The 115343-nt window shown below is 69.3% G+C and carries 69 protein-coding genes, 4 tRNA genes and 3 pseudogenes (2 of these 76 running past the window's edge); 33 read left to right on the top strand and 43 right to left on the bottom strand.

Annotated features, from left to right (window positions below; all coding sequences use genetic code 11):
• The 8 genes from AC1HIL_RS27070 to AC1HIL_RS27105 form a co-directional block, all read left to right on the top strand.
• A protein-coding gene (locus AC1HIL_RS27070; protein ID WP_479670460.1) for a Bug family tripartite tricarboxylate transporter substrate binding protein crosses the window boundary here: on the top strand, positions 1-443 show its end. 535 nt of this gene lie to the left of the window's left edge; only the last 443 of its 978 coding nucleotides appear in the window; the start codon falls outside the window, past its left edge; it ends in the stop codon at positions 441-443.
• Between the two features lie 26 nt (positions 444-469).
• Positions 470-2827, top strand: a complete 2358-nt coding sequence (locus AC1HIL_RS27075; RefSeq protein ID WP_479670461.1) for a cytochrome P450 — start codon at positions 470-472, stop codon at positions 2825-2827.
• A 221-nt stretch (positions 2828-3048) separates the two neighbouring features.
• Positions 3049-5268 (top strand): type I secretion system permease/ATPase, encoded by a 2220-nt coding sequence (locus AC1HIL_RS27080; protein WP_479670462.1) that lies wholly within the window; start codon positions 3049-3051, stop codon positions 5266-5268.
• Complete coding sequence (locus AC1HIL_RS27085; RefSeq protein ID WP_479670463.1) at positions 5265-6731, top strand: HlyD family type I secretion periplasmic adaptor subunit; 1467 nt, start codon at positions 5265-5267, stop codon at positions 6729-6731. The genes AC1HIL_RS27080 and AC1HIL_RS27085 overlap by 4 nt, the downstream gene beginning before the upstream one ends.
• A 106-nt stretch (positions 6732-6837) precedes the next feature.
• Positions 6838-7374, top strand: coding sequence for a hypothetical protein (locus tag AC1HIL_RS27090; protein ID WP_479670464.1), 537 nt, complete (start codon positions 6838-6840; stop codon positions 7372-7374).
• The gene (locus AC1HIL_RS27095) at positions 7371-13760 is read left to right on the top strand and encodes a calcium-binding protein (protein ID WP_479670465.1); all 6390 of its coding nucleotides are present in this window, start codon (positions 7371-7373) and stop codon (positions 13758-13760) included. The genes AC1HIL_RS27090 and AC1HIL_RS27095 overlap by 4 nt, the downstream gene beginning before the upstream one ends.
• Positions 13761-13770: 10 nt before the next feature.
• Positions 13771-15135, top strand: coding sequence for a tetratricopeptide repeat protein (locus AC1HIL_RS27100; protein ID WP_479670466.1), 1365 nt, complete (start codon positions 13771-13773; stop codon positions 15133-15135).
• A 19-nt stretch (positions 15136-15154) separates the two neighbouring features.
• On the top strand, positions 15155-15748 hold the full coding sequence (locus tag AC1HIL_RS27105; RefSeq protein ID WP_479670467.1) for an esterase/lipase family protein: 594 nt from the start codon (positions 15155-15157) through the stop codon (positions 15746-15748).
• 10 nt (positions 15749-15758) lie between these two features.
• On the opposite strand, the gene AC1HIL_RS27110 is transcribed toward AC1HIL_RS27105, so the two are convergent.
• The 7 genes and pseudogenes from AC1HIL_RS27110 to AC1HIL_RS27140 form a co-directional block, all read right to left on the bottom strand.
• Positions 15759-18245, bottom strand: coding sequence for a penicillin acylase family protein (locus AC1HIL_RS27110; RefSeq protein WP_479670468.1), 2487 nt, complete (start codon positions 18243-18245; stop codon positions 15759-15761).
• Between the two features lie 88 nt (positions 18246-18333).
• Entirely contained in the window at positions 18334-18576 is a 243-nt protein-coding gene (locus tag AC1HIL_RS27115) for a hypothetical protein (RefSeq protein ID WP_057596710.1), read from the bottom strand.
• Positions 18577-18647: 71 nt separating this feature from the next.
• Positions 18648-20126, bottom strand: a complete 1479-nt coding sequence (locus tag AC1HIL_RS27120) for an efflux transporter outer membrane subunit (protein ID WP_479670469.1) — start codon at positions 20124-20126, stop codon at positions 18648-18650.
• A gap of 42 nt (positions 20127-20168) precedes the next feature.
• Positions 20169-22121, bottom strand: a complete 1953-nt coding sequence (locus AC1HIL_RS27125; protein ID WP_479670470.1) for a MacB family efflux pump subunit — start codon at positions 22119-22121, stop codon at positions 20169-20171.
• Complete coding sequence (locus tag AC1HIL_RS27130; RefSeq protein ID WP_479670471.1) at positions 22118-23284, bottom strand: efflux RND transporter periplasmic adaptor subunit; 1167 nt, start codon at positions 23282-23284, stop codon at positions 22118-22120. The genes AC1HIL_RS27125 and AC1HIL_RS27130 overlap by 4 nt, the downstream gene beginning before the upstream one ends.
• Before the next feature lie 180 nt (positions 23285-23464).
• Positions 23465-24776 (bottom strand): annotated as a pseudogene (locus AC1HIL_RS27135) (lysine N(6)-hydroxylase/L-ornithine N(5)-oxygenase family protein).
• 47 nt (positions 24777-24823) lie between these two features.
• A complete protein-coding gene (locus AC1HIL_RS27140) occupies positions 24824-26503 on the bottom strand; it encodes a cyclic peptide export ABC transporter (protein ID WP_479670472.1) in 1680 nt (559 codons plus the stop codon).
• Between the two features lie 201 nt (positions 26504-26704).
• Between AC1HIL_RS27140 and fhuF the strand changes: the two genes are divergently transcribed.
• The 3 genes from fhuF (at position 26705) to AC1HIL_RS27155 (ending at position 30780) form a co-directional block, all read left to right on the top strand.
• A complete protein-coding gene (gene fhuF / locus AC1HIL_RS27145; protein WP_479670473.1) occupies positions 26705-27481 on the top strand; it encodes a siderophore-iron reductase FhuF in 777 nt (258 codons plus the stop codon).
• 100 nt (positions 27482-27581) lie between these two features.
• Positions 27582-28421 (top strand): formyltransferase family protein, encoded by an 840-nt coding sequence (locus AC1HIL_RS27150; protein WP_261214322.1) that lies wholly within the window; start codon positions 27582-27584, stop codon positions 28419-28421.
• A gap of 133 nt (positions 28422-28554) precedes the next feature.
• On the top strand, positions 28555-30780 hold the full coding sequence (locus AC1HIL_RS27155) for a TonB-dependent siderophore receptor (RefSeq protein ID WP_261214320.1): 2226 nt from the start codon (positions 28555-28557) through the stop codon (positions 30778-30780).
• A gap of 148 nt (positions 30781-30928) precedes the next feature.
• Here AC1HIL_RS27155 and AC1HIL_RS27160 read toward each other — a convergent pair whose 3' ends face one another.
• From AC1HIL_RS27160 to AC1HIL_RS27195, 8 genes and pseudogenes are all read right to left on the bottom strand, one after another.
• Positions 30929-44737, bottom strand: a complete 13809-nt coding sequence (locus AC1HIL_RS27160; RefSeq protein WP_479670474.1) for an amino acid adenylation domain-containing protein — start codon at positions 44735-44737, stop codon at positions 30929-30931.
• Positions 44737-57703 (bottom strand): annotated as a pseudogene (locus tag AC1HIL_RS27165) (non-ribosomal peptide synthase/polyketide synthase). The gene AC1HIL_RS27160 and the pseudogene AC1HIL_RS27165 overlap by 1 nt, the downstream one beginning before the upstream one ends.
• Before the next feature lie 54 nt (positions 57704-57757).
• Complete coding sequence (locus tag AC1HIL_RS27170; protein ID WP_479670476.1) at positions 57758-62320, bottom strand: type I polyketide synthase; 4563 nt, start codon at positions 62318-62320, stop codon at positions 57758-57760.
• Positions 62320-67636: pseudogene (locus tag AC1HIL_RS27175) on the bottom strand (amino acid adenylation domain-containing protein). Before AC1HIL_RS27175 ends, AC1HIL_RS27170 begins: the two are co-directional and overlap by 1 nt.
• 102 nt (positions 67637-67738) lie before the next feature.
• A complete protein-coding gene (locus tag AC1HIL_RS27180) occupies positions 67739-68428 on the bottom strand; it encodes a thioesterase II family protein (RefSeq protein ID WP_479672445.1) in 690 nt (229 codons plus the stop codon).
• 59 nt (positions 68429-68487) lie between these two features.
• Complete coding sequence (locus tag AC1HIL_RS27185) at positions 68488-68742, bottom strand: MbtH family protein (RefSeq protein WP_057596095.1); 255 nt, start codon at positions 68740-68742, stop codon at positions 68488-68490.
• Between the two features lie 176 nt (positions 68743-68918).
• Positions 68919-69173, bottom strand: coding sequence for a DUF4880 domain-containing protein (locus AC1HIL_RS27190; RefSeq protein WP_479670478.1), 255 nt, complete (start codon positions 69171-69173; stop codon positions 68919-68921).
• Positions 69174-69290: 117 nt separating this feature from the next.
• On the bottom strand, positions 69291-69815 hold the full coding sequence (locus tag AC1HIL_RS27195; RefSeq protein ID WP_057596097.1) for a sigma-70 family RNA polymerase sigma factor: 525 nt from the start codon (positions 69813-69815) through the stop codon (positions 69291-69293).
• A gap of 394 nt (positions 69816-70209) precedes the next feature.
• Here AC1HIL_RS27195 and AC1HIL_RS27200 point away from each other — a divergent pair, with 394 nt between their 5' ends.
• Positions 70210-71049 carry a plasmid replication/partition related protein gene (locus AC1HIL_RS27200; protein WP_413762770.1) on the top strand — a complete coding sequence of 280 codons (840 nt, stop codon included), beginning with the start codon at positions 70210-70212 and terminating at the stop codon, positions 71047-71049.
• 22 nt (positions 71050-71071) lie between these two features.
• Here AC1HIL_RS27200 and AC1HIL_RS27205 read toward each other — a convergent pair whose 3' ends face one another.
• Positions 71072-71656 carry a BPSL1445 family SYLF domain-containing lipoprotein gene (locus AC1HIL_RS27205; protein ID WP_057596099.1) on the bottom strand — a complete coding sequence of 195 codons (585 nt, stop codon included), beginning with the start codon at positions 71654-71656 and terminating at the stop codon, positions 71072-71074.
• Between the two features lie 115 nt (positions 71657-71771).
• Positions 71772-72533, bottom strand: coding sequence for an SDR family oxidoreductase (locus tag AC1HIL_RS27210; RefSeq protein WP_057596100.1), 762 nt, complete (start codon positions 72531-72533; stop codon positions 71772-71774).
• Positions 72534-72632: 99 nt separating this feature from the next.
• On the opposite strand from AC1HIL_RS27210, the gene AC1HIL_RS27215 reads away from it, so the two are divergent.
• On the top strand, positions 72633-73529 hold the full coding sequence (locus AC1HIL_RS27215; protein WP_479670479.1) for an AraC family transcriptional regulator: 897 nt from the start codon (positions 72633-72635) through the stop codon (positions 73527-73529).
• A gap of 324 nt (positions 73530-73853) precedes the next feature.
• Here the strand turns inward: AC1HIL_RS27215 and AC1HIL_RS27220 are convergent.
• From AC1HIL_RS27220 to folC, 9 genes are all read right to left on the bottom strand, one after another.
• Positions 73854-73930, bottom strand: a tRNA-Asp gene (locus tag AC1HIL_RS27220).
• Between the two features lie 69 nt (positions 73931-73999).
• Positions 74000-74075: transfer RNA gene (locus AC1HIL_RS27225), tRNA-Glu, on the bottom strand.
• Between the two features lie 55 nt (positions 74076-74130).
• Positions 74131-74206, bottom strand: a tRNA-Ala gene (locus AC1HIL_RS27230).
• A 72-nt stretch (positions 74207-74278) separates the two neighbouring features.
• Entirely contained in the window at positions 74279-75670 is a 1392-nt protein-coding gene (gene gltX, locus AC1HIL_RS27235) for a glutamate--tRNA ligase (RefSeq protein ID WP_479670480.1), read from the bottom strand.
• 11 nt (positions 75671-75681) lie between these two features.
• Complete coding sequence (locus AC1HIL_RS27240; RefSeq protein WP_479670481.1) at positions 75682-76899, bottom strand: O-succinylhomoserine sulfhydrylase; 1218 nt, start codon at positions 76897-76899, stop codon at positions 75682-75684.
• A gap of 44 nt (positions 76900-76943) precedes the next feature.
• Positions 76944-78443 carry an amidophosphoribosyltransferase gene (gene purF / locus AC1HIL_RS27245; protein ID WP_057596104.1) on the bottom strand — a complete coding sequence of 500 codons (1500 nt, stop codon included), beginning with the start codon at positions 78441-78443 and terminating at the stop codon, positions 76944-76946.
• A gap of 12 nt (positions 78444-78455) precedes the next feature.
• Positions 78456-78941, bottom strand: a complete 486-nt coding sequence (locus tag AC1HIL_RS27250) for a CvpA family protein (RefSeq protein WP_057596105.1) — start codon at positions 78939-78941, stop codon at positions 78456-78458.
• Positions 78942-78963: 22 nt separating this feature from the next.
• Positions 78964-79884 (bottom strand): SPOR domain-containing protein, encoded by a 921-nt coding sequence (locus AC1HIL_RS27255; RefSeq protein WP_479670482.1) that lies wholly within the window; start codon positions 79882-79884, stop codon positions 78964-78966.
• A 93-nt stretch (positions 79885-79977) separates the two neighbouring features.
• Entirely contained in the window at positions 79978-81276 is a 1299-nt protein-coding gene (gene folC / locus AC1HIL_RS27260) for a bifunctional tetrahydrofolate synthase/dihydrofolate synthase (RefSeq protein WP_479672446.1), read from the bottom strand.
• A gap of 35 nt (positions 81277-81311) precedes the next feature.
• Between folC and AC1HIL_RS27265 the strand changes: the two genes are divergently transcribed.
• From AC1HIL_RS27265 to argG, 4 genes are all read left to right on the top strand, one after another.
• Positions 81312-81683, top strand: a complete 372-nt coding sequence (locus AC1HIL_RS27265) for an ArsC family reductase (RefSeq protein WP_479670483.1) — start codon at positions 81312-81314, stop codon at positions 81681-81683.
• A 146-nt stretch (positions 81684-81829) separates the two neighbouring features.
• Positions 81830-82462 carry a hypothetical protein gene (locus AC1HIL_RS27270; protein ID WP_057594886.1) on the top strand — a complete coding sequence of 211 codons (633 nt, stop codon included), beginning with the start codon at positions 81830-81832 and terminating at the stop codon, positions 82460-82462.
• Positions 82463-82591: 129 nt separating this feature from the next.
• Complete coding sequence (gene ppnP, locus AC1HIL_RS27275; protein ID WP_057594888.1) at positions 82592-82915, top strand: pyrimidine/purine nucleoside phosphorylase; 324 nt, start codon at positions 82592-82594, stop codon at positions 82913-82915.
• Positions 82916-82935: 20 nt separating this feature from the next.
• The gene (argG, locus tag AC1HIL_RS27280) at positions 82936-84276 is read left to right on the top strand and encodes an argininosuccinate synthase (protein ID WP_057594890.1); all 1341 of its coding nucleotides are present in this window, start codon (positions 82936-82938) and stop codon (positions 84274-84276) included.
• A gap of 81 nt (positions 84277-84357) precedes the next feature.
• Here argG and AC1HIL_RS27285 read toward each other — a convergent pair whose 3' ends face one another.
• Both AC1HIL_RS27285 and murB read right to left on the bottom strand, forming a co-directional pair.
• On the bottom strand, positions 84358-85206 hold the full coding sequence (locus tag AC1HIL_RS27285) for a glycine-rich domain-containing protein (RefSeq protein WP_479670484.1): 849 nt from the start codon (positions 85204-85206) through the stop codon (positions 84358-84360).
• A gap of 12 nt (positions 85207-85218) precedes the next feature.
• A complete protein-coding gene (gene murB / locus AC1HIL_RS27290) occupies positions 85219-86277 on the bottom strand; it encodes a UDP-N-acetylmuramate dehydrogenase (RefSeq protein ID WP_296731135.1) in 1059 nt (352 codons plus the stop codon).
• A gap of 45 nt (positions 86278-86322) precedes the next feature.
• Between murB and AC1HIL_RS27295 the strand changes: the two genes are divergently transcribed.
• On the top strand, positions 86323-86808 hold the full coding sequence (locus tag AC1HIL_RS27295; protein WP_057594893.1) for a YajQ family cyclic di-GMP-binding protein: 486 nt from the start codon (positions 86323-86325) through the stop codon (positions 86806-86808).
• 10 nt (positions 86809-86818) lie between these two features.
• Positions 86819-87469, top strand: a complete 651-nt coding sequence (locus AC1HIL_RS27300; RefSeq protein WP_057594895.1) for a retropepsin-like aspartic protease family protein — start codon at positions 86819-86821, stop codon at positions 87467-87469.
• Between the two features lie 15 nt (positions 87470-87484).
• Here the strand turns inward: AC1HIL_RS27300 and AC1HIL_RS27305 are convergent, their stop codons facing one another.
• The 4 genes from AC1HIL_RS27305 to AC1HIL_RS27320 form a co-directional block, all read right to left on the bottom strand.
• On the bottom strand, positions 87485-87838 hold the full coding sequence (locus AC1HIL_RS27305; protein ID WP_057594897.1) for a RidA family protein: 354 nt from the start codon (positions 87836-87838) through the stop codon (positions 87485-87487).
• A 10-nt stretch (positions 87839-87848) separates the two neighbouring features.
• A complete protein-coding gene (gene plsY, locus AC1HIL_RS27310; protein ID WP_057594898.1) occupies positions 87849-88487 on the bottom strand; it encodes a glycerol-3-phosphate 1-O-acyltransferase PlsY in 639 nt (212 codons plus the stop codon).
• Positions 88488-88590: 103 nt separating this feature from the next.
• The gene (locus tag AC1HIL_RS27315; RefSeq protein WP_261216682.1) at positions 88591-89085 is read right to left on the bottom strand and encodes an aminoacyl-tRNA deacylase; all 495 of its coding nucleotides are present in this window, start codon (positions 89083-89085) and stop codon (positions 88591-88593) included.
• Positions 89086-89101: 16 nt separating this feature from the next.
• The gene (locus tag AC1HIL_RS27320) at positions 89102-90163 is read right to left on the bottom strand and encodes an aldo/keto reductase (RefSeq protein ID WP_479670485.1); all 1062 of its coding nucleotides are present in this window, start codon (positions 90161-90163) and stop codon (positions 89102-89104) included.
• A 126-nt stretch (positions 90164-90289) separates the two neighbouring features.
• Between AC1HIL_RS27320 and AC1HIL_RS27325 the strand changes: the two genes are divergently transcribed.
• Positions 90290-91216: an alpha/beta fold hydrolase gene (locus AC1HIL_RS27325; protein ID WP_479670486.1), complete on the top strand. Its 927-nt coding sequence runs from the start codon at positions 90290-90292 to the stop codon at positions 91214-91216.
• On the opposite strand, the gene AC1HIL_RS27330 is transcribed toward AC1HIL_RS27325, so the two are convergent.
• Positions 91217-91915 carry an aspartate/glutamate racemase family protein gene (locus AC1HIL_RS27330; RefSeq protein ID WP_479670487.1) on the bottom strand — a complete coding sequence of 233 codons (699 nt, stop codon included), beginning with the start codon at positions 91913-91915 and terminating at the stop codon, positions 91217-91219.
• A gap of 108 nt (positions 91916-92023) precedes the next feature.
• Here AC1HIL_RS27330 and AC1HIL_RS27335 point away from each other — a divergent pair, with 108 nt between their 5' ends.
• Positions 92024-92842, top strand: a complete 819-nt coding sequence (locus AC1HIL_RS27335; RefSeq protein ID WP_479670488.1) for a MetQ/NlpA family ABC transporter substrate-binding protein — start codon at positions 92024-92026, stop codon at positions 92840-92842.
• Positions 92843-92849: 7 nt separating this feature from the next.
• Complete coding sequence (locus AC1HIL_RS27340) at positions 92850-94208, top strand: LLM class flavin-dependent oxidoreductase (RefSeq protein ID WP_479670489.1); 1359 nt, start codon at positions 92850-92852, stop codon at positions 94206-94208.
• A 43-nt stretch (positions 94209-94251) separates the two neighbouring features.
• Here AC1HIL_RS27340 and AC1HIL_RS27345 read toward each other — a convergent pair whose 3' ends face one another.
• Genes AC1HIL_RS27345 through AC1HIL_RS27360 form a run of 4 tightly spaced genes read right to left on the bottom strand, consistent with a single transcriptional unit; the run spans position 94252 to position 97072 of the window.
• The gene (locus tag AC1HIL_RS27345) at positions 94252-94623 is read right to left on the bottom strand and encodes a hypothetical protein (RefSeq protein ID WP_057594907.1); all 372 of its coding nucleotides are present in this window, start codon (positions 94621-94623) and stop codon (positions 94252-94254) included.
• A gap of 29 nt (positions 94624-94652) precedes the next feature.
• The gene (locus AC1HIL_RS27350) at positions 94653-95477 is read right to left on the bottom strand and encodes a MetQ/NlpA family ABC transporter substrate-binding protein (protein ID WP_057594908.1); all 825 of its coding nucleotides are present in this window, start codon (positions 95475-95477) and stop codon (positions 94653-94655) included.
• A 46-nt stretch (positions 95478-95523) separates the two neighbouring features.
• Positions 95524-96186, bottom strand: coding sequence for a methionine ABC transporter permease (locus tag AC1HIL_RS27355; protein ID WP_093340247.1), 663 nt, complete (start codon positions 96184-96186; stop codon positions 95524-95526).
• Positions 96179-97072, bottom strand: coding sequence for a methionine ABC transporter ATP-binding protein (locus tag AC1HIL_RS27360; protein ID WP_479670490.1), 894 nt, complete (start codon positions 97070-97072; stop codon positions 96179-96181). The genes AC1HIL_RS27355 and AC1HIL_RS27360 overlap by 8 nt, the downstream gene beginning before the upstream one ends.
• Positions 97073-97356: 284 nt before the next feature.
• Between AC1HIL_RS27360 and AC1HIL_RS27365 the strand changes: the two genes are divergently transcribed.
• From AC1HIL_RS27365 to AC1HIL_RS27390, 6 genes are all read left to right on the top strand, one after another.
• Positions 97357-98178 carry a MetQ/NlpA family ABC transporter substrate-binding protein gene (locus AC1HIL_RS27365; RefSeq protein WP_422096291.1) on the top strand — a complete coding sequence of 274 codons (822 nt, stop codon included), beginning with the start codon at positions 97357-97359 and terminating at the stop codon, positions 98176-98178.
• A gap of 229 nt (positions 98179-98407) precedes the next feature.
• Positions 98408-99512 (top strand): peptide chain release factor 2 gene (gene prfB / locus AC1HIL_RS27370; RefSeq protein WP_479672786.1). Its coding sequence is split into 2 segments (ribosomal slippage): positions 98408-98488 and positions 98490-99512, totalling 1104 coding nucleotides; the frame shifts between segments, so codons are not numbered across the junction.
• 49 nt (positions 99513-99561) lie between these two features.
• On the top strand, positions 99562-100248 hold the full coding sequence (locus AC1HIL_RS27375; protein WP_057594913.1) for an HAD family hydrolase: 687 nt from the start codon (positions 99562-99564) through the stop codon (positions 100246-100248).
• Positions 100232-102949, top strand: coding sequence for an aminopeptidase N (gene pepN / locus AC1HIL_RS27380; RefSeq protein WP_479670492.1), 2718 nt, complete (start codon positions 100232-100234; stop codon positions 102947-102949). Before AC1HIL_RS27375 ends, pepN begins: the two co-directional genes overlap by 17 nt.
• Before the next feature lie 43 nt (positions 102950-102992).
• Entirely contained in the window at positions 102993-104006 is a 1014-nt protein-coding gene (locus tag AC1HIL_RS27385; protein WP_261216704.1) for a class 1 fructose-bisphosphatase, read from the top strand.
• A 25-nt stretch (positions 104007-104031) separates the two neighbouring features.
• Positions 104032-104107: transfer RNA gene (locus AC1HIL_RS27390), tRNA-Thr, on the top strand.
• An 89-nt stretch (positions 104108-104196) separates the two neighbouring features.
• Here AC1HIL_RS27390 and AC1HIL_RS27395 read toward each other — a convergent pair.
• Positions 104197-105426, bottom strand: coding sequence for a restriction endonuclease (locus AC1HIL_RS27395; RefSeq protein WP_082321976.1), 1230 nt, complete (start codon positions 105424-105426; stop codon positions 104197-104199).
• Between the two features lie 245 nt (positions 105427-105671).
• Between AC1HIL_RS27395 and AC1HIL_RS27400 the strand changes: the two genes are divergently transcribed.
• The 5 genes from AC1HIL_RS27400 to AC1HIL_RS27420 all read left to right on the top strand — a co-directional run bounded on the left by AC1HIL_RS27400 (position 105672) and on the right by AC1HIL_RS27420 (position 109498).
• Entirely contained in the window at positions 105672-106094 is a 423-nt protein-coding gene (locus AC1HIL_RS27400; RefSeq protein ID WP_057594916.1) for a nucleotide pyrophosphohydrolase, read from the top strand.
• Positions 106091-107950, top strand: a complete 1860-nt coding sequence (locus AC1HIL_RS27405; protein WP_479670493.1) for a DNA/RNA helicase domain-containing protein — start codon at positions 106091-106093, stop codon at positions 107948-107950. Before AC1HIL_RS27400 ends, AC1HIL_RS27405 begins: the two co-directional genes overlap by 4 nt.
• 119 nt (positions 107951-108069) lie before the next feature.
• Positions 108070-108402 (top strand): hypothetical protein, encoded by a 333-nt coding sequence (locus AC1HIL_RS27410; protein ID WP_216087416.1) that lies wholly within the window; start codon positions 108070-108072, stop codon positions 108400-108402.
• Positions 108403-108647: 245 nt separating this feature from the next.
• A complete protein-coding gene (locus tag AC1HIL_RS27415; protein WP_172705611.1) occupies positions 108648-109196 on the top strand; it encodes a hypothetical protein in 549 nt (182 codons plus the stop codon).
• Positions 109193-109498: a hypothetical protein gene (locus AC1HIL_RS27420; RefSeq protein WP_479670494.1), complete on the top strand. Its 306-nt coding sequence runs from the start codon at positions 109193-109195 to the stop codon at positions 109496-109498. The genes AC1HIL_RS27415 and AC1HIL_RS27420 overlap by 4 nt, the downstream gene beginning before the upstream one ends.
• Here AC1HIL_RS27420 and AC1HIL_RS27425 read toward each other — a convergent pair.
• From AC1HIL_RS27425 to AC1HIL_RS27445, 5 genes are all read right to left on the bottom strand, one after another.
• Complete coding sequence (locus AC1HIL_RS27425; RefSeq protein WP_479670495.1) at positions 109495-109761, bottom strand: hypothetical protein; 267 nt, start codon at positions 109759-109761, stop codon at positions 109495-109497. The two genes, AC1HIL_RS27420 and AC1HIL_RS27425, sit on opposite strands and share 4 nt — an antisense overlap.
• 229 nt (positions 109762-109990) lie before the next feature.
• Positions 109991-110302 carry a hypothetical protein gene (locus AC1HIL_RS27430; protein ID WP_479670496.1) on the bottom strand — a complete coding sequence of 104 codons (312 nt, stop codon included), beginning with the start codon at positions 110300-110302 and terminating at the stop codon, positions 109991-109993.
• Between the two features lie 37 nt (positions 110303-110339).
• On the bottom strand, positions 110340-110681 hold the full coding sequence (locus AC1HIL_RS27435) for a hypothetical protein (RefSeq protein ID WP_057594921.1): 342 nt from the start codon (positions 110679-110681) through the stop codon (positions 110340-110342).
• Positions 110678-115234: an RHS repeat-associated core domain-containing protein gene (locus AC1HIL_RS27440; protein WP_479670497.1), complete on the bottom strand. Its 4557-nt coding sequence runs from the start codon at positions 115232-115234 to the stop codon at positions 110678-110680. Before AC1HIL_RS27440 ends, AC1HIL_RS27435 begins: the two co-directional genes overlap by 4 nt.
• Positions 115235-115268: 34 nt before the next feature.
• Positions 115269-115343: the 3' portion of a DcrB-related protein gene (locus AC1HIL_RS27445; protein ID WP_057594923.1), read on the bottom strand. It continues 360 nt past the right edge of the window; the window shows 75 of its 435 coding nt (coding positions 361-435); the start codon falls outside the window, past its right edge; the stop codon is at positions 115269-115271.

Below are 115343 nucleotides of genomic sequence, written 5' to 3' on the forward strand. Positions count from 1 at the left end.
TGTTCATGGTGCACGTGCCCTACCGCGGCGCGGCACCGGCCCTCACCGACGTGGCCGGCGGCCAGGTGCAGGCCATGATGGTCGACCTCGCCGCGGGCGCGGGCTTCATCAAGGGCGGCAAGGTCAAGGCCATCGCCGTGGCCAACGCCACGCGGCTGCCGCAGCTGCCCGACGTGCCCACCTTCGCCGAGCTCGGCCACAAGGGCGTGGAAGCCGCCGCGCTGGTCGGCATGGTGGTGCCCGCCGCCACGCCGCCCGAGGTGGTGAACGGGCTCAACAAGCGCGTGGTCGCGGCCATCAACGAACCCACGGTGCGCAAGCGCCTCGAGGACTTCGGCGTCGAGCCCGTGGGCAACACGCCCGCGCAGTTCGGCGAACTGCTGCGCAGCGAGACCGTGCGCTGGCAGAAGCTGATCCGCGACCTGAAGATCACCCTGGACTGACGCGCCGCGCGGAAGGAGCCTTCTCGATGTCCACCGTTTCCGAAGCCGCCGCCGCGCGCACCGGGGGTTGCCCCGTGGCGCACGGCGACCTGTCCGCCGAACGCTCGCCCACCGGCTGCCCGGTGAGCCGGCGCGCCGCCGACTTCGATCCCTTCGAGGACGGCTACCAGCAGGACCCGCCCGAATACGTGCGCTGGGCGCGCGAGCAGGAGCCGGTGTTCTACAGCCCGAAGCTCGGCTACTGGGTGGTCACGCGCTTCGAGGACATCAAGGCCATCTTCCGCGACAACATCACCTTCAGCCCCTCGATCGCGCTCGAGAAGATCACGCCCACCGGCCCCGAGGCCAACGCGGTGCTCGCGAGCTACGGCTTCGCGCTCAACCGCACGCTGGTCAACGAGGACGAGCCGGCCCACATGCCGCGGCGCCGCGTGCTGATGGACCCGTTCACGCCCGAGGCGCTCAAGCACCACGAGCCGATGGTGCGGCAGCTCGCGCGCGAGTACGTCGACCGCTTCATCGACGACGGTCGCGCCGACCTGGTCGACCAGATGCTGTGGGAGGTGCCGCTGACCGTGGCCCTGCACTTCCTCGGCGTGCCCGAGGAGGACATGGACACGCTGCGCCAGTACTCGATCGCCCACACCGTCAACACCTGGGGCCGCCCCAAGCCCGAGGAGCAGGTGGCGGTGGCGCACGCGGTCGGCAACTTCTGGCAGTTCGCGGGCAAGGTGCTCGACAAGATGCGCCTGAACCCCAACGCGCCGGGCTGGATGCCCTACGGCCTGCGCAAGCAGAAGGAGCATCCCGAGGTCGTGACCGACTCCTACCTGCACTCGATGATGATGGCCGGCATCGTGGCCGCGCACGAGACCACCGCCAACGCCACGGCCAATGCGATGAAGCTGCTGCTGCAGCATCCGCAGGCCTGGCGCGACATCTGCGAGGACCCGGGCCTGATCTCGAGCGCGGTGGAGGAATGCCTGCGCCACAACGGCTCGGTCGCGGCCTGGCGCCGTCTCGCGACCAGGGACGTGCAGGTCGGCGGCATCGACATTCCCGCCGGCTCGAAGCTCCTGATCGTCACCTCCTCGGCCAACCACGACGAGGCGCATTTCGCCGATGCCGACCTGTTCGACATCCGGCGCGACAACGCCAGCGACCACCTGACCTTCGGCTACGGCTCGCACCAGTGCATGGGCAAGAACCTCGCGCGCATGGAGATGCAGATCTTCCTCGAGGAGTTCACGCGCCGCCTGCCGCACATGAAGCTGGCCGAGCAGCAGTTCAGCTACGTGCCCAACACCTCGTTCCGCGGCCCCGAGCACCTGTGGGTCGAATGGGACCCGGCCCACAACCCCGAGCGCCGCGATGCCGCGCTGCTCGAGCGGCAGGTGCCCGTGCGCATCGGCGAGCCCTCGAAACACGCGATCTCGCGCCAGATGGTGGTGCGCAGCATGACCCCGGTCGCCGAGGGCGTGGTGAAGCTGCGCCTGGCCACGCCCGACGGCCGCCCCGTGCCGCGCTGGACGCCGGGTTCGCACATCGACATCGAATGCGGCTCGCCCGAGCGCTCGCGCCAGTACTCGCTGTGCGGCGACCCGGCCGAGGCCGACGTGCTCGAGATCGCGGTGCTGCGCGAAGAAGAAGGCCGCGGCGGCTCGGCCTGGGTGCATGCCAACGTGCGCCCCGGCGACAAGCTCAAGGTGCGCGGCCCGCGCAACCACTTCCACCTCGACGAGAGCCGCCAGCGGCTGATCCTGATCGCCGGCGGCATCGGCATCACGCCCATCGCCGCGATGGCACGCCGCGCCAAGGCCCTGGGCCTGGCCTACGAGATCCACTACAGCGGCCGCAGCCGCGCGCGCATGGCCTTCGTCGACGAGCTGGCGGCGCTGCATGGCGAGCGCCTGCACGTCTACGCGAAGGAGGAAGGCCGGCGCTGCGACCTCGCCGCCCTGCTCGCCACGCCGCGCGAAGGCACCCAGGTCTATGCCTGCGGCCCCGCGCGCATGCTCGACGCCCTCGAGGCCTGCTGCGCCGCCTGGCCCGAGGACTCGCTGCGCGTGGAGCATTTCGAATCGAAGCTCGGCACGCTCGATCCGTCGAAGGAGCATGCCTTCGAGGTCGAGCTCAAGGACTCGGGCATCGTCGTGCCCGTGCCCGCCGACCGCACCGTGCTCGACGCGCTGCGCGCCGCCAACATCGACGTGCAGAGCGATTGCGAGGAAGGCCTGTGCGGTTCGTGCGAAGTGCGCGTGCTGGCCGGCAAGGTCGACCACCGCGACGTGGTGCTGACGCGCTCGGAGCGGGAGGCGAATGGACGGATGATGACTTGCTGCTCGCGGGCTTGTGCGGGGGAGCGGTTGGTGTTGGAGCTTTGACCGAGGATCGATAGTTCTCAGGCTCTAGGACCTTGCCGACGGGCCTTTACAGGACACTTGTCAAAAGCTCCGGAGCTTTTGTCATTGAACTGTCGTTGTAGTTCGATCCATCTTCCGCTACCGTCCCCGGCACAAGAATGTGCAGGGAGTGAAAAGTGGGAGAACTGGGCCAAACGGGTGCCAGATCGGCATCGGCCGTGGACAGCGCGGCCATATCCAGCATGGAGGATGAGGTGCGATCCGAGGCATCGCCGTCTCTGGCGATGCTGTGCACGCTCGCGCGCTTCCAACAGATCGCAGCAGACCCTGCCCTGCTGGCCCACCAACTGGGCCTGGCCTCTTCGGAAGCCGTCGACACCGCAACACTGTTGCGTGCCGCCCGCCACCTGGGCCTGAAGGCCAAATCCAGCCGCAGCGGCATCGAGCGCCTGGCCCACACGCCCCTGCCCGCCCTTGCAGCACTGCGTGATCCCGACGGCAGCGAACGCTTCGTCATCCTCGCCCAGTGCGACGGCCAGCGCGTCCTGCTGCAAGACCCGGCCTCGCCAGATCCGACACGTGCAGCGCGCCCCGTCATCGAACCCCTGGAAGTCTTCGCCACCCGCTGGAGCGGCGAACTCATCCTCGTCACCAGCCGCGCCAGCCTCGTGGGCGAGCTCGCCAAATTCGACTTCTCCTGGTTCATCCCCAGCCTGGTGAAGCACCGGCGCCTGCTGGGCGAGGTGCTGCTGATCTCGTTCATGCTGCAGCTGTTCGCGCTGGTCAGCCCGCTGTTCTTCCAGGTCGTGATGGACAAGGTGCTCGTGCACCGCGGCCTCACCACGCTGGACGTGCTGGTCGTGGGCCTGGTGGTGGTGGTCATCTTCGAGTCGCTGCTCAACGGCCTGCGCAGCTACGTCTTCAGTCACACCACCAGCCGCATCGACGTGGAACTGGGCGCGCGGCTGTTCCGCCACCTCGTGCAACTGCCCCTGGCCTACTTCCAGGCCCGGCGCGTGGGCGACTCCGTGGCGCGCGTGCGCGAGCTCGAGAACATCCGCAGCTTCCTCACCGGCAACGCCCTGACCGTGCTGCTGGACGTCGTGTTCTCGGTCGTCTTCGTGGCCATCATGCTGTTCTACAGCGTGCCGCTCACGCTGATCGTGCTGGTGAGCCTGCCGCTGTACTTCGGGCTGAGCCTGGCGGTGGTGCCGATCCTGCGTCGGCGCCTGGACGAGAAGTTCGCGCGCGGCGCGGAGAACCAGGCCATGCTGGTGGAGACCGTGGGCGCCATCCAGACGGTCAAGGCCACCGCGCTGGAGCCGGCCTTCGCGCGGCGCTGGGACAACCAGCTCGCCGCCTATGTCTCGGCCAGTTTCAGAACCCAGAACCTCGCGAGCTGGGCCCACGAGGGCGTGAACCTGATCGGCAAGCTGGTCAACGCCGCCACCCTCTGGTACGGCGCCCACCTCGTGATGAACAACGACGCCACCGATGCAGGACTCACCGTAGGCCAGTTCGTCGCCTTCAACATGTTCGCCCAGCGCGTGTCGCAGCCCATCATGCGCATGGCACAGCTGTGGACCGACTTCCAGCAAACCGGCATCTCCATGGCCCGGCTGGGGGACATCCTCAACACCCGCACCGAGGTGCCGCCGAGCACCGCGGCCCAGCTGCCCGCGCTCAAGGGCCGCGTCACGCTGGAGGGGCTCACCTTCCGCTACCGCCCCGAGGCCCCGCCCGTGTTGCACGGCGTGAGCCTGGACGTGCGTCCGGGCGAAGTCATCGGCATCGTCGGGCGCTCGGGCTCGGGCAAGAGCACGCTGACCAAGCTCGTCCAGCGGCTGTACACGCCCGAGCAGGGGCGACTGCTGGTCGACGGCATCGACATCGGCCTGATCGACGCGGCGCAGCTCAGAAGGCAGGTGGGCGTGGTGCTGCAGGAGAACACCCTGTTCAACCGCAGCGTGCGCGAGAACATCGCGATCGCCGACCCGGCCGCACCGCTGGAGGCGGTGCTGCATGCGGCGCGGCTGGCGGGTGCGCACGAATTCATCAGTGAGCTGCCCGAAGGCTACGACACCGTGGTGGGTGAACAGGGCGCGAGCCTGTCGGGCGGCCAGCGCCAGCGCATCGCCATCGCGCGGGCGCTGTTCACGCAACCGCGCATCCTGATCTTCGACGAGGCCACCAGCGCGCTGGATTACGAGAGCGAGGCCATCGTGCAGCGCAACATGGCGCACATCTGCAAGGGGCGCACGGTCTTCATCATCGCCCACCGCCTGAGCGCCGTGCGCCATGCCGACCGGATCATCGTGATGGAGAAGGGGCGCATCGTGGAGGGCGGCACGCACGAGGCGCTGCTGAATCGGCCCAAGGGGATCTATGCCTACCTGTGGAACATGCAGGGTGGTGGGCACATGGAGGGCAGCAAGCCCGCGGGCATGGAGGTGCCGGCATGACCTCCTCCGTCCAGCGTACCGACGCGGCAAACCAGCCGAGCGTGCGCCATCCGGTGTTCGAGCTGCTCGGGCGTTATGGCGCAGTCTTCCAGGCCGCCTGGCGCCATCGCCATGAACTGGCCGGCCCGAAGCGCCTGAGTGACGAAGCCGCCTTCCTGCCGGCGGCGCTGAGCCTGCAGGACACGCCCGTGCATCCCGCACCGAGGCGACTGGCCTTCGCGCTGATCGCTCTGTTCCTGATCGCGCTGGTGTGGTCCATCGTCGGGCAGGTGGACATCGTGGCGGTGGCGCCGGGCAAGATCGTGGTGAGCGAGCGCACCAAGCTGATCCAGCCGCTGGAGGTCAGCGTGGTCAAGCGGGTGCTGGTGAAGGATGGGGACCATGTCGAAGCCGGACAGGCATTGGTCGAGCTCGATCCGACCAGCGCCAATGCAGACAAGGCGAGCATCGACGAGCAGTTGAAGTCGGCGCAGTCGGAGGTTCTAAGGACAAGGGCCTTGCTGCAGGCACTCAATGCCTCATCTCACCGCACGCCGGAGCTGGGCACGAACCTGCCGGCGTGGAGCGAGGTGGACGTCGCCGCGGCGAAGCTCCAGCTGAGCGACGAATGGAGCGACATCACCGCCAAGCTCGCGAAGGCGGCGGCCGAACTGCAGCGCCGCCAGGCCGAGATCGCCACCGTGCGTGAGATGGTGGCCAAGCTCGAGACCACGTTGCCGATTGCGAAGCAGAGAGAGGCCGACTTCCATCAGCTGGCCAACCAGGGCTTCATGTCCAGCCATGCGAACCAGGACCGCACGCGCGAGCGCATCGAGCTGGAGCGCGACCTCGCCACCCAGCGCGCGCGGCTGGCCGAGGCGAACGCGACGCTGCGCGAGAGCGAGAACACCAGGGCCTCCTACATCGCCGAGACCCGCAATGCACTGCGCACCAGGGAAGCCGCGGCCGAGCTCAAGCGCCAGCAGGGCACGCAGGAACTCGCCAAGGCGGGGCAACGAGAGCGCCTGACGACCTTGAAGGCGCCGGTGGCCGGCACGGTGCAGCAGCTGGTGACGCACACCGAGGGTGGCGTGGTGACCGAGGCGCAGCCGCTGATGGTGATCGTGCCGCACGACGCGCAGGTCACGGCCGAGGTGACGCTGGAGAACAAGGACATCGGCTTCGTGAGCCCGACGCAGGAAGCGCGCATCAAGCTGGAGACCTTCCCGTACACGCGTTACGGAACGGTGGATGCGACGGTGAAGACGGTGACGGCCGATGCGGTCAATGACGAGAAGCGCGGGGCGATCTTCCCGGTGACGCTCAACCTCAACGCCACCAGCATCGATGTGGATGGCAAGCCGATCAAGCTCTCGCCGGGGATGAACCTGACGGCGGAGATCAAGACGGGGAAGAGGCGGGTCATCGAGTTCTTGCTCAGTCCGGTGCAACGGGCGACGAGTGAGAGCTTGAGGGAGAGATAAGTCGAGAAATCACCTAATGACCAATGTCACACGACAAACACGACTTCGATCCTCAGTCGCGAAGTACCAAGCATTCTGATTTTTAATCAATTTTGAAATCAAATCCATGAGTCAAGCCGAACCCGGGAAAATTAAATGGTGGAATAAAAAAATGCTACTTTCCAGTGCCGCAGTCGGCGTGGTTTTCGGAATCATTTTTTTCTCAATCGCCAAAAACTCAGAACCTCAAGAAGGAGTGAAGCTTGAAAAACTCCCTCCCCTCCATGGAATATACAAATGCTGCGACGCAGGCGGCAGATATAGCCAAAGCTGGGTTGGCAGTACTGCCGTCAACTGCATAGGCATCTCCTATTATCAAGTAGGAACGGGTCGCAATGATTGCGGATTAAAAGAGCAGTTAAATGGAAGGCCAGTGGAAGCCATTCAAACCCTCATACCAACCTACCACGGAAAATCCCCAATCGTCACTGAAATAATTTCGGGAAGTACAACCTACTATTCCCGCAACGATGATGAAATTCGAGAGCAATGGGCAAGAGAGTCCAAAAGCAATTCTATTGTTCTGGGATTTATTTCCTTTTTAATTTTTCATTTTATACAATTGATTATTGCGAGCAAAAAAGCTAACCGGGAGAAATCATGAGCACGTACACCATCATTAATCTGCAAAACGATGCCTGCTCTCTTGCCAAAGCGCTCAGTGAGGCGCTGAATGGAGACAATGCAGATCAGCGGCGCGCAGCATGGACTGACGTTATCAATACCTCCGCAAAGATTACTGCGGGCATGGCAGAGCTTGGAGCGAATAATCCCCAATGGTCTGGTTGGCTCGGATCAGGCTCGACCTTGGCGTCCGTTGGCATATCTGCCGAACGAATTCGCTTGACTCTTCAAGTAACAAACAACGTTGATTCCATCAAAGCAGGCGATGCACTGAGTGTAGTCGGCGGAATTTCCGAACTGGCAGGAAATTTTTTGATTAAGCCAGGCCCTCAACTCGTTGGAGGACTGATTCTTAAAGGAGTTGGTGCGGCTGCGGGGGTTGCTCAGAACATGGTGGGGGACAAAACCATCGGCCAAATTTTTTCTTCTGCAACTACACCCAATACTCCAACCGTTTCGCCTTTGCTTTTTCCGCCTACTCCAGATCTCACGCGTCGTGCACCGGATGGTCTCAGTCCTCTCAATACGAGCCTCAGCACGAAAGAAGGAAATGTTCGTACTGACACCATCTGGACACAGAATGCGCAAGGCGCCTATATAAAAAGCGAAACCATCACCATCGTTAATGCAAATGGGGATGCCATTGGCAGCACTTTTTCTCAGTATTTTTACAACAGCGATGGCGCTGCTGTCTCGGCCAATACCTACACCTATGACCGCATGGGTGTGCAAACCTACTCGGGCGCGCTGGTCCCTACGTCAAATGGCCAGTCCTGGCAAAATGCCCCGGCCGGAGTGCAGCCGCCAGCCAGAGGTTCATTACAAAGCGGATTTACGGCAAACGGCCCCAATAGCGTCATACTGAATGCGGGTGGAAACCTGAGCCAGATCGTGCTCTCCCAGCAAAACCTAATGAACGACATCTCTCTGGCAGATCTGCTGGCCAGCAACCCAGGAATTACCAACCCAAATATCGTTCAAGCCGGTCAAGTAATTTACATTCCCAAAAAGCAGTCAAATGGCAGCATAACGTACAACTACGCGACGGGAGCCAGCATCAATAGCAATTCCGCAACTGGCGAGTACTACATGACAGTCCCGGGCACGGGAGGGCAGACTGTCTATAGCCGGACCATCGATGCCAATGGGGGCTATTCGATACGTCAGACAACGACGAATAGTCAAGGACAAACAACGTACGACTTCACGGGTCATCAAAGCTCACTCAATGAATCGATCGTCAAGCGCAAGGAAATCGTGCTTAACGACGACTCGTCAATCACAACGATCCAATTCAATCAGATTGGCTCACTGGAATCCACCACAATAAGTAGGAATTCCGCCGGAGTCCTGGAGACATTCGTTTTTGATGGCGAGAGCGGGACCGCTTCCATTGCACTTGCGAACGGAGGGGCCGTCGCCGCTTATGAGCAGGATGCCGACGGCAACTGGGTGCCTGTCTCTTGGACCCAGGATGGTCAGACCTACACCGGAGACGACCTGGGCGCGTTCATTGCCAATCTCCAGAGCAATTCCGATGCAGCCGATTTGAGCAGCAGCGAGTCGGCGACCTATGGCAGCTATGACCAGCAGTTCGCCAGCTCCGGGGGTAACAACGCCGCTGGCGTCAGCAATGCCAAGGACACGGGCGCATCGTTGGACACGCTGGCCAAGCGTCTTGGGATGCCTTCGGTCGGTGATCGATGGGCGCCGTACGTCCTCGGAGCCGGAATTCCCTCCACGCTGATGCTGTCCAGCGGAATGGACGCAGCTGTCAGACAGGCATTGGGCATCTTGTCGCAAAGCCGCGTCAGCACATTGCGCCAGCAGACGCCCTCGTACTTCACGGTCCGTGTGCTTGGCTTTGGCAACATGCCTCCCCCACCTACATCGCCACCATCGCCGCCTCGCGCGGCATCTGCCAACCTTTCGCTGCCGCTGGTGCTCGATCTCGGCGACGACGGGCTTGAACTGACGGCACTGGACCGCAGCAACGCCACATTCGACGTCGATGCGAATGGCCAGGTCAAAACAGTGGGCTGGGTAGGACGCAAGGAAGGCATCCTCGTGTTCGACAAGAACGCCAATGGCGTTGTCGACGATGCCAGCGAATGGTTCGGTCAGCAGTTCGCTGCCTCGGGCACACCGCCGGCGAACCAGGACGGCTTCAAGGCCCTGGCCACGCTGGCCAACGCCGGAGCGACGTCCTTTTCGGCAACCACCTCCAAGATCAACCCAGCCACTGGCAAACGCTACTTCGACGAACTGCAAGTCTGGATCGATGCCGACCAGGACGGCAAGACGGATGCGGGCGAGTTGCGCACCCTCGCGAGCCTGGGCATCACCTCCATCGATCTCGCCTTCCAGGCGGTCAACCGCAACAACGACGGCAACGCCATCCTGAGCAAGGCGAGCTACACCACGGCCGACGGCAAGCGCCACACGATCAACGATGTGGGATTGGCCACGGAACTGACAACACTCACGGACGGCGTGCGGCCAGTATCGGCCGCCGCGCTGGCCTTCGCGGAGTATGCGGGCAAGGGCTACGCCGCGATGGCAGCTGGTCAGGCCAAGGCGACCGCCATCCTCGCAATGAGCCGCCAGGCCAACGAGCAGTCGGCGATCTCGGCACTGCAGCGCACGTTTGGGATACCCCCGGGTACACCGCCTCTCGGTTCGGCCATGATCGAGTACCGTATCAAGGCGAGCTGGTCCCAGCAGGCAGGCCTGGGCCCGACGGGGCTGAACGACAAGATCACGTATTACTTTGCTCCGCCGGGGAGCGATCTAACGAGGATCGACCCCGCATTCCGGCGCATCAATAGCGCTCCAGCGGATATCGTCAATGTGCTCAACGGCATTGCCTCGCTGCGCCAGGGAGAGATCAAAGCAGCGCAGGCCATCGAATGGGCCGGAAACAAGCAAGCCGAGGCGCAGCGCAAGGCGCAGGTGGCCAATGCCACGCAGACAAGCGGTGCACGAAATGATGCCTCCGCAGCCGCACGGGTCGTCGCCGAGGCCTGGGATAACTCCATCGTCAACTACCTGGACGTGAGGGACCAGATCGAGGCCATGACGGCCCGGCTGCCAGACATCCAGAACAAGCTCAACGAACTGGTGCCGCAGAACCTCAATGCCAACGGACATCTGCCCAATGGGTGGACCTTCTTGACGCGCGCGGATGCCACGATGGCAGCCGAGGCGTTCCGGGCGTACGCGGCGGCGTTGCAACCGATGGCAGAGCTGAAGATCCTCGGCGACCAGATGCTCGGTGCCATCGCGCAGTCCAACGGCTACTCCAAGGCCTACGTCGGCAAAGACGGCCAGACCACCGCGGTGGACAACGGCTACAACCTGTTGATCGCCAACAGGGGCAACCAGACCTTCGTTCTCAACTCGGGCGTGGACAACGTCGCGGTCACCAACGTGTCCGGCCACATCAAGATCCGCGGCTTCCAGACGGGGGCCAAGGGCGATCAAATTCAGTTCATCAACAGGCGAAACCCATGGGACTACATCTCCGTTCTCGATGACGGCAGAGGCAATACTGTCCTGTACTTCAACGGTCAACCCAAGGTGACCTTGCTGGGGGTGGATGCGGCAAAGCTCGATCTGTACGCCAACTTGGTCGGCGTCGATAGGGTCGAATTCCAGAGCACCCCGAGTGGCGTACGCAGCCTGCGTGGTGAGAACACATTCGATGGGCAAACCCATCTAACGTCACTCACTGCCTCCTGGAACGGCGATACCTTGATCGGTGGCGAGCGCGACAGCAAGCTGTATGGGTCAGACGGCAGCGATACTTTTGTTGTCACTGGGCGGGACTACCTGATCAATGGTGGTGGCACTGGGACAGACACGGTGTCCTATGCACAGCTTGCCGCTGGCATCAAGTTTAATCAGACCATGACTCAGGAATGGCGTCGCGGGGGGGATGACTTCGTGCTCGTTGAAGTGCTGAGCGCGACAGACAGCCTTGGAAGCACCATCGCGTACATAGAAAATGTCATTGGTAGTGATTGGAATGACATGCTGGTCTTTGCAGACAGCAACGGCAATGTGGTCAACGGCGGCAAGGGAAATGACTTTTTGGACGGCGGTGCGGGCAACGACACGTTGATCGGCGGGGTCGGTAATGACACTTTCGTCGTTCGCGAGGCGGGCGATGTCGTCACCGAGTTGGCCAACGAAGGCACGGATCTGGTGCAAAGCAGTATCAGCTACACGTTGGGCGCGAACGTCGAGAACCTGACGCTGACGGGAACAGCGGCTATCAACGGCACGGGTAGTACCGCAGACAACGTGATTACCGGCAACGCCGCCAACAACACCCTGACGGGCGGTGCCGGCAACGACACGCTCATCGGCGGCGCCGGGATCGACACGTTGATCGGCGGCGCGGGCAACGACACCTATGAGATCGATGTCGCAAGCGACGTGGTGACCGAACTGGCCAACGAAGGTACCGACTTGGTCCGGAGTGCCATCAGCTACACGCTTGGCGCCAACGTCGAGAACCTCCAGTTGACCGGAACCGCGGCCATCAACGGCACAGGCAACGCGGCGAACAACGTCCTCTTCTCGGGCGCTGGCAACAACGTGCTCAATGGCTTGACCGGAATCGATACAGCCTCCTACCAGTACGCGCTCTCCGGCGTGACGGTCAGTCTGATGGTGACCACCGCGCAGGCGACGGGCGGCTCCGGCAGCGACACGCTGATCGAGATCGAGAACCTCACGGGCAGTGCGTTCAACGACAAGCTCACCGGCAACGCGGCGGCCAACGTGCTCGATGGTGGAAGCGGCGCGGACACGCTGATCGGTGGGGCAGGTAACGACGTCTACGTCGTGGACAGCGCAGGCGACGTCGTGACCGAGTTGGCCGGCGAAGGCACTGACCTCGTCCAGAGCGCCCTCACCTATGCGCTCGGTGCCAACGTCGAGAACCTGACGCTCACGGGCATTGCCGCCATCGACGGCACCGGCAACGCCCTCGACAACGTGATCACAGGCAACGCCGCCAGCAACACGTTGACCGGCGGCGCAGGCAACGACTCCATCAACGGCGCAGCCGGCATCGACACCATGCTCGGCGGCGCGGGCAACGACACCTACTACGTCGACAACGTCGGCGACACGGTCACGGAACTCGCCAACGAGGGAACCGACATCGTCTACGCCTACGTCAGCCACACGCTCGCCGCCAACGTGGAGAACATCCGCCTGCACACCACCGGCAACATCGACGCCACCGGCAATGCGCTGAACAACATCCTGTACGCGGGCGACGGCAACAACGTGCTGAATGGCGGCGACGGCATCGACACGGTGTCGTATGCCTATGCAGCCTCGGCCGTCACGGCCAGCCTGGCCATCACCACGGCTCAGGCCACCGGTGGCTCCGGCAGCGACACGATCCTCAACGTCGAAAGCCTCGTGGGCAGCAACTTCAACGACAAGCTCACCGGCAATACCGCGGCCAACAGCCTGAACGGAGGTGCCGGCGCGGACACGATGATCGGCGGCCTGGGCAACGACGGCTACTACGTCGACAACATCGGCGATGTCGTGACCGAACTGGCCAACGAAGGGATCGACACCGTCTACAGCACGATCAGCTACACGCTGGGCGCCAACCTCGAGAACCTCTACATCAACACCACCGGTGCGGTGAATGCCACGGGCAATGCGCTCGCCAACGTGCTGTATGCCGGCGCGGGCAACAACGTGATCGACGGACTGGACGGCTCCGACACGGTGTCGTACGCCTATGCCGTCTCGGGTGTCACGGTCAGCCTGGCCAGTACCGCGGCGCAAGCCACCGGCGGCTCGGGCACCGATACGCTGCTCAACATCGAAAACCTGGTCGGCGGCAGCTACAACGACATCCTGATCGGCAACGCCGGTGCCAATGGCTTGACCGGCGGCGCGGGCAACGACACGCTCAACGGCAGCGCCGGCGCGGACACGCTGGCAGGCGGTGTCGGCAACGACACCTACGTGCTTGGCCGCGGCTACGGCATCGACACCATCACGGAGAACGATGCCACGGCGGGCAACACTGACGTGGCGCAGTTCGCCGCCGATATCGCCATCGACCAGCTCTGGTTCCAGAAGGTCGGCAACAACCTGGAAGTCAGCGTCATCGGCTCCACCGACAAGTTCACGCTGAGCAACTGGTACCTGGGCGATCAATACCAGGTCGAGCAGTTCAAGGCCGGCGGCAAGACCCTGTTGGACAGCCAGGTGCAGAACCTCGTGCAGGCGATGGCGGGATTCGCACCGCCGGCAGCCGGGCAGACGACTCTCCCGGCCAACTACCAGAGCAGCCTGGCACCGGTGCTGGCAGCCAACTGGACCTGAGACCGGGACGATGCCAAACATCCCGAAGGGCGGCAGGACCTCCGCGGCACTTCTTCTGTCGCTGCTGCTGACCGCATGCGCGACACAGCCCGAAGGAAAGGTCGAGCCGACCGCGCAGGCCACGGCTTCGGCCAAGCCTGCGCCCACCACATCCGATGAAGACAACGACGCCAACGCGCAATTGGTGCTGCGTGCGCTGTCGTTGATCCAGGCGAAGAAGCCGGCCGAGGCCCTGCCGCTGGCGCAACAGGCCGTCGCCGAGTACGAGAAGCGCTATCGCAAGAGCGGCGTCATCTCGTTCTCGTCGCGGTCCCTGGTCGAAACCCTCGTCTACCTGGGCCAGGCCGCCAGCGCGAACACGCCGGCCAAGGTTCATGGCCCCTGGTTCGGCCTCGCCTACTTCACGCAGGGCTTCGCGCTGGTCGACCTGCACCGGATTCCGGAGGCCAGGCAGGCCTTCGATGCCGCCATCCTGCTGTCGCCGCAGAACTCCAAGTACCTGTCGGAGCGCGGCAACATCGATGCGCTCGAGAAGAACTGGCGCGCATCCTTCGACCGGTTCAAACAGGCACTGGACGCGGCGCAGCTCAGCCCGGAACAGGTGAAGACCTCGGAGACCACGCGCGCACTGCGCGGCATGGCCTTTGCCGAGGTCGAGCTCGGTGATCTCGATGCCGCCAAGGCCTTGCACGAACGCGTGCTCGCGCTCGACCCCGCCAACGCGATGTCGCGCAGCGAACTCCGGTACATCGAGGGCCAGAGGAATCGCCCACCCAAGCCTCGCGCGCCGGCCGGCATCGGAGCCAACGCGGGCGCACCGGTTGAGAATCCGGACCTGCGCTTCTCCCCCGAGGCACAGGCGCGTGCACTCATGGCCCTGTGGCAGGACACCTGCCTGAAGCACTACGACCAGCCGCTGGCCCTGCGCACGGCCTTGGTGAAGGCCAAGCCCGGCTATATCGAGAACCCACCGAACGCGATCAGCTTTCTCAACGGCGAGCCGGGCTCGGTGTGGGATGTCAGCAGCAGCGTCTATTCACAGCGGGTGCTGGTGCTGCTCGACAACGGCGTGTGTGAGATCCGCGCGCAGAAGGCCAGTGCCAAGGAGGTCGATGCGGCGTTCGCGCAAAGCGTCGAAGCCCTGGCGGCCACCGGCGTGACGGTGCGCAAGCTGTCCGATGCACAGGTTCCGGACTACGGCGGACCGCTACGCAAGACCGTGTACCGGGTGCAGCGCGACAGCGACGGGCGGCTGTGGCACTTCGGCGCGGGGACGACGGACAATCCACAAGCCGTGACCCAGGCGGTGCTGGCCATCAGCCCGGACGGCGCGCGCCTGAAGGACAAACTCACGTTTCCGGCGGCCAAGCAGTGATGCGGAAGAAGCGCACGGCATGAACGTGGTGCTGGTGCACGGCATCTTCGACGACGGCGCGATCTTCCGGCGCCTCGAGCGCAGCCTGCGCGACACCGGCCATCGCTGCTGGGTACCCGCGCTCAAGCCGGCGGATGGACGCCGCGGCATCCATGACCTTGCCTGCAAGCTGAAGGCCTACGTCGACGAGCAGCTCGGCCCGACCGAGCCGATCGCCATCGTGGGCTTCAGCATGGGCTGCATCGTCTCGCGCCACTACCTGCAGCTGCTCGACGGGCATGCGCGCTGCGAGGCCCTGTTCGCCGTCTCGGCGCCGCACCAGGGAACGCTGCTGGCCTACCTCTACCCGGGAAAGGGCGCCCGCGACATGCGGCCCGGCAGTCCGGTGCTCGAGGAACTCCGGCGCACCGAGCATCGGCTCGCACGGATGGCGGTGTTCGGGTACTGGACGTCTTTCGACGTGACGGTGTTCCCGGCCCGAAGCTCCCACTGGCCTCGTGCATCGAGCAGCCTCGATGCCCGGGCCCTGCTGCATCGGTTCATGCCGGGCAACGAACGCGTCTGCGCGGACATCGTCCAGCGGATGAGCACCCTGAACGCACCGCGCGCCTGAAACGCGTCGTTCAGGGCCGCAGCGTCTCCCGCACCAGCAACGGATCGCGCGCGATCTCCTCCTCGCGGAACGGAAAGCGCAGCCAGTCCTTGCGCGCATAGCGCAGCACCGGCGCGGCGCCCGCGCCATTCGTCACCGCGGTCTCGCGCTCGCCGTGCGCGAGCAGCGTGCGGGCCTGCACGCCGCGTGCGTCGAAATGGACGATCTGCAGGTAGGTGTTGCCGTGCGAAAGCTCGCCCATCGCGTAGTCGCCGTCGCGCGCGCAGGCCACGGTGAAGTAGCCCTCGGCATCGCAGCCGCCGTAGAGCGGCACGGCGCGGCCCTCGCTGCGCGCGAAGCGTTGCGCGCCCAGCGGGGTGTCGAGCGGCCAGCCCCTGGCCGCCATTTCCTCGACCGCGCCCGCGAGCGCGCGCGCCACGCGCGGGTCCGACGCCCGGATGGTGTCCGGCGTCGTCAGCGGCGACCGCGGCGAGAACGGCGTGGCATAGAGCTCGGCCGGCGGGATCTTCTGCACGCGGGCCCAGAAGAAGTCCCACAGCAGCGCACCGCGGTCCTGCGCATCCGCGCGGTCGGACCAGCGGCGCAGCACCTCGCAGGCCGGCTGGATGTCGACCGAGCGCGCGGCGGCCACGGCCTGGCCCGGGGCGGTATCGCCGGCGCCGAGCGCCACGCTGCCGGCCGGGCAGATGCCGTCGAGCAACGGCGTCTTGAAACGCTCGGCGCTGTAGGCGCGCGCTTCGAGCACCTTGGCGGCCACGCGGTCCGCGAGGGAGCGGGCCGAGCGCGAGCCGGCGCCCGCCAGTTCGCCCGCGATGCCGAGGCCCTCGAGCGCGCGCAGCGACAGCGCCGCTTCGCCACCGCCGAGGTTGCTGGCGAAGCCCGTGAGCGGTTGCGCCGGATTGGCCAGCCAGTGGCTGTTGTTCATGTTGGCGACGAAATCCCGGCGCAGCAGGCCGGGCATGCGCGCGGCGGGTGTCGCGCCCTGCTGGACGGCGGCGCCATCGCCTTGCCAATCGCAGGCCGAGCGGCTGCCGTCGAGCACCGGCGTGGCCGCGTCGAAGGCCGCGAAGGCCTGCGACAGCGGCGTGGCGCAGGCGGCTCGCAACGCATCGGGCACGTTCGGCGCGGCGCCGATGTCGGCGTACCAGGCACGGTCGTCGCCGCGCCCGATGGCCGCGGTGTTGACCCAGGGCATCGCGGCCTCCTCGCGCTGGATGGCGATGAACTCGTCGAGCGAGCGGGCCTGGTTCCAGCGGAAGAAGTTGCGGAAGATGCGGTGGTTGTCGGCATTGACGTCGCGCAGCGCGACCGCCTTGCGCGCGCTCCAGCCGAGCGCCGGGTGGCGCGCGCCGAGATCGGCCACCGGCCCGAAGCGGGTGCTGTAGAGGGTGCGGCGCTCGATGGCGGTCGAACCGTCGGGCCGCCGTACCTCGACGGCCAGCGGCCGCGCCCGCATCGGCTGCGAGACGCCATCGACCATGTAGCGCGTGGGATCGGCCGGGTCGAGCGTGAGGTCGAACAGGCCGAAGCGCCGCGCGGCCGACACGGTGTGGCTCCAGGCCACGTCGTTGTTGAAGCCGATCATCACCACCGGGATGCCGAGGAAGGACACGCCCGCCACGTCGAGCCGGCCCGGCAGCGTGAGGTGCGACTGGTAGAAGCGGTCGGGCCCGCCCCAGTACCAGTGCGGATTGCCGAACAGTACCCCGCCCCGCCCGCCGGTGGCCTGGCCGCCGAAGGCCAGCACGTTGCTGCCGATGCCGATAGCGTCGCCGACCGGGATGGCCAGGCGCGAGGACAGCGAGAGCCGGTCGGGCGACACGGGCGGCGCATCGGCCGCGGGCCGGGCCTTCACGATCTCGGCGAGGAAGGGGAGGTAGCCGCCCACGAGGGCCGCGGCCACCATCCGCCGGTAGACGTCGTCGGCGCCGATGGGCTGCACCCAGGGCGCATCGGCGCAGGCCGGCCTCGCGGCGCCCCGGGGCCGCGGCTTGTCCAGCGTCGCCAGGTAGCGGTTGTAGCCCTCGGCGTAGCCCGCGATCAGCGCATCGAGCGCCGCGGGCTGCTCGCGCTTGAGCGCCTCGATGGCCGGCGCATCGGCGAAGGCCTTGAAGAAGAAATCGAGGTCGAGGTTGGCGGGCGTGCCGAAGGTCGATCTCGTCGCGGGCTTGCTGTCGGGACCGAAATAGAACGAACGCTGGCCGCGGTAGGTGACGAAGGCATCGGCCAGCGTGCACAGGGCATCCTGTGCCTGTGCATAGCCTTGCCCGATGCCCAGGCCGCGCCAGTCCGATGCGCGCACGTGCGGCATGCCGTCGGCGGTACGGCGGATGTCGATCGCGGAGGCGGACACGCGCTCGCGAACGGGCTCGCGCGCGCCGGCGGGCGGGCCCGCCAGCAGCGCCAGCACGAACGCCATGCCCAGGGCACGCGTGGCGCGCGCCGTCGGTTGCCGGCCCGATGCCGCCGGGGCACCTGCCATCGAAGAAAAGATCACGCGCGACTCCGCCTGGTTGCGGCAACACAGCCCGATCGGTAGCCGAGGGCCGTTGCTCCTCCGGAAGACGGCGGTGGCGCCGCCTTGTTCACTGCAGCCCGGTGCGCGGGACGGTGGCGTCGTCGCCGCACGCGGGCCGCGACAGCGCCGCGCCGGCCAGTGCCCACAGCGTGAGGGCATCGTCGAGCGCGCGCACATGCAGCGGGTCCTCGCCGAGCCAGGTCACCAGCCTGTGGGCATGGGCGCGCGAAGGCTCGTCGTGCAGGCGGCTGAAGAGCGTCCAGGCAGTCGCGACGGCAGCTTCGGAACGCGTGAGAGAAGAGTTTTTCATCGTCGACTGCCTTGCGAATGTGCCGAAGCGTTGTCTGCGTCTTCGTACTGACGCACGACCCTGGCCTATGTTCATTCCGGGCCGCTCCGGGAAAGCAGGCGCTCACCCGGGCGCGCGGCGCGAAGGCCTCGGCCGCCCGGCGGCGCCTCGCGCCATCCCCCGCCGAGCGCCCGATAGAGCGCCACGCGCGCCTGCAGGCGCGACTGCAGCAGCTGCACCTGCTGGTCGCGCGCGCCGTAGAGCGTGCGCTGCGCATCGAGCAGCGCGAGCAGCGTCTCGGCACCGGCGCGGTAGCGCGACTCCGAGAGCTCGGCGGCACGGCGGGCCTGCAGCAGTTCCTCGGCCTGGATCTCGGCCTGGGCGTCGAGACCGGCCAGGCCGTTGAGGGCGGTCTCCGTGTCGGCGAAAGCGGCGGCGATGCTGCGGCGGTAGGCCTGCAGCAGTTCTTCGCGGCGCGCCTCGGCCAGCGCCTGCTCGCCGCGCAGCCGTCCACCATCGAAGACCGGTGCCGCGAGGCCCGCCACGAGGCCGTAGGCCGGGTTGTCGAACGGGTTGCCCGCGCCGCTGCCGCCGCGCCATCCGAGCGTGGCGCTCAGCGACACGCTCGGCAGCAGCGCGGCGCGCGCGGCCTGCACGTTCGCATCGGCCGCCGCCAGGCGTGCCTCCGCGAAGGCGATGTCGGGCCGGCGTGCCAGCAGTTCGGAAGGCAGGCCGGCGTCGATCGCGGGCACGCGCAGGGCCTCGAGGCGCGCGTCGCCGGCCGGCACCCCGCCCTGCGCCGACGACGGCAGGCCGAACAGCAGGGCCAGCGCCGTCTGGGCGTCGGCGGCCTGCTGCCCCAGCGCGAGAAGCTCGCGCTGGCGCGCCGCCACCAGCCCGCGCTGCTGCGCGAGCTCGAGCGGCGTGGCGGCACCGGCGGCATGGCGCGACGCCACGAGCCGCAGCACGCGCCGTGCGTTGTCGAGGTTGTCGCGCGCGATGGTTTCGCGCTCGCGCAGCGCCGCCCGCTGCAGCCATGCCGAGGCCACCTGGGCATTCAGTCCGAGGCGCGCGGCATCGCGGTCGAATTCGCTGGCGCGCAGCCCCTGCAGCGCCTCGCGCCGCGAGGCTTCGAGGCGGCCCCAGAGGTCGAGTTCGTAGCGTGCCGCGAAGCCCAGGAAGTTCGAGTCGCCGCCTTGGCCGCCGCGGCCGCCAAGGCGCGCGTCGCGGCTGGCATCGACGGTACCGGCCAGCGTGGGCAGCAAGGCCGCGCCCGCGATGCGCGCCTGCGCGCGGGCCGCCTGCACGCGCGCGGCCGAGATCGCGAGGTCATGGTTGCCGGCCTGCGCCCGTTCGATCAGCTCGTCGAGCTCGGCGCTGCCGAAGCCGCGCCACCACTGCGCATCGGCGGCGCCGGCCTGCGCGGCGGCCGGCGCCGCGGAGCGCCACGCGGCGGGCAGGACCACCGCGCGGTCGGCGTCGGCCGGCGGCGTGGCGCATCCCGCCAGCAACAGGGCACCGAGCGCCAGCGGGAACCACGGCGCGCGAGGGAACGGGGAAGTCAGCGGCATGGCGTCGGAAGGCTGGGGACGAAAGGGGCGCACGGTCGCTGCCTACTGGGATGCGAGGGCCACCACGGGATCGAGGCGGGCCGCGCTGCGCGCCGGCATGAAGCCGAAGACCAGGCCGGTCAGCACGGCGCAGCCGAAGGCGCCGAGCGTGGCGGCTAGCGAGAACACCACGGGCACGCTCGCGAGCATCAGGCCCGCGACGATCAGCAGCCCGGCCACCACGCCGACGGTGCCGCCCACCGAGGTGACCAGCACGGCCTCGGTCATGAACTGGCGCAGGATGTCGGTCTGGCGCGCGCCGGTCGCCATGCGGATGCCGACCTCGCGCGTGCGCTCGCGCACCGTCATCAGCATCACGTTCATCACGCCGATGCCGCCGACCACCAGCGAGATCGCGGCGATCAGGCCGAGCATCACGGTCATGGCGCGCGCGGTGGCCGACTGCACGCGGATCGCCTCGACGCGGTTCCACACGCGCACGTCGCGCACGCGGCGGCGCTCGGCGAGCGCCGTCTCGATCGCCTCGGCGGTCTGCGTGGCCTGCTCGAGGTCGCGCACCTGCACGCCGATCCAGGTCGGGTTGCGGTGGCCGAACAGCCGCGCGGCGGCCGAGGAGAACGGCACGATGACGCGTTCGTCCTGGTCCTCGCCGTCGGTGGAGCCCTTGGCCGCGAGCACGCCCACGACCTGGAACGGCACCTTGTCGATCAGGATGTCCTGCCCGACCGGATCGCTGCCGTCGGCGAACAGCGCACGGCGCACGGTCTGGCCGATCACCGCCACCTTGGCCACGCGCCGCTCGTCGAGCGCGTCGAACATCTGGCCCTCGCTCACGCCCCAGCCGAGCACGCGCGCGAAGCCCGGCGTGGTGCCGCCGCCCTCGGTGGCATGGTCGACGTTGCCGCGGCGCGCGACCACGCGGTCCTCGATGTAGGGCGCGACGTCCTCGACGTTGGGCACGCCGGCCACGATCTCGGCATCCTCGAAGGTCAGCGGCGCCACGGGCGAGCGCACGCTGCCCTCGCGCGCGGCGAGGAACATGGTGCGCACGCCGAAGGTCTCGAACTGCGCCATGACCTGCCGCTGCGAGCCGCCACCGACCGCGAGCATCGCGATCACCGAGGCCACGCCGATCACGATGCCCAGCAGCGTGAGCCCGGTGCGGAAGCGATGGGCCCACATCACGCGCCAGGCGGCGCGCGCGGCCTCGTGCAGGTCGGCGGCGAGCGAGGCCTGCGAGCGCGGGCCCGCGCGCCTCGAGGCGGCGGCATGCGCCGGCGGCGCATCGGTCGCGACGGCGCCGGAATCCGCCACGATCTCGCCGTCGCGGATCTCGATCACGCGCCGCGCCTGCGCCGCGACCTGCCGGTCGTGGGTGATCAGGATGACGGTGTGGCCCGCGTCCGCGAGTTCGCGCAGGAGCTTCATGACCTCGGCGCCGCTGCGGCTGTCGAGGGCCCCCGTGGGTTCGTCGGCCAGCAGGATGCGCCCGCCGTTCATCAGCGCGCGCGCGATCGCCACGCGCTGCTGCTGGCCGCCCGAGAGCTGGTTCGGCCGATGGTCCAGCCGCGCGCCCATGTCCAGCCGCCGCAGCAGCGCGGTGGCGCGTTCGCGGCGCTCGGCCTCGGGCATGCCGGCATAGAGGGCCGGGATCTCAACGTTCTCGCGCGCCGACTCGGTCGGCACCAGGTGATAGCCCTGGAACACGAAGCCGAAGGCCTCGCGGCGCAGCCAGGCCAGCGCGTCGGCATCGAAGCCGGCCACGTCCTCGCCCTCGAACAGGTAGCGGCCGCCGCTGGGCCGGTCGAGGCAGCCCAGGATGTGCATCAGCGTGGACTTGCCCGAGCCCGAGGCACCGACGATCGCGACGAACTCGCCGGCATGGATGTCCAGCGAGATGCCGCGCAGCACCTGCGTGGCGGGACTGTCGGGGTCGCCCTCGCGGCCGTAGGACTTGCGGATGTCCCGCAGCGAGATCAGCGCCGCCGCGCTCACGGCTTGGGCGCCCCCGGCACCAGCGCGCCGACCACGACGCGGTCGCCGGGCACCAGGCCCTCGAGCACCTGCGCGCTCACGCGGTTGCGCACGCCGATGCGGATCGCCCGGGTCTCGATCGAGCCGTCGGCGTGCAGCAGCCGCACCGAGGGCCGGTCCGCGGCGCCCGCCCCTGCCGGCAGCAGCGCCGCCGCGGGCACCGCGACGACGTCCTTCGCCGAAGCCTCGACGAAGGCGACCTGCGCGGTCATCTGCGGCATCAGTTCGCCATCGGCGTTGTCGACGTCGAACAGCGCGGTGTAGACCACCACCTTGCTCGGCGCGCCGGTCGGCGTGGCGCCGCTCTCCGTGCTGCCGGTCTTCGAGGCGGGCGTGGGCGGCGCGGGCAGCAGCTGGCGCACGGTGCCGCTCCAGCGGCGCTGGTCGGCGGCGCCGAGCGTCGTGAAGTAGACCGCCATGCCGGGCTTGACGCGCCGCACGTCGGCCTCCGAGACCTCGGACCAGACGGTCATCGAGGACAGGTCGGCGATGCGCAGCACGTTCGGCGTCTGGTAGGTGGCATTGAGGGTCTGGCCTTCGCGCGCGTCGACCGAGACCACGGTGCCGGCCATGGGCGCGAAGATGCGCGTGTAGCCCAGGCGGGCCTCGTCGGCCTGCAGCGTGGCCTGGGTCTGGGCGATCTGCGCGGCGAGGTTGTCGATGCGCGCCGCGGCCGAGGCCAGCGTCGCCTCGGCCGACTGCACGTCCTCCTCGCGGGTCGCGTTGTCGGCGGCCATCCTGCGCTGCCGCGCATGCTGCTGCCCGGCCCAGCGGTGCTGGGCGCGCTGGTCGGCGAGTTGCGCGCGCAGGCCCGCGAGCGAGGCGCGCCCGGCATCGACCGTCGCGCGCTGCACGCTCGGATCGATCTCCACCAGCAGCTGCCCCTTCTGCACCCGGTCGCCGGGCTGTACCGCCAGCCGCAGGATCTGTCCCGAGACCTGGGCGCCGACATCGACGTAGCGCCGCGGCTGCAGCGTGCCGACGGCGGTCACGCTCGATTCGATGTCCGCGCGCGCGATCGCGACCGAGGCCGCGGGCGCCGCGGGCCGGCTCGTCCAGAGATAGCCGGCCCCGACGGTGGCCGAGACAAACACGAGGAACAGGGGAAGGACGAATCTGCGCATGGAGGAGGAACGGGGCATTCGGCGGAAGCGGGCGATGGAGGACGCCCCTCGCGCCCGGCGCGCGGGACACCGGGGGAAAAAGACGGCGCACATGGCGGGACGCGGACCGGCGCCGGCCGCGCATGACCGCACGGGACGACGGTCCGTGCCGCCGCGCCGGCGGCGACGCGGGCCCCGTGCCTAGAGCTGCGCCACCCGGACGTCCTCGCGCGCCGCGCTGCGCATGCGCGGCAGCGCGGCGAGCAGCGCGTTGCCGATCTCGCCGGTGCGCACGGAGGTCACCGACAGCAGCGTGTCGCTGATGCCATGGCTGTCCTCGCAAGCGCCCTGCAGGAAGATGCCCGGCTGGAAATCGGGCGTGGCCTCGAGGCGGTAGTGGCGGTCGACCGAGAAGTCGCCGAGGTACGGCGCCAGCGGCTGCAGCAGGCCCTTGTGCTGCTCGCGTTCGTAGCCGGTGGCGAGCACCACGGCGTCGTAGCGCACCGTGCTTTCCACGCCCGCGTCCTGGTCGCGCAGCTGCAGGTGGATGCCGTCGGCCGAGGCGCGCACAGCGCGCACCTCGTGCTGGCGCAGCATGCGCAGGCGCTCGCCGCGCGCCACCTTCTGGTCGTAGAAGACCTTGTAGATCTGCTGGATCAGGTCGAGGTCGGCCACCGCGTAATTGGTCTGCGCGACCTCCTCGAGCAGCGCGGCGCGCTCCTCGCTCGGGCGGCTGTAGACATAGTCGGTGAAGTCGACGTTGAAGACCTCGTTGACGAACGGACTGTCGTCCGACGGCCGGATCGAGCGGGCCCGCATCACGAAGTCGACCCGCGGCGCGCCCGGGCGGCCCTGCAGGTCCATGAAGATCTCGGCCGCGCTCTGGCCCGCGCCGACGATCGCGATGCGCCGGCCCGCGCCGCCATCGAGCACCTTGGCGATGTCGCGCAGGTAGCCGCTCGAATGCAGCACGCGCCCGTCGCCGCGCAGCGGCCGGAAGCACTCGGGAATGCGCGGCGTGCCGCCGATGCTCACCACCAGGTTGCGCGCGAGCCGCTCCTGCACGCCGCCGCCCTCGCGCCGCGAGCGCACGCGCAGCAGCGGCACTTCGGCGCCCTGCTTCTCGGGCAGCACCTCGAACACCTCCTCGCCGTAGGCGCAGGCATCGTCGAACTGGCGCGCGGCCCAGCCCAGGTAGTCGTTGAACTCGTGGCGGCTCGGGAAGAAGCTCTTGAGGTTGATGAAGTCGGGCAGGCGCCCGCTCTCGTGCAGGTAGTTGATGAAGGTGAAGCGGCTGGTGGGATTGCGCAGCGTCGCGAGGTCCTTGAGGAACGAGAATCTGCATGTGGGCCTGCTCCAGCAGCATGTGCGGATGCCAGGCGAAGCTGGGCTGCCGCTCGATGAACAGCGCGTCCGCCGGCCGGCCGCCATGGCGCTTCTCCTCGAGCGCGATCGCCAGCGCGATGTTCGACGGGCCGAATCCGACGCCGATCAGGTCATGGATGTGCTGCATGAATCTCAACTCCTGTCTGTTGGGTGTGGGCGTGCGCGGGCCGCGCCTCAGGCCGCGAGGCTGCCGGGCGCGCGCGCGCGGTCCTCGGCGATGCGTCCCGCGCGCATCGTGATGACGCGGTCGGCGACGTGGAAGTAGCGGTCGTCGTGCGAGATGACCACCAGCATGTGGCCCTTGGCGCGCAGTTCGGGCAGCAGCTCGGTGTAGAAGAGATGACGGAAGGCCGGGTCCTGGTCGGCCGCCCACTCGTCGAACACCAGCACCGGCCGGCCCTCGAGGTAGGCATGCACCAGCGCGAGCCGCTTGCGCTGGCCGGTCGAGAGGTCGACGGTGCTGAAGGCGCCGTCCTTCACGCTCACCTTGTGCGCGATCTCCAGCCGCTGCAGGTAGGGCAGCGCCGCCTGCGGCAGCGCGTGCGCGGCGGCCTCGCCCTTCTCGCGCGACACCAGGTCCTCGAACAGGTAGAAATCGGAGAACACGGTGGTGAAGAGCTGGCGGTAGTCGTCGCGCGACTGCGGCGTGACGGCGGCGCCGTCGAGCAGCACCTCACCCTGCTGCGGCGCGTACAGGCCCAGCAGCAGCTTGATCAGCGTGGTCTTGCCCGAGCCGTTGTCGCCCACCACGAAGACCATCTCGCCGCGGCGCAGCTCGAGGTCGATCGGGCCGAGCACGAACGGCGCCTCGCCCTCGGGCGCGTCGAAGGCATAGCGCACGCCGCGCATGCCGATGCCCTGCGCCATCGCGGCGCCGCCGCCGGCGCGCTCCAGGTGCAGATGCGGCTCGGGCGTGGCGAAGCGCGCGGACAGGTCGGCGATGCGCTTGAAAGCGACCTTGGCGCGCCCGACGTTCGGCAGCGTGCCCGCGATGATGTCGATCGGCCCCTTGATGAACAGCAGCACCAGCACGAAGCCGCTGAGCACCGCGGGCTCGGTGCTGCGGAACGCGGCCCAGCCGAGGATCAGCGCGATCAGCAGGAAGAACAGCGCCGAGCCGAAGGCGGTGGCCATGACGTGGATGTTGATCGCGCGGCCGTTGACGCGGCGGATGTCGTCGACGATGCGCTCGATCTGGCCGCCGAAGATGCCGACGCGGCGCTCGCGGTGCATGCGCAGTTCCTTGGCGCCCTCGCTGATCTGGCGATAGGCCTTGTGCAACTGGTCCTCGTGCTCGCGCGCCTTCCAGAAGCCGGCCTCGGCGCGGGTCTGGGCCACGATCTGCGCCGTCGCGCCGAGCACCAGCGCCACCATCAGCAGGCAGAACAGCGGCAGCGACAGCACCGCCAGGTAGGTCAGGCAGCCGAGCGCGACCGCCAGCGCGATCAGCGTGGACGAGAGCACGAAGGCCGCGTCGCTGATCATGTCGACGTCCTGCGACAGCACCGGCATCAGGCGATGGGTGCGGTAGCGCTCGAGCGCGTCGATCGGCGCGGCGAGGATCTTCTGCGCCAGGCTCTTGCGCACCTGCGCCACCAGCCGCTGGCCGACGAAGTTGGTCGACACGTCGGAGGCCATGCGCCCGAACAGCGCGACCAGGCACAGGCCGATGAAGGTGAACAGCAGGCCCCCGGCCATGCCGCCCCGCTGGTTGAGCACCTCGTTGATGGTGCGCAGCAGGAACACGGTGGCCACGCCGGCGCACACGCCGGTGATCGCGGACAGCGCGATCCAGGGCAGGAAGGGTCGCAGCAGGCGCATGGCCTCGGAGCGGTGGCCGCCAGGGGATGTCATTCGAAGACTCTTTCCGCCACGAGGGGCGATTGCACGGCCCCGCAGGGCACGGATTGCCGGCGGCACGACGCCGCTTGCGGGGTAGACGCGCCAGCGGCGCCGATGTTCATCGCGCAGCCGGCGATGAACATGCGGCGTGGCCGAACGTCCTTGCGTGATGTACCGCCCCATCCGTTGCCCGTGTCGCGGGCGAGCCCACCCATGCTCGCGCTGCTGAAGCCGTTCTTCCAGGGCCAGTTCGCGCCGATGGGCGAACGCCTCCAGTGCGCGGACGCGATCCCGCCCGGTGCACTGCGGGTCGACAGCCTGCTGCACGGCGACGCGCTGCGCGCCCTGATGCAGCGCCAGGCCGCGGTGCGGCAGGTGGCCGGCCCCGACCTGCGCGCGGTCGCCTCGGCCTGGGTGCTGGACTACCTGGGCGCGCTGCTGCCGCCGGTGGTGGCCGCGGCCACGGTGGTGCAGCACGTGTTCCCGATGGATGCCGCCGAGGTCTGGGTGCGGCTCGACGCCGGCGGCGGTCCGATCGACTTCCACCTGCGCGAGATCGGCATGCCGCTGCCCGGCGCCGACACCGCGCAACGCTACGAGGCCCTGCTGTGGCGGCACCTGCATCCGCTGTTCGAGGCGCTCTGCGCGCTCACGAAGGTGGCGCCGAAGATCCTCTGGGGCGACGTGGCGCGCGTGCTCGAGCCGATCCTCGCGCAGGCCCATGCGCTGACCGGCGGCATGGCCCGCGTCGCCGAGGACCGCGAGCACCTGCTGTACGCCACCCGCTGGCCGCGCGCCCCGGAGAGCCTGCAGGGCGCGAACCCCATGCACGGGCGGCAGCGCGTGCTGCCGCGCCCGGCGGGCGATCCCCGCCCACCGCTGCGGCTGCACCGGCAATGCTGCCTCTACCACCTGCTGCCCGGCGAGGAGCACTGCGGGGCCTGCCCGCTCGCGCCGCGGCATCGCGAGGCCGGCGCCGCCGAGGCGTGAACAGATCGGACGCCCCCGCGTCTCTTCACGAAGGTACCGGCGGCGGCCCGCCTGCGAGCGGTCGCCGCCGGCGTTCGTCCATCCCAACCCGCACACATCCATGCCCAAGGCAAAGCTCGTCTACGTTCTTTCGCTGAGAAACGGCGCCGCCGACAAGGCCGGCCAGCACATCGCCTACCAGGGCGGCCAGCGCTACATGAAATCGCCGCTCGAGTACCTGGCCCACGCGCTCGAGCACACGCCGCTGGGCGAGCAGTATTCGCTCGAGGGCATCGTCTACGACGACGACGAGCAGTCGCCGCGCGACCAGGCGGCCCTGCGGGACTACGGCTTCGCCTGGCATCCCGACAAGGCGTGGATCTTCCCGGCCGAACAGCGCGTGCAGGGACGGCTGCTGCGCGAGATGCTGCACGCGGTGCCGTCGACCTACCGCCGGCTGCCGCTCGACGCGGCGGAGCGGCCGGCCGCGAAGAGCGCCTACGAGCGCACGCTGCTCGACAAGCTGCTCACGCTGCAGGCCGACATCGTCGTGCTCGACGGCCTGCTGATCATCCTCGACGAGCTGGTGCGGCCCGGCGCGCATTTCCATCGGCGCATGGTCAACATCCATCCGGGCATCACGCGCATCGAGTCGCCCTACGAGCGCCGCGGCGCGCACGCCACGCTCGACGCGCTGCACGGCGCGCAGGGCCTGCGGGTGAGCGACTGGCACACGATGGCGAAAGTGCCCGCGCCACGAGTGACGAAGACCGGTGCGTCGCTGCACTACGTGGACAACGGCATCGACTCGGGCGAAGTGATCTTCGACGTGCTCGGCACCGACATCGGGCCCGGCGATTCGATCCTCGAGCTGCGCTGGAACAACTTCAACCTGAGCCTCTTCCCCGCGCTGCACCAGGGCCTCGAGCTGCTCGCGCCGCACGTCAGGCGCGGCGCATAAATACGAAAGAACTATTTCGCCACCCGGTTGCAGAAAAAGCGCATGCCTCGGGGAACACCTGTTGTAACCATGTCACACAAATAAGAACCATTCTCACTAAAATCCGGCCGGCTCAACAATGAAGAGAACTTTCATGCGCAACCTTCCCCTGCCCCGCCAACGCCTGCTGAATGCCTCGCTCGTGGCGGCCTTCGGAACCGCCACCGCGCTGTGGGGGCTCTGCGCCGCGGCACAGACCGCCGACGCGCCGCCGGCCGGCACGGCCCCCGTCACCGGCCAGAGCGGCCAGACGCTGCCGCCGGTGACCGTCAACTCCGAAACCGAGTCCTCGGCCACCAGCCGCGTGAACGGCTACGTGGCCAAGCGCAGCGCCACCGGCACCAAGACCGACACGCCGATCATCGAGACGCCGCAGTCGATCTCGGTGGTGACGGCCGATCGCATCAGCTCGCTCGGCGTGACGCGCCTGTCCGACGCGCTCGCGTACACCGCGGGCGTGAAGATGCTCGACGGCCTCGACAGCCGCTTCGACTGGCTCACGCTGCGCGGCTTCGACGCCTACTCGCCGGGCTTCTATCTCGACGGCATGCAGGTGCGCAACAACTCCAACTACGCGGTGTGGCGCCTCGAGGGCTACGGCGCCGAGCGCATCGAGGTGCTGCGCGGCCCCTCGTCCGTGCTGTACGGCCAGACCGGTCCCGGCGGCATGATCAACGTGGTGAGCAAGCGCCCGACCGAGGAGCGGCTGCGCGAGATCCAGGTCCAGGTCGGCAACCATTCGCAGAAACAGATCGCGGCCGACTTCTCGGGCCCGATCGACGCCGAGGGCAAGCTTCTCTACCGCCTCACCGCGCTCGGCCTGGACAGCAACACGCAGGTCAACTACGCGGCCGACAAGCGCCAGTACTTCGCGCCCTCGCTCACCTGGCGGCCCTCGAGCGACACCTCGATCACGCTGATGGCGCACTACACGAACTACAAAGTCGGCAACACCTACGGCTTCCTGCCCCCGCAAGCCTCGCTGCTGGCCTCGCCCAACGGCCGCATCGCGACCTCGACCTTCCTCGGCGAACCCGACTTCGACCGCTTCAACCAGAAGCAGTGGGACGTCGGCTACCAGCTCGAATCGCGGCTGAACGACACGATCACCATCCGCCAGAGCGCGCGCTACGGCAAGATCAAGACCGACTACCGCCAGATCTACGGCGGCGGCTTCGCCACCCTCGATCCCGAGAACCCGTTCAGCCCGCTGAACTACCGCGTGGTCAACCGCCAGCTGTTCGCCAGCAGCCCCGAGCAGGGCGACCTCTTCACCATGGACAACCAGATCCAGGCCAAGCTGAAAGCGGGCTCCTGGCAGCACACGCTGCTGGCGGGCCTCGACCACCAGCGCAGCAGCTTCGACACGGTCCAGTACTACGGCGCCGGCCCGCAGCTGGACGTCTTCGCGCCGGTCTACGGCGCGCCCTTCGAGCTGCCCGCCACGCCGAGCACCAACTCGTACGTGCGCCTGGTGCAGACCGGCTTCTACCTGCAGGACCAGATCAAGTGGGGCGATCGCTGGGTCGCCACCCTGGGTGGCCGCTGGGACCGCGCGAGCGTCTTCAGCATCAACCGGCTCGACGACAACAGCACCTCCTACCAGGTCGACCGCAAGTTCACCGGGCGCGCCGGCCTGGTCTATCTCGCACCCAACGGCATCGCGCCGTACGTGAGCTATTCCGAGTCGTTCTCGCCCTCGACCTTCATCAACCCCGACACCAAGAAGCCGTTCCAGCCCGAGACCGGCAAGCAGTACGAGGTCGGCGTGCGCTACCAGCCCACGGGCACCAAGAGCAGCTACAGCGCCGCCCTGTTCGACCTGCGGCGCAAGAACATCGTGACCTTCGACTCCGACTTCGTGCCGCGCCAGACCGGCGAGGTGCGCGTGCGCGGCCTCGAGCTCGAGGCCACCTTCGAGCCGGTGAAGAACCTCAACCTGGTCGCTGCCTACACCTACACGCCCTCGGCCAAGATCACGGCGGACGCGAACCCCGAGAAGATCGGCAGGCAGCTCATCGCCACGCCGCGCAACCAGATCGCGATCTGGGGCGACTACCGCTTCGGCAACGGCGTGAAGACCGGCCTGGGCGTGCGCTTCGTCGGCTCGACCTGGGGCGCCAACAGTTCCTCGATCGCGAAGATCCCCTCCTACACCGTGGTCGATGCGATGGTGGGCTACGACTTCGAGAACTGGAGCCTCGCGCTCAACGTGCGCAACCTGACCGACAAGATCTACGTGGGCCGCAGCTGCGACCAGTACAGCTGCGGCTACGGCGAGCGCCGCAAGGTGGTGGGCACCGCGACCTATCGCTGGTAGGCACCCGCGCCGCGAGGCGCACTCCACGCAAGAAGAGCGGGACCTTCGGCAACGAAGGCCCCGCTCTTCCTTTTGGGGAAGGTCGCCGCTCGCGGCAACCTGGTCGGGTGGGGACGCGGCAGGCGGACGCGCCCGCCGCGCCCCGGCTTCAGGCGCTCGCTTCCCGCGCGAGCAACCTCGACAGCGCCTGCAGCAGCGGTTCGCTCTCCACGATCCGGATGTGGTCGGCATCGACATAGCCGTGCGCGACCGACGCGCCGAGCTGCCGGCCCAGCCCCTGCACCTGCGCCTGGGGCCGGTCCTTCACCCACCAGCAGTGTGCGGCGGCGGCTACCGCATCCACCGGTCCGCGCGAGCGCCGTGCCGTCTCGGCGAGAGCGCGGCTGGTGACGTACAGGCGCACCAGTTCGGCGGCGGTGACGCCTTCATGCGCACCGAGGCCTGTCGCGCGGCCCTGCGTCATCTGCGCCTGCATCCAGTCGCGCAACGCCTCCTCGGCCTGCATCGGGTCGGCGATGCCCTCGGGCAGCACGCAGCCCGCGTCGAGCCGCACGCCGATCGATTCGAGGAAGACCGGGAATTCGCCGCGCCAGGGCTTGGGCGCCTCGTGCTCGCCATCGAGCGAGACATAGGAATCGACCAGTCCGAGGAAACGCACCTCCTGCCCCAGGGCCTCGAGCCTCGCCGCCATGCGCGCGGCCAGCGTGCCGCCGAGCGACCAGCCCAGCAGGTGATAGGGACCGACGGGCTGGCGCTCGCGGACCATCGCGACGTAATCGTCCGCCATGCGGTCCAGCGACTCGTCTCGATGCGCGGGATCGGCCAGCGTCCGGCAGGCCAGGCCGAGGACCGGGCGCACGCCGTCGAGCCGGCGCGCGATCGGCAGGTAGCCGAGCACGGTGCCGAAGCCCGGATGGATACAGAACAGCGGCGGCACCGCCTCCACCGCCTTGTTCAGCGGCGTGAGCGCCGAAGCGCTCGTCGCACTCGCTTCCACGAGGCCGCGGATGGTCGGCCGCGCCATCAGCCGCTGGAGATCGAGGCCCAGGTCCGGCAGGCGGCGACGCAGTTGCTCGAGCAGGCGCAGCGCGAGCAGCGAGTGCCCGCCGAGCTCGAAGAAGTTGTCGTCGCGCCCCACGCGCTGCACGCCCAGCACCTCCGCCCAGATACCCGCCAGCGCCTGCTCCACCTCCCCCTCGGGCGCCTCGTACGCCCGCGCACTGTCCAGCTCAGGCGCCGGCAGCGCCCTGCGGTCCACCTTCCCGCTCGCATTCAGCGGCAACCCCTCCAGCAGCACCACCGTCGCCGGCACCATGTACTCCGGCAGCACCGCGCCCAGCCGCTCGCGCAAGCGCGCCACATCCAGCGCCTGCCCCGCATGCGCGCTCACGTACCCCACCAGCCTCGCGCCGCCCGCGCCCTCCAGCGCCACCACCACCGCCTCGCGCACCTCCGCCTGCGCCAGCAGCTGCGCCTCGATCTCCCCGAGCTCGATGCGAAGCCCGCGCACCTTCACCTGGTGGTCGATGCGACCCAGGTAGTCCAGGTGCCCTCGCGCATTCCAGCGCACCAGGTCCCCCGTGCGGTACAGCCGCTGGCCGTCGGCCGCCGCCACGAAGCGCTCCGCCGTCAACCCCGCCCGGTGCAGGTACCCGCGCGCGAGGTTCACACCGCCCAGGTACAGCTCCCCGGCCACCCCCACGGGCACCGGCTCCAGCTGCGCGTCCAGCACCCACGTGCTCGTCTCGCTGATCGGTACCCCGATCGGCACCTGGTTCGTGCCGTCGTCGCGGCAGCGCCAGTGCGTCACGTCGATCGCCGCCTCCGTCGGCCCGTACAGGTTGTACAGCGCCGCCGCGGGCAGCCGGCGCAGCACCTCGTTCTGCGCCTCCGCCGGCAAGGCCTCCCCGCTGCACACGATGCGCCGCACGCTCGTGCACGCCTCCACCCCGCGGTGCGCGAGGAAGGCCTGCAGCATCGAGGGCACGAAGTGCAGCGTGCTCACCGCGTGCCGCCGGATCAGCTGCACCAGCCGCTCGGGGTCGCGATGATCCCCCGGGGCCGCCACCGCCAGGCGCGCGCCCTGCATCAGCGGCCACAGGAACTCCCACACCGACACGTCGAAGCTGAACGGCGTCTTCTGCAGCACCGTGTCCGTCGCCTCCAGCGCGTAGGCCTGCTGCATCCAGGCCAGCCGGTTGAACAGCGACCGGTGGCGGTTGGCCGCGCCCTTGGGCCGCCCGGTGGAGCCCGAGGTGTAGATCACGTACGCCAGGTGCTCGCCGTGCACCGCCACCCCGGGGTCGGTATCGGGCTCGTCCGACACATCCAGCGTGTCCAGCGCCAGCACACGCAATCCCTCGCAGCCCGGCACGCTCAGGTGGCTCTGCGTGAGCACCAGCGCCACGCCGCTGTCGGCCACCATGTAGCTCAGCCGGTCCGCCGGGTACTCCGGGTCCAGCGGCACGTAGGCGCCGCCGGCCTTCAGGATCCCGAGAATCCCCACCACCATCTCGATGGAGCGCTCCACCGCCAGGCCCACGCGGCTCTCCGGGCCCACGCCCATTGCGATGAGACGGTGCGCCAAGCGGTTCGCGCGTGCGTTCAGCTCGCCGTAGCTCAGTTGCAGCTCGCCGAAGACCACCGCCTGCGCGTCGGGGCGTGCCGCCGCCTGGCGCGCAATCAGCCGGTGCACCGGCTCGGCGCCCTCATGGCGCCGCGGGTTCTCGCTCCACGCGGCGAGTTCGCGGCGCTCCTCCTCTGGCATCGGCGCGAGCTCGCCCACGAGCGGCTCGGGCGTTCCATCCTGCGCCAGCGCCCGCGCGATGCCGCGCAAGGCCGCATGCATGTAGTCGCAGACGCGGCGCGCGCTGACGGTGTCGTGAATCTGCGCCACCAGTTCGAAGCCCTCGCCCTGGTCGTCGACCGACAGCGTCACCGGATAGTTGGTGCGCTCCTCGCCGCCGAGCACCTGCAGGCCTTCCCAGGCCGAGCCGGCCGGCGCCGCGCCGGGCACTGCCTCCGGCGGCCGCGTGTAGCGGTAGTTGAGCAGCGCCGAGAACAGCGGCGTGCCGCCGGGCAGCGCGCTGCAGCGCTGCGCCAGCGAGAGGTTCGCATGCTCGTGGTGCAGCAGCGCGCTCAGCGCCTCGTGCGCGCCGCGCACGCTCTCGCGCACCCCGCGCGCGCCCAGCTTCAGCCGCAGCGGCAGCGTGTTGATGAACAGGCCCAGCGCGCGCTCGGCGCCTTCGCCGCCCTGCATGCGGCCGAACAGCACCGTGCCGAACACCACGTCGTCCTTGCCCGTGGCCTTGGCCAGCACCAGCGCCCACGCCAGGTGGAACAGCGTCGCCGCGCTCACGCCATGGCGCTGCGCCTCGGCGCGCAGCTGCGCGGCCAGCGCCGGCTCCAGCGCCTGGCGCGCCTCGACGATGCGCGTGCCGTCGCCCTGCACGTCGAGCAGGCCGAAGGGCGCCGTGGGCTCGTCCACGTCGCCCAGCATCTCGCGGAAGAAGGCCTCGTGCTCGGCCTGGCTCACGCCCAGCCGCGCCTGCGCCACGTAGCGCCGGAACGGCACCGGCGCGGGCAGCTCGGCCGCGCGGCCCTGCTGCACCAGCGCGATCTCCTCGACCAGCAGTTCCAGCGTGGTGTGGTCCAGCACCATGTGATGGTTCGACAGGTGCAGCAGCCAGCGCCCGCGCGCCGCGTCGTGCGCCGCGAGGGCGCGGATCATCGGCGCCTCGCGCACGTCGATGCGATGCCGCGCGGGATCCACCCGGGCATCGAGTTCGGCGTCGATGTCGCCGGCATCGCCGCCGGCCGCGCCGCGCTCCAGCCATTGCACGGGCAGGCGGGCCTGCCGGTGGACGACCTGCACCGGCTCGGGCAGTCCTTCCCACAGCACCGCGGTGCGCAGGATGTCGTGCCGCGCGATCACCTGGTCGAAGCTCGCGACGAAGCGCTCGAGACGCTCGCGGCTGTCGAAGCTCAGGCGCTGCGGCGTGATGTAGGCGTCGCCCTGTGTCTGCAGCAGGTGATGGAACAGCATCCCCTCCTGGAGCGGCGCGAGCGGATAGATGTCCTGGATGTTCGCGGCGCCACCGGGCACCGCGGCCTCGATGCGCGCGATCTGCGCCGCGTCGAGCGCGACCAGCGTGAGCATCTCGGGCCGGATCGCCTCGCAGCCCGCCGGGATCAGGTTGTCGGGCACGACCACCTCGCGCCGGCCCTGCTCCTGCAGCAGCGCACGCGCGAAGCCCTCGAGCTGCGGCTGCTGGAACAGCGTGCGCACCTGCGCCTTGAGGCCGCGCGCGCGCACCAGCTCGAGCAGGCGCAGCGCGAGCAGCGAGTGCCCGCCGAGCTCGAAGAAGTTGTCGTGGCGCCCCACGCGCTGCACGCCCAGCACCTCCGCCCAGATATCCGCCAGCGCCTGCTCCACCTCCCCCTCGGGCGCCTCGTACGCCCGCTCGCTCGCGAACTCCGCCTCCGGCAGCGCCTTGCGGTCCACCTTCCCGTTCGCGTTCAGCGGCAACCCCTCCAGCACCACCAGCGCCCCCGGCACCATGTAGTCCGGCAGCACCGCCCCCAGCCGCTCGCGCATGCGCGCCACGTCCAGCACCTGCCCCGCCTGCGCGCTCACATAGCCCACCAGCCTCGCGCCGCCCGCGCCCTCCTTGGCCACCACCACCGCCTCGCGCACCTCCGCCTGCGCCAGCAGCTGCGCCTCGATCTCCCCGAGCTCGATGCGGAACCCTCGCACCTTCACCTGGTGGTCGATGCGGCCCAGGTAGTCCAGCTGCCCTTCCGAGTTCCAGCGCACCAGGTCTCCCGTGCGGTACAGCCGCCGGCCATCGGCCGCCGCCACGAAGCGCTCCGCCGTCAGCCCGGGGCGCCCCAGGTAGCCGCGCGCCAGCCCCGCGCCCGAGACATGCAGCTCCCCCGCCACCCCCACCGGCACCGCGTTCAGCTGCGCATCCAGCACGCACAGCCCCAGGTCCGCGATCGCCGTGCCCACCGGGCTGCGCTGGCCCGCGAGGTCCGCGCGCGTGATGCGCCGGTACGTCACGTGCACCGTCGTCTCCGTGATCCCGTACATGTTGATCAGTTGCGGCGCCTCGTCCCCCAGCCGCTCCATCCACGGGCGCAGGCTCTGCGGCTCCAGCGCCTCGCCGCCGAAGATCACCTGGCGCAGCGCCAGCCGACCGGCCGCCGCCTCCAGCCCCGGCGCGTGCACCAGTTGCCCGAAGGCCGAGGGCGTCTGGTTCAGCACCGTCACGCGCTGCTCGCACAGCAGCCGCAGGAAGTCCTCCGGCGAGCGGCTCACCCAGAACGGCACCACCACCAGCCGCCCGCCCGTGCACAGCGCACCGAAGATCTCCCACACCGAGAAGTCGAAGGCGTACGAGTGGAACATCGTCCAGGTGTCGCGCTCGCCGAAGTCGAACCACTGCCGCGTCGCGTCCAGCAGCCGCGTGACGTTGCGGTGGCACAGCTGCGCTCCCTTGGGCCGCCCGGTGGAGCCCGAGGTGTAGATCACGTACGCCAGGTGCTCGCCGTGCACCGCCACCCCGGGGTCGGTATCGGGCTCGTCCGACACATCCAGCGTGTCCAGCGCCAGCACACGCAATCCCTCGCAGCCCGGCACGCTCAGGTGGCTCTGCGTGAGCACCAGCGCCACGCCGCTGTCGGCCACCATGTAGCTCAGCCGGTCCGCCGGGTACTCCGGGTCCAGCGGCACGTAGGCGCCGCCGGCCTTCAGGATCCCGAGAATCCCCACCACCATCTCGATGGAACGCTCCACCGCCAGGCCCACGCGGCTCTCCGGGCCCACGCCCATTGCGATGAGACGGTGCGCCAGGCGGTTCGCGCGCGCATCGAGTTCGCCGTAGCTCAGGTGGTGCTCGCCGAAGACCACCGCCTGCGCGTCGGGGCGCGCCCGCGCCTGGCGCGCGATGCGCTCGTGCAGCGTCGCCTCGTCCGCGAAACGGCCACGCGGCGCGCCCCAGGCGGACAGCTGCGCCGCCTCTTCGCTCGACAGCAGCGGGAGCTCGCAGATCGGCCGCGCGGGCGCGCGGTCGAGCGCATCGACGATGCCGTCGACCGCCGCGCGCATGCAGTCGCACACGCGCCGCGCGTCGATCGCCTCGTGGATCTGCGCCACGAGTTCGAAGCCCTCGCCGAGGTCGTCGACCGACATCACGAAGGGATAGTTGGTGCGCTCCTCGCCGCCCAGCGACGCCATGCCCTCCCAGGCCGAGGCGCGCGCCGGGTCCGGCGTGGCCGGTGCCTCGGGGCTGTAGCGGTAGTTGAGCAGCGCCGAGAACAGCGGCGTGCCGCCAGGCAGCGCGCTGCAGCGCTGCGCCAGCGAGAGGTTCGCATGCTCGTGGTGCAGCAGCGCGCTCAGCGCCTCGTGCGCGCCACGCACGCTCTCGCGCACCCCGCGCGCACCCAGCTTCAGCCGCAGCGGCAAGGTGTTGATGAACAGGCCCAGTGCCCGCTGCGCGCCTTCGCCGCCCTGCATGCGGCCGAACAGCACCGTGCCGAACACCACGTCGTCCTTGCCCGTGGCCTTGGCCAGCACCAGCGCCCACGCCAGGTGGAACAGCGTCGCCGCGCTCACGCCGTGGCGCTGTGCCTCGGCGCGCAGCCGGCGAGAGAGGCCCGCATCCAGCCTCGCCCTCGCTTCGCGCACGCGCGTGCCGTCGCCCTGCACGTCGAGCAGCCCGAAGGGTGCCGTGGGCTCGTCCACGTCGCCCAGCATCGCGCCGAAGAAGGCCTCGTGCTCGGCGCGGCTCACGCCCAGCCGCGCCTGCGCCACGTAGCCGCGGAATGGCACCGGCCGCGGCAATTCGGCCTCGCGGCCTTGCTGGATCAGCGTGATCTCCTCGACCAGCAGTTCCAGCGTGGTGTGGTCCAGCACCATGTGATGGCTGGGCAGTTGCAGCAGCCAGCGGCCGCTTTGCGCGTCGTGCGCCGCGACCGCGCGGATCAGCGGTGCGCGGCGGATGTCGATGCGATAGCGCGACGGATCCACGTGCGCCTGCAGCCGCGCGGCCGCGTCGGGCGCCGCATCGTCCAGCCATTCCAGCGCCAGGGCGGCGTGGCGCTGTACCACCTGCACCGGCTCGGGCAGTCCTTCCCACAGCACCGCGGTGCGCAGGATGTCGTGCCGCGCGATCACCCGGTCGAAGCTCGCGACGAAGCGCTCCAGCCGCTCGCGGCTGTCGAAGCCCATCGCATGCGAGGTGATGTAGGCATCGCCCTCGGCCTGCAGCAGGTGATGGAACAGCATGCCCTCCTGCAGCGGCGCGAGCGGATAGATGTCCTGGATGTTCGCCGCGCCACCGGGCACCGCGGCCTCGATGCGCGCGATCTGCGCCGCGTCGAGCGCGACCAGCGTGAGCATCTCGGGCTCGATCGCCTCGCAGCCCGCCGGGATCAGGTTGTCGGGCACGACCACCTCGCGCCGGCCCTGCTCCTGCAGCAGCGCACGCGCGAAGCCCTCGAGCTGCGGCTGCTGGAACAGCGTGCGCACCTGCGCCTTGAGGCCGCGCGCGCGCACCAGCTCGAGCAGGCGCAGCGCGAGCAGCGAGTGCCCGCCGAGCTCGAAGAAGTTGTCGTTGCGCCCCACGCGCTGCACGCCCAGCACCTCCGCCCAGATATCCGCCAGCGCCTGCTCCACCTCCCCCTCGGGCGCCTCGTACGCCCGCTCGCTCGCGAACTCCGCCTCCGGCAGCGCCTTGCGGTCCACCTTCCCGTTCGCATTCAGCGGCAACCCCTCCAGCACCACCAGCGCCCCCGGCACCATGTAGTCCGGCAGCACCGCCCCCAGCCGCTCGCGCAACCGCGCCACGTCCACTTCCTGTCCCGCCTGAGCCGACACATAGCCCACCAGCCTCGCGCCGCCCGGGCCCTCCTTGGCCACCACCACCGCCTCGCGCACCTCCGCCTGCGCCAGCAGCTGCGCCTCGATCTCCCCGAGCTCGATGCGAAGCCCGCGCACCTTCACCTGGTGGTCGATGCGGCCCAGGTAGTCCAGCTGCCCTTCCGAGTTCCAGCGCACCAGGTCCCCCGTGCGGTACAGCCGCCGGCCATCGGCCGCCGCCACGAAGCGCTCCGCCGTCAGCCCGGGGCGCCCCAGGTAGCCGCGCGCCAGCAGGCCTCCGCCGATGTACAGCTCCCCCGCCACGCCCAGCGCCACCGGCTCCAGCTGCCCATCCAGCACCCACGCGCTCGTCTCGCTGATCGGACGGCCTATCGGCACCTGGCTGCTTCCATCGTCGCGGCACGTCCACTGCGTCACGTGGATCGTCGTCTCCGTCGGCCCGTACAGGTTCTGCAGCGACGCGCCCTTCAGCCTGCGCAGCGCCTCCGACTGCGTCGCCGCCGGCATCGCCTCCCCGCCGCAGATGATGTAGCGCAGCCGCGTGCTCCGCTCGATCCCCTCGTGCCCGAGGAAGGCCTGCAGCATCGAGGGCACGAAGTTCAGCGTCGTCACCTGGTGGCGCTGGATCAGCCGCACCAGCCGCTCCGGGTCCCGGTGGTCCCCGGGGTTCGCGATCACCAGCTTCACGCCGGTAGTCAGCGGCCAGAACATCTCCCACACCGACACGTCGAAGCCGAACGGCGCCTTGTGCAGCACCGTGTCCGCCGCCGTCAGCCCGTAGTTCGCCTGCATCCACGCCATGCAGCTGGACAGCGCCGCGTGGCGCACCGCCGCGCCCTTGGGCCGCCCCGTCGAGCCCGAGGTGTAGATCACGTACGCCAGCTGCTCGCCGTGCACCGCCACCTCGGGGTCGGTCGCGCGCTCGCCCGAGACATCCACGGTGTCGAGGTCCAGCACCCGCGCGCCGCCAGCCATCGAGGCCACCGAGGCCGGCGCGCGCAGGCCGCCCTGCACCAGCAGCAGCGCGATGCCGCTGTCCTCGATCATGTAGCCCAGGCGTTCCGCCGGGTACTCCGGATCCAGCGGCACATAGGCGCCGCCGGCCTTGAGCACCGCGAGGATGCCCACCATCATCTCCACCGAGCGCTGCGCCAGCAGGCCCACGCGCGTCTCGGGCTTCACCCCCAGCGCGATCAGGCGGTGCGCCAGCCGGTTCGCGCGCGCGTTGAGCTCCCCGCGGCCGAGCACCTGCTCGTCGAAGGCCAGCGCCGGCGCGTCGGGCTCGGCCCGCGCGTGCGCCTCGATCAGCGCGTGCACCGCTCGCCCATCACCGTGCGCGCTCGGGTTCTCGCTCCAGGCGGCGATGCGCAGCCGCTCGTCCTCGGGCACGACGGCGATCTGCGAGACCAGCCGGCCCGGCTCGTCCGCGAGCGCATCCGCCAGGCCGCGGATCGCGGCCGCCAGGTAGCCGTTGACGCGCGCGGCGCCCACGCGCTCGTGCACCTGCGCCACCAGCTCGAAGCCCTCGCCCAGGTCGTCCACCGACATGCCGAACGGATAGTTGGTGCGCTCCCTGCCGCCCAGCACTTCCATGCCGTTCCACGCGGCCCCCTCGGACGGCGCCGCCTGCGGGCTGTAGCGGTAGTTGAGCAGTGCCGAGAACAGCGGCGTGCCGCCGGGCAGCGCGCTGCAGCGCTGCGCCAGCGCGAGGCTCGCATGCTCGTGGTGCAGCAACCCGGCCAGCGCGGCGTGGGTCTCGCGCACGCCGTGCGCCACATCGGCCGTGCCGATGCGCACGCGCAGCGGCAGCGTGTTGATGAACAGGCCCAGCGCGCGCTCGCCGCCTTCGCCGCCGTCCATGCGGCCGAACAGCACCGTGCCGAACACCACGTCGTCCTTGCCCGTGACCTTGGCCAGCACCAGCGCCCACGCCAGGTGGAACAGCGTCGCCGCGGTCACGCCGTGGCGCTGCGCCTGATGCCGGATCCGCGCGCTGAGCTGCGCGTCCAGCGGCTCGCGCTGCTCGACGATGCGCGAGCCGTCGCCCTGCACGTCGAGCAGGCCGAAGGGTGCCGTGGGCTCGTCCACATCGCCGAGCACGCGCGAGAAATAGGCCTCGTGCTCGGCGCGGCTCACGCCCAGGCGCGTCTGCGCCACGAAGCGCCGGAACGGCACCTGCGCGGGCAGCTCGCGCTCGCGGCCCTGCTGCACCAGCGCGATCTCCTCGACCAGCAGGTCCAGCGTCGCATGGTCGAGCACGAGGTGATGGGTCGCCACCTTGAGCAGCCAGCGCCCCCGCGCCGCATCGTGCGCGGCGATGGCATGGATCATCGGCGCCTCGCGCACGTCGATGCGGTAGCGCGACGGATCGACGAAGGCATCGAGCCGCGCGGCCACGTCCCCTTCCGCGCCAGCCTCTTCGGCGGGCAGCCACCGCAGCCGCACGCCCGCGTTGCGCAGCACCACCTGCACCGGCTCGGGCAGTCCTTCCCACAGCACCGCGGTGCGCAGGATGTCGTGCCGCGCGATCACCCGGTCGAGGCTTTCGAGGAAACGCTCCAGCCGCTCGCGGCTGTCGAAGCCCAGGCCCAGCGGCGTGACGTAGGCATCGCCCTGCGTCTGCAGCAGGTGATGGAACAGCATGCCCTCCTGCAGCGGCGCGAGCGGATAGATGTCCTGGATGTTCGAGGCGCCGCCGGGCACCTCGACCTCGATGCGCGCGATCTGCGCCGCGTCGAGCGCGACCAGCGTGAGCATCTCGGGCCGGATCGCCTCGCAGCCCGCCGGGATCAGGTTGTCGGGCACGACCACCTCGCGCCGGCCCTGCTCCTGCAGCAGCGCACGCGCGAAGCCCTCGAGACGCGGCTGCTGGAACAGCGTGCGCACCTGCGCGGACCAGCCCCTGGCCCGCACCAGCTCGAGCAGGCGCAGCGCCAGCAGCGAGTGCCCGCCGAGCTCGAAGAAGTTGTCGTTGCGCCCCACGCGCTGCACGCCCAGCACCTCCGCCCAGATACCCGCCAGCGCCTGCTCCACCTCCCCCTCGGGCGCCTCGTACGCCCGCGCACGGTCCAGCTCCGGCGCCGGCAGCGCCCTGCGGTCCACCTTCCCGCTCGCATTCAGCGGCAACCCCTCCAGCACCACCACCGTCGCCGGCACCATGTACTCCGGCAGCACCGCGCCCAGCCGCTCGCGCAAGCGCGCCACGTCCAGCGCCTGCCCCGCATGCGCGCTCACGTACCCCACCAGCCTCGCGCCGCCAGGGCCCTCCAGCGCCACCACCACCGCCTCGCGCACCTCCGGCTGCGCCAGCAGCTGCGCCTCGATCTCCCCGAGCTCGATGCGAAGCCCGCGCACCTTCACCTGGTGGTCGATGCGACCCAGGTAGTCCAGGTGCCCTCGCGCATTCCAGCGCACCAGGTCCCCCGTGCGGTACAGCCGCTGGCCGTCGGCCGCCGCCACGAAGCGCTCCGCCGTCAACCCCGCCCGGTGCAGGTACCCGCGCGCGAGGTTCACACCGCCCAGGTACAGCTCCCCGGCCACCCCCACGGGCACCGGCTCCAGCTGCGCGTCCAGCACCCACGTGCTCGTCTCGCTGATCGGTACCCCGATCGGCACCTGGTTCGTGCCGTCGTCGCGGCAGCGCCAGTGCGTCACGTCGATCGCCGCCTCCGTCGGCCCGTACAGGTTGTACAGCGCCGCCGCGGGCAGCCGGCGCAGCACCTCGTTCTGCGCCTCCGCCGGCAAGGCCTCCCCGCTGCACACGATGCGCCGCACGCTCGTGCACGCCTCCACCCCGCGGTGCGCGAGGAAGGCCTGCAGCATCGAGGGCACGAAGTGCAGCGTGCTCACCGCGTGCCGCCGGATCAGCTGCACCAGCCGCTCGGGGTCGCGATGGTCCCCCGGGGCCGCCACCGCCAGGCGCGCGCCCTGCATCAGCGGCCACAGGAACTCCCACACCGACACGTCGAAGCTGAACGGCGTCTTCTGCAGAACCGTGTCCGTGGCCTCCAGCGCGTAGGCCTGCTGCATCCAGGCCAGCCGGTTGAACAGCGACCGGTGGCGGTTGGCCGCTCCCTTGGGCCGCCCGGTGGAGCCCGAGGTGTAGATCACGTACGCCAGGTGCTCGCCGTGCACCGCCACCCCGGGGTCGGTATCGGGCTCGTCCGACAGATCCAGCGTGTCCAGCGCCAGCACACGCAATCCCTCGCAGCCCGGCACGCTCAGGTGGCTCTGCGTGAGCACCAGCGCCACGCCGCTGTCGGCCACCATGTAGCTCAGCCGGTCCGCCGGGTACTCCGGGTCCAGCGGCACGTAGGCGCCGCCGGCCTTCAGGATCCCGAGGATCCCCACCACCATCTCGATGGAGCGCTCCACCGCCAGGCCCACGCGGCTCTCCGGGCTCACGCCCATTGCGACGAGACGGTGCGCCAGGCGGTTCGCGCGCGCATCGAGTTCGCCGTAGCTCAGGTGGTGCTCGCCGAAGACCACCGCCTGTGCGTCGGGGCGTGCCGCCGCCTGGCGCGCGATCAGCCGGTGCACCGGCTCGGCGCCCTCATGGCGCCGCGGGTTCTCGCTCCACGCGGCAATCTGCGCGTACTCCCCGGCGCCGAGCAGCGCCACCGCGCCGGCGGCCTGCTGCGGCGCGTCCACGAGTGCCCGCAGCAGCGCCAGGTAGTGCCCCGCCATGCGCTCGATGGTCGCGGCATCGAACAGCTCGGCGGCATAGTTCAGGCTCGCGCGCACCCGGCCGTCGGCGCTCTCGAAGGTGTCGAGCGTGAGTTCGAACTGCGCGGCCTTCTCGCCGAGCTCGTGCTCGGCCAGGGCCAGGCCCGGCAGGCTCTCCAGCGCACCGAAGTCGGTGCGCTGGTGGTTGAACATGACCTGGAACAGCGGGCTGGTGCCCAGGCTGCGCTCGGGCTGCAGCGCCTCCACCAGTTGCTCGAACGGCAGGTCCTGGTGCGCCTGCGCGCCCAGCGCCGCGTCGCGCGCCTGGCGCAGCGCCTGCAGCAGGCTCGCGCGCTCGTCGATCAGGTTGCGCTGCACCTGCGTGTTGACGAAGAAGCCGATCACGCCCTCGGTCTCCACGCGATGGCGATTGGCCACCGGCACGCCCACGCGGATGTCGCGCTCGCCGGTGTGGCGGCTCAGCAGCACCTGGAAGCCCGCCAGCAGCGCCATGAACAGCGTCGCGCCCTCTGCCTGCGCGCGCTTCTGGAGCCCGGCCACCAGCTCGCTCGGCAGCTCGAACCGCGCGAGCGCCGCGCGGTAGCCGCCCTCGGCGCGCCGCGGCCGGTCCACCGGCAGCTGCAGCACCGGCTGCCCGTCGCCGAGCTGCTGCGTCCAATAGGCCAACTGGCTGTTCTTCTCGCCGGCCTCGAGCCAGTTGCGCTGCCACACGGCGTAGTCCGCGTACTGGATCGGCAGCGTGTCTTCGGCGCCCGTCTCGCCGAGCACGCGCGCGCGGTACTGCGCCACGAATTCGTCGACCACGATCTGCATCGACCAGCCATCGGAGACGATGTGGTGCATCACCACCACCAGCAGGTGCTCGTCCGCCGCCATGCGAACCAGGCCCACGCGCAGCAGCGGTCCGTGCGCGAGGTCGAAGGGCGTGCGGCCCAGGCGGCGCGCGGCCTCGTCGGCCCGCGCCGCGCGCTGCGCCGGCTCGACCTCGCCGAGGTCCACCCGCTGCAGCTCGAAGCCGCCCGCCTCGAGGATCACCTGCTCGGCCAGCCCGTCGGCATCGGCGCGGAACACGGTGCGCAGCGCCTCGTGGCGCGCCACGATCGCCGCGAAGCTCGCCTGCACGGCCTCCACGTCCAGCGCGCCCTTCAGGCGCAGCGCGCCGCTGATGTGGTAGGCCGTGCTCCGCGGATCGAGCTGCCAGAGGAACCACTGGCGCAGCTGCGCGTAGGAAAGATGGCAGCGCCCGCGCGCCGACGCGTCGCGCGCCAGGATCGGGAACTGGCCGATGCTCAGGCCCTCGGCGCGGATCTTGTCGTAGACGGCGCGGCGTTGTTCCGGGCTCAGGCGGGAAAAGCGCTCCGCGATGCGGCGAGTCGCCGTGGTTTCCATCAAGCTGTCTCCATGCTGTCGATGAACGAGTCGATGTCCAGCAGCGCCTCGTCGGTGGGTTTGCCCCGGCCCGCCTGCGCGATCAGCGCGGCCATGCCGGCCAGGGTCGGGTTCGGGAAGATGTCCTGGATGCGCAGCTCGGCGCGCAGCGCGGACTGCACGCGCGAGGCGACCTGCACGGCCAGCAGCGAATGGCCGCCGAGTTCGAAGAAGTTGTCGTGGCGGCCCACGCGCGCGGCGCCGAGCAGCTCGCGCCAGATCGCGGCCAGCGCTTCCTCCAGCTCGCCCTGCGGCGGCTCGAAGGGCCTGTCGCTCGCGTACTCGGCCTCGGGCAGCGCCTTGCGGTCCACCTTGCCGCTGCCGTTGAGCGGCAGCCGCTCGAGCACCACGATCGCCGACGGCACCATGTAGTCGGGCAGCGCCGCGGCCACGCGCTCGCGCAGCGCGGCTGCATCCGCCTCGCGGCCCGCGTGCGGTGCGACGTAGGCGACCAGCCGCGCGCCGGCCGCGTCCTCGCGCGCCACCACCACCGCCTCGCGCACCTCGGGCTGCGCGAGCAGCTGCGCCTCGATCTCGCCGAGCTCGATGCGATAGCCGCGCACCTTGACCTGGTGGTCGAGCCGGCCCAGGTACTCGAGCTGGCCCTGCGCGTTCCAGCGCACCAGGTCGCCGGTGCGGTAGAGGCGCTGGCCGTCGTGCGCGGCCACGAAGCGCTCGGACGTCAGGCCCGCGCGCCGGTCGTAACCGCGCGCCAGGCCGACGCCACCGATGAAGAGCTCGCCCGGCACGCCCGCGGGCGCGGGGTTCAGCGAGGCATCGAGCACGCGCAGCTGCGTGTCGGCGATCGGCCCGCCGATGCGTGGCCGTCCGTCGACCCGCACCGCGGCCGACCAGATGGTGGTCTCGGTCGGGCCGTACATGTTCCACAGCTCGACGCCGCAGGCGCGCAGGTCGTCGGCCAGGTCCGGCTGCAGCGCCTCGCCGCCGCACAGGCCCTTGAAGTTCGGCAGCGCGCTGCCCTTCCAGCCGGCGGCGCGCAGCAGGCGCCAGCCCGCGGGCGTGGACTGCAGCATGGTCGCGCCGCTGCGCTCCATCAGCTCGCCGAGCGCGCCGCCGCTGCGCACCACGTCCCTGGAGGCCAGCACCAGCCGGGCGCCCGACAGCAGCGGCAGGTACAGCTCCAGCGCCGCGATGTCGAAGGACAGCGAGGTCACGGCGACCAGCACGTCGTTGGCCGAGAGACCCGGCGCCTCCTTCATGCCGAGCAGGAAGTGGCCGAGCGCCCGGTGGCGCACCATCACGCCCTTGGGCCGGCCGGTGGAGCCCGAGGTGTAGATCACGTAGGCCAGGTGCTCGCCGCTCACGGCCACGCGCGGGTCGTGCGCGGGCTCGCCCGAGAGGTCGAGCGTGTCGAGCGCCAGCAGCCGCAGCGCCCCGGTGCCGGGCACGCGCAGGTGGCTCTGCGTGAGCAGCAGCGCGATGCCGCTGTCCTCGACCATGTAGGCCAGCCGGTCGGCCGGGTACTCGGGGTCGAGCGGCACGTAGGCGCCGCCGGCCTTCAGGACCGCCAGCACGCCCACCACCATGTCGATGGAGCGCTCCACCGCGATGCCCACCTTGGTGTCGGGACGCACGCCCAGCGCCACCAGGCGATGCGCGAGCCGGTTGGCGCGCGCGTCGAGCTCGGCATGGCTCAGCGACTGCTCGCCGAAGACCAGCGCGACGGCCTGCGGCGTGCGCCGTGCCTGCAGTTCGATCTGCCGGTGCACCGGCGGCACCGCGTCGTGGCGCCGCGCATTCGTGCCCCAGGCCTCCAGCGCCTCGCGCTCGGCGGCGGGCATCGGCACCAGGTCGGCGGCGAGCGCGGCCGGCCGGCCTTCGTCGGCCGCCAGCGCCTGCACCACGCCCTCCAGTGCCGCGAGCACGTAGCCGCAGACACGGCGCGCGTCGACATCCTCGTGGATCTGCGCCGCGAGTTCGAAGCCCTCGCCGAGGTCGTCCACCGACAGGGTCACGGGGTAGTTGGTGCGCTCCTCGCTCGCGAGCACGCGCACGCCGTCCCACACCATGCCCTCGGCGGCGTCCGGCCCGGCCTCGCGCCGCGGGGCGTAGCGGTAGTTCAGCATGGCCGAGAACAACGGCGCACCGCCCTGCAGGCCGCTGCAGCGCTGCGCGAGCGACAGCCGCGCGTGCTCGTGCTGCAGCAGGCGGGTCAGTGCTTCGTGCATGCCCGCGAGGCAGGCGCGCAGGTCGCGCGCGCCGAGCCGCATGCGCACCGGCAGCGTGTTGATGAACAGGCCCAGCGCGCGGCCGGCGCCCTCGCCGCCGTCCATGCGGCCGAACAGCACCGTGCCGAACACCACGTCGTCCTTGCCCGTGGCCTTGGCCAACACCAGCGCCCACGCCAGGTGGAACAGCGTCGCCGCGCTCACGCCGTGGCGCTGCGCCTGCCGGCGGATCGCGCGGGCCAGCGCGGCATCGAGCACCTGGCGCGCCTCGACGATGCGCGTGCCGTCGCCCTGCACGTCGAGCAGGCCGAAGGGCGCGGTGGGTTCGTCCACGTCACCCAGCATCTCGCGGAAGAAGTCCTCGTGCTCGGCCTGGCTCACGCCCAGCCGCGCCTGCGCCACGTAGCGGCGGAACGGCACCGGCTCGGGCAGTTCGGCCGCGCGGCCCTGCTCGATCAGCGCGATCTCCTGCACCAGCAGCTCCAGCGTGGTGTGGTCCACCACCATGTGATGGGCGGGCAGTTGCAGCAGCCAGCGGCCCTGCGCGGCATCGTGCGCCGCGAGGGCGTGGATCATCGGCGCCTCGCGCACGTCGATGCGGTGGCGCGCGGGATCGACCCGCGCCTCGAGGCGGCGCGCCACGTCCATGCCGGCCTCGTCCGCGCCGGGTTCCTCGAGCCAGCGCAGCTTCAACGCCGCCTCGCGCAGCACCACCTGCACCGGTTCGGGCAGTCCTTCCCACAGCACCGCGGTGCGCAGGATGTCGTGCCGCGCGATCACCCGGTCGAAGCTCGCGACGAAGCGCTCCAGCCGCTCGCGGCTGTCGAAGCCCAGCAGGTGCGGCGTGACGTAGGCATCGCCCTCGGCCTGCAGCAGGTGATGGAACAGGATGCCTTCCTGCAGCGGCGCGAGCGGATAGATGTCCTGGATGTTCGAGGCGCCACCGGGCACCGCGGCCTCGATGCGCGCGATCTGCGCCGCGTCGAGCTCGACCAGCGTGAGCATCCCCGGCTCGATCGCGGCGCAGCCCGCCGGGATGCCGTTGGGCGGCACCACGACCTCGGCCGGCGCCGTGTCCTGCGACTGCACGAGCGCCTGCGCGAAGGCCTGCAGCCGCGGCTGCTCGAACAGGGTGCGCACCTGCACGGACCAGCCGAGGGCGCGCAGCTTCTCGAGCAGGCCGAGCGCGAGCAGCGAGTGGCCGCCGAGCTCGAAGAAGTTGTCCTGGCGCCCGACACGCGGCACGCCCAGCAGCTCGGCCCACAGCGCGGCCAGTCGCGTCTCGACCTCGCCCTCGGGCGCTTCGTGGGGGCGCTCGGCGGCGAAGGCCGGCGCGGGCAGCGCCTTGCGATCCACCTTGCCGTTGGCGTTGAGCGGCAGCGCGTCGAGCACCACCAGCACCGCAGGAACCATGTGGTCGGGCAGGACCGCGCCCAGGCGCTCGCGCAGCGCCGCGACGTCGATCGCGTGGCCCGCCCGCGCCCCGAGGTAGCCCGCGAGCTGCGCGCCGCCGGGCCCTTCGACGGCCAGCACCACGGCCTCGCGCACCTCCGGCTGCGCGAGCAGCTGGGCCTCGATCTCGCCGGGCTCGATGCGAAAGCCCCGTACCTTGACCTGGTGGTCGGCGCGTCCGAGGTACTCGAGCTGGCCGTCGGCGTTCCAGCGCACCATGTCGCCGGTGCGGTAGAGGCGCCGGCCGCCCTCGGCGGCGACGAAGCGCTCCGCCGTCAGGCCGGCCCGGTTCAGGTAGCCGCGCGCCAGCCCCTGGCCGCCGAGGTAGAGCTCGCCGGCCACGCCGGGCGGCACCGGGTTCAGCGCGGGATCGAGCACCAGCGCGAGACGGTTGCCGACCGGCCGGCCGATCGGCGCGTAGTGGCTGCGGGTCTCGCCCACGCGCCACGCGGTGGGCCCCACCACGGCCTCGGTCGGACCGTAGGCATTGACCAGGATCTGCGCGCGCACCCGCTCGCGGGCGCGTTCCACGGTATCGCGCGGCCAGCCCTCGCCGCCGACCATGCACAGCCGCAGCGGCAGCACCTCGTCCGCATCCTCCAGGCTGCGCACCAAGGCGCCCATGTAGGGCGTGGGCATCACGACCGAGTTGACGCGCTGCGCGCGCATCTCCCGCAGCACCTCGGCCACGGTCTGGCGCCGTGCGTCGCACAGCACCATCGCGCCGCCGGTGCTCAGGGTGGCGAGGAAGCGCTCCTGCGCCGCGTCGAAGGAGATCGACAGCAGCGCCATCTCGCGGTCGCCGGCATCCATGCCGTTGGCCCGCGCGACCGCGCGCACGTGCATGGCGATCGGGCCGTGCGCCACGGCCACGCCCTTGGGCTGGCCCGTGGAGCCCGAGGTGTAGATCACGTAGGCCGCGTTCGCCGCGTGCAGCGCCGGGCGCGGGTCGTGCGCGGGTTCGTCGTCCAGCGCCAGCGTGTCGAGCGCGAGCACCGGCCACGCCTCGCCCGCCGGCAATGCCGGGGCCGAGCGGCCGTGCGTGAGCAGCAATGCGATGCCGCTGTCGCGCAGCATGTGGGCCAGGCGCTGCGCCGGATAGTCGGGGTCCATGGGCACGTAGGCACCGCCGGCCTTGAGCACCGCGAGCAGCGCGGTCACCGCCTCGGCGCTGCGCTCCATCGCGATGCCGACGCGCCGTTCGGGCCCGATGCCGAGCGCCGCGAGGCGGTGCGCGAGACGGTTGGCGCGGCGGTTGAGTTCGCCGTAGCTCAGCACGCGCTCGCCCTCGACGACCGCCGGCGCATCGGGCCGCGCCCGCGCGTGCGCCTCGAACAGGCGGTGGACGAAGCCCTCGCCTTCGGCATCGACGGGCGCGTCGGCGCCCCAGGCAGCCAGTTGCTGCCGTTCGCGCGCGCCCAGCAGCTCGACCTCGCCGACGCGGCAGGCCGGCGTCTCGGCCAGCGCGCGCAGCACGGCGGCATAGTGGCCGGCCATGCGCTCGACGGTGCGCGGCTCGAACAGCTCGCGCGCATAGACGAAGGCCACGCTCAGGCGGCCCTGCGCGTCCTCCATGGTGTGCAGCGTCAGCTCGAACTGCGCCTTCTGGCTGCCGAGAGGGAAATCCTCGAGCGCCAGCCCCGGCAGTTGCGCCAGCGGCTCGGTGTTGCTGCGCAGGTGGTTCATCAGCACCTGGAACAGCGGCGTGTGGCCGAGGCTGCGCTCGGGCTGCAGCGCCTCCACCAGTTGCTCGAAGGGCAGGTCCTGGTGCGCCTGGGCCTGCAGCGAGGCCTCGCGGACCTGCTCGAGCACCTGCTGCAGCGGCAGCTCGGCGCGCAGCGCGCCGCGCAGCACCTGGGTGTTGACGAAGAAGCCGACCAGGCCCTCGGTCTCGGGATGGTCGCGGTTGGCGATCGGCACGCCGACGCGGATGTCCTCCTCCGCGGTGTAGCGGTGCAGCAGCACCTGGAAGCCCGCGAGCAGCGCCATGAACAGCGTGCCGCCATGGGCCTGCGCGCGGCGGCGCAGCGCTTCGACCAGCTGCGGCTCGAGCACGCTTGCATGGCGGGCGGTGCCGTAGTCGGGCACGGCGGCGCGCGGATGGTCGGTGGGCAGCTGCAGCACCGGCTGCCGGCCGCCGAGACGGGCCTGCCAGTAGTCCAGCTGCCGATCGCGCTCGCCGGCCTCGAGCCAGCCTCGCTGCCAGGCCGCGTAGTCGGCGTACTGGACCGGCAGCGCGCGCGTCGTGCGTGCCTCGCCGAGCACGTGGGCGCGGTAGTGCGCGACGAACTCGTCGATCATGACCTTCATCGACCAGTCGTCGGACACGATGTGGTGCATGACCAGCATGAGCACGTGCTGCGGCGGCTCGCCGGCGGCGCTCATGCGGATCAGGCCCACGCGCAGCAGCGGTCCGTCGGCCAGGTCGAAGGGCGTCTGCACGAAGCGGCGCGCGATGGCCTCGGCCTCGTGCTCGCGCCGCGCGGGCGCCGTCGCGCCGAGGTCGAAGGTCGGCAGCGCCAGCGCCATGCGCGGCAGGACGTGCTGTTCGCCCTGTCCGGCCGCATTGCCGCGGAACACGGTGCGCAGCGATTCATGGCGCGCGACCAGCGCCTCGAAGCTCGCGCGCACGGCCGCGGTGTCGAGCGGGCCGCGCAGCCGCAGTGCCCCGGGCACATGGTGCGCGGAACTCGTGGGATCGAACTGCCACAGGAACCACAGCCGCTGCTGCGCGTGCGAGAGCGGGAACACCGCGACGCCATCGGCTGTCGCGCGCGGCAGGGCCTGCATCCGCATCGCGGGCGCGCTTGCCGCGGGACCGGCCTCGGCCGCGCGGGCCGCGAGCGCGCGCAGCGCCTGGTGCTGGAACAGGTCGCGCGGCGTGAGATGCAGCCCGGCCTTGCCGGCCTGCGCCACGACCTTGAGGCTCAGGATCGAATCGCCGCCGAGCTCGAAGAAGTTGTCGTGTCGCCCCACGCGCTGCACGCCCAGCACCTCCGCCCAGATACCCGCCAGCGCCTGCTCCACCTCCCCCTCGGGCGCCTCGTACGCCCGCTCGCTCGCGAACTCCGCCTCCGGCAGTGCCTTGCGGTCCACCTTCCCGTTCGCATTCAGCGGCAACCCCTCCAGCACCACCAGCGCCCCCGGCACCATGTAGTCCGGCAGCACCGCCCCCAGCCGCTCGCGCATGCGCGCCACCTCCGGCACCTGCCCCGCCTGCGCGCTCACGTACCCCACCAGCCTCGCGCCGCCCGGGCCCTCCTTGGCCACCACCACCGCCTCGCGCACCTCCGCCTGCGCCAGCAGCTGCGCCTCGATCTCCCCGAGCTCGATGCGGAACCCCCGCACCTTCACCTGGTGGTCGATGCGGCCCAGGTAGTCCAGCTGCCCTTCCGAGTTCCAGCGCACCAGAATCTCCCGTGCGGTACAGCCGCCGGCCATCGGCCGCCGCCACGAAGCGCTCCGCCGTCAACCCGGGGCGCCCCAGGTAGCCGCGCGCCAGCCCCGCGCCCGAGACATGCAGCTCCCCCGCCACCCCCACCGGCACCGCGTTCAGCTGCGCATCCAGCACGCACAGCCCCAGGTCCGCGATCGCCGTGCCCACCGGGCTGCGCTGGCCCGCGAGGTCCGCGCGCGTGATGCGCCGGTACGTCACGTGCACCGTCGTCTCCGTGATCCCGTACATGTTGATCAGCCGCGGCGCCTCGTCCCCCAGCCGCTCCATCCACGGGCGCAGGCTCTGCGGCTCCAGCGCCTCGCCGCCGAAGATCACCTGGCGCAGCGCCAGCCGACCGGCCGCCGCCTCCAGCCCCGGCGCGTGCACCAGCTGCCCGAAGGCCGAGGGCGTCTGGTTCAGCACCGTCACGCGCTGCTCACACAGCAGCCGCAGGAAGTCCTCCGGCGAGCGGCTCACCCAGAACGGCACCACCACCAGCCGCCCGCCCGTGCACAGCGCACCGAAGATCTCCCACACCGAGAAGTCGAAGGCGTACGAGTGGAACATCGTCCAGGTGTCGCGCTCGCCGAAGTCGAACCACTGCCGTGTCGCGTCCAGCAGCCGCGTGACGTTGCGGTGGCACAGCTGCGCTCCCTTGGGCCGCCCGGTGGAGCCCGAGGTGTAGATCACGTACGCCAGGTGCTCGCCGTGCACCGCCACCCCGGGGTCGGTATCGGGCTCGTCCGACACATCCAGCGTGTCCAGCGCCAGCACACGCAATCCCTCGCAGCCCGGCACGCTCAGGTGGCTCTGCGTGAGCACCAGCGCCACGCCGCTGTCGGCCACCATGTAGCCCAGCCGGTCCGCCGGGTACTCCGGGTCCAGCGGCACGTAGGCGCCGCCGGCCTTCAGGATCCCGAGGATCCCCACCACCATCTCGATGGAGCGCTCCACCGCCAGGCCCACGCGGCTCTCCGGGCCCACGCCCAGTGCGATGAGCCGGTGCGCCAGGCGGTTCGCGCGTGCATCGAGTTCGCCGTAGCTCAGGTGGTGCTCGCCGAAGACCACCGCCTGCGCGTCGGGGCGCGCCGACGCCTGGCGCGCGATGCGCTCGTGCAGCGTCGCCTCGCCCGCGAAACGGCCGCGCGGCGCGCCCCAGGCGGACAGCTGCGCGCGCTCGGCCTCGCCCATCAGCGCCACGGCGCCGACGGCCTGCGACGGCGCATTCGCGAGCGCATCGAGCACCGCGAGGTAGTGGCCCGCCATGCGCTCGATGGTCGAGGCATCGAACAGCTCCGACGCATAGCGCAGGCTGGCGCGCACCTGGCCGTTCATGTCCTCGGAGGTGTCCAGCGCCAGCTCGAACTGCGCGGCCTGCGCCTCGAGTTCGTAGTCGCCGAGCACGAGGCCGGGCAGCCCCTGGAGCGCGCGGAAATCGGCGCGCTGGTGGTTGAACAGCACCTGGAACAGCGGGCTGGTGCCCAGGCTGCGCTCGGGCTGCAGCGCCTCCACCAGTTGCTCGAACGGCAGGTCCTGGTGCGCCTGCGCGCCCAGCGCCGCGTCGCGCGCCTGGCGCAGCGCCTGCAGCAGGCTCGCGCGCTCGTCGATCGGATTGCGCTGCACCTGCGTGTTGACGAAGAAGCCGATCACGCTCTCGATCTCGGGCCGGTGCCGGTTCGCGACCGGCACGCCGAGCCGGATGTCGCGCTCGCCGGTGATGCGGTGCAGCAGCACCTGGAAGCCCGCCAGCAGCGCCATGAACAGCGTGGCGCCCTCGCCCTGCGCGCGCCGCCGCAGCGCCGCCACGAGTTCCGCGGGCAGCGCGAAGTCGTGGCGCACGGCGACATAGCGGCCGTCCGCGCGGCGCGCGCGGTCGGTGGGCACCTGCAGCACCGGCTGCGCGCCGCCGAGCTGCGCGGTCCAGTAGGCGAGCTGGCGCTCGCGCTCGCCGGCCTCGAGCCAGCCGCGCTGCCAGGCGGCATAGTCGGCGTACTGCAGCGCCAGGGCCGGCAGCGCGAGCGGCTGGTCGAGCACGCGGGCGCGATAGCGCTCGACGAACTCGTCGACCACGATCTGCATCGACCAGCCGTCCGACACGATGTGGTGCATCACCACCACGAGCAGGTGCGACTCGGCCTCGATGCGCACGAGGCGCACGCGCAGCAGCGGGCCTTCGCCGAGGTCGAAGGGCGTGTCGCTCAGCGCGCGCGCCTCCTGTCTCGCGCGGGCCTCGCGCGCCTCGCGGCCGGCCACGTCGCGCAGGTCGACCAGCGCGAAATCGAGCGGGCCCGGATCGAGGATCCATTGCTCGGCCAGGCCCTGCGCGTCGGCGCGGAACACGGTGCGCAGCGATTCGTGGCGCTGCACGATCGCATGCAGCGCATCGCGCACGGCCTCGGCATCCAGCCTGCCATCGAGCCGCAGCGCGCCGCTGATGTGGTAAGCGGTGCCGCGCGGATCGATCTGCCACAGGAACCATTGGCGCAGCTGTGCGTGCGACAGCGCGAGCCGGCCGCCACGCCGCGCGGCGGGCAGCGCGGTGATCGCCGGCGCCTCATGCGCCGATGGCTGCGCGGCAGCCCCGACGGCATGCGCGAGCTCCGACAGCAGCTGGTGCGCGAGCATCTGGCGTGGACTCGCGCGCAGGCCGGCGCGATGGGCGCGGGCCACGACCTTGAGGCTCAGGATCGAATCGCCGCCGAGCTCGAAGAAGTTGTCGTTGCGCCCCACGCGCTGCACGCCCAGCACCTCCGCCCAGATATCCGCCAGCGCCTGCTCCACCTCCCCCTCGGGCGCCTCGTACGCCCGCTCGCTCGCGAACTCCGCCTCCGGCAGCGCCTTGCGGTCCACCTTCCCGTTCGCGTTCAGCGGCAACCCCTCCAGCACCACCAGCGCCCCCGGCACCATGTAGTCCGGCAGCACCGCCCCCAGCCGCTCGCGCAACCGCGCCACGTCCACTTCCTGTCCCGCCTGAGCCGACACATAGCCCACCAGCCTCGCGCCGCCCGGGCCCTCCTTGGCCACCACCACCGCCTCGCGCACCTCCGCCTGCGCCAGCAGCTGCGCCTCGATCTCCCCGAGCTCGATGCGAAGCCCGCGCACCTTCACCTGGTGGTCGATGCGGCCCAGGTAGTCCAGCTGCCCTTCCGAGTTCCAGCGCACCAGGTCCCCCGTGCGGTACAGCCGCCGGCCATCGGCCGCCGCCACGAAGCGCTCCGCCGTCAGCCCGGGGCGCCCCAGGTAGCCGCGCGCCAGCAGGCCTCCGCCGATGTACAGCTCCCCCGCCACGCCCAGCGCCACCGGCTCCAGCTGCCCATCCAGCACCCACGCGCTCGTCTCGCTGATCGGACGGCCTATCGGCACCTGGCTGCTTCCATCGTCGCGGCACGTCCACTGCGTCACGTGGATCGTCGTCTCCGTCGGCCCGTACAGGTTCTGCAGCGACGCGCCCTTCAGCCTGCGCAGCGCCTCCGACTGCGTCGCCGCCGGCATCGCCTCCCCGCCGCAGATGATGTAGCGCAGCCGCGTGCTCCGCTCGATCCCCTCGTGCCCGAGGAAGGCCTGCAGCATCGAGGGCACGAAGTTCAGCGTCGTCACCTGGTGGCGCTGGATCAGCCGCACCAGCCGCTCCGGGTCCCGGTGGTCCCCGGGGTTCGCGATCACCAGCTTCACGCCGGTAGTCAGCGGCCAGAACATCTCCCACACCGACACGTCGAAGCCGAACGGCGCCTTGTGCAGCACCGTGTCCGCCGCCGTCAGCCCGTAGTTCGCCTGCATCCACGCCATGCAGCTGGACAGCGCCGCGTGGCGCACCGCCGCGCCCTTGGGCCGCCCCGTCGAGCCCGAGGTGTAGATCACGTACGCCAGCTGCTCGCCGTGCACCGCCACCTCGGGGTCGGTCGCGCGCTCGCCCGAGACATCCACGGTGTCGAGGTCCAGCACCCGCGCGCCGCCAGCCATCGAGGCCACCGAGGCCGGCGCGCGCAGGCCGCCCTGCACCAGCAGCAGCGCGATGCCGCTGTCCTCGATCATGTAGCCCAGGCGTTCCGCCGGGTACTCCGGATCCAGCGGCACATAGGCGCCGCCGGCCTTGAGCACCGCGAGGATGCCCACCATCATCTCCACCGAGCGCTGCGCCAGCAGGCCCACGCGCGTCTCGGGCTTCACCCCCAGCGCGATCAGGCGGTGCGCCAGCCGGTTCGCGCGCGCGTTGAGCTCCCCGCGGCCGAGCACCTGCTCGTCGAAGGCCAGCGCCGGCGCGTCGGGCTCGGCCCGCGCGTGCGCCTCGATCAGCGCGTGCACCGCTCGCCCATCACCGTGCGCGCTCGGGTTCTCGCTCCAGGCGGCAAGCAGCGCGCGCTCCGGCTCGCCGAGCATCGGCACCTCGCCGATCGCCAGCTGCGGCGTCTGCGCGAGCGCGCGCAGCAAGGCGACGTAGTGCGTCGCCATGCGCGCGATCGACGCGGCATCGAACAGCTCCACCGCATGCAGCAGCGTGGCGTCGATGCGGCCGTCCTCGAACTCGAGGGTCTGCAGCGTCAGCTCGAACTGCGCATCCTCTTCCTCGAAGTCCAGCCGCTCGACGGCGATGCCCGGCCAGTCGGCCAGCGAACGGTGGTCGCGCCGCACATGGTTGAACATCACCTGGAACAGCGGGTTCACGCTGAGGCTGCGCTCCGGCCGCAGGGCGCCGACCAGCCGCTCGAAGGGCAGGTCCTGGTGCGCCTGCGCGCCGATCGCCGCGTCGCGCGTCTGCGCCAGCAGTTCGTCGAAGGACATGCGTGGATCGACTCGCGCGGGCAGCACCTGCGTGTTGACGAAGAAGCCGACGATGCCGGCGGTCTCGGGGCGATGGCGGTTGGCGATCGGCACGCCCACGCGCAGTTCGGACTGCGCGCAATGGCGATACAGCAGGGCATTGAAGCCCGCCAGCAGCGCCATGAACACGGTCGCGCCCTGCGCCTGCGCGCGCTGGCGCAGCGCCTGAACCACGTCCGCCGGCAGCGTGACCGTGTGGTGCGCGGCGCGGTAGCGGCCGTCGGCGCGGCGCGGCCGGTCGGTCCGCAGCGCGGTCGCCGGCTGGTCGGTGCCCAGGCGCGCGCGCCACCAGGCGAGCTGGCGGCCGCCTTCGCCCTCGTCGCCGCCCTCGTCGAGCCAGCGGTTCTGCCAGGCGGCGTAGTCGCCATAGCGCACCGGCAGCGGCGCATGCGCGGGCTGCTCGCCGCGCACCCGCGCCGCGTATTCGAGCGCGAGTTCGTCGAGGATCAGCTGGACCGACCAGCCGTCGGACACGATGTGGTGCATCACCACCAGCAGCCGGTGGTCGGCATCGCCGGTGCGCAGCAGCCGCGTGCGCAGCAGCGGCCCGCGCACCAGGTCGAAGGGCTCGGTGCGGATCGCCTCGGCCCGCTCGTGCACCGCGGCATCGCGCGCCGCGTCGTCGAGACCGCGCAGGTCCTCGCAACGCAGATCGATCTCGAGCGAGGCCAGCACGCGCTGCATCGCCTCGCCATCGTCGCGCGCGCTCTCGACGAACACGGTGCGCAGCGATTCGTGCCGCTCGACCAGCGCCTGCAGGCCGGCGCGCAGCGCATCGGCGTCGAGCGCACCGGCGAGCCGCAGGCCTCCGCTCAGGTGATAGGCGGTGCGCGCGGGATCGAGCTTCCAGAGGAACCACTGGCGCTGCTGCGCCGCGGACAACGGCGCCAGGCCGTCCTCCGAGGCATGCCGCGGAATCGGCTGTTCGGCGCGGCCGCTGTCGGCGCCGCCGCGCAGCCGCTGCTTCAGCCGTTCGCGCTGTTCGGGGGTGAGGTTGGCGCGGCGCGCGGCGATGTCTTGGATGTTGGACATGGTTTCTTCGGCGAACAGGTGCGGGCGGGCCATGGGCCCCGGGGGGAGCCAGGGCTAGGCGGCGTTCTCTATCTCTTCGATCAGCCGCGTCTCGACCAGCACGGCGAGTTCGCGGATGGTGGGCGCCTTGAAGAAGGCGGCGGGATGCAGTTCGACCTCGTAGGCCTTGCGGGCACGCGCGAGGATCTGGATCGCGAGCAGCGAATCGCCGCCGAGCTCGAACAGGTTGTCGTCGACGCCGACGCCGGCGATGCCCAGCATCTCCTGCCAGAGGCCGGCGAGGCCCTGCTCGAGGTCGCCGTCGGGCGCGGCGTAGGCGGTGGAGAGCGCGGGCCGCGGATGGCTGCGGCGCTTCTTCCGTACCGCCGGGCCGGTCTCGACCAGCGCCAGCATGCCGTTGTCGAGCTGGCCCAGGCGCTGCGCGAGGTCGGTGGTGGAGATCGCGACCTGCGCGAAGGCCGGGCCGTTGACGATGCGCTCGAGCGCGCGCGCGCCCTCGGGGCCGTCCATGCCGATGCCCTCGGGCAGCACGCGGCCCGCGGCCATGCCGAGGTCGCGCCAGGCGTCCCAGTTGACCGAGACCACCGGGTACGGCGCGCTGCGCTGCCACAGCGCCGCCAGCGCATCGAGGCAGGCGTTCGCGGCGGCGTAGTCGCTCATGCCGAGGCCGCCGGCCATGCTGGAGATGGACGAGCACAGCAGCACGAAGTCGAGCGGCTCGTCGCGCAGCGCCTCGAGCAGGCAGCGCGTGCCGCGCAGCTTGGGCGCGAACACCGCGTCGACGCGGGCGCGCGTGCGCTGGCCGATCATGCCGCTGTCGGCATGGCCGGCCGCGTGGATCACGCCATGCACCGCGCCGAAGCGCTCGCGCGCCTGCGCGGCGACCACGCGCATCTGCGCGGCATCGGCCACGTCGGCCGACAGCACCAGCACCTCGGAACCCAGGGCTTCCAGTTCGAGCAGCTGGCGCAGCTTCGCGCGCAGGGCCGGCGGCTGCGCGTCGTCGCCGGCCAGGCCTTCCCATTCGGCGCGCGCGGGCACCGGCGAGCGGCCCAGCAGCACGAGGCGCGCCTGCCACGAGGCAGCCAGGTGGCGTGCGACCGCGAGCCCCACGCCGCCGAGGCCGCCGGTGACGAGGTAGACCCCGCCTTGGCGGAAGCGCTGGATCGGCGTGCCCGATGCCGCCGGCAATGGCTCGTAGCCGCGGACCCAGCGGTGCGGGCCGCGCAGCGCGATCCGCGTCTCGTCGGTGCCGGCATGCGCGCCCGCCGCCAGCTGCGCGAACAGCCGCGCCTGCGCGCCACTGCCCGCGGCCGGCAGCACCACGTCGGCCACGCGCGCATCGATGTGCGGGTATTCCTGGCCGATCACCTTGCAGAGGCTGAAGACGGTGGCCTTCTCGGGGCACAGCAGTTCATCGCCCGCGACGTCCTCGGACTGGGTGAGCACCGCCTGCAGCGACAGCCGGCGCTCGCCGCCCGCGGCGACGGCCTCGAGCGCCTGCGCCAGCGCGAACAGGCTGAAGAAGCCGCGCTCGAGCGCGGTCTCGGCAGCCGCATCGGCAGCGACGGGCGCGTGGGCATCGATACCACCCAGGTGATGGATGCGCGCGACCGGCCCGAAGGCCGACCGCACCTTGCGCAGCACGGCCTCGTGGTCGGTGCGCTCGCCGGCGCGCAGCGCGTAGTGGTGCGGCGCATGCTCGGCGAAGGCCTGCGCATGGTCGACGCGCACGACCGCGTGGCCGGGCCAGGCCTGGCGCAGGTGCTCGACGAAGGCACGCTGGAAGTCGTCGGCATTGCCGATCACCAGCGTGCAGCCGTCGGCGGGCGCGGTGCCCGCCACGGGCTCGGCCGGGTCGAGGCGCTTCCATGCGGGCACGTGGAACGGGCCGCTGGCGGCGGCGGCCGGTGCATCGGCGGGCGCGGCCTCCTTCCAGTACGACTGGCGCTGGAACGCATAGGTTGGCAGCGGCACGCGGCGCGCGGCGCGGCCCGGATGGCAGGCCTGCCAGTCGATCGGCACGCCGGCGCACCACAGCGCGCCGATCGCGCCGGCCATGTGGCGCTCGTTGTGCAGCCGCTGCTGCGGGTGACCCTGGCTCGACACGATGCCGGCGGCCGAGGCCGCCAGCGGATGCTGGCGCGCGAGGCCGCTGAGCGTTTCGCCCGGCCCCACTTCGAGCAGCACGCGGCCCGGCGTGCCCAGCAGGTGCGCGAGGCCGTCGGCGAAGCGCACCGTGCCGCGCAGGTGGCGGGCCCAGTAGGCGGGGTCGACGGCTTCCTGCGCGGTGATCGGCCGGCCGGTGACGTTGGAGATGAAGGGAATGCGCGGCGCCTGCCGCGGCACGCCCGCGACCACCTTCTGCAATGCGTCCACGATCGGATCGGTCATCGCCGAATGCGAGGCGATGGACACCAGCAGCCGGCGCGGCATCAGGCCGCGCGCACTCATCTGCGCCTCGGCCGCCTCGATTGCGGACAGCGGTCCGGCCAGCACGCACAGCGCCTCGCCGTTGATCGCGGCGATGTCGCAGCCGGTGGCCAGGAAGGGCTGCAGTTCGGCTTCGGACAGCGCGATGGCGGTCATGGCGCCGGGCTGCATCGACTGCATCAGGCGACCGCGCTCCGCGACGATGCGCAACGCATCCTCGAGCCGGAACACGCCCGCGAGGCAGGCGGCGACGTACTCGCCGAGGCTGTGGCCCAGCATCAGCGCGGGCCGCACGCCGCGCGACATCCACAGCCGCGCCATCGCGTACTCGGCGACGAACAGCAGCGGCTGCGTGTACTCGATGCGCGCGAGCCGCGCGTCGGCCTCGCCCTCCGCCTCCGGCGCGGGGTACAGCAGCGCGCGCAGATCCTCGCCGAGGATGTTCTCGAGCAGCGCGCAGCAGCGGTCGACCTCCTCGCGGAACACCGGATGGTCGCGGTACAGCGCGAGGCCCATGTTGGCGTGCTGCGTGCCGCCGCCCGGGAACAGGAAGACGACCTCGGGCGCCGTCTCGGGCGCGCGCTGCGGCGCATCGAGATCGTCCGCGGCCGCGCGCAGCGACTGCAGCGCGAAGGCGGTGTCGCCCGCCACCACCGCGGCGCGCTGCGCGAAGGCACGGCGGCCGTTCTGCAGGGTCTGCGCGACATCGGCCAACGATGCCTCGGGATGCGCCTCGATGTGGTCGGCCAGCAGCGCCGCGGCCTCCCGCAGCGCGGCGGGCGCCTGCGCCGACAGCGGCAGCACCTGCCAGCCGCCCGCGTTCCTTTCGGCGCGAACGGCGGGCGCTTCCTCGAGCACCACGTGCACGTTGGTGCCGCCGATGCCGAACGAGCTCACGCCCGCGCGGCGCGGCACCGGGCCTTCGGGCCAGGGCTTCGACACCGTGTTGACGTAGAACGGGCTGTTCGCGAAGTCGATCTGCGGATTGGGCGCGCGGAAATGCAGGCTCGCGGGCAGCACGCGGTGGCGCAGCGCCTGCGCGGCCTTGATGAGGCCGGCCACGCCGGCGGCCGCGTCGAGGTGGCCGATGTTGGTCTTGACCGAACCGAGGGCGCAGAAGCCGCGCCGCTCGGTGTCGGCGCGGAAGGCCTGGGTCAGCGCGGCGATCTCGATCGGGTCGCCGAGCGTGGTGCCGGTGCCGTGGGTCTCGACATAGCCGATGGTGTCGGCCGACACGCCCGCGATCAATTGCGCCGCGCGTATCACCTCGGCCTGGCCGTCCACGCTGGGCGCGGTGAAGCCGACCTTGGCCGAGCCGTCGTTGTTGGCCGCGCTGCCCTTGATGACCGCATGGATGGTGTCGCCGTCGCGCAGCGCCTCGTCGAGCCGCTTGAGCACGACCACGCCCGCGCCGCTGCCGATCACCGTGCCGGCGGCCTCGGCGTCGAAGGCGCGGCAGTGGCCGTCGGGCGAGAGGATGGCGCCGGCCTGCCAGCGGTAGCCGCCTTCCTGCAGCAGGTCGAGCCATACGCCGCCCGCGAGCGCCATGTCGCAGTCGTGCGCCAGCAGCGCCTGGCAGGCGGTGTGCACCGCCGTCAGCGAGGTCGAGCAGGCGGTCTGCACGCTCACGGCCGGGCCGCGCAGGTCGAGCTTGTAGGCCACGCGCGTGCACAGCGAACCGCCCGAGTTGCCGCTCATCAGGCCCAGCAGGTCGGCGATGCCGCTGTGCGCGCCGAGGCCGAACGAGGGCAGCAGGTTGCGGATCAGGTAGACGTTGGCGCCCTCGCCCGCGTACACGCCGACCTTGCCCTGCCAGCGCTCGGGATCGCAGCCCGCATGCTCGAGCGAGGACCAGGCGCATTCGAGAAAGATGCGCTGCTGCGGATCGAGGGTCTCGGCCTCGCGCGGCGCGTAGCCGAAGAAGGCGGCGTCGAACTGGTCGAAGCCCTCGAAGCGCACGCCGGCCTTGACGTAGTCGGGCTCCGCGAGCACCGAATCCGGCACGCCCTGCGCGCGCAGCTCCTCGTCCGAGAAGCGCCGGATCGACTCCACGCCGTCGCGGATGTTGCGCCAGAAGGCATCGACATCGTCGGCGCCGGGAAAGCGACCGGCCATGCCGACGATGGCGATCTCCAGGCCTGTGGGTTCGCCGGGAACGGCGTCGAAGGACTCGGGCGTGGACATCAGTGGACTCTTTCTGCCGCCTTGCGGCGTTGAAGCATGGCGGCGCGCTGGCGCAGCGCGCGTTCGTCGATGGCGGCCAACGCGGCGGCGGCCTCGGCACGGCCGCCGCCCTGCTCGATGGCGCGCGCCAGCGACTCGACGGTGGGGTGCTTGAACAGCTGGACCAGCGGCAGCTCGATGCGCAGCCGGTCCTGCAGCAGGCGGTGCGCGCGGATCAGCAGCAGCGAATGGCCGCCGAGGTCGAAGAAGTTGTCGTGCTGGCCGACCTGCGGCACCTGCAGCACCTCGGACCAGATGGCCGCGAGCGTGCGCGCCACCTCGCCCTGCGGCGCCTCGTAGGCGCGCGCGCCGGCCAGGCCGTCGGGCTCGGGCAGCGCCTTGCGGTCGACCTTGCCGTTGGCATTGAGCGGCAGCGCATCGAGCACGACGATGGCGCGCGGCACCATGTAGTCGGGCAGCGACCGGCCGAGGCGCTCGCGCAGCGCGGCGGTGTCGACGGGCGCGTCGCCGCGCGGCGAGACGTAGCCGATCAGCGTCGCGCCAGCCGGGCCTTCCTTCGCGACCACCACCGATTCGCGCACCTCGGGCTGGGCCGCGAGCTGGGCCTCGATCTCGCCGAGCTCGATGCGCAGGCCGCGGATCTTGATCTGGTGGTCGATCCGGCCCAGGTACTCGATCTGGCCTTCGGCGTTCCAGCGCACGAGGTCGCCGGTGCGGTAGAGCCGGTCTCCCTGGCCGAAGGGATCGGCCACGAAGCGCTCGGCGCTGAGGCCGGCGCGGTTCAGGTAGCCGCGCGCGAGGTTCACGCCGCCGAGATAGAGCTCGCCGGCCACGCCGCGCGGCACGCGGTTGAGCTCGGCGTCGAGCACCCAGGCCCGGGTGTCGCTGATCGGGCGGCCGATCGGCACCAGGCTTTCGCCGTCGTCGCGGCAGGTCCACTGCGTGACGTGGATGGTGGTCTCGGTCGGGCCGTAGAGGTTCTGCAGCGAGGCGCCGGCCAGGCGCCGCAGCGCCTCCTTCTGCGTCTCGGCCGGCATCGCCTCGCCGCCGCAGATGATGTAGCGCAGCCGCGTGCGCGACTCGATGCCCGGATGTGCGAGGAAGGCCTGCAGCATCGAGGGCACGAAGTTCAGCGTCGTGACCTGGTGGCGCTCGATCAGTTGCACCAGCCGCTCGGGATCGCGGTGGTCGCCGGGGTTGGCGACCACGAGCCGCGCGCCGGCCGTCATCGGCCAGAACATCTCCCACACCGACACGTCGAAGCCGAACGGTGCCTTGTGCAGCACCGTGTCGTCGCGCGAAAGACCGTAGACGCGCTGCATCCAGGCCATGCAGCTGTGCAGCGCGCCGTGCCGCACGGCCGCGCCCTTGGGCCTGCCGGTGGAGCCCGAGGTGTAGATCACGTAGGCGAGGTTCTCGCCGTGCAGCGCGACCTCGGGGTCGGATTCGGGCTCGGTGCCGAGGTCGAGGCTGTCGATCTCGAGCACCCGGAGCCCGCCGCGCGCGGCGATGCAGTCGCGCGTGGCGCGGTGGGCGAGCAGGAGGTCGATGCCGCTGTCCTCGACCATGTAGGCCAGGCGCTGCGCCGGGTAGTCGGGGTCGAGCGGCAGGTAGGCGCCGCCGGCCTTGAGGATGGCGAGCAGGCCCACGACCAGCTCGACGCTGCGTTCCATCGCGATGCCCACGCGCGCATCGGGCCGCACGCCGAGCGCGACCAGGCGGTGCGCGAGGCGGTTGGCGCGGCGGTTGAGCTCGGCGAAGCTCAGGGCCTCGTCGGCGAACAGCAAGGCGATGGCCGCGGGCTGCTGGCGCGCATGGCGCGCGATGGCGCGGTGCACCGGCTCGGCGCCGGGCTCGCGCGTGGCATCGACGCTCCAGCGCGCGATCTCGGCCTGCTCGCTCGCCGCCAGCAGCGCGACATCGCCGACCGCGCGCGCGGCATCGCCCGCCAGGGCCTCGAGCAGCGCGAGGTAATGGCCGGCCATGCGCTCGATGGTGTCGGCGTCGAACAGCTCCGCCGCGTAGATGAAGTCGAGCCGCGGCGGACCGTCCATGCGCTCGCGCACTTCGAGCACGAGTTCGAACTGGGCCTCGAGGTCGGGCAGCGCATGGTCCTCGGCATCGAGGCCGCCGAGCTGGCGCAGCGCGCCGCGGTCCTCGAGCAGGTGGTTGAACATCACCTGCACCAGCGGGCTGTGGCTCATGCTGCGCTCGGGCTGCAGCAGCTGCACGAGCTGCTCGAACGGCAGGTCCTGGTGCGCCTGCGCGCCGAGCACCGCTTCGCGCGCCTGCGCGAGCACGCCGGCCAGCGGCGTGCGGCCGTCGATGCGGTTGCGCAGCACCAGCGTGTTGACGAACAGGCCGATGATCCGCTCGAACTCGGGCCGGCCGCGGTTGGCGACGGCGGCGCCGACACGGATGTCCTGCTGGCCGGTGTAGCGGTGCAGCAGCGCCTGCAGCCCCGCCAGCAGCACGACGAACAGCGTGGCGCCCTCGGCCTGGGCCAGCGCGCGCAGCGTCGCGAGCAGCGGCGCGGGCAACTCGAAGCCGTGGCGCGCGGCGCGGTAGCTCGCGCGCGGCTGGCGCGGGCGGTCGGTGCGCAGCTCGAGCACCGGGTGCTCGTGGCCCAGCTGCGCGCGCCACCAGGCGGCCTGGCGCTCGGCCTCGCCGGCCGCGAGCCAGTCGCGCTGCCAGGCGGCGTAGTCGGCGTATTGCAGCGCGGGCGCGGCGATGCCGGCCGCGCGGCCCTGCAGGCGCGCGGCGTAGCCCGCGGCCAGTTCCTCGAGCAGCACCTGCATCGAGGCGCCGTCGGAGACGATGTGGTGCATCGCGACGACCAGCAACTGGGCCGCGTCGGCGGTGCGCAGCAGCGCGACGCGCAGCAGGCCGCCTCGCGTGAGATCGAAGGGGGTGGCCTTGATGCGGCGCGCTTCCTCGGCCAGCTTGGCCGCGCGCGTTTCGGCGGGCAGCGCGCGCAGGTCGACGATCTCGACGCCGGCTTCGGCGGCCTCCTGGACCCATTGCATCGGCACGCCGTCCGCGCCCGCGCGGAACACGGTGCGCAGCGACTCGTGGCGCGCCACCAGGTCGCCGAGCGCGGCGCGCAGCGCATCGGCATCGAGGGCGCCGCGCAGCTGCATCGCACCGCTCATGTGATAGGCCGCGCTTCGGGGATCGAGCTGCCACAGGAACCATTGGCGCTCCTGCGCATGCGAGAGCGGCAGGCCCTGCGCGCGCTGCGCCGCGCCGAGCACGGCGACGGGCGCGGGACGCTCGCGCCGGCCCGTGGCCCGCAGCCGGCCCACGGCGGCCGCGCATTCGCGCAGGCGCGGCTGCTCGAACATCAGCCGCACGGGGAAGTCGATCTCCCAGTGCGAGGCGATACGCGCGGCGGCCTGCGTGGCGCTCAGCGAGTTGCCGCCGCGCGCGAAGAAGTGCGCGTCGCGCGGCAGCGCGGGCGCGTCGGCCTGGCGCAGCACCTCGCGCCAGATCGCATCGAGGACGCGTTCCGTGTCGTCGAGCGCCACTTCAGCGACCGCCTCGGTGGCGGGGCCGCCCTTCACGAAGCGGCCGCGCTCGTGGATCGCATAGGCATCGGCACTGCGATCGAGCCAGCCCGCGCGGCAGGCGCCGCGCTGCAGCTTGCCGCTGGTGGTCTTGGGCATGCCGCCCGGGTTGAGCAGCACCACGGCCGACAGCGGCTCGCCGAACACCTCGCTGACCGCGGCGCTCAGCGCCTCGACCAGCAGCTGCGGCGGCACCAGCTTCTGCATGCTGCGCGAGATCTCGGCGGCCGCGCCGATGCCCTCGCCGTCGGGACCATGGGCCGCGAAGACCGCGACGCGGCCCTTGCGCACCGCCTCGACCTCGGCCTCGATCACGCGCTCGATGTCCTGCGGATAGATGTTGTGGCCGCGCACGATGATCAGGTCCTTGATGCGGCCCGTGACATAGAGCTGGCCCTCATGGAAGAAGCCGAGGTCGCCGGTGCGCAGCCAGCGCAGGCCGTCGCGCTCGACGAAGGTCTCGCCCGAGGCGCTTTCGTTGCCCCAGTAGCCGGCACCGATGCTCGCGCCGGCGATCCAGAATCTCGCCGATGGCGCCGTCCTCGAGCACCGCGCGCGTGGCCGGATCGACGATCTCCACACGGTGCTCGACCGCCACGCCGCCACAGCCGACCAGCACCGTGCCGTCCTCGCCCGGCAGGCTCGGCGTGCCCTGCCCCGCGGCCAGGCCCGCGTTCGAGAAAGCGCGCGCGACCATGCCGTCGCCGCGCCGCCCGCCCGTGACGTAGAGCGTGGCCTCGGCCAGCCCGTAGCAGGGATAGGCCGCGCCGGCATCGAAACCGGCGGCGGCGAAGCGCTCGATGAAGGCAGCCTCGGTGTCGGCGCGCACCGGCTCGGCGCCGGTGTAGGCCACGCGCCAGCTCGACAGGTCGAGCGTGGCGAGCTGCGCGTCCTTCACGCGCTCGAGGCACAGGCGGAACGCGAAGTCGGGCCCGCCGCTGAGCGTGGCGCGGTGGCGCGAGATCAGCTCGAGCCAGCGCACCGGCCGCTCGAGGAAGTGGCGCGGCGAGGTCAGCACCAGCGGGATGCCGCTGTAGAGCGGCTGCAGCAGGCCGCCGATCAGGCCCATGTCGTGATAGAGCGGCGCCCACGAGACGAACTTGTCGTCGGGCCCGATGCCCATGCCGACCTGGATCGCATGCTCGTTGGCCATCAGGTTGCCATGCGTGACGATCACGCCCTTGGGTGCCGAGGTCGAGCCCGAGGTGTATTGCAGGAAGGCGATGTCGTCGTCGCCGGGATCGAAGGGCTGCCAGGACTCGGCCAGCGCTGCGTCGACCGCGTCGACGGCGAGGATCGCGGCACCGGCGAACTGCGTCGGCGCGGTCTCGGCGATGGCCGCTTCGAGCGCCGCGGTGGTCAGCACGCAGCGCGCGCCGCAGTCGGCGGCCACGCCCGCGAGGCGCGCGAGGTGCTGGGGCCGGGCCGACTCGGGCGGGAAGATCGGCACCGCGATCACGCCCGCGTAGAAGCAGGCCAGCATGGCGATCGCGTAGTGCTCGCCGTTGTCGAGCATGACCAGCGCGCGGTCGCCGCGCGACAGGTCGCACTGCAGCCGCGCTGCCAGCGCGCGCACGCCGTGCTCGAACTCGCCGTAGCAGAAGGACTGCTCGCGCGGAACGCCGCCGATTTCGTCGACGACGGTGAGCCAGGTGTGGTCGGCGCGCTGCCGCGCCAGTGCGCGCAGATGGGCCACGAAGTTGCGCGGGCGCGCGGATGCGGATGCCGGCGCCGCTGCCTTGCTTGTCATTTCTCTAGCCTCCAGACGATCGAAAGCGGCATCGCGGCCGCGTGTCATTGGGGTGCATCCCTGCACCGTCGCCGAGCCCACCGCCTCATGTCCTGGCCATCGTCAGACCAGCGAAGGGGTCGCGTGGCGGCCGCCCGGCACGACCGCTCCCGAGGCGAGCCGTCGCGACAAGGCCTCGAGGAACGCGCCTTCGCCATGCCGCAGGAAGAAGTGGCCGCCATCGAACCAGTCGAGCGTGACCGCATGCGTCGCCTCGCGCGACCAGGCCTCGACACGCGCCGCGTCGATGTCGTCATCGCGGCCCGCGAAGACATGGATCGGCAACGGCAGCGGCGGCCGTTCGCGCTGGCCGAAGCTTTCGCAGATGCGGTAGTCGGCGGCGAGCACGTCGAGGGTGATGCGCATCAGCTCCTCGCTCGCGAAGACCTCCTCGGGCGTGCCGCCCTGCCTGCGCAGGTCGGCGATCAGCGCCCGGTCGTCGTTCCTGTCCGCGAAACGATCGGGATCGCGGCACGAAGGCGCCGCGCTGCCGGACACCAGCAGCGCCCGAGGCAAGGCACGCCGCTCGTCATGCAGGCGCCGCGCGATGCCCCAGGCCAGCAACGCGCCCATGCTGTGGCCGAAGAGCGCGAAGCGCCCCTGCAGCGCCGCGGCCTGCTCGGTGCACAGCCGCGCCACGAGCGCATCGAAGTCCTCGACGAAATCCTCGCCCATGCGCGCGCCACGGCCCGGCAGTTCGACGGGCACGATCCGCAGCCATTGCGGCACGAGGCGGCGCCAGCGCAGGTACATGGTGGCGCTCGCGCCGGCACAAGGCAGGCACAGCAGCGCGAGCTCCGGCGTGCCCACGCTCAACCGATCGCGCCTTCGGTGGCCGCGGACCGACCTTCCTGCGCGGCCATCCATTCGCGCAGCGAGCGGGGGCGCATGTCGGTCCAGGTCTGCTCGACATAGGCCAGCACCGTCTTCTTGTCGCCCTTGACGCCGTCGACGGCGGTCCAGCCGCTGGGCACGGCCTTCCAGTGCGGCCAGATGGAATATTGGTCTTCGTGGTTGACCAGGACGATGAAGGTTTCGTCTTCGCGGTCGAAACAGCTGGTAGACATCGAGGCATCCTTGTGCGGTTGAACATGGGAAGCGCCGGCGACCGCCCGTGCGGGCGTCGCGTGGAAGGGCGCTCCTGCTCAACAGGACGCTTCAGCGGGTCATCTGTTCATTTGCACGGGGTCGACGGGCCCCGGATGCGGACGCGCGGGCGAGGCGCTCGCCGCGCGTCGATGCGTCAGTGCTTGCCGGGCGCGTGGCCGGCGTCGTCGTGCGGGATGTCGTCGCCGCCGACGTCGTTGACGGGTGGCACCATGCCCGCGAGCAGCCAGAGGCGGGCCGCCTTGTCGTAGGCGCGGCGGTGGGCCGGGTCGGCCGCCAGCCAGGTCGTCATTTCGTCCCGCGCCGCGTCGTCGAAGGTGTCGCGGTCGTATTCCCGCTGCACCCACGTCCACGCGGCATTCCAGACGGGATCGTCCTTGTCTTGAGTCATGCCAGAAGGTGGTTCGCTTTGTTCTTGCCGGTGCCGGTGGCCCCTTGCTGCCAGCGCAGCAGGCACGAACCATACCAAACCATGCCCATGCCTCGATGCATGGACGGTCATCGGCCCTCAGTCGGCGTCGAGCAGGTGGGCACAGCCCTTGATCGCGGCCGCGGCATCGGCGATCAACCCGTTGACGAGGCCCAACGCGCAATCGAGCCGCGCCGCGATCTCGCGCTGCGTGAGCCCCTCGAGGCGATAGAGCTCGAAGACCAGCCGCGTGCGCGGCGGCAGCCCGGCCAGCGCGCGATCGATCGCATGCAGGACCTGGCGCTCGCGCATGCGCCGATCGGGCGTTTCGACGTTCGGGATCTCGAGCACTTCCACGTCCACGTCGAAGGTGCGGTAGTTCGCCTCGACGCGGTGGCGCCGGCAGTAGTCGAGCGCCATGTTGCGCACCACCTGGCAGCAGTAGCCGATGGGCTTCTCGGCCAGCCGCACGGACGCGCCGTCGACGATCTTCAGATAGGCGTCCTGCACGACGTCGTCCGCGAGGTCCGGGGTGTTGACGATCTTGCGGGCAACGCGCCACAGCTGTGCTCGATGGGCGATGAAGACTTCTCCGAGCGAGGGCTCGGACAAATGCGATGGCATGTGCAACACCTCTTGAGAGCGGGACGAAGTGGACGACGCGAATCCTGGAGGCTCTGGATTACTACTTTGGTAATCCAAAACAGAATAAGAATCATTCCTATCTATAACCATGTTTCCGGGCACCTCTGAACTCGCGTTCGGGCGAGAAATCAGGACGAAAAAACTTGGGGGGACTGACGTTGCAGCGGGACCGGAACGATGTTCCGCGAAAGGAACATCAGGCCCGCATTGGCTTGCGCGGTGGCGGGCGATGATAGCCCAGATTGTTTGACAGGCATGCGTCAGGCATTGCATGCCGGCCATTGCGGCACGTCGACAATCCAGCGCCTTGCTTCACGGCATTGCAGCACCGGCGGCCCTCTAGAATTCCGCCCCTCAGCCCGATCGCGTCTCCATGAACATCGTCGTCAACGAAGAACTCAAAGCCTATATCGATCCCCTCACGCCCGAGGAGCACGAAGCCCTCGAACGCAGCATCCTGACCGAAGGCTGCCGCGATGCGCTGGTGCTGTGGGGCGACGTTCTCGTCGACGGCCACAACCGCTATGCGATCTGCCAGAAGCATGGCCTGCCGTTCCAGACCGTGCAGAACACGCGCTTCCAGTCGATCGAGGACGTGCACCTGTGGATGATCGACCAGCACCTGGGCCGGCGCAGCATCTCGGACTTCGTGCGCGGCGTGCTCGCGCTGCGCAAGAAGGACATCGTGACGGAGCGCCGCGCGCGCTCGGCGAACGTGTCGTCTTCGACCACCGACGCCGAAGCGCCCGCGAGCTCGGCCGCGAGCGCCGACGATGCGAGCGTGCCGCCGCCTCCACCGCTCAACAGCCGCGAAGCCATCGCCAAGGCCGCGCGCATCAGCAGCACCCAGGTGCAGATGATCGAGAAGATCCAGAAACAGGCCGCGCCCGAAGTGGTGGCCGCGGTGAAGTCCGGCACCATCTCGATCAACGCGGCTGCTGCCGTGGCGAGCCTGCCCGCCGAGGAGCAGGTGGCCGCCGCGAACGCGGGCAAGGACGAACTGAAGCTCGCGGCCAAGCGAGCGCGCGAAGCGAAGCGCAAGCCGCGCGAGGACGATGCCGAAACCTCGTCCGACACCGAATCGCCGCCGTTCGATGTGGCCGATTCCGAGCAGGTTCAGGCGCTGAAGCAGCGCGTGGCGGCGCTCGAATCCGAGAACAAGGCGCTGCGCGAGCAGATCGCCACGCTGCAACTGCAACTGGCGGCCGCCTGAGCGCGCGGCCGCGGACACCGCGTCAGAGCGCGATCTCCGTCACCTTCGCGCCCTGCACCGAGACACCGGCCTCGAGCCCCACGTTCGTCAGCACGAAGCCCACCACGGGCTGGCGGATCGTGTTGGTGTCGATGCTGCCGTTGGCACCGATGGTCGCGACGGCCACCGTGGCATCGGCACCGGCCGTCCATCCCTTGCTGCTGCGGAACTTGTCGAGCGCGGCCTGCGTGGTGAACAGGTAGATCACGGCCTTCGACTGCGCGCCCGCCTGGAAGCCGATCGAGCCCGAGGTGGTGCTGTAGTAGGACTGCGTGCGGCCGTTCACGCGCAAGGCGCCGCGGCCGTATTCGGCGCCCACGCCCATGCTCGCGCCGACCACGGCCGGGAACACCAGCACGCCGCTCGATTTGGCGACGAGTTCGCGCGAACCGCGCACCGAGTCGTAGAGCTTGGACAGCGAGGCATCGACCTGTGCGTCGATCGATGCGCGCGAGGACGCGCTGCTGGCCTGGTTCTCGGGACGCGTGGTCGTGCAACCGACGAAGGCAATGCTGCTCGCGGCCACTGCACAGGCGACGGCCACCGTACGAAGCGAAGAGATGGGCATGGCGAACTCCTTTGCTGAAACATGACGCAAACCGTGCCCGCGACGATGCGGGCCTGGTCATGCTACGGCGCGCATATCGCTCCATGGCGCGTTGTGGAAGACCGCCTACGCCAACTCAAGCCGATGCAGAAGGCACGTTCGAGCGGGCCAGCGCCACCGCGTCGGCGCCCGCGGGGAAGCGCAGTTGCCCCGTCTCGTCGTTCGCGGCGCGCCACACGGTCTCGGCCACGTCGGATGCCGTGGTCACTTCCGAGATGCCCGCGAAGGACGCGAAGACCTGCTGCGCATAGGCCCCATAGGCCGGCGGGATCAAGCCCTCCATGCGCGACTGGCCGTTGCTCGTGAAGTTCGTGCTCGGCGCATAGCCTGGCTGCACCAGCTTCACGCGCACGTCGAAGGCCGCGAGTTCGTGCGCCAGCGAGCCCGTGAAGCCTTCGATGGCCGTCTTGCTGGCCGTGTAGACCGCGACCAGCGGCATCGGTGCCAGCGTGGCGCTCGAAGTCACGTTCACCACCACGCCGGCGCGGCGCGCGCGGAACTGCGGCAGCACAGCCTGCGTCATCGCCATCACGCCGAAGGTGTTGGTCTCGAAGACTTCGCGCGTGGTGCTCATCGGCGTCGCCTCGAAGGCACCGAGCAGTCCGATGCCCGCGTTGTTGACGAGCACGTCGATGGGTCCGCTCGCCTCGAGCGCGGCGGCGATGCTCTGCGGATTCGTGACGTCGAGGGCCACGATGCGCAGCCGCTCGTCGCGCGGCAGCAGGTCTTCGCGCGGCGTGCGCATGGTGGCGATCACGCGCCAGCCCTGCGACAGGAAGTGGCGCGCGGTCTCGAGGCCGTAGCCGGACGAGCAGCCGGTGATGAGGACGGTTTTCATGGGTGTTTGCTGAGTGGTTGACATGGAAGCGAACGATATCCAGAGAAAACCGGACCATCTACAATGAAAAGTCCACGATTCTTTTGCAAGCGTCCAGCCATGAACGATCCGCTCTCAGAGGTCATCGCGCTGCTCAATCCGCGCGCCGTGTTCTCGAAGGGCATCAGCGGCGCTGGTCGCTGGGCCGTCCGCTATTCCGATTTCGGCCAGCCCAGCTTCTGCGCGGTGATCAGCGGAAGTTGCCGCCTCGCGGTCGAGGGCGAGGAAGCCATCGCCCTCGAAGCGGGCGACTTCGTGCTCATGCCGGCGACGCCGGGCTTCACGCTGTCGAGCTTCGAGGCGGCCGCACCCGTTCACATCGATCCCAAGCTCGCGCCCGCACCCGAAGGCGAGGTTCGCCACGGCAGGCGCGATGGTCCACCCGACGTGCGCCTGCTCGGTGGCTACTTCGTGTTCGATTCGCCCGATGCGGCCTTGCTGGTCTCGCTGCTGCCCACGCTGGTGCATGTGCGCGGCGTCGACCGGCTGTCGGTGCTGGTGCGCCTGGTCGGCGAGGAGTCGAGCGAGGAGCGCTCCGGGCGCGAGCTCGTGCTCACGCGCCTCGTCGAGGTGCTGCTGGTGGAAGCGCTGCGTTCGTCTTCCGGCGAGGATGCGCCACCCGGCCTGCTGCGCGGACTGGCCGACGCGAGGCTCGCATTGGCGCTGCGCCAACTGCACGCGGATCCCGCGCGACCATGGACCATGGCGCAACTCGCGCAGCAGGCCGCGCTGTCGCGCTCGGCCTTCTTCGATCGCTTCACGCGCGCCGTCGGACTGCCACCGATGGAATATCTGCTGGCCTGGCGCATGGCGCTCGCGAAGAAGCTGCTCGAGCATCACGATCTCGCGATCGCCGAGGTTGCCCAACGCGTGGGCTACGGCTCGGCGAGCACCTTCAGCACGGCCTTCAGCCGGCATGTGGGACTGCCACCTGGGCGCTACGCACGGCGTGCGTAATCTCCTCGCGCGGGGCCGCATGCGCGTGCCTGCTACAATGCGCCTTCGCTCGGACCACCTGAGCGTTGCCTGGCCAGGCAAGCTGAATCTCACACCAGCGCGTCGAAGTCACTACGACGAGAAAAACAACAATGACTTCCGCAAAGGAATCTTTGCCGTAGCGTGGACCGCGTAAGAGTTCACGACCATATTTCCAAAGCCCGCCTCGTGCGGGCTTTGTTCGTTTTGGGCCACCGTTCGCGCACGATGACCGGCCCAACAAGGAATCGAAACCCGAAAAGACAAACGGGCTACGCGATCGCTCGCGTAGCCCGTTGCTTTGTGTGGCGGAGTGGACGGGACTCGAACCCGCGACCCCCGGCGTGACAGGCCGGTATTCTAACCAACTGAACTACCACTCCTGGTAGACAACGTTCACTCCTTGCGGAGCCGAGTGTTGACGACTCGTGCCTGCTTCACTTGCATGAAACTGGCGACCCTACGGGGATTCGAACCCCGGTAGCCACCGTGAAAGGGTGGTGTCCTAGGCCTCTAGACGATAGGGTCAAAACCTTAGGAACCGTGCTGCGATCAGCACTTCTTCTCTTCTCGACACTTTTGATGGTGGAGGTAAACGGGATCGAACCGATGACCTCTTGCATGCCATGCAAGCGCTCTCCCAGCTGAGCTATACCCCCTCTTTGACATTCCAGTGCTTCTTTTCAGAATCACCTTGTGTCGGTGTCGAGCCTCAAATTATAGACCGATTTTTAGGCCACTTTCAAACGCTCGATGATTTTTTCTTTAGAAAAAATCGCGAGGACCGCATCGAGCGATGGCGTCTGTGGCGTCCCCATCACGAGAACACGCACCGGCATCGCCAGAGCAGGCATCTTGAGCGAATGCGCAGCCAAGGTTTCCTTGATGGCCGCGGCGATCGTCGCCTTGTCCCACGTCGGAAGGGTGGAGAGTTTATCCGCAAGTGTGGCCACCGCAGGCTTCACCGCATCGGTGATGTGTTGCGCACGATCCGCTTCGCTCGCCTGGACGTCTGCATAGAAAGCCGCGGCCCAGTCGGCCAGTGCGACGGTGGTCTCGCAGCGGTCCTTGAACAGCGCGCAGATGGCGGCGAGCCGATCGTCGGCCTCGATGCCGCGCTTCTTCAGTTGCGCGGCCACCAGCGGCGCGAGCGCGTCGTCGCTCTTGGCCTTGATGTACTGCGCGTTGACCCATGCGAGCTTGGCCGCGTCCCATTGCGCCGGGCTCTTCGACAGGTGCGAGCCGTCGAACCAGCTCACCATCTGCTCGCGCGTGAACAGCTCGTCGTCGCCGTGGCTCCAGCCGAGGCGCGCGAGGTAGTTGAGCATCGCCTCGGGCAGGTAGCCGTTGTCTTCGTAAGCGGTCACGCTCACGGCGCCGCGGCGCTTCGAGAGCTTCTGGCCGTCGTCGCCGAGGATCACGGGCACATGGCCGAACTGCGGCAGCGGTGCGCCGAGCGCGTGGAAGATGTTGATCTGCCACGGTGTGTTGTTGATGTGCTCGTCGCCGCGGAACACGTGCGTGATGTTCATGTCCCAGTCGTCGACCACCACGGCGAAGTTGTAGGTGGGCACACCGTCGGGCCGCAGGATGATGAGGTCGTCGATCTCGCGGTTGTTGATGGTGATCTCGCCCTTGACGAGGTCGTTCCAGGTCACGTCGCCTTCGGGCGGATTGCAGAAGCGCACCACCGGCGGCACGCCCTCGGGCACGGGCGGCAGCACCTTGCCGGGCTCGGGACGCCAGCGACGGTCGTACAGGGTCTTCTCGCCGCGCGCCTTCTGCGCCTCGCGCATCTCGTCGAGCTCGGCGGGCGTGGCGTAGCAGTGGTAGGCCGTGCCGGCTTCGAGCATCTGCGCGATCACGGCCTGGTAGCGCTCGAGACGCTGCATCTGGTAGATCGGGCCCTCGTCGTAGTCGAGGCCGAGCCAGTGCATCGATGCGAGGATCTGGTCGGTCGAATCCTGCGTGGAGCGCGCGACGTCGGTGTCTTCGATGCGCAGCACGAACTCGCCGCCATGGTGGCGCGCATAGGCCCACGAATAGAGCGCGGTGCGCGCGGTGCCCAGGTGCAGGAAGCCGGTGGGAGACGGAGCGATGCGGGTGCGGACTTTGCCGGTCATGGAGGCGGGATTCAGAAATTCAGGGTGGAAAGGCCGCGCGACAGGTCGGCCTTGATGTCGTCGACGTGCTCGAGGCCGACCGCGAGGCGGATCAGGCCCTGGCCGATGCCGGCCGCCTGGCGCTGCGCTTCGGACAGGCGTCCGTGCGAGGTGGTGGCCGGGTGCGAGATGATGGTCTTCACGTCGCCGAGGTTGGTGGCGATGCTCACGACCTCGGTGCAGTTGATGACGTGGAAGGCGTTGGCGCGCGCGGCCTCGGGATCGGCGCCCTTCACGATGAAGGACACGACCGCCCCGCCCTGCCCCGCCTGCTGGCGCATCGCCAGCTCATGCTGCGGATGCGAGGCGAGCCCCGGGTAGTACACGCGCTCGATGCCCGGCTGGGCCTCGAGCCATTGCGCGACGGCCAGCGCGTTCGCGCAGTGCGCCTGCATGCGCACGTTGAGCGTCTCGAGCCCCTTGAGCACGACCCAGGCATTGAACGGCGACAGCACCATGCCCGCGGTGCGCACCACCGGGCCGAACACGTCGACGATCAGCTTCGAGGGACCGCAGATCGCGCCCGCCATCACGCGGCCCTGGCCGTCGAGGTGCTTGGTGCCCGAATGGATGATCAGGTCGGCGCCGAGCTCGGCGGGCCGCTGCAGCGCCGGCGAGCAGAAGCAGTTGTCGACCGCGAGCAGCGCGCCCGCCTCGTGCGCCACGTCGGCCAGCGCACGGATGTCGCAGACCTCGGTCAGCGGATTGGTCGGCGTCTCGGCGAACAGCAGCCGGGTGGTGGGACGCACCGCGGCGCGCCACTCGGCCACGTCGGTCTGCGAGACGAAGGTGGTCTCGACGCCGAACTTGCCGAACTCGCGCCCGATCAGGTTGATGGTCGAGCCGAACATCGAGCGCGAGCACACGACGTGGTCGCCGGCCTTGAGCAGGCCCATGCACATCATGAGGATCGCGCCCATGCCGCTGGACGCGGCGATCGCGGCCTCGGTGCCTTCCATCGCGGCGAGCCGGCGCTCGAAGCTGCTGACGGTGGGGTTCGAGGTGCGCGCGTAGGTGAAGCCTTCCTCGGTGCCGGCGAAGCGGCGGGCCGAGGTCTCGGCGTCGGGCTGCACGAAGCCGCTGGTGAGGTAGAGCGCTTCGGAGTGCTCGCCATGCACGCTGCGTTCGAGCGCGGTGCGCAGGGCCAGCGTGTCGCGGTGCAGGCCGGGAGGCAGGGGTCGATCGGTCACGGAAACTTTCGGGCGCGAGGCCAACGAGGAATGTCGGAAGAAGATCAGCTCAGGTTGGGCAGCGCGAGGCGCGAGGAATCCTCTTCGGTCTCCTCGATGCGCGGGCGGTTGCCGTTCATGCGCGAGATGGCTTCGGTGTCGATGTCGCCGGTGACATAGACGCCGTCGAAGCACGAGGCATCGAAGCCGTCGAGCTTGCCGTTGAGCGAGCCGATGGCGCGCTTCATCGCATCGACGTCCTGGTAGATCAGCGCGTCGCAGCCGATCAGCTCGCGGATCTCTTCCACGGTGCGGTCGTGCGCCACCAGCTCGTCCTTGGTCGGCATGTCGATGCCATAGACGTTGGGATAGCGCACCGGCGGCGCGGCGCTCGCGAGGTAGACCTTGCGCGCGCCGGCGTCGCGCGCCATCTGCACGATCTCGCGGCTGGTGGTGCCGCGCACGATCGAGTCGTCGACCAGCAGCACGTTGCGGCCCTTGAACTCGCTCGCGATCACGTTGAGCTTCTGGCGCACCGACTTCTTGCGCACGCCCTGTCCCGGCATGATGAAGGTACGGCCCACGTAGCGGTTCTTGACGAAGCCCTCGCGGTACGGAATACCCAGCAGGTGCGCGAGCTGCGTGGCGCTCGGGCGGCTCGATTCGGGGATCGGGATGATCACGTCGATCTGGTTCGGCGGCACGGTCGAGACCACGCGCTTGGCCAGCGTCTCGCCGAGGTTCAGGCGCGCCTGGTAGACCGAGATGCCGTCGAGCACCGAGTCGGGACGCGCCAGGTACACGAACTCGAAGATGCAGGGATTGAGCGTGGGCGCCTCGGCGCACTGCATCGAATGGAGCTGGCCCTGCATGTCGACGAACACCGCCTCGCCCGGCAGCACGTTGCGCTCGAAGGTGTGGCCCGAGCCCTCGAGCGCCACCGATTCGCTGGCCACCATCACGGTGCCGTCGGCACTGCGGCCGATGCACAGCGGGCGGATGCCGTAGGGATCGCGGAAGGCCAGCAGGCCGTGGCCCGCGATCAGCGACACCACGGCATACGAGCCGCGCAGGCGCTTGTGCATGCTGCGCACCGCGGCGAACACCTCGGCCGGATTCAGCGGCACGCCGTGCGATGCCTGCTCGAGCTCGTTGGCGAGCACGTTGAGCAGCACCTCGGAGTCGCTCTCGGTGTTGGTGTGGCGGTGGTCGGTCGAGAACAGCTCGGCGCGCAGTGCGTGGGCGTTGGTCAGGTTGCCGTTGTGCACCAGCACGATGCCGAAGGGCGCGTTGACGTAGAAGGGCTGCGCCTCTTCCTCGCTGTAGGCGTTGCCCGCGGTCGGATAGCGCACCTGGCCCAGGCCGACGCTGCCGGGCAGCGCGCGCATGTTGCGGGTGCGGAACACGTCGCGCACCATGCCCTTGGCCTTGTGCATGAAGAACTTGCGTTCCTGCAGCGTGACGATGCCGGCCGCATCCTGGCCGCGGTGCTGCAGCAGCAGCAGCGCGTCATAGAGCAGCTGGTTGACGGGTGCGTTGCTGACAACGCCGACGATTCCACACATGAAGCGATCCTCTCAGGGCAGGTAGCTTGCCAATTTTTCGGGCAATGCAGGCTTCAGGCTCTGCAATGCCGCGTCGAGAACAACGGCGCTGCGCGATTCGTGCCACCAGGCACTGTCGCTCAACGCCAGCAAATGAACAACCACTGCCAGCACCAGCAGCGCTACCGCGCCCCGGGCCGCGCCGAAGGCACCGCCCAGGATCCGGTCGACCGGACGCAATCCCACGGCGGCGATCAGCTTGCGCGTGAGCGAGGCCACCAGGCCCACGCCGAACGCGACCGCCACGAACAGCAGCACGAAGGCCAGCGGATAGCGCCAGGACGCCTGCGGATCGCCGGCCGGCAACCAGGCCGCCACATCGGACGCGAACCACTGCGCCACCACGAAAGCCACCACCCAGCCGACCAGCGAAATCACTTCGAACACCAGCCCGCGCACGAGGCCGAACAGCATCGACACCACGATGAGCGCGACAGCGATCCAGTCGAGCAAGGCCACGGCAGCTACGGGCGGTGGCGAATTACAAGGTGAGGATCGCGGCCGACAAAGACAAGGCCTTCACCCGCTCGGCGGCCTTGTCGGCCTCGGCGCGCGAGCCGAAGGGACCGACCCGCACGCGCGTGCGTTCGCCGTCGGCCGTCTTCGCCACGTTCACATAGGTCTTGAGGCCGGCCTTCTCGAGCTTCTGCCGCACCTCGCGGGCCTTGTCGGCATCGGCGAAGGCACCGACCTGCACCACGAAGCGGCCGTTGTCGTCCGACGCGGCGGCGGGCTTGGGCGTGGCGGGCGCGGCGGCGACGGGCCTGCCTTCGAGCAGCGCGCGGGCACGGGCGCCGTCGTCGACCGCGGCGGGCTTGGGCGCGGGCTTCGGTTCCGGCTTGGCCTCGGGCTTGGGTTCGGGCTTCGGCTTGGCCTCGGGCTTGGGTTCGGGCTTCGGCTTGGCCTCGGGTTTGGGTTCGGGCTTGGGCTCGGGTTTCGGCTCGGGCTTGGGTTCGGCCGGCTTGGCCGGCGCGGGGGCGGGCGCCGGCGCGGCGTTGACCGGCTTGCCCGAGGCATCGATCTCGGTGCCGTCGGCGGTCTCGGTGATGATGCCGCCGCTCGACGCGGCCGGGGGACGCGACGGCGTCGCGGCGGCCACGCGGGTGTCGCCGTTGTCGCTGCCGCTGGTGGCAGCGGGCGCGGGCGCCTGGGGCACCGGCAGCGGCTTGACCTTGTTGCGGTCGGGAATCTCGATCGGGATGTCGACCGACACCGGGCGCGGCTGGGTGTCGAACAGCAGCGGGAAACCGATCACGCCCAGCAGCACCAGCACCGCGGCGCCCAGCAGGCGGTGGCGGGCGCGACGGCGCATGGATTCGACACTTTCCGCCGGCACCGCAGCCGGTGCGCTGCGTCCTTCGTTGCCTTGTGGGCCGCGCGCGCGGAACTTGAAAAACGCCATGAAGTTCGGTCCCTGAAGGAGTGCTGCGAGTGATGCGGGAAGCTGCGGAATCCGGCGAGATCGACCTGCGAATCGGCCGCCGGGCGACAAGGTTTAGGACAGGTGTTTGGCTTGCAGCCGGGGGGTGCCATGCTCGAGCACGCCGCCCACGGTGAAGAACGATCCGAAGACCACGATTCTATCAGCGGGGTCCGCGCGCTCGATGGCCGCCTGGAGCGCCTGCATGGGGCCGGCGAAGACCTCGCCGGCGGCGTCCTTGCGCGTGTTCTGCGCCTGCCATGCGGCCAGCAGGTCGGCCGCCTTGGCGGCGCGCGCGGTCGGCAGGTTGGTGAAGTACCAGCGATCGATCAGCGGCCCGATGCGCGCGAGGATCGGCGCCAGGTCCTTGTCCGCCATCACGCCGAACACGGCATGGGTGGTCGGGTAGAAGCCCATCGCGTCGAGGTTCTCGGTCAGCGCGGCCACGGCGTGCGCGTTGTGCGCCACGTCGAGCACCAGCACCGGCTGGCCCGGCACGATCTGGAAGCGCCCCGGCAACTCGACCATCGCGAGGCCGCTGCGGATCGCCTGTGCCGTCACCGGCAGCTGCTGGCGCAGCGATTCGAGCGCCGCCAGCACGCCGGCCGCGTTGACCAGCTGGTTGGCGCCGCGCAGCGCCGGATAGGCAAGCCCGCTGTAGCGCCGGCCGCGGCCGCTCCAGCCCCACTGCTGCTTGTCGCCCGAGACGTTGAAGTCGCGCCCGAAGCGCCAGAGGTCGGCGCCGATGGCCTCGGCATGATCGACCACGCTCTGCGGCGGCATCGGGTCGCTCACGATGGCCGGCTTGCCGGCGCGCAGGATGCCCGCCTTCTCGAAGCCGATGCTCTCGCGGTCGGGGCCGAGGAATTCCATGTGGTCGAGGTCGATGCTGGTGATCACCGAGCAGTCGGCGTCGATGATGTTGACGGCGTCGAGCCGCCCGCCCAGGCCCACCTCGAGGATCGCCACGTCGGGCTTCTCCTCGATCATGCAGCGCAGGATGCCGAGCGTCGTGAACTCGAAATAGGTCAGCGGCAGGTCGCCCCGGGCCTTTTCCACGGCTTCGAAGTTTGCTACCAATTTGGAAGCATCGACCGATTGGCCCGACAGGCGCAGCCGCTCCTCGAAGTGCACCAGATGGGGCGAGGTGAAGACCGCCGTGCGATAGCCGGCGTGCATCAGGATCGACTCCAGCATGGCGCAGGTCGAGCCCTTGCCGTTGGTGCCGGCCACCGTGATCACGGGGCAGCCGAAGCGCAGCGCCATGCGCTGGGCCATCTCGCGCGCGCGCTCGAGTCCGAGCTCGATGTTCTTGGGATGCAGGCGCTCGGCGCGCTCGAGCCAGTCGTTCAGGGTTTCCATGGAGGCCGGGATTGTCGCCCACCCGCCGCTCGCGCATCATCGGCGCCATGACAACCCCTTCGACCACTCTGTACGGCATTCCGAACTGCGACACCGTCAAGCGCGCCCGCGCCTGGCTAGCCGACCACGACATCGCCTACGGCTTCCACGATTTCAAGAAACAGGGCGTGCCCGAGGCCGAGCTCGACCACTGGCTGGCCGCGCTGGGCTGGGAGACGCTGGTCAACCGCCGCGGCACCACCTGGCGCAAGCTCGACGACGCCACGCGCGAATCGGTGGTCGACGCCGCCTCGGCGCGCGCCGTGCTGCTCGCCAATCCCAGCCTGATCAAGCGGCCGGTGGTGGACTGGCGCCAAAAAGCGCGCCAGGCCGACATCACCGCGGGTTTCGACGCTGAACAATGGGCCAGGTCGCTATAAGCGCCTGCCTGTGAGCCTGTGAAAAACCGTGCTGTGAACGCCGTGTAAATGCCGGAACCCGCCTGGCGGGCCGGCGTCGAACCCGGACCGGGCGCGGCCGGGCAACCCTCGCAGCGCACCGCGTCCGATCCGCAGGAGTCTCCAACATGAATACCCAGACCATCCGTACCGTCCTCGGCCTCTCGCTGGCCGGCGTCCTCGCCGCCAGCGCGGGCCTGGTCCATGCCCAGTCGGGCCAGACCGTGCAGGCGCGCGTGCTCTCGGCCACGCCGGTGCGCGACGGCGCCGGCACCAGCTACAACGTCACCTACGAGTACAACGGCCGCCGCTACACCACGCGCACCGACTACCAGCCGGGCGCCACCATCCCCGTCGAGGCCAACGCCTATGGCGTGACCACCGCGCCGGTGACGCCGCAGAACCGGCTCACGCCCTATCCGGTCGAAAGCGACAACCGCGGCTATGCCCAGCAGCAGGGCCAGCAATACAGCACGGGCTCGCCCTGGGACGACGTCGTGCCCGAGCCGGGCGTGGTGGTGTCGGGCACGCAGCCGGCCCCGGTCTATGCCCAGCCCGCCTACCCGGCCGCGGTCTATCCGGCGCCGGTCTACGTGCAGCCGGCCTATGCCTATCCGCAGCCCTACGTCTACCCGCCGGTCGGCATCTCGCTGAACCTCGGCTACTCGCGCGGCTGGGGCGGCGGCTACCGGGGCTACGGCGGTTACCGCGGCGGCTACGGCGGCTGGCGCGGTGGCGGCTACCACGGCTGGCATCACTGAGCCGGCCGGCCGGCCAGGCGCCGCCGGCCAAGCCCCTAAAATCGAGGACTTCTCCAACCCCTGAGGGGTGCGCCGCCCGCGCGGTGCCGTCCTCGACCAGCCGAACGCCCCCGGCGCCGGCGCCATTCCATGACGATTACCGACACCCTGAACAGCGCCGCTGTGGCCACCAAGGCCAATGTCTACTTCGACGGCAAGTGCGTGAGCCACAGCCTCACGCTGGCCGACGGCACGAAGAAATCGGTCGGCGTGATCCTGCCGTCCACCCTGACCTTCAACACCGGCGCCCCCGAGATCATGGAAGGGACCGCCGGCAGCTGCGAATACCAGCTCGCGGGCAGCACCGAGTGGATCGCCTCCGGCCCCGGCCAGAAGTTCGACGTTCCGGGCAACTCCAGCTTCCAGATCCGCGTGAGCGGCGAGCCCTACAGCTACATCTGCCACTTCGGCTGAACCGCACGGAGCCACCCAGCATGTCGACCATCCTCCAAAACGTCCCCGCCGGCCAGAAGGTCGGCATCGCCTTCTCGGGCGGCCTCGATACCAGCGCGGCGCTGCACTGGATGCGCAACAAGGGCGCGATCCCCTACGCCTACACCGCCAACCTCGGCCAGCCCGACGAGCCCGACTACGACGAGATCCCGCGCAAGGCGATGCTCTACGGCGCCGAGAACGCGCGCCTGATCGACTGCCGCGCGCAGCTCGCCAACGAAGGCCTGGCCGCGCTGCAGGCCGGCGCCTTCCACGTCACGACGGCCGGCGTCACCTACTTCAACACCACGCCGCTGGGCCGCGCGGTCACCGGCACGATGCTGGTGTCGGCCATGAAGGAAGACGACGTCCACATCTGGGGCGACGGCAGCACCTACAAGGGCAACGACATCGAGCGCTTCTACCGCTACGGCCTGCTGACCAACCCGGGCCTGAAGATCTACAAGCCCTGGCTCGACCAGGTCTTCATCGACGAGCTCGGCGGCCGCGCCGAAATGTCGGCCTTCATGCAGCAGGCCGGCTTCGCCTACAAGATGTCGGCCGAGAAGGCCTACTCGACCGACTCCAACATGCTCGGCGCCACGCACGAAGCCAAGGACCTCGAGCACCTCAACAGCGGCATCCAGATCGTGCAGCCGATCATGGGCGTGGCCTTCTGGAAGGACGAGGTCGAGGTCAAGCGCGAAACCGTCTCGGTGCGCTTCGAGGAAGGCGTGCCGGTCGCGCTCAACGGCGTGAGCTACCCCAACCTGGTCGAGCTGATCCTCGAGGCCAACCGCATCGGCGGGCGCCACGGCCTGGGCATGAGCGACCAGATCGAGAACCGCATCATCGAGGCCAAGAGCCGCGGCATCTACGAGGCCCCCGGCCTCGCGCTGCTGTTCATCGCCTACGAGCGCCTGGTGACCGGCATCCACAACGAGGACACCATCGAGCAGTACCGCGACCACGGCCGCCGCCTGGGCCGCCTGCTCTACCAGGGCCGCTGGTTCGACCCGCAGGCCATCATGCTGCGCGAGACCGCCCAGCGCTGGGTGGCGCGTGCGATCACCGGCGAGGTCACGGTCGAGCTGCGCCGCGGCAACGACTACTCGATCCTCAACACCGAGTCGCCGAACCTCACCTACAAGCCCGAACGCCTGAGCATGGAAAAGGTCGAGGGCGCGTTCACGCCGCTGGACCGCATCGGCCAGCTGACGATGCGCAACCTCGACATCGTCGACACGCGCGAGAAGCTCGGCATCTACACCAAGACCGGCCTGCTGGCCTCGAGCCAGGGCGCGGCGCTGCCGAAGCTCGCGAACGACGACAGCGGCAAGTAAGCCCATCCGCCCATCCGGCTTCGAATGAAAAAAGCAGGCCTCGCGCCTGCTTTTTTTTGGGGTGCGACCGGCGCGAGGCGCTCAGTCCCCACCGCCTCCGCCACCGCAGCCACCACCGCAGCCGCCGCCATCCGCGCCGCCGCCGGAAGAATCGCCACCGCCGCCATCGCCGCCATCGCCGCCGCTCGATTCGCTGCCGCCGAAGCCGCCCGCGTCACCGCCGCAGCCGCCGCTCGAGGAACCGCCTTCGCCGAAGCTCGTGCCGCAGTGGGCATCGGAGCCGGCCTGCCGGTCGATGTCGCGGCAGTCGGGCACGTAGTTGAAGCCGCCCTCGATGCCGAACTTGGCGTCGAGCGCGAACAGCAAGGGCAGCCGCGCGGGCTTGCGCGGATCGATGCTCTCCTCCTTGCAGGCCCAGTACCAGCTGCGGCGCAGACCGTCGTTGCGCTTGGGATCGCGCCCCAGCACCTCGGCCGGCGTGTGGTGCAAGAGGCCGCCGAAGGCCGCCTGGCACCAGTGCTGGTAGCCCTGGGTATGGAGGATGAACTCGTGCCAGGCGGTGTCGGCCACCTTCGAGGGCATGCCGACGAACTTGCGCCCGCTGCGCAGGTGCGCCATGAAGAACTGCCGCAGGCCGCGCAGCACCAGCTCGGCGTCGCGCCGGCTCAGCTGCGGATGGGCCGCGATCAGCTTGTGGACCAGGAAGGGCGGCAGCCGCGCCTCGCGAACGAACTGGCGGCGCAGGCTGGTTTCGAACCAGCCCATCACCACCACCAGCAGGCCCGCGCCAATCAGCCCGAGCACCATGCTCCACCAGCGCCCGCTCGAGAACGCCAGCGCGGCGATTGCCGCCAGGATCACCAGCCGCCGCAGCCACACCAGCGCGAAGATGCGCCGGCGGTAGTTCAGGGGCAGGAAGTCGAGGTCCATGTCTCCGGGTGTTCAGACCACCACCGGCTCGGGCTCGAGCCGGATGCCGAAGCGCTCGTACACGCTGGTCTGGATCGCCTTGGCCAGCGTCATCACCTCGCCGCCGGTCACCGGGTTCTCGCTGCCGCCGCGGTTGACCAGCACCAGCGCCTGCTTCTCGTAGACGCCGGCATTGCCTACCGACTTGCCCTTCCAGCCGCAGGCGTCGATCAGCCAGCCGGCCGCGAGCTTGATGCTGCCGTCGTCCATCGGGTAATGCACGATCTTCGGCTCGCGCGCGATGATGTCGGCGCACTGCTCGGGCGTGACGGTCGGGTTCTTGAAGAAGCTGCCCGCGTTGCCCAGCACCCGCCAGTCGGGCAGCTTGGCGCGGCGGATGGCGCAGATCCAGTCGAAGATGTCGTTCGCATCGGGCGTGAAGTTGCCGGTCTCCTCCATCCTGCGTTCCAGGTCGAGGTAGCCCGCCACCGCCTTCCAGGGCTTGGGCAGCCGGAAGCGCACGCGCGTGATGAGCGCGCGGCCCGCCAGGCCGAAGTCGTTGGCGCCGCCGGCGCCGCGCACGTGCTTGAACACCGAGTCGCGATAGCCGAAGGCGCACTGGGCCGCGTCGAGCGTGAAGCTGCGGCCGGTTTCCAGATCGAAGGCATCGAGCGAATCGAAGCGGTCCTGCAGCTCGACGCCGTAGGCGCCGATGTTCTGCACCGGCGAGCCGCCCACCGTGCCCGGGATCATCGCGAGGTTCTCGAGCCCCGGGTAGCCCTGCGCCAGCGTCCACTGCACGGTGTCGTGCCAGACCTCGCCGGCGCCGGCCTCCACGATCCAGGCGCGCGAGGTCTCCTCGACCAGCCGGCGGCCCTGGATCTCCACCTTCAGGACCAGCGGCTTCACGTCGCCGGTCAACACGATATTGCTGCCGCCGCCCAGCACGAAACGCGGCGCGTCGCGCCATTCGGTGTCGGCATGCAGCGCGGCCAGGTCGGCCTCGCTCGCGATGCGCACCAGGTGCTGCGCGCGCGCGACGATGCCGAAGCTGTTGTACGGCTGCAGCGGGACGTTGTGCTCCACGATCATGGGAGAATTGTCGCATCCAGCTACCGTGACACCTGAGGAGAGCCCATGCCGTCTTTCGACACCGTCTGCGAACCCAATCTGCCCGAGGTCAAGAACGCCGTCGAGAACACCGCCAAGGAAATCGCCACCCGTTTCGACTTCAAGGGCACCGCGGCCGCGGTCGAGCTCAAGGACAAGGAAATCACCATGACCGGCGATGCCGAGTTCCAGCTCGTGCAGGTCGAGGACATCCTGCGCAGCAAGCTCACCAAGCGCAGCGTCGACGTGCGTTTCCTCGACAAGGGCGACGTGCAGAAGATCGGCGGCGACAAGGTCAAGCAGGTCATCAAGATCAAGAACGGCATCGAGGGCGACATCGCCAAAAAGATCCAGCGCCTGATCAAGGACAGCAAGCTCAAGGTGCAGGCCGCGATCCAGGGCGATGCGGTGCGCGTCACCGGCGCCAAGCGCGACGACCTGCAGGCCGCCATGGCGCTGATCAAGAAGGACGTGCCCGATACCCCGCTGTCCTTCAACAACTTCCGCGACTGAGCCCCGGCCCATGAAGGCATTCGCCGTCGCCGCGTTCGTCCTGGCCGCGGTGGCGGCGCCGTCGGCCCAGGCGGCCGACTCGGTCATGCTGACCGGCACCATCGGCAGCCGCGCGATCCTGATCGTCAACGGCAGCGCGCCCAAGACGGTGGCGGTGGGCGAGAGCTTCCAGGGCGTGAAGCTGGTTTCGCTGCAGTCCGAGCAGGCGGTGGTCGAGTCCGAGGGCAAGCGCGTCACGCTGCGCATGGACACGCCCGTGAGCATCGGCGGTGGCGGCCCCTCGGGCGGCAGCGGCAACCGCATCGTGCTGCCGGCCGACAGCCGCGGCCATTTCATGACCCAGGGCCTGATCAACGATCGCCCGGTCACCTTCATGCTCGACACCGGCGCGACCACGGTCGCCATGTCGGTGGCCGACGCGCAGCGCATCGGCCTCGACTACAGCAAGGGCCGGCCGGTGCAGGTCAACACCGCCAACGGCGTGGCACCCGGCTACCTGCTGCGGCTGCGCTCGGTGCGCGTGGGCGACGTCGAGGTCTACGACCTCGAGGCCATCGTCTCGCCGCAGTCCATGCCCTTCGTGCTGCTGGGCAACAGCTTCATCAACCGCTTCTCGATGCGGCGCGACGCCGACCAGATGGTGCTCGAGAAGCGCTACTGAGACGAAGCTCGCGAATCAGGCCTGCGCGGCCGTCACCACGATCTCGATCTTGTAGCCGGTGTTGGCCATCTTGGCCTGCACCGTCGCGCGCGGCGGCGTGTTGCCGGCCGGGATCCAGGCGTCCCAGACCTCGTTCATCGCCGTGATGTCCGCGATGTCGGCCAGGAAGATCTGGGTCATGAGGATGCGCGACTTGTCGCTGCCGGCCTCGGCCAGCAGGCGGTCGACCATGGCCAGCACCTGCTGGGTCTGGCCGCGGATGTCCTGCGTGGTGTCGTCGGGCACCTGGCCCGCGAGGTAGATGGTGCCGTTGTGCACCGCGGTCTCGGAAAGACGCGGTCCGACGTGGAAGCGGGTGATGGTGCCCATGGTGATTCCTTCAGTCCTTTTTCTTTTTGGAGCCCAGTTTGGACTCGGTGCCGGCGGCGAGCCGGCGGATGTTCTCGCGATGCCGCCAGATCAGCAGCAGGCTCATGACGATGATGGCGACCAGCGCCGTGCGGCTCAGCGGCCACGCGATGCCGCCGCCGATCAGGTAGTAGGCCGGCGCGAAGAAGGCGGCGACCAGCGAGGAGAGCGAGGAGTAGCGGAAGAACACCGCGATGATCAGCCAGGTGGCGCCGGTCGCGAGCCCGAGCCAGGGCGCGATGCCCACCAGCACGCCGGCCGCCGTCGCCACGCCCTTGCCGCCCTGGAAGCCGAAGAACACCGGGTACAGGTGGCCGAGGAAGGCGGCCACGCCAGCCACCGCGGCCACGCCGTCGTCCAGGCCCCATTGGGCGCCCCAGTGGCGGATCACGAACACCGGCACCCAGCCCTTGACCGCGTCGAGCAGCAGCGTGGCCAGCGCCGCGCCCTTGTTGCCCGAGCGCAGCACGTTGGTCGCGCCGGGGTTCTTGCTGCCGTAGCTGCGCGGGTCGGCCATGCCGAGCGCCCTGCTCACGATGACGGCGAAGGACAGCGAGCCGAGCAGGTACGACGCCACGATGGCGATCAGGGTAGGCAGGTGAAAGGTCAAGGCGGGTCTCCGCGGATCGGTGTTGTTCTTCGGGGGACGCATCGCCGCGCCGATGCGCCCCGGGCGGGACGCGCAGCGCCAACGATCGAATCGCAGGAGCCGGCTATTCTGCCAGCGCGCACTCCACCGGGGTCGCGCCCAGCAGCTGCACGCACACCTGCGGGTCGATGCCGATCAGGTAGCCGCGCCGCCCGCCGTTGAGCACGATGCGCGGCAGCGCGAGCACCGTCGCCTCCACGTACACCGGCATTTCGCGCCTGGTGCCGAAGGGCGAGGTGCCGCCCACCATGTAGCCGCTGTGGCGCTGCGCCACCTCGGGCTTGCAGGGCTCGACCGACTTGGCGCCGATCTGGCGCGCGAGGTTCTTGGTCGACACGGTGCGGTTGCCGTGCATCAGCACCACCAGCGGCCTGGCGTCCTGGTCCTGCATCACCAGCGTCTTGATCACCATGAACGGGTCGAGCCCCAGCATCTCGGCGCCGCGCTGGGCGCCGCCGTGCTCCATGTATTCGTAGGGGTGCTCGGTGAACGCGACCTTGTGGGCGCGCAAGAGCTGGGTGGCGGGCGTCTCGGAGACGTGGGCGTTCTTCCTGGCCATGGCGGGCGAGGCCGGCTCAGGCGGCCGGGTCGCGGATCTCCCAGCGGATCGCGTCGATCTGCGCCAGCAGTTCGGGCGACAGCGTCGTGCCCCAGGCATCGATGTCCTCGTCGAGCTGCTCGACCGTGCGCACGCCGATGATGGTGCTCGCCACCTGCCACTTGGTGTAGCAGAAGGCCAGCGCGAGCTTCACCGGCGTCAGGCCGTTGTCGCGCGCGAGCTGGTTGTAGCGGCGCGCGGCCTTGAGCGCGTCGGGCCGGCCCCAGCGCAGCTTGCGCACCGATTCGTAGCGCGTGATGCGTGCTTCCTGCGGTGCGTCCGGGCCGGTGATGCCGCTCTGGTCGTACTTGCCGGTCAGCAGGCCGTAGGCCAGCGGCGAATAGGCCAGCAGCGACACGCCGAGCCGGTGCATGGTTTCGTCCAGGCCGTTCTCGGCGCCGCGGCTCGCGAGGTTGTAGACGTTCTGCACCGTCGCCACGCGCGGCAGCCCGTGCTCCTCGGCCAGCCGCACGAACTCGTGCACGCCGTAGGGCGTCTCGTTCGACAGGCCGATGGCGCGGATCTTCCCGGCCTTCACCAGCCCGGCCAGCGCCTCGAGCTGTTCGCGGATCGGGGTCTGCGAGACCTCCTTGGCCGGGTCGTAGTAGATGTTGCCGAAGGCCGGCACGTGGCGCTCGGGCCAGTGGATCTGGTAGAGGTCGATCACGTCCGTCTGCAGGCGCTTGAGGCTCGCCTCGCACGAGGCCACGATGTCCGCGCCCGTCATGCCCACGCCTTCGCGCACCCAGGGTGTGTTGCGCAGCGGGCCCGCGACCTTGCTGGCCAGCGTCAGCTTCCGGCGCGCGCCGGGGTTGGCCGCGAACCAGTTGCCGATGATGGTCTCGGTCGCGCCGTAGGTCTCCTGGCGCGTGGGCACCGAGTACATCTCGGCCGTGTCGATGAAGTCGACGCCGCGCTCGAGCGAGCGCGCCAGGATGGCATGGGCCGTGGGCTCGTCGACCTGCTCGCCGAAGGTCATGGTGCCGAGGCAGATGGGCGTGACGTGAAGGTCGCTCTGACCGAGTCTGATTTTTTGCATGCGCGGAAATGTACCGCCGGGCTCCGCGGCGCGCTGGCGGGGGCGCCAAACCCGAGCGGCGCGGCCGTCACGCCACTGTCGTCTGGCGGACTGTGCGCATCGACCCGGCTCCTTATCATCGGAGCCATGTACCACGCCCTCCGTCCCTCGCGCAGCGAATTCGTGCCCGTGCGCAACCTCCGCTACCACGTGCGCCTCTGGGGCCAGCCCTCGGCCGAGCGGCCGCCGCTGGTGCTGGTGCACGGCTGGATGGACGTGGCCGCCTCCTGGCAGTTCGTGGTCGACGCGCTGGCCGAGGAACGCTTCATCGTCGCGCCCGACTGGCGCGGCTTCGGCCTCACCGACGGCGGCGGGGTCGACAACTACTGGCTGCCCGACTACCTGGCCGACCTCGAATGGCTGCTCGACCACTACGCGGGCGAAGGCGAAGCCGCGCGCCCGGTCGACCTCGTGGGCCACAGCATGGGCGGCAACGTCGTCATGCACTACGCGGGCGTGCGGCCCGAGCGCATCCGCCGGCTGGTCAACCTCGAGGGCTTCGGCATGCCCGCGCGCCAGCCCGAGGAAGCGCCCGCGCGCTACGGCCAGTGGATCGACGAGCTCAAGCGGCTGCACCGCGGCGAACTAGAACTCGCCGGCTACTCGGCCGTCGACGGCGTGGCGCGCCGGCTCATGAAGACCAACCCGCGCCTGTCGCAGGAGAAGGCCGACTGGCTCGCGAGCCACTGGTCGGCCAGCCGCGCGCAGCCCGACGGCAGCGCGCGCTGGCAGATCCTCGGCGAGGCCGCGCACAAGGTCGTCAACGCCAACATCTTCCGCGTCGACGAGGTGCGCGCGCTCTATGCGCGCATTGCCGCGCCCACGCTGATGATCGAGGCCGCCGACGACAGCCTGCAGGGCTGGTGGAAGAGCCGCTACACGCTCGAGGAATTCCACCAGCGCCTGGCCTCGGTGCCCTCGGTGCGCATCGAGCAGCTGGCCGATGCCGGCCACATGCTGCACCACGACCAGCCGCAGCGGGTGGCGAAGCTGATCGAGGATTTCCTTACCTAGTCAGGCCTGCTGCACGGCGCGCCGCAACGCCGCGCGCGCCAGCAGCCGCGTCGAATCGAGCGTCGGCAGCGCCGAGTTCGCATCGCCGATGATCAGCGGGATCTCGGTGCAACCCAGCACCACCGCGTCGCAGCCCTCCTCTACCTTCATGCGCTCGATCACGCGCTGGAAGCTCGCCACGCCCTCGGGGCTGAAGATGCCGTTGACCAGCTCGTCCATGATCACGCGCCCGGTCTCGTCGCGCTCCCGTGCGTTCGGCCGGCGGTACTCGAGGCCGCGCGCCGCGAACCTGGACGGATAGACCTCGCTGTCGACCAGCCAGCGCGTGCCCGTGATGCCGATGCGCCGGAAGCCGCGCCGCACGGCCTCGTCGGCCGCCACCTCGGCGATGTGCAGCCAGGGCAGCGGCGAACGCGACGCCACGTACTCGAAGGCCTGGTGGATCGTGTTGTCGGGGCAGATCAGGAAGTCGGCACCCGCGGCCTGCAGCTTGCGCGCCGAAGCGAGCATCAGCTCGCCCACGCCGGCCACGTCGCCCGCATCGAGGCAGTGCACGTAGTCCGCGAGCGAGGGCGTGTGCATCGACACCTCGGGATGCGCATGGGGCCCGAGCAGCGCGGCACCCTCCACGCAGATGGTCTTGTAGCAAAGGGCCGCTCCTTCGGCGGAGCAGCCCACGATTCCGATGTGTTGGGTCATGCCTGCGATCCTATGACCGCTGTCCGCATATGCAAGCTTGCGAATATTCGTTCGCGCGCGCGGCAGCGGCTCCTAGAGTGCCCGGTTCAGTTCTGGAGCCTCTCTCTCATGCGCCCTCTCGCCCTTTCCCGCCGCCTGGCCCTGGCCGGCGGCCTCGCCCTCACGCTGGGCCTCGCGGCCGCGGCCCAGGCCGCCGACCTGCGCGTCGGCTTCATGCCGGGCCCGTACCGCGACGCCTTCACCAAGGGCATCGAGCCCCAGCTCGCCAAGCTCGGCTACACCGTCAAGTACGTCGAGTTCAGCCAGGGCGTGCAGCCCAACGACGCCGTCGAGCGCGGCCAGATCGACGCCAACATCTTCCAGCACACGCTCTACCTCAACGCCACCAACCAGCAGCAGAACTTCGACCTGGTGCCGATCGTCCACGTGCCGACGCCGCCGATGGGCCTCTATTCGCAGCGCCACAAGTCGCTGGCCAGCGTGCCCGACGGCGCCACCGTCACGCTGCCGGCCGACCCGGTGAACGCGGCGCGCGCGCTCAACATCCTCGCGACCATCGGCTGGGTGCAGCTCAAGGCCGGCGTGAATCCGCTGAGCGTGTCGGAGCGCGACATCGCGAGCAATCCCAAGCGCCTGAAGCTGGTGCCGCTCGACGCCGCCCAGGCACCGCGCTCGCTGGCCGACGCCGACCTCGCGGCCGTGCAGGGCAACTTCGCCGTCGCCTCGGGCCTCAAGCTCACCGAGGCGCTCAAGCTCGAGGACATGACCCTGCCCTACGTCAACGTGGTGGCGGTCAAGCGCGGCAACGAGAACGCGAAGTTCGCGAAGGACATCGTCGCGGCCTACCAGTCGGCCGAGTTCCAGCGCGTCTTCCTCGCCAATCCCGTGTGGGCCGGCTACCGGCTGCCCGACTACTTCTCGAAGTGATCGACCGATGAGCGGCTCCACCACCCGCGGCGCGCCTCCCCGGCGGCTGCACCTGAACGTCAACATCCTGCACTCGGGCTTCGTGCCCTCGGCCTGGCGCCTGCCCGAGGCCGACCCCCGGGCCTTCGCCGACATCCAGCACTACGTCCGCACCGCGCGGATCGCGGAAGCGGGCAAGCTCGACGCGATCTTCCTGGCCGACAACGCGGCCATCGTCGACCAGATCCACTTCCGCCCGATCACCGCGCTCGAGCCCACCATCCTGCTGGCCTGCGTGGCCGCGGCCACCACCCACATCGGGCTGATCGCCACCGCCTCGACCAGCTACAACGAGCCCTACAACATCGCGCGCCGCTTCTCCACGCTCGACCACGTGAGCAATGGCCGCGCGGGCTGGAACATGGTGACCACGGCCGACCTGCCCTCGGCGCGCAACTTCGGACTCGAGGCCACGCCCGACCATGCGAAGCGCTACGCACGCGCCTCTGAGTTCGCCGACATCGTGAAGGCGCTGTGGGACAGCTGGGAAGACGGCGCCTTCGTGGGCGACAAGGCCACGGGCAGCTTCGTCGACGCCACCAGGGTGCACGCCATCGCGCACCGCGGCGAGCACTTCGCGGTGCAGGGCCCGCTGAACCTGCCGCGCGCGCCGCAGGGCCATCCGGTGCTGGTGCAGGCCGGCGCCTCGGCCGACGGGCGCGAGCTGGCCTCGCGCCATGCCGAGGCCGTGTTCTCGGCCTCGCAGTCCTTCGAGGAATCGCTGGCCTATGCGCGCGCCCTCAAGACCCGCGCGGCCGAGCTGGGCCGCGGCCCCGACGCGGTGAAGGTGCTCGCGGGCCTCACCACCATCGTCGGCGGCACCGAGGCCGAGGCGCTGCGTCGCCGCGACGAGCTGGTCGACCTGATCCCGTGGGACTACAGCCTCACGCGCATCGCGGGCACGCTGGGCATCGCGCCCGATCGCCTCAAGCTCGACGAGCGCCTGCCCGAGAACCTGCCGCTGCCCGGCAATGGCAACGGCAACCACACCTTCTTCAACGCGGTGGTGGCGGCCGGCCGCACCCATGGCTACACGGTGCGCCAGCTGATCCGCGAGCTCGCGGGAGGCGGCGGCCACCGCGTGATCGTGGGCACGCCCGAGCAGATCGCCGACGACATCGAGCACTGGTTCAAGGGCGGCGCGGCCGACGGCTTCAACCTCATGCCCGATGCGCTGCCGCACGGGCTCGAGCATTTCGTCGACGGGGTGGTGCCGATCCTGCAGAAGCGCGGGCTGTTCCGCACGGAGTACGAGGGGCGCACCCTGCGCGATCACCTCGGGCTGGCGCGGCCCGAAGGACGGACGGCGCAGCGCCTGGCGGCCTAGAAAGAAGAAAGGGAAACGCCGCCCGGAGGAGCGGCGGCGGGCCTCAGCCCTCGTCCGCGTCGTTCCCCGTCAGCGACAGCACCTCTTCGACGAAGGCCTCGAAGCCCGGCAATGCCGCATGCGGCAGCGCATCGTCCGCGCCCTCGCCGTCGTCGAAGAACACCCGGGCCCGCCCCACCGGCAGCGCGACCCATTCGCCGGCCTCTAGCAGCAGGCCCAGATAGCCCTCGCCCTCGGGCACGTAGAACAAGCCGGCCTGCCCGAGCACACGAACCTCCTCGCCCGCGAGGGGCGCGGGGGCGTCCTCGCGCCCCCATCGCACGCCCTGCGCGGCCAGCCGGTCGGTGATCCAGCCGTCGCACACATGGGTGTCGCTCCAGCTCGCTTGCGCATCGAACACGGCCAGCACGGGCATGGGAAGGTCCCTCTCAGAAAGTAGTTGGTTTATTGCAGGAAGCTGGGCTTCGCGTAGCCCTGGAACTTCGTGTCGACCACCGTCTTGAACTCCTTCGAGTGGTAGGCCTCCACGAGGTCCTTGGCCCAGGCGGTGTTCTTGTCCGCGGTCTTCACGGCCACGACATTCAGGTAGTAGTCGGGCGTCTTCTCGAGCACCACCGCTTCGGTGAGCTTCAGGCCCGAGGAGATCGCGAAGTTGCCGTTGATGATCGCGTACTCGGTGTCGCCGAGCGAGCGCGGCAATTGTGCAGCCTCGAGCGGAATGAACTTCAGCTTCCTGGGGTTGTCGGCCACGTCCTTCTCGGAAGCGCGCAGCGGATCCACGCCCTGCTTGATCGTGATCAGCTTGTTCTGCTCCAGCAGCACCAGCGCGCGCGCCAGGTTGCTCGGGTCGTTCGGCAGCGTCACACGGTCGCCGTCCTTCAGGTCGGCCAGCGTCTTGCGCTTGGTCGAGTACACGCCCAGCGGCGCGATCGGGCCCTGCACCAGTTCGGCCAGGTCCAGCTTCTGGTCGGCCGCGAATTTCTTCAGGTAGACCTGGTGCTGGAAGAAGTTGGCGTCGAGCGAACCCTGGGCCAGCGCCAGGTTGGGCTGCACGTAATCGTTGAATTCGACCAGTTTCACCTTGTAGCCCTTCTTCTCGAGGATCGGCACGATGCCTTGCTTGAGCTGGTCGATGTTCGAGCCGGCGGTGCCGCCGATCGTGAGGTTCTTCTTGGCGTCCTGCGCCTGCGCCGGCAGCGAAAGGCCGCCGAGCGACAGCGCGGCGAGGGACAGGGCGAGGACGGAACGGCGCAGCAGTGCGGTGGTCATGACGGAAGGCTTTGCAGGAAAAGAGAGAGGGAAAAGGAAAAGCGAATCAACGCTTGTCGAGCCTGCGCGCCGCGGTGTTGCCGACGAATTGCAGGATCTGTACCAGCACCACGAGCAGCGCCACGGTGAGCACCATCACGTCGGTCTGGAAGCGGTAGTAGCCGTAGCGGATGGCCAGGTCGCCGATGCCGCCGCCGCCCACCACGCCGGCGATCGCCGAGTAGGAGAGGAAGCTCACCGCGAGCACCGTGAGCGCCAGCACCAGGCCCGAGCGGGCCTCGACCACCAGCACGCGCCAGACGATCTGCAGCTCCGAGGCGCCCATCGCATGGGCCGCCTCGATCACGCCGCGCGGCACCTCGCGCAGGCACTGGTCGACCAGCCGCGCGAAATAGGGAATGGCCGCGAACGACAGCGGCACCGCCGCGGCCAGCGGCCCGATCGAGGTGCCCGCGATGATGCGCGTGAACGGCACCAGCGCCACCAGCAGGATGATGAAGGGGAAGGAGCGCACCGTGTTCACGAGCCAGTTCAGGATCAGGAACGCGGGCCGGTTGGCGAGCGACTGGCCCGGGCCGAGCAGGAACAGCAGGATGCCCAGCGGCCCGCCGATCAGCACCGCGGCCGACAGGCCGATGGCCAGCATCATGAAGGTCTGGCCGGTCGCGACCCAGAGCTCGGGAAGGATGGGGGCGATGTTCTCAAACATAGGCCACCTCCAGCGCGCTGCGTTGCGTGGCAACCGGGGCGCTGGCCGAGGTGGCTTCGCCAGCCTCGCGCGCTTCGCGTGCATCGCGCTCGCGCCGCCGCACCAGCTCGTCGATCTCGCGGCCCAGCGCGGTCTTGCGCGCCTCGCTCGGCGCAGCGTCGACCTCGAACTGCTCGACCAGCCGGCCCTTCTCGAGGATCGCCACGTTGCGGCACAGCACCTCCACCACCGACAGCTCGTGCGTCACGATCACGATGGTCACGCCGATCTTCTGGTTGATGTCGCGCAGCGTCTCGAGCAGCGAGCGCGTGGTCTCGCTGTCGAGCGCCGAGGTCGGTTCGTCGCACAGCAGCACCTGCGGGCGCGGCGCCAGCGCGCGGGCGATCGCCACGCGCTGCTTCTGGCCGCCCGAGAGCTGGGCCGGGTAGGTGTCGATCTTTTCCGACAGGCCCACCAGCGCCAGGCATTCGCGCACCCGGGCGTCGATCTCGGCGCGCGAGTGGCGGCCGTGGATCTTCAGCGGGAAGGCCACGTTGTCGAACACCGTGGCGTTCTGCAGCAGGTTGAACTGCTGGAAGATCATGCCGATGATCTGGCGCGTGTCGCGCAGCTCGCGGCGCGACAGTGTCGTGAGGTCGCGCCCGCCGACCAGCACGCGGCCCGCGTCGGGCCGCTCGAGCAGGTTGATGAGGCGAAGCAGGGTCGACTTGCCGGCGCCGCTCTTGCCGATCAGGCCGAACACGTCGCCCTGCTGGATGTCGAGCGACAGCGATTGCACGGCGTCGAAGACCTCGCCGCTGGGCAGCGCGAAGGACTTCTGCACCGACTGGAGGCGGATGACCGGTTCCGCGCTGCCGCGGGCCGGGTCGGACGATGGGTTGCTCATGTCTGGGGGAACCAAGGAACGGATGCGCGCGGCCGCCAACAGGAACACCGGCCACGGATTCGCAAAAAGGTGGCGAGTATGAAAAGAAAGGCATCGAAAGGGAACGAACAAATCGGGCGATGCTTATTCCCGAAATCACATAAGAAGGCGCCAACCTTCAACCACATACACCATAAAGCGAGCAGGGGCTCCCATATGGATATGCGCATTGGTTCGTTCCCATCGCGCCCGCCTGCTGCCACATTCGCGCCTTTCTTTTTCGAGCGCGCAGCGCCACTCCAACCATGCACAGCATCCTTCGCCGCCGCGGCCTCCTTGCCGCCACCCTGGCGGCTTCCCTCCTCGGCGGCATCGCCGGCGGCGCCCAGGCCCAGGACAACAAGAACACCGTCAAGGTCGGCATCTCGGTCGGCAACGCCGAGCAGATCTTCGAAGTGGTGAAGAAGGTCGCCGCCAAGGACGGCCTCACGGTCCAGGTCGTGGTCTTCAACGACTACCAACTGCCCAATGCCGCGCTCGCGGCCGGCGACCTCGACGCCAACGCCTTCCAGCACCAGCCCTTCCTCGACAACCAGATCAAGGCGCGCGGCTTCGACCTCGTGCCCGTGGGCCTGACCATCACCGCGCCGCTGGGCTTCTATTCGAAGAAGCTCAAGAGCATCGACCAGCTGCCCGAGGGCGCCGCGGTCGGCATCCAGAACGACCCGTCGAACGGCAACCGCGCGCTGTTGCTGCTGCAGCAGGCCGGCCTGATCACGCTCAAGCCCGAGGCCGTGAAGAACAACACCGCGACCCCGCTCGACGTGGTGACCAACCCGAAGAAGCTCAAGCTGGTGCCGCTCGACGCCGCGCAGCTGCCGCGCTCGCTCGACGACCTCGCGATCGCCGCCATCAACAACGACTACGCCGAGAAGGCCGGCCTCTCGTTCAACAAGGACGCCGTCATCAAGGAATCGCCCAAGGGCCCCTATGCCAACCTGATCGCCGTGCGCCGCGCCGACAAGGACAAGCCCTGGGCCAAACGCCTCGTGGCGGCCTACCAGTCGCCCGAGGTCAGGAGCTTCATCGAGACCCAGTTCAAGGGCGCGCTGGTCCCCGCGTTCTGAGGACTTGCTCCCTCCCCCTCTGGGGGAGGGCCGGGGTGGGGGCACCGGGCCTGTGCACCGGCCGGACAAGGTCAACCGCCCGGCGCCCCCATCCCGACCTTCCCCCAGCGGGGGAAGGAGAAATGCCCCCTTTCCCCGCACGCCGAGGCGCAATCCAGGGCCTCTGCCGGCCCGCATCCCCGTCCATGAGAAAATCGTCCGTTTCCCCTCACACAGTCAGGACCACCCCATGGACGCAGAACAAATCAACCAGATCGGCGCAACGCTTGCGGACCTGAGCGCCCGGACCATGGATCTCCGGAGGTATCTTTGACTACGATGCCAAAGCCGAACGTCTGAGGACGGTCAACGCATCGCTCGAAGATCCCAACGTCTGGAACGACCCCAAGAAGGCCCAGGAGCTGGGCAAGGAAAAGAAGTCGCTCGACGACATCGTCGTCACGCTCGACCGCCTCACCAGCGGCCTCGCGGACAACACCGAGCTCTACGAGATGTCGAAGGAAGAAGGCGATGTCGACGGCCTGCAGGCCATCGCCGATGACGCCGCCACGCTCGAAACCGACATCAAGCAGCTCGAGTTCCGCCGGATGTTCAACAACCCGGCCGACCCGCTGAACGCCTTCGTCGACATCCAGGCCGGCGCCGGCGGCACCGAGGCCTGCGACTGGGCCAGCATGCTACTGCGCCAGTACACCAAGTACGCCGAGCGCAAGGGCTTCAAGATCCAGCTCGAGGACGAGACCCCGGGCGACACCGCCGGCATCAAGAGCGCGACCATCAAGGTCGAGGGCGACTACGCCTTCGGCCTGCTGCGCACCGAGACCGGCGTGCACCGCCTCGTGCGCAAGTCGCCGTTCGACTCCTCGGGCGGGCGCCACACCAGCTTCGCGAGCATCTTCGTCTACCCCGAGATCGACGACTCCATCGAGATCGAGATCAACCCGGCGGACGTGCGCACCGACACCTTCCGTGCCAGCGGCGCGGGCGGCCAGCACATCAACAAGACCGACTCGGCCGTGCGCCTCACGCACATCCCGACCGGCATCGTGGTGCAGTGCCAGGACGGCCGCAGCCAGCACAGCAACCGCGACGTGGCGTGGAAGCGCCTGCGTTCGCGCCTGTACGACCACGAGATGCGCAAGCGCATGGAAGAGCAGCAGAAGCTCGAGGACAGCAAGACCGACGTGGGCTGGGGCCACCAGATCCGCAGCTACGTGCTGGACAACAGCCGCATCAAGGACCTGCGCACCAACGTCGAGATCTCGGCCACCCAGAAGGTGCTCGACGGCGACCTCGACGTGTTCATCGAAGCCTCGCTCAAGCAGGGCGTCTGATCCCGCCTCCTCCTTTTCGTCACCACCGCAACCACCCGCGCAGCCCCGCATGAACCTCAACGGCAAGGTCGAAGCCCTGATCTTCGACATGGACGGCACCATGATCGACTCCATGCCCTGGCATGCGCGCTCGTGGGTCGAGTTCGTGGCGCGCCACGGCCTGGTGCTCGACGTGAGCGACATCCTCGCGCGCACCACGGGCCGCACCGGCGCCGAGTGCATGCGCGAGCTGTTCGAGCGCGAGCTGTCCGATGACGAGTGCCAGGCGCTGGTGCACGAGAAGGAAGAGATCTACCGCGCGATGTTCAGCGACAACTTCACCGAAGTCGCCGGCTTCACCGCCTTCGCCAGGGCCGCCGTCGCGCGCGGCCTGAAGGTGGCCGTGGGCACCGCGGGCGACCGCCACAACATCGAGTTCGCCATGTCGCGCCTGAAGATGGACCCGCTGCCGCTGGCCATCGTCGGCGGCGACGAAGGCTTCAGCGGCAAGCCCACGCCCGCCATCTTTCTCGAGGCCGCGCGCCGCATCGGCGTGGCGCCCGAACGCTGCATCGTGTTCGAGGACGCCCCCTTCGGCATCGAGGCCGCGCGCCGCGGCGGCATGCGCGCCGTGGCCGTGTGCAGCACCCACAGCGCCGCCGAACTCGCCGGCCCCCACGTGATCGCCGCCGTGCGCGACTACAACGAACTCGCCCATTCGAATTTTCTGGAGACCCTCGATGCCGTTGCTGCCTGATTTCAGCGGTGCCCAAGCCGCACCGAACGCCATCCGCCGCGAAGACTACGCACCGCCGGCCTTCTGGATCGACACCGTCGACCTCACCTTCGACCTCGACCCGGCCAAGACCCGCGTGCTCAACCGCATGCGCCTGCGCCGCAACCCCGACGTGCCGGCGCAGCCGCTGCGCCTGGACGGCGACGAGCTCAACCTCGCGCGCGTGCTGGTCAACGGCCAGGGCGCCTCGTTCCGCATGGAAGGCGACCAGCTCGTGCTGGACGGCCTGCCCGCGGCGGAAGAAGGCTCGTTCGAGCTCGAGCTCTTCACCACCTGCTGCCCCATCAAGAACACCAAGCTGATGGGCCTGTTCGTGAGCGAGGACACCTTCTTCACGCAGTGCGAGGCCGAGGGCTTCCGCCGCATCACCTACTTCCTCGACCGGCCCGACGTGATGGCGATGTACACCGTCACCCTGCGCGCCGCCAAGGCCGCCTACCCGGTGCTGCTGTCGAACGGCAACCTGGTCGAGCACGGCGACCTGCCCGAGGGCCGCCACTTCGCCAAGTGGGTCGACCCCTTCAAGAAGCCCAGCTACCTGTTCGCGCTGGTCGCGGGCAAGCTGGTGGCGCGCGAGCAGCGCATCAAGGCGCGCAGCGGCAAGGAACACCTGCTGCAGGTGTACGTGCGCGCCGGCGACCTCGACAAGACCGAGCACGCGATGAACTCGCTGATCAACTCGGTGCTGTGGGACGAGGCCCGCTTCGGCCTGCCGCTGGACCTCGACCGCTTCATGATCGTGGCCACCAGCGACTTCAACATGGGCGCCATGGAGAACAAGGGCCTGAACATCTTCAACACGAAGTACGTTCTGGCCAACCAGGCCACCGCCACCGACGCCGATTACAGCAACATCGAAAGCGTGGTCGGCCACGAGTACTTCCACAACTGGTCGGGCGACCGCGTGACCTGCCGCGACTGGTTCCAGCTCTCGCTGAAGGAAGGCCTCACCGTCTTCCGCGACCAGGAGTTCAGCCAGGACCTGTGCGCCGACGCCTCGGCGCGCGCCGTCAAGCGCATCGAAGACGTGCGCGTGCTGCGCACCGCCCAGTTCCCCGAGGATGCCGGCCCCATGGCCCACCCGGTGCGGCCCGACAGCTACATCGAGATCAGCAACTTCTACACCGTCACCATCTACGAGAAGGGTGCCGAGGTCGTGCGCATGATGCAGACCCTCGTGGGCCGCAAGGGCTTCGAGAAGGGCATCACCCTCTACTTCGAGCGCCACGACGGCCAGGCCGTGACCTGCGACGACTTCGCCCAGGCCATCGCCGACGCCAACCCCGACTCCGAGCTCGCACGCCTGCTGCCCCAGTTCAAGCGCTGGTACAGCCAGGCCGGCACCCCGCGCCTGAAGGCCAGCGGCGTGTACGACAGCGCCAACCGCAGCTACACCCTGAGCGTGCTGCAGAGCTGCCCGCCCACCCCGGGCCAGCCCAACAAGGAACCGTTCGTCATCCCGCTCAACCTCGGCCTGCTCGACGCCAGCGGCCGCGAGCTGCCCGTGCAGCTCGAGGGCGAGGCCGAAGGCAGCGCCGGCACCCGTACCCTGGTGCTGTCGCGCGCCGGCGAGCAGTTCACCTTCACCAACCTCGACGCCGAGCCCGTGCCCTCGATCCTGCGCGGCTTCAGCGCGCCGGTGATCCTCGACTTCGAGTACAGCGACGCCCAGCTGCTGACCCTGCTGGCCAACGACCCCGATCCCTTCAACCGCTGGGAAGCCGGCCAGCGCCTGGGCCTGCGCGCCGCGTTGCAGGGCATCGCCGCGCTGGCCACCGACACCACCCCGGTGCTCGGCGAGGCCTACCTCGAGGCCATGCGCAGCGTGCTGCGCCATCCGCAGCTCGACCCGGCCTTCAAGGAGCTGGTGCTCACCCTGCCGTCGGAAACCTACATCGCCGAGCAGCTCGACGTGGTCGACCCGCAGCGCGTGCACCTCGTGCGCGAAGCCATGCGCGCCCAGCTCGCCACCGCCCTGTTCAGCGACTGGCAGCAGGCCTACGAGGCGCACCACGACACCGGCGCCTACAGCCCCGATCCGCTGAGCTCGGGCCGCCGCGCCCTGGCCGGCATGGCGCTCAACTTCCTGTGCCTGGCCGCGCGCTCGTCGGGCGACACCGTCTGGCCCGGCAAGACCCTGCAGCGCTTCAAGGACGCGGGCAACATGACCGACCGCTTCAACGCGCTCAACGCCCTCGTCTCCTCGGGCCACACCCTGGCCGCGCAGGCGCTCGCGCGCTTCCATGCGCTGTTCAAGAACGAGGCCCTGGTCATCGACAAGTGGTTCTCGCTGCAGGCCGGCGCCAGCGACCGCGGCGGCGACATCCTGCCGCTGGTGAAGCAGCTCATGAAGCACCCCGACTTCTCGCTGAAGAACCCCAACCGCGCGCGCAGCGTCATCTTCAGCTACTGCAGCGCCAACCCCGGCGCCTTCCACCGCCCCGACGCCGCCGGCTACGTGTTCTGGAGCGAGCGCGTCATCGAGCTCGACGCCCTCAACCCCCAGGTGGCCGCCCGCCTCGCGCGCGCCCTCGACCGCTGGAGCAAGCTCGCCGAGCCCTACCGCAGCGCCGCGCGCGAAGCCATCGCGCGCGTGGCCGCCAAGCCCGAACTGAGCAAGGACACCCACGAAGTCGTGACCCGCGCCCTGGCCGGCAGCTGATCCGCACACAAGCAACGCATCGAAGAGAAACCGAAGAACCCTCATGGCTCAACAGAAGATTTCCCTCACCCGCTACCTCGTCGAACAGCAGCGCGCCGACGGCCTCATCCCCGGCCAGCTGCGGCTGCTGCTCGAAGTGGTTGCCCGTGCCTGCAAGAGCATCAGCCAGGCCGTCAACAAGGGCGCCCTGGGCGGCGTGCTCGGCACCGCCGAAAGCGAGAACGTGCAGGGCGAGATCCAGAAGAAGCTGGACATCATCGCCAACGAGGTGCTGATCGAGGCCAACGAATGGGGCGGCCACCTCGCCGCCATGGCCAGCGAGGAGATGGACAGCATCTACGTCGTGCCCAACCGCTACCCGCAGGGCGAGTACCTGCTCATGTTCGACCCGCTCGACGGCAGCAGCAACATCGACGTCAACGTCAGCATCGGCACCATCTTCAGCGTGCTCAAGAAGCCCGAGGGCCACCCCGGCGTACAGGAGGGCGACTTCCTCCAGGCCGGCACCCAGCAGGTGGCCGCCGGCTACTGCATCTACGGCCCGCAGACCACCCTCGTGCTGACCGTGGGCAACGGCGTCGCCATGTTCACCCTCGATCGCGAGCAGGGCAGCTTCGTGCTGACCCAGGAAGACATCCAGATTCCGCCCGACACCAAGGAATTCGCGATCAACATGAGCAACATGCGCCACTGGGACGAGCCCGTGAAGCGCTACATCGACGAATGCCTGGCCGGCAAGGAAGGCCCGCGCGGCAAGGACTTCAACATGCGCTGGATCGCCAGCATGGTGGCCGACGTGCACCGCATCCTGATGCGCGGCGGCGTCTTCATGTACCCCTGGGACAAGCGCGAGCCCGAGAAGGCCGGCAAGCTGCGCCTGATGTACGAGGCCAACCCCATGAGCTGGCTGGTGGAACAGGCCGGCGGCGCCGCCACCAACGGCAAGCAGCGCATCCTGGAGCTGCAGCCCACCAAGCTGCACGAGCGCGTCAGCGTGATGTTGGGTTCGCGAAACGAAGTCGAGCGTTTGACCCAGTACCACGCTCAAAAGGACTGAAAACCTCGCTATAATCGAAGGCTTCGCCGGTGTAGCTCAGTCGGTAGAGCAGCTCATTCGTAATGAGAAGGTCGGGTGTTCGATTCATCTCTCCGGCACCAATCTGAAAAGCCCCGCTATTGAAAAGATAGCGGGGCTTTTTTCTTTGCCCGAACTCACCAAGGCAACTGGGAGATCCGGCGCGGGCAAGCTAGATCGGATCTTGTGGGCTGTCGTTCGTGCCTACAGGCCACTCACCAAGCAAATCAGCTACTCGCTCGCCAGAGCTATAGCCAGACTTGATCAGCACCTCGGCGATATCTCGACCCGAGATGAAAACGATGGGATGACGATCGTCCCTCACCTCTGCGTACGCCTGCCTTGCGACCCAGGACGTGGTCACGAGTACGCCGAACTGTCGATGCCGAATGCGCGAAATCAATCGAGCGACCTCACGCACTCCAACCGTATTCGCCGATATGCCCCCAGATGACGGGCGATAGCACTTTGCCTCCAAAGCAAACTCTGCGTACACCGGGTCAGCACTCAAACCCAGCAGATACCTGCCGACGGCATCTCGCCCACCATCCACACTGCCTCGGGTGATCTCGTCAATGACCACACGTTGGTCAGTCAGTTGATAGATCCGCGCAGCGAACGATTCGAAGGCGTAGGGCGAATCCTTGAAATGCCGCCACACCTGTTCAAGGATTGCTTTCTTCAGCTCCGTGTCTGGCGTTTGCTCTTCCTCTGTTCGAATCACTTTCGTGGGCTCGGAGGTCAGAGGGCTATAGACCCCCGATTCGACCCATGAGCGCCATGCACTAGGCGCGCTTGAAAGTACCGAGCCGAATTCAGAGAGTCCGTTGATCCAAGCTCGCGGAACAACTGGCGTGTTCAGTACCGTGAAGACTGCGCGATAGTTCTGAAACCGCTCGCCCGAGGTCGTCTTCCATACCGCGACCAAGTCTTCCGTCATAGGCAGCCCCGAGAAGCCTGGCACCGCGAGCCCCTTGAACTGAACGGATCTGTTGCTCTTTGCCGTCGGGCATTTCGTGAAGACAAAGAACGGAGGGACCTGCGATCTCTTCGCCACACCTCCGTGTGCGCTTTCGAAGGCAGCTTTCAAGATGAGATTGCCGCGACGCGTGGTGTCATGAAGGTCATGGCCCGGCGTGCGGTTGTCACCGTAGTACACGAACTGACCCGTATTGAGATCCAGTCGGTCGGGCCAGTCCCCCTCCTCTCCGCTGGAGTAGAGAACCACGAACTTCTTCTGGGAGCCTAGGCCAGACGCACGAAACCCGCCTTGGTTGCCTGCCCCAGGGAGCAAGCGCGCAATCGGATCGCTTCCCGTATTTCGTGCGCTACCGCCCTCATAGATGGCGTCCACGACGAGGTCAGCGGTCGGCAAATCCTCAAAGCTGAATATGCGAGTCATGTCGAGGCGGAGAAGAGCGAAGGTCCCATGCGGAGGCCTCGACAAGGCCGGGTCGAGCCAATCTTTTTGCTTTAAGCCTGAAGGCATCGAATTTAACAATGTTGCCCCTTTTGGGTCTTCCCTGGGTTTTCCCAGAGGGAGAAGCAACGAATCGCCCTCATCGCTAGATACACTCGTTTCTCGAAACCGCTTCTGAAACCCGCCCCTGGCTCGATGCCGTGCTAGGGGAAACCAGAGAATTTCAAGTGACCGAGGTCCACAGTCCGGGGCGAGACGCTCCTCTCGTCGACGTCGCAGGGCTTGCTGCGAAGCTCGACCAGTTCGCGACCGAGCGCGATTGGGCCCAGTTCCACTCCCCTAAGAACTTGGTCATGGCGCTGACCGGCGAGGTCGGCGAACTCAACGAAATCTTTCAGTGGATGTCCGAAGAGGCATCCGTCAAGGCCGGCTCCGACCCGCAAACCGCGCAAGCTGTCCAAGACGAACTCGCCGACGTGCTGCTGTACCTCGTCCGCTTGTCTTCGGTCCTCGGCGTCGACTTGAATGCAGCCGTGCAGCAAAAGCTGCGGTCCAACGAGCTTCGCTACCCCGCAGACAAGGTCCGAGGCAGCAGTCGGAAAGCCCAGAGCAACGACACCAACGTGGCCCCCGGAGCGAATCCGAAGTGATCGTCTACGAAGCCAGCAAAGGTCAGTTCCTCAGCGACAACGACGACAGGGACATCGAAGACGTCATCCTCGGCAAGTACCACAGCGTGACAGGCCGCAAGGTTCCCACGGCAGAGATGCGCGCGTGGAAAGAATCCTTGGGCTACATGTCGAAGGTTCTTCGCGACCCGTTGATCCCTGATGACGTGGGCGTCGCAGTCGAGCTTCACATCCCGCAGAGTTCCAAGCGCATCGACATCAGCCTCACGGGTCGCGACGCCGATCAATCAAAGAAGGTTGTGATCGTCGAGCTGAAGCAATGGGAGAAGGTGCGGGCTTCCACCAAGGATGCCCTGGTCACCACCTATTTGGGCAAGGGCCAGCGCGAAGTAGTCCACCCTTCCTACCAAGCATGGTCGTACGCCTCCCTGCTCGAAGGCTTCAACGAAGCGGTGCACACGGGCGATATCGGCGTCCAGGCCTGCGCATACCTGCACAACTACGAACGCGATGGCGTGATCGATTCCGATCACTACGCTGGCTACATCGAGAAGGCCCCGCTGTTCCTCAAGGGCGAGACCGAGCGCAGCCAACTGCGGACCTTCATCAAGCAGCACATCAAGTACGGCGATCCGAAAGTCCTGTATGAGCTGGTCAACGGAAGGATTCGACCGTCGAAGGCTTTGAGCGATAGCTTGGCGGGACTGCTCAAAGGAAACGCCGAGTTCATCCTGATCGACGATCAGAAGGAAGCGTACGAACACATCTTGGCGGCCGGTCGCTCCGCATCTGCAACGCATCCCAAGGTAGTGATCGTCGAAGGAGGACCAGGGACCGGCAAAACGGTCTTGGCCATCAACGCACTGGTCGCGCTGACGAGCGCGGGGCTCAACTGCAAGTACGTCTCTAAGAACGCCGCACCCCGGCGGGTGTACGAGAGCAAGCTGGCAGGCACGATGCGGCGCACTCAGTACTCGAATCTATTCGTAGGCTCTGGCGGTTTCATCGATACGCCTGCCAATACCTTCGACGTCCTGATCGTGGACGAAGCTCACCGGCTGAACGAAAAGAGTGGCCTCTACGGCAACCTCGGCGAAAACCAAATCAAGGAATTGGTCGCTGCTTCCAAGTGCACTGTGTTCTTCATCGATGAGGACCAGCGTGTCGCGATGAGCGACATCGGCACCAAGGAAGCGATCCGCGGCTTCGGCGGCGGCAAAGGTGCCGAGTTGCTCGAACACGAACTAGCCTCTCAGTTCAGGTGCAGCGGATCGGACGGCTACATCGCTTGGCTCGACAACACGCTCGACGTTCGCGAAACCGCCAACAAGACGCTCACGGATACGAGCTTCGAATTCCGTGTCTTCGATACACCCGGCGCGCTCCACGCCGCCATCGAGCAAAAGAACTCGACGAATGCCGCCCGCGTGGTTGCCGGCTACTGCTGGCCTTGGATCAGCAAGAAGAGCCCGCAATCCTTCGACATCGTGATCGGCTCGGACTATCGCAGGCGCTGGAACTTGGATGTCGATGGCAGCTTGTGGATCGTCGCGCCCAACTCGATCAACGAAGTCGGCTGTATCCATACCTGCCAAGGCCTCGAAGTCGAGTACATCGGCGTGATCATCGGCCCCGATCTGATCGTGCGAGATGGCGAAGTCGTCACCGTGCCTGAAGCGCGGGACCGTCACGACAAGACGTTGCGCGGCTATAAGACACAGGTGAAGGCCACGCCCGAAAAGGCCAAGGCCTTGGCTGCTCTGATCATCAAGAACACCTACCGTACGCTCATGACGCGTGGCATGAAGGGCTGCTACATCTACTGCAGCGACGCTGAGACGACTGAATACTTTAGATCTCGAATTTCCGGACACTGAAAGCGTTTGCCTGACCCGTATGGAAGCGGGCCACAAATGTCAATCACCCGGAGTGACGTTCACCTCCCCGCCTCTCCCTCCTACGATCCTCCCCAAGCAAAGGGGCCAAGAGGATCGAAATGCCACAGTACTGCGTCAACAAGACCGCACAACTCAATGGCGACCATGAGGTACACGCACAGGGGTGCATTTTTTGGCCGCATCCGGTGAACACGCTGTCGCTCGACTGGCACGAAGACTGCCGTTCGGCGATGCAGACGGCAAGGGCGTTCTACCGGCAGGTCAACGGTTGCCGCTACTGCTCGCCGGCCTGCCACACGGGGCCGCGCGCGTCGAACGACGACATCGGGCAGATCAGCTATCGCGGCGCATCCAAGGAAGATGCGGGGCCGGAATTTCTCTCGGCCCACTCGCTGCGCTTGCGCGAGATCAAGCAGCGCCTGGGCTGCTGAACGCGCCATCGAGATCCCTGATCATGGGATTGACGCATCGCGCGTCAGAAGATCGCCCTCATCCTTTGCGGCAGACCTAGACATCTCAGGTCAACGTCATCGAACCAACCGCCATCCGCGCGACGATCGGCGGCACATCGAGTGACCTGTCCGCGTGCACTCATAGCCTGATTGACGCAGCGACGAGCTCACGTCATATGATGTTTCGCGCTCTCGTTCGAGAGCCGCCACACTAGGGAGTACTTATGTCTTCGAGTGCAGCATCCGTAGCTCAAGCCCAGCATTCCGAGCCCACCGTCACCTTGTATGGCCGTGTCGCAGCTGGATTGGCGGGATACGTCAGCTGGCCTGATCCACCAGATCTTCATTTCTCAATCATCATCGACGACGCCTACAGCGGCATCACCGTCATCGATGGGCAGCCGACGTTCACCGAAGCCGGGGTGGGCAACTTCAAGCTGATCAGGACGAACAAGTACGAGAACTCGCTGCCCGGTGGAGCGAAAGTGCGGATTCCCTTGAATCCTCCAGCAGGCATGAGCCGCCAGGAATTCGCACGCAAGCTGATCGAAAACTCGCAGCGCTTTGCCAGCTACGTGGCCCCTTATTCCGCACCCAAGAACGTGCGTGGCTCGCAGATGCGCTCGGGGGAATACAACAGCAGCTCTTACGTGGCCGGTCTACTCAAGAGCGTGATGGGCTACGTACCGCTCGTTCCCACACCGGGCTACCAAGCGCCCGGGTGGGAAAGCCCCATGCCGGAGTACTACTACAAAGGGGAGGCGATCCGATGAAGGTCGGCTCTCGACTCGCTCTCAACGTTTTTTTGTGGGCCGCCGCGATTCCCTTGCTCAACCTCGGCGTCACATGGCTCGACCGGCGAGAGATCGTGCCTGTCTCAGGCAGCATTGCCGCAGGATCGCTCTTTTTTCTGCTGGCTTGGGCCGTCGCGATCTATGTGTGGTGCGTACCCCGCGCCGCGGATGGACCGAAGCGGTTCGGCTACTTGCTTGCCTTCTTGTTGGGCATGTCGCTCATAGCCTTCGGCGCAGGATGGTTGGCATTCTGGGCGACGGTCGCGGTGTTCGGCCTCTAGGCGCCTGAGCCCCGCAGCACCTGAGGCGCCACCTCCTGCAGCAAGTCTTCGGCGTCGCGCGTGAGGTCCGAGGCGATCCACAGCATCATGTCGCGCCGCCTCGGGCCTATCTCCTCGAACCAGTCGCTGCCCATGCCGTAGCAACTGCTCAGCAGCGCATGCAGCTGGGACAACTTGTTCTCGAGAAGATCGAATGCATCCGGCGCGGTGGGCGGGATGAACGCGGAGGGCGCGGGGGCGCCGGCCATAATCTCTTCAGCCATTTGGTGTGCTCTCTTTCCAAGGGTGTGCACGTCACTTGGTTAGACGGCCGGGGTGTTAGCGCACCTCGGCCGTCGCCTTTTGTGCCTCGCCTTCGCGCTTGCTAGGGGATGCTTGCGCGGGGCGTGACCCCTTGGAATGTAGGGAGAGAACGTGGGCCAGGCTAGGCCCTTGGGGTGAACAATTGTGGACCCGGCGATTTGGTTGGCGCGGTCGTGACAAGCGCGCAGCTCAGCCCGACATCAACGCCCGAAACCGCTCGAAGTAGTCCCCACTCCACCGCCCATAAACCTCCGCATCGAGGTTCTCGATCTTGTAGAAATCGTTCGCATCGAAGTGCGAGAACAGGCAGCGCAGCGTGCCCAGCATCACCCAGTGCGCGAGCCGGCGATGCGCCGGGTCGACCTCCTGCTGCTTCAGCACCAACGCGATGTCGGCAATGAGCGGCACGAGCAGCGCCTCGTCGAACATGCGGTCCTCGAAGAGCGCATGACAGAAGGTGCCCTCGACCTCGTCGTCGCGGTTGTCGCGCAGGTTCTGCACCGCCGCCCCGAGGGTTCGGCCCGGGTCCGCGTGCGCTTCAGCCCGGATACCGGTCCTTGAAGCCGCTGCCAGTCGGGTATTTCGTGAAGAACGAGATCTCGCCATGCGTGCCTATCGAGAGATTGAAAACTCCCACGCCCATCTCGCGCAACCCGAGGTCATAGGCGTAGATCCTCTCCTCGACCTCATCGACGAGCGAGAACACCATGTCCTCGACGATGCCCTCGTATTCGGCGACGAGCGCGAGCAGCTCCGCGGGGAAGTCGTTGCGCAGCAAGCGCCCGCGAAAGAAGAAGTCGATCTTCTCGTCCGGAAGGAATTCGACGGTGGCGTACACCTCGCCGCCGCGGCGCGAAACGATGTGGTCGATCATGTTCATCCTGCGCATCCCTTGAATGCGCTGAGCAGCTTTCCCTTGTTCGCATTGAATCCATCCACGCCCTCGGGATGGATCAGCCTGGCGTGATTCTGTCCCAGCGCGCCCTTGGAAGGGTCGTGAATCACGTCGAAGCCCGTGGCGCGCAGGTCGGCCGCGCCGATCTCGCCCACGCTGGCCGCGGGGCGGTTGGGAAAGGCCTTGTTCCAGATGCCCATGGCCTCGTCGGCGCTGTTGGCGCGGATCACCGACACGCCCGGTGGATTGAGCTTGCCCTTGCCGATCGCATCGAGCTCGCGCGCGTTGAAATCGAAGTTGAAGGGGCCGTCGGTGCTTACGCGATACACCTTGGCGGCATCGGGCAGCGGCGAGCCCTTCTCCAGGGTGTTGAGGCCCCAGGGATCGATCCACGCGATGGGGTTCGGCGCATAGGCATGCAGGTTCATGCCACCGGCCAGGCCGATCGGGTCGGGGCCGATGAAGCGGCCGATGTCGGGGTCGTAGTAGCGGAAGGTGTTGTAGTGCAGGCCGGTGTCGCGGTCGAGGTACTGCCCCTGCAGGCGCAGGTTCTGCTCGATGCGCGGCGAATCGTCGTCCCGTGGCGTTGCGGACAGCGCCGGCCGGCCATCGAGCGTGGCGAGTTCCCAGTGCTCGGAGACGGTCGCGCCCCAGGTCCGGTAGCTGGCACGCCAGCAGAGGCGGCCCTGCTCGTCGCTCAACTCCTCGGGCCGGCCCGCGGTGTCGGTGTGGAAGTGGCGGATGCGCCCACCGTGCGGCCCGCCGGCCTCGGGCGGCGATGCCTCCAGGCGCGCGAGCGGCACGTAGCTGCCGGGCTCGTAGACGTAGGCCACGGCCTGCCCGCCACGGCGCTCCTCGATGAGCCGCATGCCCTCCCAGACGAAACGCGTGTGCCCGAAGGCATCGCGCTTGGCCACGCGTCGCCCGAGTGCGTCGTAGTCGAAGCGAGTGGTCTGACTGATCGCCTCGGGCGTGTGCGGGCGCCGCGTCGTGTGCACGGCGGCGAGGCGGTTCTCGTCGTCCCAGTCGAAGCGCTGCTCGGTGTGCCGCCCCGACTTCTTGCAGACCAGGCGACCGTGGCCGTCATACACGTAGCGATGGGCACCGCTCACGCGCACGAGGTTGTCGCGCAGCTGCGGCGGCGCGAAGGTCGCGGCGGCATCGAGCAGATTGCCCGCGGGGTCGTAGCCGAAGCGCTCGTGCCGGTCGCCGCGATCGGCGCGATCGGGCTGCTGCGCCGCGCCGACGATGCGCACGCGCTCCTCGATGCGTCCGGTCGCGTCATAGCGGTAGCCGGTCGCGCCTTCTATGGAATGACGACTGCCGCGCAGCTCGCCCACGGCATCGTGCCGGTACTCCTTCATCAGGCCATCGAGCACACGCGCATCGGCGGTGCCGACACTGTCCATCGCACGCCGCCAATCCTCGTCGGTGGTCGAGAAGGCGCCGGCCAGCGCGCCCGGCCGGCACCACGACGCGCTGCGCCGCCCGAGCGGATCGAGCGCGAAGCACAGCGACAGCGCACCCTGGCTGCGCGCCACCTCGCGATGCAGGGCGTCGCGCTCGATGTCGCACACGACACGGCGCCGCGCGGGTTCGCCCGCGGACTCGTGCGAGAAGTCGACCCGGTGCAGGTGGCCCGAACCGTAGTGGAGGTAGTCGAGCACGCGTCGCCCGTCGTCCGCACCGCTGGCGCCGCCCGCGCCATCCAGCGCGGGCAGCACGGTGCGCGTGCGGTTGCCGAAGGCATCGTGCTCGTGATGCAGTGCGTGGCGTTCGCCGCTGCGCTCGTCGATGGCGATCTCGCTGACGATGCGGCCGAGGCGGTCGTAGGCCAGGCAGGTGCGATGCAGGGGGCGCAGCGTGGCCGATGCGCCCTCGCCCTCCACCACCTCGAGCTTGAGCGCCTCGACCAGCCTGTCGAGCAGGTCGTAGCGGTAGCGATAGCGATGGCTTGCGGTGCGTTTCTCGAGCAGGCGGCCCGCGGCGTCGCGAACCAGCTCGGTGCGAAGCGGCCGCGCGATCCGGCGCGGCTGCGCGGCAGGGTCGAGCGAGAGGTCTTCGTCGCCGATGCCGGGCCAGTGCGTCACCGCCACCACGCGACCGTTGGCGTCGTGTTCGGTCTGCACGCGGGTGCCGTCCACGCGACGCTCCTCGACGATGCGGTCGGCCTGGTCGCGCACGAACTCGAAGGCGCGGCCGTTCTCGTTGACCAGGCGCTGCAGCCGCCCGGCGGCGTCGTAGTGCCAGGCGATCTGGCGGCCCTCCGCGTCGCGCCGCAGCATCGGCTCGCCGCGCGGACCGAGCACGAAGTGCGTGCGGCGGCTCAGCGCGTCGGTCGCGGCCACGAGGCGGCCCGCGGCGTCGCGCTCGAAGCCCTGGTGGCTGCCGTCGGGCCGCGACACCGACAGCAGCCGGCCCCTGGCATCGTGCGCGAGCAGGGTCCGCTGGCCGAGCGCGTCGGTCACGGCCGCGAGGTAGCCCCAGCCGTCGTAGTCGTAGCGCGTGGTGCTGCCCGAGCAGTCCGTGAAGGCCGCGAGCTGCGCCCGCTCGTTCCAGCGCAGCTTCCTGCTGCCGCCATGGGGGTCGGTGACGCGCACGGGCAGGCCGCGTCGGTCGTAGGCGTACTCGGTGACATGCCCCAGCGGATCGGTCTCGCGCACGAGGTTGCCTTCGTCGCTGTAGGCGTAGGTCCAGGCGCTGCCATCCGGCAGGGTCTCGTGCCACGGCAGGCCGAAGTCGGTCCAGCCGGTGCGCCAGGTGCGGCCCAACGCATCGGTGCGGCTGCAGGGAAAACCTTGCGCGTCGTAGTCGCACCGCATGGTCGCGCCATCGGGCTCGGTGAGCGCGGCCAGCAGTCCCAGCTCGTCATAGCGCGCCTGCCAGCGCCGGCCTTGCGCGTTGGTGTGCGAAACGAGCTGGTGCGCGTCGTTCCACTGCCACAGCAGCACGCGCCCGAGGTTGTCGACGACGCGAGTTTCGCCGAGAGCCTGGCCTGCGCGCGGCGGCGCGTAGCTCGCCTCGTAGCGGCGGCCGTCGCTGGTCCAGTGCCGGCGCACGCGAGCCTCGGCATTCACGCCGGTCCACTCGTAGTGGCATTCGAGGCCCGCCGCATCGGCATGGAAGCGCATCAGGCCCTGCCCGTCGTAGCCGAAGCGGCGTGTCGCGGCGCCGGCGCGGTCCCTCACCTCGGCCAGCCTGCCTTCGGCATCGTGGCGGTAGGCGACCAGCAGGCCGGGCGTCTCGCCGCGGGCACCCGCCGCCAGGTACACCGCGCACAGCCGCGCGGCGCCCGTGCGCTCCTCGTGCTCGAGCACAATGCGGCGACCGGTGCCGTCGACGATCTCGGCGAGCCGGCCCGATGCATCGTGGCTCAATGCAATGAAGTTGCCGTTGCGGTCCTCGAGCCTTGCCAGCCTGAGCGTGCAACCCGTCGGTGCATCGGCCGGCGGCGCCTCGAAGATGTAGAACAGCCCGCCGGGCACGTGGATGAAATAGTGGCCGCTCTCGGTTCGGCACAGTTCGACGCCCTCGCACGGGTCATGGCGCCGCGAGCCGGCGGGAATGTCGGGAAGCGGCAACTCGCGACCCTGCCGGTCGACGAGCGTCAGCATCCGCTGCCCGTCATGCCCCTGCCCCAGGCGCAGCAGCATCGAGTACGGCAGGTTCCAGCCCTGCCCCAACGGTCCGTCGTGGCGCAGGTCGCGGCTGTTGTAGAAGCGCTGCCACGCGATCGGCAGCGGGCCCGGCAGGCTGAAATCGAGCTCGCCCTCGCCGCCGAGGAACTTGGCGCCCGTGGCCGCATGCACCGGGTTGCCGAACGAGCTCACCAGGCCATGGATGCCCAGGCCGACGCCGACCGCGCCCTCGATCAGGCAAGGCAATGCCTGGCGGCCCTGGCGCGCGAGCTTCGGCAGGCAGCGCAGGCCGCGATAGATCATGACCACGTTGAACACGGTCACCAGCACCTTCGAGATCAGCGGCACCTCGTCGGCCACCTCGCGCACGCGCGCGGTCGGCCCGCCGATGAAGACGTTGGGCGAGCCTTCGCTGACCTTGGCGCCGCACTCGGTGTGGTCGTCCTTGCGCGAAGCCACGCCGCGGTTGATGAACACGGTCTCGGCGCCCTCGGCCAGCAGGATCTGCGGCGAGTCGCGCGAGCAGCTCACGGTGTCCATCGGAATGTCGGGCGAGGCCCGCGCCGCGCCCACGGCCTTGCTGTTGACGAACACGTCCGACGAGGCGCTGGTGATGGCGCCGGTCACGGTGAGCGTCTCGGGCACCAGCGCATCGGCGATCGATTCGCCGAGGCTCGCGCCCACATAGCCGCCGGCCATGCGCGCGCCGACCACCACCGCACCCGCCACCAGCGGCCCCGCGAGCCCGCCGGTGCCGACCACGGCCGCCACGGCCACGCCGGCCGCGAAGCCCACGGCGATGCCGCCGATCAGCCCGCCGGCGAACTTGGCCCAGAAGCGCGCATGCGCGTTGGTGTGGGCAATGGGGTCGTGCAGGCGCGCTGCGGGTTGGCCGGGCATGGTCGATGGCGAGGCACGCGGGCGCGGTGCCGCGTCAGTCCCTGGGCTGGAAGCTCGCGAGCGTGCGCTGCCACAGCGCGAGCTCGCTCTCGCCGAAGGGCTCGGGGCT

The organism is Variovorax sp. ISS6, from assembly GCF_056523145.1.

Coding starts and splice junctions, on each gene's coding strand:
- AC1HIL_RS27120 (WP_479670469.1), bottom strand. CDS start 20,126: ATGCCGCTGACTTCCCCGTTCCCTCGCGCGCCGTGGTTCCCGCTGGCG.
- AC1HIL_RS27410 (WP_216087416.1), top strand. CDS start 108,070: ATGCCACAGTACTGCGTCAACAAGACCGCACAACTCAATGGCGACCAT.
- AC1HIL_RS27285 (WP_479670484.1), bottom strand. CDS start 85,206: ATGGACCTCGACTTCCTGCCCCTGAACTACCGCCGGCGCATCTTCGCG.
- AC1HIL_RS27190 (WP_479670478.1), bottom strand. CDS start 69,173: ATGACTCAAGACAAGGACGATCCCGTCTGGAATGCCGCGTGGACGTGG.
- AC1HIL_RS27200 (WP_413762770.1), top strand. CDS start 70,210: ATGAACATCGTCGTCAACGAAGAACTCAAAGCCTATATCGATCCCCTC.
- AC1HIL_RS27420 (WP_479670494.1), top strand. CDS start 109,193: ATGAAGGTCGGCTCTCGACTCGCTCTCAACGTTTTTTTGTGGGCCGCC.
- AC1HIL_RS27335 (WP_479670488.1), top strand. CDS start 92,024: ATGCGCCCTCTCGCCCTTTCCCGCCGCCTGGCCCTGGCCGGCGGCCTC.
- AC1HIL_RS27210 (WP_057596100.1), bottom strand. CDS start 72,533: ATGAAAACCGTCCTCATCACCGGCTGCTCGTCCGGCTACGGCCTCGAG.
- AC1HIL_RS27115 (WP_057596710.1), bottom strand. CDS start 18,576: ATGAAAAACTCTTCTCTCACGCGTTCCGAAGCTGCCGTCGCGACTGCC.
- AC1HIL_RS27365 (WP_422096291.1), top strand. CDS start 97,357: ATGCACAGCATCCTTCGCCGCCGCGGCCTCCTTGCCGCCACCCTGGCG.
- AC1HIL_RS27195 (WP_057596097.1), bottom strand. CDS start 69,815: ATGCCATCGCATTTGTCCGAGCCCTCGCTCGGAGAAGTCTTCATCGCC.
- murB (WP_296731135.1), bottom strand. CDS start 86,277: ATGATCGTGGAGCACAACGTCCCGCTGCAGCCGTACAACAGCTTCGGC.
- AC1HIL_RS27350 (WP_057594908.1), bottom strand. CDS start 95,477: ATGACCACCGCACTGCTGCGCCGTTCCGTCCTCGCCCTGTCCCTCGCC.
- AC1HIL_RS27150 (WP_261214322.1), top strand. CDS start 27,582: ATGCCCAAGGCAAAGCTCGTCTACGTTCTTTCGCTGAGAAACGGCGCC.
- AC1HIL_RS27440 (WP_479670497.1), bottom strand. CDS start 115,234: ATGCCCGGCCAACCCGCAGCGCGCCTGCACGACCCCATTGCCCACACC.
- AC1HIL_RS27105 (WP_479670467.1), top strand. CDS start 15,155: ATGAACGTGGTGCTGGTGCACGGCATCTTCGACGACGGCGCGATCTTC.
- purF (WP_057596104.1), bottom strand. CDS start 78,443: ATGTGTGGAATCGTCGGCGTTGTCAGCAACGCACCCGTCAACCAGCTG.
- AC1HIL_RS27100 (WP_479670466.1), top strand. CDS start 13,771: ATGCCAAACATCCCGAAGGGCGGCAGGACCTCCGCGGCACTTCTTCTG.
- pepN (WP_479670492.1), top strand. CDS start 100,232: ATGCCGTTGCTGCCTGATTTCAGCGGTGCCCAAGCCGCACCGAACGCC.
- AC1HIL_RS27325 (WP_479670486.1), top strand. CDS start 90,290: ATGTACCACGCCCTCCGTCCCTCGCGCAGCGAATTCGTGCCCGTGCGC.
- AC1HIL_RS27295 (WP_057594893.1), top strand. CDS start 86,323: ATGCCGTCTTTCGACACCGTCTGCGAACCCAATCTGCCCGAGGTCAAG.
- AC1HIL_RS27130 (WP_479670471.1), bottom strand. CDS start 23,284: ATGCGCAGATTCGTCCTTCCCCTGTTCCTCGTGTTTGTCTCGGCCACC.
- AC1HIL_RS27315 (WP_261216682.1), bottom strand. CDS start 89,085: ATGGCCAGGAAGAACGCCCACGTCTCCGAGACGCCCGCCACCCAGCTC.
- AC1HIL_RS27205 (WP_057596099.1), bottom strand. CDS start 71,656: ATGCCCATCTCTTCGCTTCGTACGGTGGCCGTCGCCTGTGCAGTGGCC.
- AC1HIL_RS27080 (WP_479670462.1), top strand. CDS start 3,049: ATGGAGGATGAGGTGCGATCCGAGGCATCGCCGTCTCTGGCGATGCTG.
- AC1HIL_RS27185 (WP_057596095.1), bottom strand. CDS start 68,742: ATGTCTACCAGCTGTTTCGACCGCGAAGACGAAACCTTCATCGTCCTG.
- AC1HIL_RS27360 (WP_479670490.1), bottom strand. CDS start 97,072: ATGAGCAACCCATCGTCCGACCCGGCCCGCGGCAGCGCGGAACCGGTC.
- AC1HIL_RS27395 (WP_082321976.1), bottom strand. CDS start 105,426: ATGACTCGCATATTCAGCTTTGAGGATTTGCCGACCGCTGACCTCGTC.
- AC1HIL_RS27415 (WP_172705611.1), top strand. CDS start 108,648: ATGTCTTCGAGTGCAGCATCCGTAGCTCAAGCCCAGCATTCCGAGCCC.
- argG (WP_057594890.1), top strand. CDS start 82,936: ATGTCGACCATCCTCCAAAACGTCCCCGCCGGCCAGAAGGTCGGCATC.
- AC1HIL_RS27140 (WP_479670472.1), bottom strand. CDS start 26,503: ATGACATCCCCTGGCGGCCACCGCTCCGAGGCCATGCGCCTGCTGCGA.
- ppnP (WP_057594888.1), top strand. CDS start 82,592: ATGACGATTACCGACACCCTGAACAGCGCCGCTGTGGCCACCAAGGCC.
- AC1HIL_RS27425 (WP_479670495.1), bottom strand. CDS start 109,761: ATGGCTGAAGAGATTATGGCCGGCGCCCCCGCGCCCTCCGCGTTCATC.
- AC1HIL_RS27155 (WP_261214320.1), top strand. CDS start 28,555: ATGCGCAACCTTCCCCTGCCCCGCCAACGCCTGCTGAATGCCTCGCTC.
- AC1HIL_RS27340 (WP_479670489.1), top strand. CDS start 92,850: ATGAGCGGCTCCACCACCCGCGGCGCGCCTCCCCGGCGGCTGCACCTG.
- gltX (WP_479670480.1), bottom strand. CDS start 75,670: ATGACCGGCAAAGTCCGCACCCGCATCGCTCCGTCTCCCACCGGCTTC.
- AC1HIL_RS27300 (WP_057594895.1), top strand. CDS start 86,819: ATGAAGGCATTCGCCGTCGCCGCGTTCGTCCTGGCCGCGGTGGCGGCG.
- AC1HIL_RS27270 (WP_057594886.1), top strand. CDS start 81,830: ATGAATACCCAGACCATCCGTACCGTCCTCGGCCTCTCGCTGGCCGGC.
- AC1HIL_RS27180 (WP_479672445.1), bottom strand. CDS start 68,428: ATGTACCTGCGCTGGCGCCGCCTCGTGCCGCAATGGCTGCGGATCGTG.
- fhuF (WP_479670473.1), top strand. CDS start 26,705: ATGCTCGCGCTGCTGAAGCCGTTCTTCCAGGGCCAGTTCGCGCCGATG.
- AC1HIL_RS27255 (WP_479670482.1), bottom strand. CDS start 79,884: ATGGCGTTTTTCAAGTTCCGCGCGCGCGGCCCACAAGGCAACGAAGGA.
- AC1HIL_RS27345 (WP_057594907.1), bottom strand. CDS start 94,623: ATGCCCGTGCTGGCCGTGTTCGATGCGCAAGCGAGCTGGAGCGACACC.
- AC1HIL_RS27385 (WP_261216704.1), top strand. CDS start 102,993: ATGGCTCAACAGAAGATTTCCCTCACCCGCTACCTCGTCGAACAGCAG.
- AC1HIL_RS27375 (WP_057594913.1), top strand. CDS start 99,562: ATGAACCTCAACGGCAAGGTCGAAGCCCTGATCTTCGACATGGACGGC.
- AC1HIL_RS27160 (WP_479670474.1), bottom strand. CDS start 44,737: ATGGAAACCACGGCGACTCGCCGCATCGCGGAGCGCTTTTCCCGCCTG.
- AC1HIL_RS27355 (WP_093340247.1), bottom strand. CDS start 96,186: ATGTTTGAGAACATCGCCCCCATCCTTCCCGAGCTCTGGGTCGCGACC.
- AC1HIL_RS27215 (WP_479670479.1), top strand. CDS start 72,633: ATGAACGATCCGCTCTCAGAGGTCATCGCGCTGCTCAATCCGCGCGCC.
- AC1HIL_RS27320 (WP_479670485.1), bottom strand. CDS start 90,163: ATGCAAAAAATCAGACTCGGTCAGAGCGACCTTCACGTCACGCCCATC.
- AC1HIL_RS27085 (WP_479670463.1), top strand. CDS start 5,265: ATGACCTCCTCCGTCCAGCGTACCGACGCGGCAAACCAGCCGAGCGTG.
- AC1HIL_RS27075 (WP_479670461.1), top strand. CDS start 470: ATGTCCACCGTTTCCGAAGCCGCCGCCGCGCGCACCGGGGGTTGCCCC.
- AC1HIL_RS27170 (WP_479670476.1), bottom strand. CDS start 62,320: ATGTCCACGCCCGAGTCCTTCGACGCCGTTCCCGGCGAACCCACAGGC.
- AC1HIL_RS27090 (WP_479670464.1), top strand. CDS start 6,838: ATGAGTCAAGCCGAACCCGGGAAAATTAAATGGTGGAATAAAAAAATG.
- AC1HIL_RS27330 (WP_479670487.1), bottom strand. CDS start 91,915: ATGACCCAACACATCGGAATCGTGGGCTGCTCCGCCGAAGGAGCGGCC.
- AC1HIL_RS27305 (WP_057594897.1), bottom strand. CDS start 87,838: ATGGGCACCATCACCCGCTTCCACGTCGGACCGCGTCTTTCCGAGACC.
- AC1HIL_RS27265 (WP_479670483.1), top strand. CDS start 81,312: ATGACAACCCCTTCGACCACTCTGTACGGCATTCCGAACTGCGACACC.
- AC1HIL_RS27435 (WP_057594921.1), bottom strand. CDS start 110,681: ATGAACATGATCGACCACATCGTTTCGCGCCGCGGCGGCGAGGTGTAC.
- AC1HIL_RS27095 (WP_479670465.1), top strand. CDS start 7,371: ATGAGCACGTACACCATCATTAATCTGCAAAACGATGCCTGCTCTCTT.